This window comes from Mesorhizobium sp. L-8-3 (assembly GCF_016756615.1).
Taxonomy (GTDB): Bacteria; Pseudomonadota; Alphaproteobacteria; order Rhizobiales; family Rhizobiaceae.
Window position 1 is genome coordinate 227653 of sequence record NZ_AP023262.1, and the last position, 113581, is coordinate 341233.

Here is a 113581-nt window from a genome sequence, read left to right on the forward strand (position 1 = left end):
CCCAAGGGGAGAGGAGATCGTCAAGCGTAGCGCGCCTCACCTTGACGAGACGACTTATCGCGACTTCGAAAGCCTCCTCTCCCCTCGGGGAGAGGTCGGTCGAGCGAAGCGGAGGCCGGGTGAGGGGGCGGCGCCGACGCCCGCGGCCAAGCACCGCCCGGGCCGATTCCACTGCGATGACGAAGGCGCCTGACGACGCCAGCCGGCCAAACCGCCAACAGGATCTGACCAGAAAGAGACGGATGCATCTTTTCAGGCTGCCGGCAGCAGCCTGATCGTGCTCACCGCAGCCGCATCGACGGCCGCCCGGCTGTAGAGCATCGGCACATAGTCTCCGGCGGCCCAGATCGGTGCGAGGTCGGCATAATGCGGCGAGCGCGGGTCGCCGGACTGGCCGGGGGTGTTGATGCACACGCTCCGGTCCCAGTCGCCGACGTCGAGCACCATGCGGAAGGAGGCGCCCGAGACCAGGCGGAAATCATCCGGCCGGAACGCCGCGTTCATCGGGGTGGATTCGCTGCCGCCGATCGGAAACGGCCCGACGTCGAAAGACGTACCATCGCGCGCCGCGCCGATCGCATGCTCGAAATGCGCGACATGGATCCTGCCCCAGGCCCAGCCCGCCGCGTCGTCGCCCATCAGCGTCCGGCAGGTGCGGAAGGCGGCTGCCAGCGTGTCGCCGAGCAGCCGGTCCCGATCGCTTATGCTCATCCTGTCGGCGGGAGCCTCCAGGACCGCGAGGACGCTGGTCACATCACCCAGCCCGATGAGCAGGCGCGATGCCGGATCGGGAACCAGCCTCTCGATCACCGCCGGCCGCAGGTGTCGCGTCCACCACACCTCGAACAGCGCAGCCGCCGCACTTGCCTCGCTCAGGCGATGGTCCCACCCGGCAAGCAGCGTCATCGCTTCCCGCGCCTCCGGCGCCTCGGGCTCCACGCCGGCCAGCAGCCCGCACAGCCGGCGCGCCGGGATGGACAGCACATCCGTCTGCAGCGCCTTGGCGCTTTCCACCGAATGGATCTTTTCGGCGGCGAAACTTTCCCCGATGCGGTGGGCGCGCGACGGCTCCACCCATTCATAACCGATCGGGCGGTTTTCATCATGCCATGCATCGGGAACGTTCATCTCGTTCGCGGTCGCGACATAGCCTTCCGGCGGATCGAGCGTGAAAGGCAGGCTCTCGGCGGCGAGATAGCCGTCCCATTCGAAGCGCCCGTCGCCCGGCACGGCGAGCAGTCCGTCCCAGTTCGGCCGAACCGGGCTGAAACCCGCCACAACCCAGCCGATGGCACCCGAAATATCGGCATAGACCTGGTTCGTCGCCGGGACGCCCCACCCCGCCATGCCGCGGCGGAATGCGTCGAAACTATCGGCATGCATGGTCACGATGCTGCGGAAATAGGGCGCAGTGCCCGGCTCCAGCCACACCGTACGCATGGCGATCGCCTTGCGCTGCCCGGGATATTCGGCAAGCACCGGCCCGTGGCGCGTGAATTTCAGCACCAGTTCCGCCTCGCCGCCGTCCTTGAGCGCGACCTTTTCGGTGAGCACGCGCATCGGCTCCCAGCCGTCGCCGTAACGATAGAGATGCGGGTCGTCGGGATGGGTCTCGTAGGTGTAGACGTCCTCCTGGTCGTGGCCGAAGAACAGGGTCAGGCCGAACCCGGCCGTGCCGTTATGCCCCATGGAGATGCCCGGAAGCGAAGGCTCGCCGGCACCGATGCCGTCGAAGCCGGGCGCCGACATGTGGACGATGTAGCGGAGCGACGGCACGGCATGGGTACGGTGCGGGTCGCCCGCCAGGATCGGCCGACCGGTGTCCGTGCGGCTGCCGTGCACGGCCCAGTTGTTGGAGCCTTGCGCCGCCGCCTCGCGCATCACCTCGCCCAGCGGCGACACCTTGCGCCAGGCGGCTGCATCCTCGAGCCTCGCCGCCAGTCGCTCGGGCTTGAAGGTCACCGGGGCGGTGGCGAGTTCCAGCGCATCCAGGCATTCCAGCGGCAGTGCTTCCACCTCGCGCCCGGCGGTCGCATCATGGGCCGGCTCGATGTTCTGCCGCAAAAGGTCCGCCGCCGCACCGCTCGCGGCGACGACATTCGAGCGCACCACCTCCGAGACGGCATTGCGCACCCAGCCATGGCTGCGGATGCGCACCACGTCCTCGGCCTGCCAGCGGGCCGGCCGCGTGCCCATGGCGGCGAATTCGGGCGGCAGCCGTTCGGGCTCGCGCTCGCACAGGCCGATATAGGCATTGATGCCGGCGACGAAGCGCTCGCAGATCGCCCTGGAGTCGTCGCCATAGGACGACCATTCCCGCTCCATGTCGCCGCGATAGAGGAAGAGGCGCGCGGCCCGGTCCTGCTCCAGATAACCCGGCCCGAAATCGGCGGCGAGTTGGCCGAGCCCGCGCTTCCTGCCGAGGTCGATCTGCCACAGCCGGTCCCGCGCGGCGTTGAAGCCCTGGACAAAGAACATGTCCATCAGGCTTTCGGCCCTTATGTGGGGAATGCCCCAGCGGTCGAGCACGATGCTCGCGGGCTCCGCGAGACCTGCGACGGGAATGGTTTCATCGGCCATGACATGCTTCTCCGGGCGAGGTGAGAGCGCCGCGTTGCGCGACGACCCGGATGGACTAGCATGAAGCCCCGGCGGGCTCCATTTCCCTTCGATCAGGAATGGAGATGGAGCCCGGGCTTCGAGTGGGAGCCGGCCGCGCCTAGCGCAGTACCGCCGCGATGTTGCCGCCGTCGACCGTGGTCACGTCGCCGGTGGTGCGATCGGCAAGCGCATGGTGCAGGAAGGCCTGCGCCACATGCTCGGCCGTCACCTCCAGGCCAAGCAGGTTGCCGGACATGTAGTCCTTCTCCGACAGGCCGCGCGCCTTGGAACGGCTGGCGATCATGTCGTCGGTCAAGAGGCCCGAACGGATGCGGTCGGCATTGACCGCGTTGGAGCGCACGCCGATCGCGCCATATTCCAGCGCATATTGCCGCGACAGGAAGAGCGTCGCCGCCTTGGGCAGGCCATAGGCGCCGAATTTCGGACCCGGGTTGACGGCCTGCTTCGAGGTGTTGAAGAGCAGCACGCCGCCGGTGCCCTGCTGCTTGAAGATGCGCACCGCATTCTGCGCGGCATTCTGATGGGCGAAGAAGTTCAGCTCGAAGCTCTTGCGCAGCAGGGCGTCGTCGATCTCTCCGATGCCGCCCTCCCAGGCAGCGCCCGCATTGGACACCAGAATATCGAGACCGCCATAGACCGCCACCGCCCGGTCGAAAGCCGTGCGCAGCGCCGCCGGATCGGTGATGTCGCAGCCGACGCCGATGGAATCGTTCCCCGCTTTGCTGGCGACCTCGGCCGCCTTGTCGGCGTCGAGGTCGACAACCACCACATGCGCGCCGTTGGCGGCGAACAGCTTTGCCGTGGCCGCGCCGATGGCGCCGGCGCCGCCGGTGATCAGGACCACCTGGCCGGTGAGCGGCTTCGGCTTGTTCGAGGCGAGCTTGGCCTGTTCCAGCGACCAGTATTCGAGGCCGAACAGCTCGGCATGGGTGAGCGGCTGGAACGTGCCGACCGCCTCGGCCCCGCGCACCGCCTCGATCCACATTTCGCCGACGTCGGAGGCGATCTTCGCGTCCTTCAGCGTACGGCCGTGACCGAACATGCCGAGGCCGGGCACCAGGGTCAGGCGCGGCATGGGGTCGAGCATCGTGCGCCTGACGTCGTCGAGCTTGTCGTTGGTCTCGAAATAGCTGGTGTAGCCGGCCACGAATCCGGCGACATGCTTGCGGATCTCGGCCGGATAGGCGTCGAGCTTCGCGGCATCGGGTGCCGGCAGCACCATCGGCCCTGTCTTGATGCGGATCGAAAGATCGGGCGTCGAGACACCCGTCCTGGCGAGTTCGGTTAGGCGCGGCGAGGAAAGGAACTCGACGATCGCGGGCGAGGTGCGGAAGTCGCTCACCATGCGGTCAAAGGCGCCCTCGCCGCGGTCGAAGGCCACGGCGCCGCGCAGCGCCGAGGCGAAGTCCGCCGCCCCGGCGACCTCTTTGGGCAGCTCGATCGGCTTCGCGGCGGCCTTGCCGTTCCGGGCCACATAGTCCTCGGCGACCGTGACATAGTGGATCATCCGGTCATAGGCTTGCCTGGCGTTGTCGCCGAAGGTGAAGATGCCGTGCTTGTCGAGGATCAGGCCTTCCACCGAGGGGTCGGCGTCGAAGATGTCGGCGGCCGCCTTGGCGAGGTCGAAGCCCGGCTTGATATAGGGCACGAAGCCCATCCTGGGACCGAACACCTTGCGGCTCAGCGCCTCGCTGTCGGGCTGGTCGACGATCGCGAGGATCGCCGTCGAATGGGTGTGGTCGACGAATTTGTGCGGCAGGAAGGCGTGGAGCAGCGTCTCGACCGACGGATTGGGCGAGGACGGATCGATCAGGTTGGCGCGCTGCAGGGCCACCATATCCTCGTCGGAGAGCTTGTCCAGCGCGCGCGCCTTCAGCAGCGCCCCGAGCTTCACCGCCGGCAGGCCCTGCGGCTCGATGACGGCCATGTCCCAGCCGCTGCCCTTGACGCAGAGCACGTCCCAGCTGTCGCCCACGAGGTCGGTGACGCGGCTCTTCACAGAAGTGTTGCCGCCGCCATGCAGCACCAGCCGCGGCTCGCCGCCGAGCAGCCGGGTTGTGTAGACCCGCAGCGCGAGGTCGCGGTCGACGCCCTTCTTGGCGTAGTCCGCGACGAGGGCTTCGGCTGTGGCATCGTTCCAGAGATTCTTCATGTCCGTTCTTCTTGCTGATCGTTCATGGGGCCGGCTTCCGCAAGTGGAAAACCGGGAGCGAAATTAGTACTTTGGCCCCGAGGCTAGCCCCTCATCCGCCTGCCGGCACCTTCTCCCCGCAAGCGGGGAGAAGACCGACGTCTCGTTCGGTTTCGCCAATCTCCAGCGTTGCAGAGCTGGCACCGACATCGCTGCAAGCTGTCTTCTCCCCGCCTGCGGGGAGAAGGTGCCGGCAGGCGGATGAGGGGCATTGCGCGACGGTCAAGGCCTGCCTCCGCCTGTATATGCCCTGACCGTGACCGAATTTTTTCCGGCCCGGTCGAGCAGCTTGCGGGCCATCCAGGCGGTGGTCACGAGATGCGTGCAGAGGCCGCCGGCGAGCGCGGCACCCAGCGGCTCCAGCTTGGCGGCTTCATGCGCCACCATGAGGCGCCTCGGAATGGCCCGGATCGAGGCGAGGTCTGCGGAGATGACGCGCCTGTTGTAGCTGCAGTCGAGCAGTTTGCCCTCCCGGTCGATCAGCTGGCCGGCGATCACGCCGGTCGCTCCTTCCGCCTTCAGCGCGCGGATCTCGGCCGGCGTGAGGGCGCCGCATTTCATGAGGTGGCTGTCCTCGTCGACGCTGCCCACCGAATAGAGCGCAAGGTTGCATTCGGCGATGCCGGCGAGCTGCTCGCGGATGACGGGCTCCTCGCGAAGCGCCTCGGCGAGGCCCTGCGTGGTCAGCACCAGCGGTGCATAGAAATTGAGGCCCTTGGCGTTGAGGCGGCGGGCGATCTCCATCGTGCACTGGTCGGGGCGATAGGAATAAGGCGCCCCCAGATTGCCGCAGAGCTGGACGACGGTGACATCCTGCAGATCGGCATAGGACATGACGTCGGCGATGGCATAGACGGTGTGCCCCCAAGCGATGCCGATCCTGTCGCCGCGCCGCACCAGCTCCAGGAAAACGGCAGACGCCACCAGCGGTACCTCGGCCTGGTCGCCGGACGCATCCGCATGCGGCACGACCCACACGCCGTCGAGCCCGAAAGCATCCTCGAGCTCGCGCGCCAGCACGTCCTCGGCGAAGAGCTGCGTGGAGGTCGAGATGCTGACGATGCCCGTTTCGCGCGCCTTGCGCAGATACATGGCGACGGAAGCGCGTGAGATGTCGAGCTTCCTCGCGACCTCGTCCTGGCGCAGGCCGTGGGTATAATAAAGCCAGGCGGCTTTATGGATGATCTGTTCGGCCGGCCGGATCGGCATGGCGGTCTTCTCCCGTCTTCGACAATAGTCACGACCGCTGACAAAAGTCAAACAGACAGAGCCGAGACGTTTGCGAAGGCCGGATGTCGACATATCAGATGGCGCGCGACGTCAGTCGCGGGCGCGGGGCTGCCGCCTGCACCCCGAAACGCGATCCGCTGGCCGCATCGTTCGCGGAGAGAGGGCCTTTGCGCGATCCCCGCTGCATGCAAGGATCGAAACCAACGCCGGATGGCGTCCTCCCGAAGTAAAGAAATCCCGGAGATCCACAATGGAAAAACGACGGCTCGGCCGCACGGACCTTCACATCGCCCCGCTGGTCTTCGGCGCCAACGTCTTCGGCTGGACGGCCGACGAGAAGACATCCTTCGACCTGCTCGACCGCTTCGCCGGCGCCGGCTTCGACACGATCGACACGGCCGACGTCTATTCGCGCTGGGCGCCGGGCAATTCCGGCGGCGAATCCGAGACCATCATCGGCAAATGGATGAAGGCCCGCGGCAACCGCGACAAGGTCGTGGTCGTCACCAAAGTCGGCTCCGATCTCGGCGAAGGCAGGAAGGGCCTGTCGGCCGCCTATGTCGAAGAGGCCGTCGACGCGTCGCTGAAGCGGCTCCAGACCGACGTGATCGACCTCTATCTCTCGCACTGGCCGGATGCTTCCGTTCCCTATGAGGAGACGCTCGGCGCCTATCAGCGTCTCATCGCCAAGGGCAAGATCCGTCATGCGGGGGCCTCCAACCTCGACGCCGCCCAGTTCCGGGAAGCGCTCGACGTGGCGAAGGCGAAATCCCTGCCGCGCTACGAGGTGCTGCAACCCGGCTACAATCTCTATGATCGGGCGGAATTCGAGGGGCCGCTGCGCGACCTGGCAATAGCCGAGGAGATCGGCGTCATCACCTATTTCAGCCTGGCCAAGGGTTTCCTGTCGGGCAAATACCGCAGCGAGGCGGATCTCGGCCGGAGCGCCCGCGGCGAGGGCGTGAAGCAATATCTCAACGAGCGCGGCTGGCGCATCGTGGCTGCGCTCGAGGCGGTAGCGGCGCGGCACGAGGCCAAGCCGGCCGAGATCGCGCTCGCCTGGCTGATCGCCCGCCCCGGCGTCACCGCCCCGATCGCCAGCGCCACCTCGCTGCCGCAGGTCGATAGCCTGATCCGCTCGGCCTCGATCGCTCTTTCGGCCGCCGATATCGAAGAACTGGACAAGGCGAGCGCCTGATCGAACCGGCGCGGCCCGTGGCGATGTCCGGGCCGCATCCCGAAGCGGGATGTTCAGGCAAGAGCGCACGGCGGTATCGCGTCCGCATCGGGGATGCACCGCGAGCGCCGGCGTTTGCTGCCGCAGACCAACCTCCAGGCACGGCCGACCTCCGGTTGAATTTCGGCCGGCGGCCCAGGGATGTCGAAATTGCGGCCGTGGCCGTGGCTGCCGGACCTACAGTCCTCCAAACGCGTAAACTTGAAGGCCCCAGTTTAGAATTATTCTAAGCTATTGATTTGAAGGCGGTTTTGCCGAATTGGATTGACTTTTCGGGTCGCCGCGGCATAAACACCCCGATATGAACCTTTGATGTCTGGGCCTTGAACCCTTTCGATTGGAGGATGAGGTGTCCGCCGTACCCGGATCGCGCCCTTGCGCGGTTTTCCTGCCAGTACCCTGCCCACGAGGATCGAGCGTGTTTCGTTTCAGCACGCGTGCGACCGCTCGCGCGGGTCGGACGGAACGGCGTTCATGACCATCCGGATCGGCGACATCAACGGCCACAACGGCTGCTATTTCGACCGCGTGCCCGAGAAGCTGGTGCTGGAAGGCTATCGCCGCTGGCTGGCCGGCTACGACACGGGTTCGGTCACGCCCTGGGAAATGAGCTGGGCGCTCTACACGCAGCTCCTGGGCGGCGCCGAGGGCCGCCGGGCGCTTTCGGAGCTGTCGCACTTCGTGCGCACCCTGCGCCATTGCGCCGCCTGCCCGCTCTCGAGCTTTCCCTTCGGCGCGCATCATGTCTGCCGCGACGAATGCCTGGCGCTCGGTCTCATAGCCGCCTTGCAGCATGACGACGCCGCGGCAGCCTCCGCATGCCTCGACGCCATGTCGTGCCCGGCGCGCCGGGCCGAGGTGCGCGAGGCGGCCGCCGGCTTTGCCGACACGCTGGCGGGCCTGCGCCAACATCTTCTGCCCATTCCCGTGCATGCCATCGAGGATGTGCTTGCCCGCGCCGGGCACGCGACCGTTCACTGAGGAGAACAGAATGAGCATTTTTCCAGCATTGCCCCGGCATTCGGGCCGCCTCGCGGCGATCCTGGCCACGGGCGCGCTGACGGCCGCGGTGTTCGTGCTGCCGGCCAAGGCGGAGACCGATCCCAAGGCGGTGCTGAAGACCTATGCCGACATCGCGCTGGCCGGCTATGAGGATGCGCTGGCGACGGCGAAGAAACTCGACGAGGCGACCGACGCGCTGATCGCCAAGCCTTCCGCCGAGACGCTCGACGCCGCGCGCGAGGCATGGAAGGCGGCCCGCATTCCCTATCAGCAGACCGAGGCCTTCCGTTTCGGCAATGCCATCGTCGACGACTGGGAAGGCCGTGTTAACGCCTGGCCGCTCGACGAGGGGCTGATCGACTATGTCGACAACAGCTACGGCACCGAATCCGACGAGAACACGCTCTATACCGCCAATGTGATCGCCAACACCGGGATCGAGATCAACGGCCGGAAGGTCGACGTCTCGACGATCACGCCCGACCTGCTGTCCGCCACGCTGCAGGAAGCTGGCGACATCGAGGCCAATGTCGCGACCGGTTACCACGCGATCGAATTCCTGCTGTGGGGTCAGGACCTCAACGGCACCGACCCCGGCGCCGGCAGCCGCCCCTATACCGACTACGACACCGCCAATTGCACAGGCGGGCATTGCGACCGTCGCGCCCAGTACCTGGCGGCGGCTTCCGAACTCCTGGTCTCCGATCTCGAGGAGATGGTCGGGAACTGGAAGGACGACGGCGCGGCCCGCAAGAACCTGCTCGACGGCGATCCGGCGGCCGGCATCTCCACCATCCTGACCGGCATGGGCTCCCTCTCCTATGGCGAGCTCGCCGGCGAGCGCATGAAGCTCGGCCTGCTGCTCCACGATCCCGAGGAGGAGCATGACTGCTTCTCCGACAACACCCATATCTCGCATCTCTACGATGCCGTCGGCATCCGCAACGTCTATCTCGGCAGCTACAAGCGCGTGGACGGCAGCCTCGTCGAGGGACCGTCGGTGGCCGGTCTCGTCAAGGCGGCCGATCCCGCCGTCGACGCCGAGCTTTCCGGCAAGCTCGACGCGACGGTCGCCAAGATGGAGGCCATCCAGGCACGCGCGGTCGGCGGCGAGGCCTATGACCAGCAGATCGGCGAGGGCAATGCCGAAGGCAACGCCGCCGTCCAGGCGGCCATCGATGCGCTCGTCGACCAGACCAGGTCGATCGAGCGCGCCGTCGCCGCGCTCAAGCTCGACGCCATCGCCTTCGAAGGTTCCGACAGCCTCGACTCCCCGGACAAGGTTTTCCAGTAAGGCGTCTTTTGGCAAGGCCGGGCGGCCCGACATTCAGCCAGACGGCGCCGCGGCGCCTCCAGCCAGTGCAGAGTGGAAAATGCTGATTTGCCATTGCAACCTGATCACCCAGAAGGAGATCGAAGAGGTCATCGTCGAACTGCTCGAACAGGATCCGTGGACACTGATCGTGCCCGCGAAGGTCTACCATACGCTGCAAAAGCGAGGACGCTGTTGCGGCTGCTTCCCAAATGTGGTCGAAACGATCATTCGGGTAACCGAGAGCTATCATTCTTGCTCGGAGGCGAGCGAGGGGGATGTCGTTTCACACTTGGATCGCGTCAGGGAATTGCGCGTCCAATACGGGAGCAGGACCCATGAAAGGCGAAAAGCAGGTCATCGAGCGGCTTAACGAGGCTCTTTTTCTGGAACTCGGCGCCGTCAACCAATATTGGCTGCACTACAGGCTCCTGGAAGACTGGGGCTATACCAAACTGGCCAAGAAGGAGCGGGCCGAATCGATCGAAGAGATGCATCACGCCGACAAGATCGTCGCGCGCATCATCTTCCTCGAGGGACATCCCAACCTGCAGTCGGTGGCGCCGCTGCGCATCGGACAGAATGTGAAGGAAGTGCTCGAATCGGACCTCGCCGGCGAATATGACGCCCGCACCTCCTACAAGAAGTCGCGCGAGATCTGCCATGACCTCGGCGACTATGTGACCATGGAGCTGTTCGAAGACCTGCTCGCCGACGAGGAGGGCCATATCGATTTCCTCGAGACCCAGCTCGGCCTGCTCGCCTCGATCGGCGAGGAGCGCTACGGCCTCCTCAACGCCGCCTCCGCGGACGAGGCCGAATAAGCGATGACATCATGCGGCGCATCGCCTTTCTGACGCGCCGCGCGCAAAAAGACGACATCTCGCGGCCGGCCGCCACGCCGCGCCGCGCGATGGTTTTTCGGGGCGCCCTGCTTGCCGGCGCCACAATCCTGGCTTCCGCTGCTGCTTTTGCCGGCATGCGGGAGGTCGGGATACGCGAGGACCTGACGCCCGAGGATCTTGCCCGGGTCGTCGCCGTCACCCGGCCGACCACGGACTTCGCGAAGGCCGAAGAATTCGAGATCATGCAGGGTGGCGCCGGCACCTCGCGCAAGCGGGTCAACCAGGACGCCTTCTCGCAATCCTCCGCCAATATCACCTTCGAGGAAGAAGGGACCTTCAAGCTCGGCAACGGCATCTTCCGCAAGCTGTGGGTGTCGTCCCCTTCTTCAACCCAGGCCTCGGACGGCCTCGGCCCCCTGTTCAATGCCCGTGCCTGCCAGAGTTGCCACCTGAAGGATGGCCGCGGCCATCCGCCGGAGACCAGTCCCGACACCACCTCGATGTTCCTGCGGCTCGCCCGCGACGCCGAGACCGAGGAGGAAAAGGCGAAACTCGTCGACAGACAAGCGCTCAACTTCCCCGATCCGACCTATGGCGGCCAGTTGCAGAACCTCGCCGTGCCTGGCCTCGCCAGCGAAGGCCGGATGAAAATCACCTATGGGCAGGTACCGGTCACGCTTCCCGACGGGACCCGGCTTTCCCTGCGCAAGCCGTCCTATGCGGTCGAAGGCCTTGCCTATGGCCCTCTTCATCCCGGCACCACCCTTTCGCCACGCGTCACGCCGCCAATGATCGGCCTCGGCCTCGTCGAGCAGATCCACCCCGCCGACATAGCTGCGCATGCCGATCCCGGCGACAGCGATGGCGACGGCATCTCCGGCAAGGCCCAGATGGTGCGCGACCCGCAGAGCGGGGAACTCGTTCTGGGGCGCTTCGGCTGGAAGGCGCAGACACCCTCGATCCGCCAGCAGACCGCGGATGCCTTTGCCGGCGACATCGGCATCTCGACGCCGGAAGTGCCGAAGCACTGGGGCGACTGCACGGAGGCCGAGACCGCCTGCCTCGCCATGCCGAATGGTGTCCAGCCGCGGCTCGGCGACGTCGAGGCTCCGCCGCCGGTGATGGATCTCGTCACCTTCTATTCGCAGAACCTCGCCGTGCCGGCGCGGCGCAAGGTGGGCGACCCCGCGGTGCTCGCCGGCAAGAAAGCCTTCTACGAGATCGGCTGCGTGTCCTGCCACGCGCCGAAATTCGTGACCCGCCGCGACGCGCCCAACAAGGCGCAGGCCTTCCAGCTCATCTGGCCCTATTCCGACTTCCTGCTGCACGACATGGGCGACGGGCTCGCCGACAGCCAGAAGGTCGGGGATGCCGGCGGCAACGAATGGCGCACGCCGCCGCTCTGGGGTATCGGCCTCACCAGGACCGTCAACGGACATACCTTCTTCCTGCATGACGGCCGCGCCCGCGACCTCGTCGAGGCCATATTGTGGCATGGCGGCGAGGCGCAGACATCCCGCGACCGCTTCGCCGCGCTCCCGGCCGAAGATCGCGCCGCTCTGGTGAAATTCCTGGAGTCGCTCTGATGGATCAGCCGTTCGCTTCGGTGATGTCAGTCCTCGGATTTCACCGCCGACGCTCAATCATCAACCTCGTCGGCGCCGCATTGCTGGCCTTCGCCTATCCCGTAAGCCCCGCCCTCTCCGCCCCCCAAACCGCGGAGACCATCATCGGCAAATCCGTCGAAAACTTCGTCAAGCCCGCCTACGCCGCCTTCCACGACGCCACCGGGGACCTGAAATCATCCCTGGCGACCCTCTGCGCCACACCCTCGCCCGCCAATCTCGACGCCGCCCGCGATGCCTTCCGCAAGACCACAGACGCCTGGTCGCGTGCCGAGATCATCCGCATCGGCCCGATCACGGAGGAGAACCGTCTCGAACGCGTCCTTTATTGGCCGGACCGCAAGGGCATCGGCCTCAGGCAGGTCCAGGCCGCGCTCGCCGGGCAGGACTCGAGCGTCACCGATACGGCGACACTGGCGGGCAAGAGCGTCGCCATGCAGGGGCTCGGGGCGCTGGAATTCGTCCTGTTCGGAACGGATTCCGACAAGCTCGCCGCGGATGACGCCTTCCGCTGCGCCTATGGCGCGGCCATATCGGGCAATCTCGACGACATCGCCGACACGGTGGCGGCGGGCTGGACCGGTACCACGGGCTTCGGCGCGACCTGGGCAAAACCCTCGGCCGACAATCCCCTCTATCGCGACGACACGGAATCCCTGACCGACCTGCTCGAAGTCTTCATCAACGGGCTCGAACTGGTGCGCGACCAGCGCGTCAACAGCTTCCTCGGCGCTGAAGCGGCAGAGGACAAGCCGAAACAGGCTCTGTTCTGGCGCTCCGAGGGCACGGCCGCCGTACTGGCCGGCAACCTGGCCGGCATGAAGGCGCTGTTCGACGCTTCAGGCCTCGCCGGCACCTTGCCCGAGAGCGCGGGCTGGATCGCAAGCTCGATCGACTTCGAATTCGGCAACGCGATCCGCGCCGCAACCGGAGCAGAAGGTCCCGTCGCCGACATGCTGGCCGACCCCGCGCGGCGCTCGAAGCTCTCTTATTTCAAGCTGGTCACCACCAGCCTGTCGGAATTGTTCGGCAAACGGCTTTCCGCCGAACTCGGCCTGACCGCCGGATTTTCCTCGCTGGACGGCGACTAGTCTTGCACCGCTGGCCCTTCTACCCCTTGTATGAGGAAATCCTGCTATGGATGAGGAGTTGGCTCTGCAGGGGTGGCCACCCCTGCAGAGCCAACTCCTCATCCATAGCAGGATTTCCTCATACAAGGGGTGCTCGCCTTGGGACCAACACAACCGCCCCCTTGCTCCCATATCCGAACGCGCTATGACCACCCTCCTCCCCCACCCCTCGCTCATCGACCGCCGCGGATTCCTGAAAGCCGCAGGCGCAGGCTTCGCGGCCGCGCTATTGCCCCGCCAGGCCATGGCCCTCGACAGGACGGACGCCGTCTTCGCCACCGCCTTCCAGCGGCGCGACGGCGGCTATGGCGTGGCGGTCCTGTCGGAGGCCCGCGACATCGTCTATTCCACCGCCCTGCCCGACCGCGGCCATGACGTGACCTTCGACCCGGTCTGCGGCCGCTCGGTCGTCTTCGCGCGCCAGCCCGGCACCTTCATGGTGGTGTTCGACCATTCCGGCCGCCAGAAACCCCGCACCATCGCCAGCGTCGAAAACAGGCACTTCTTCGGCCACGGCGTCTTCGCGGCCGACGGCGCCCTGCTCTACGCCACCGAGAACGACTTCGACAATGCCGCCGGCATGGTCGGTGTCTACGACGCCCGGGACGGCTTTCGCCGGATCGGCGAATTCCCGACCTACGGCGTCGGCCCGCACGAGTTGCTGCTTCTTGGCGACGGCCGCACCCTGGCGATCGCCAATGGCGGCATCGAGACCCATCCGGATTTCGGCCGCGCCAAGCTCAACCTGCCGACGATGAAGCCGTCCTTCGCCTTCGTGGACCGCCTGACCGGGGCGCTGATGGAACAGCATTTCCTGCCGCCGGCGCTGCATAAACTGTCGATCCGGCACATCGCGCTCGACGGCGACGGCGCCGTCTGGTTCGGCTGCCAGCACGAGGGACCGGCGACGGAGCGCCCGCTGCTGGTCGGCAAGGCGCGGCAGGGCGAGGAACTCGCCCTTCTCGACATGCCCCGGGACGTGCTCGCCGGCTTCCGCAACTATATCGGCTCGGTCGCAGCCAATCCGGCGGCCGGCACGATCGCGGTGTCCTCGCCGCAGGGCAACCGCTACGCCGTCATTGAGACGCGGTCGGGCCGGGTTCTTGCCGACAAGACGCTGGTCGAGGTCTGTGGCCTGGCCCCCGACGACGGAGGGTTCCGCGCAACGACGGGCACCGGCGACATTCTCGCTGCCGACGGCTCCGAAACCGTGCTCGACGACTATGCCTGGGACAACCACCTGCTGAGAATCGGGTAGCAGTTCCCGGCGAAGTGGGCACCCGTCTTGCGTCCGGAAGTGCTCGGGCCCCCTTACCCCTTGCGCTCCTGTAGGATGTTGCCGCCGTCGACCACCAGCACCGAGCCGTTGACGTAGCTCGCGCCGTCGGAGGCGAGGAAGGCGACGGCCGCGGCCACCTCGTCGGGCGTTCCGCCCCGGCCCGGCGGCGTCCGGCGCGCGGCTTCGCGTTCGTCCGGCGTCAGCGCGCCGGTCTCGATCCAGCCGGGCGCCACCGCATTGACGGTCACGCCGTGCCGCGCCACCTCCAGCGCCAGCGCATGGGTCATGCCGACCATGCCGGCCTTCGCCGCGGAATAGGCGGCCTCCCCCACATTCGACACATAGGGGCCGGTGACGGAGGCGACGTTGACCACGCGGCCGTGCCCCTTCTCCACCATGGCGGGCAGGAACGCGCGGGTGACGAGAAAAGCCGTCTTCAGGCTGACATCGATGCCGCGATCCCAGTCGGCCTCGGACAATTCGACGAAACGCCGCTGCAGCGCCGGCTGGGTCACGCTACCCATTCCGGCATTGTTCACCAGCACGTCGACGTCGCCGATCTCGGCGCGCAGCCTGTCGACCTCTTTGGCGTCGGTGAGGTCGGCAGCCACGGCCTTCGCCTCCATGCCCTGCGCCCGCAGCTCGGCCGCCCGATCGAAGATGCGCGCAGACGACGCGGTGACGGCGACCGACAGCCCGGCCCGGCCCAGCGCACGCGCGATGGCGAAACCGATGCCGTCAGGCGCGCCTGCCCCCGTCACCAGCGCCATCCTCGATATTGCCGCCATCTCTCCTCCTCCCGTCGAAACCGATCAGTAACCCGCCGTGACGCCGAAATCGACCGGCAGGGCCGCGCCCGTCATCGGCGCCGCACCCGGCTGGCACAGGAAATGGATCAGTGCCGCAATCTCGTCGGCCTCGATGAATCGCGCGCGGTCGCCTTGCGGATAGTGCGAGAGAAGCCGGCGCTTGTATGCATCAGGATCGCCCGCGCCATAGGTCGCCGCCTGATATTCGATCATCGGCGTGGCGACATCGGCGGGGCAGACCGCGTTGACCCGCACGCCCTGCGGCGCCAGTTCCAGCGCCAGAGCCTTCGTCAGCAGCACCAGCCCGCCCTTGGAGGCGCAATAGACCGCCGCGCCGTTGTTGCCGACGAGGCCGGCGTCGGAGGCGATATTCACGATCGCGCCGCTCGATGCGACCAGATGCGGCGTCGTCGCAGCGATCAGGAAAAATGCGCCCTTGAGATTGACGTCGAGCACGCGATCCCAGTCCTCCTCGGCGACTTCCGCCGACGGGCCCTCCAGCCAGACGCCGGCGGCATTGACCAGCACGTCGATGCCGCCGCCCCAATCAGCAGCCGAGCTCACCGCTTGCCGGCAGGAAGCGACCGAACGCATGTCGAGGCCGACGGCAAGGGCGTCGGCCCCGGCCGCCGCCACCCGGTCCCGCGCTGCGCCAAGTCTCGGCCCGTCGAGGTCGGCAATGACGATGCGCTCGCCATCGGCCGCGAAGCGCAGCGCGGTCGCCATGCCCATGCCGCCCGCGCCGCCGGCGATCAGTATGGTTCTCTTGCCAGACATCCGGGCCTCCTCTCTCGGGCGCCGTCAGACACCCGCCTGCAGCTGCGCCAGCCTCAGCGCCGCCGCGCGGCGATGGCCTTCCAACCCTTCGCTGGCGCTCTGGCGCACCGCCGGCGGCGCCACGGACTCGACGCCGGCCCGCTCCAGCCATTGATGCGTTGCGACCTTGACATAGGAGCCCACCCAGAGCCCGCCCGTGTAGCGCCCGGCGCCCATGGTCGGCAGCGTGTGGTTGGTGCCGCAGCATTTGTCCGAATAGACCACGCTCGCCATCGTCCCGATGAAGAGGGAGCCGTAGTTCCTGAGCTTCTTCGCCGTCGCCTGCGGGTCGACCATGTGGACCTGCAGGTGCTCGGCGGCGATGAAATCGGAATAGGCGATCATCGCGGCCTCGTCCTCGCAGACCACGACCTGGCCGAAGTCGCGCCAGGCGGGACCGGCAACCGCCGCGGTCGGCAGGCCTTCGAGCTGCCGCTCAACCTCGGCTATGGTCTCATTGGCGAGCGGGGCGTCGGTGGTGATCAGGCCGACACGGGTGCGGACGTCGTGCTCGGCCTGGGCCAGGAGATCCGTGGCGATCATGACCGCGTCGCCGGAGGCGTCGGCGACCACGAAGATCTCGCTCGGCCCCGCCAGCTGGTCGATGCCGACCGGCCCGAACACCTGGCGCTTGGCCTCGTTCACATAGGCGTTGCCGGGCCCGACGATCTTGTCGACGGCCGGAATGCTCCCGGTGCCACAGGCCATGGCGGCGATCGCCTGGGCGCCGCCGACGCGAAAAATCCGGTCGGCGCCGGAAAGATGGCAGCCGGCGATCATTGCCTGATGCGCATTGGGCGGCAGGCAGGCGATCACCTCGTCGCAGCCCGCCACCTTGGCCGGAACGATGGTCATGACCGGTGCCGACAGGAGCGGGTAGCGGCCGCCGGGAACATAGGCGCCGACGCGGGCGATCGGGATGATGCGGTGCCCAAGATGAAGCCCGGGCAGCGGCTCGACCTCGAGCGGCAGCATGGTGGCGAACTGAGCCTCGGCGAAGGCGCGCACCCGTTCGATGGCGAAACGCGTATCGGCGGCCGTCTGCGGATCGAGTGCCGCGACCGCGACCTCGCGTTCGGCGAGGCTCACTTCGAAGGTCTCGATATCGACCTGGTCGAAGGCGCGGCTGAAGTCGCGGAGCGCGGCGTCCCCGCGCTCGCGGACATCAGCCAGGATGCCCTTTACCGCCTCCTCGATACCGCCGGCGTCGGCGGTCGCGGCGGGACGCGGCGCCTTCATGAAACGGATGCGGGCGGCGAGGTCGGCTGGCAATGACATGTCGGGGTTCCGGTGGGTGCGTCGGCGCGGAGAGTGGCCGACGCCACACTGCCAGACAATCGGATCGGAAAGTCCTGTCTAGTATTCCGACCAGCCGGTGCTACGATCGGCCAAGGAGAAACCGCCATGTCGCAAATCGGAGAACACCTCAGGGAGCTTCGCCGCCGCCGTCATCTGGGCATCCGGGCACTCGCTGTACGCTCGGGCATCTCGCATTCGACGATCTCGCTGATCGAGCGCGACCGCATCAGCCCGTCGGTCGACACGCTGAGCGCCATTCTCGACGCGCTGGGCAGCACGCTCACCGGCTTCTTCTCAGGCCTGAAATCCCAGGTGCCGTCCTCGCCCTTCTACGCCGCGCGGGACTGCATCGAGATCGGCAAGCACGACGCGATCTCCTACCGCATGGCGGGCGTCAACTATCCCAACCGTGCGATCCTGATGTTGCACGAAACCTATGCGCCCGGCGCCGACACCGGCGAAACGCTCAGCCACCATGCCCAGGAGGCAGGCTTCGTCATAGCGGGCGCCGTCGAGATCACCGTCGGCGACGAGCGCCGCGTACTGAGGTCGGGCGACGGCTATTACTTCGACAGCAATTCGGGTCACCGGTTCCGGAATGTCCACGACGGGCCCAGCGAGATCGTCAGCGCTGTTACGCCGCCCACTTATTGAATAGCGCCGCTTCCAGCATTCCGTTCTATATATTCACCGGAAGCTGACCCACGGCATCAAATCTGTTGCCCCGACCGGACTTGTGCTTTTGTCTATGCCATCGGTCGATAGGATCGACCGATGGAGCGCGCGACCGCGCGCCGCGGCTGTTGGCGCGAAGCCAAGCGGCCCGGAGGGGCCGCGCCGGCGATTGAGGTCGCTCATATAAGAAGTCCAGAGGTGGAACAGGACAAGGATAAGAACATGACTTTCAAGAGGGCAATCAGCACCATCGGTGCGGCCGGCCTCGTCGTCGCGGTTGCGGCGGGCGCCGCATCGGCGCGCGATCTCACCATCGTCTCCTGGGGCGGGAACTACCAGGATGCGCAAAAGAAGATCTATTTCGAGCCTTTCGCCGAGAAGCTCGGCAAGCCTGTACTCGACGAGAGCTGGGACGGCGGTATCGGCGTCATCGCCGCCAAGGTGAAAGCCGGCCAGCCGAACTGGGACGTGGTCCAGGTGGAGACCGAGGAGCTGGAGCTCGGCTGCACGGACGGCTTCTACGAGAAGATCGACTGGGAAAAGCTCGGCGGCAAGGACAAGTTCCTGTCGGCGGGGGTGCATGACTGCGGCGTCGGCGCCATCGTCTGGTCGACGCTGGTGAGCTACGACGGCGACAAGCTGAAGGATGCGGTGCCCGCCTCCTGGGCCGACTTCTGGGACACCAGGAAGTTCCCGGGCAAGCGCGGGCTGCGCCGCGGCCCGAAATATTCGCTCGAATTCGCGCTGATGGCCGATGGCGTGAAGCCGGCAGAGGTCTATGACGTGCTGCGCACGCCGGAAGGCGTGGACCGCGCCTTCAAGAAGCTCGACGAGATCAAGAAGGACGTCGTCTGGTGGGAGGCCGGCGCCCAGCCGCTGCAGTTGCTCGCCTCGGGCGAGGTGGTCATGACGTCGGCCTATAACGGCCGCATCACCGGCATCAACAAGACCGAAGGCAAGAACTTCAAGGTGGTCTGGCCTGGCAGCATCTACGCCATCGACAGCTGGGTGATCCTGCGCGACAGCCCCAACAAGGACGACGCGATGGATTTCATCGCCTTCGCCAGCGCACCGGAGAACCAGTCGAAGCTGCCGGAATATGTCGCCTATGGCCTGCCGCAGAAGGAAGCCGCCGCCGCCGTGCCCGCCGATCTCGCGGCCGAACTGCCGACCGCGGAAGCCAATCTGACCGACGCTGTCGCGCTCGACGGCGAGTTCTGGGTCGACAACATCGAGGAGCTGACCAGCCGGTTCAATGCCTGGCTGGCGCAGTAGCTATGGCCTGGCGGGCGGCGTGAGCTTCGGCGCAGGCTGCCCCTGGTCTGACCTCTCCCGGAGGGCGGCGCCGGTTTTCCGGGCGCTGTTCATATGTTTTCGGCCAGCGCCAACCGAAGCGGTTATGTCATTGGCCAAGAAAGCCCCCTCACCCGGCCTCCGCGGAGCCTGTCCTCGGGCTTGCCGAAGGCAAGACCCGTGGGCTCGGCCGACCTCTCCCCAGTGGGGAGAGGAGGTCGTCGAGCATCGTGCCCAATCAAGACTTCTTGTCAGTGGTCCGCAGGCGGTGAAAACCTCCTCTCCCCGGCGGGGAGAGGTCGGCCGAGCGAAGCGGAGGCCGGGTGAGGGGGCGACTTGCACAAGATCGCCGCTGCTGATGCGAGGAACATTTGGCTGATTTCATCGAGCTCGAACGCATCTCCAAATCCTTTGGCCTCCACAAGGTCGTCGATGAGCTCGATCTCGCCATCGGCAAGGGCGAGTTCGTCAGCCTGCTGGGGCCATCCGGCTCGGGCAAGACCACGATCCTGATGATGGTGGCGGGCTTCATCGAGCCGAGCGGCGGCGAGATCCGGCTCGACGGCAACCGCATCGACCATCTGCCGGCCTTTCGGCGCAATATGGGCGTGGTGTTCCAGAACTATGCCCTGTTTCCGCATATGACCGTTGCCGAGAACGTCGCCTTCCCGCTGCTCATGCGCGGCGCGCCCAGGGCGGAGGTTGCCGAGCGCGTGAAGCGGGCCCTCGACATGGTCAAGCTCGGCCAGATCAGGGAGCGCAAGCCGGCGCAGCTTTCCGGCGGCCAGCAGCAGCGCGTGGCGCTCACCCGGGCGCTGGTGTTCGAGCCGAGCGTGGTCCTGATGGACGAGCCACTGGGCGCTCTCGACAAGCAGCTGCGCGAGCATATGCAGTTCGAACTGCGCGAACTCCACCGCCGGCTCGGCCTCACCATCATCTTCGTCACCCATGACCAAGGCGAGGCGCTGACCATGTCGGACCGCATCGCCGTCTTCAATGCCGGACGGATCGAGCAGCTGGCATCGCCCGACGCCATCTACGACCGGCCGCAGACGCGCTTCGTCGCCGAGTTCATCGGCGAGACCAATCTTTTCGCCGGCAAGGTGGAGGCCCGCGACGGCGACAGGGCCAGGATCAGGATCGACGACGGCCCGCTCCTCGAAGCCATGGCGCCGGCCGGCTTCGAGGCCGGCAGCGACGCGCTGGTCAGCATCCGCCCGGAGCGGATCGGACTGGCCGAGACAGCCGGAGGAGGCAACGCGGTGCCGGTGAAGGTGCTCGACACCGTATACCAGGGCGACCATCTGCGGGCGCGCGTCTCCGGCGGAGGCCTGGAGTTCGTCGCCAAGCTGGCGCGCAAATCGCGCGCCTGGCCGGTCGGCGCCGAAGCTTTCGCCACCTTCCAGCCCGACGAATGCACGGTGATCCGGCCATGATGTCGTCATCCGTGCGCGCGCGGCTCACCGCATTGGGACTGATCGCGCCGCTGGTCGCCTTCCTCGTCGTCTTCTTCTTCTGGCCGCTGGTGACGATGATGATGGCCTCGGTGACCGACGGCACGGTGCGCGGCGTGTTGCCCGACACCGCCGCGGCGATGGCCGACTGGGACGGCACCGGCCCGCCCACTCCGGCCATGCAGACGGCACTCGCCGAAGACCTGAGGCGGCCGACGGATTCACTCGCCTTCGGCGACATGGTGCGGCGGCTGAACAGCGAACTCTCCGGCTTCCGTTCGCTGATGTCGCGCACCGCGAGCGCGGTCAGGGATGCTCCCGAGGGGCAGCTTCCCGAGCTCGATGCCATCGACCCGCGCTGGGGCGAGGCGAAATACTGGCAGGCGATGAAGCGAGCCATGCCGCTCTATACCGACCGCTATCTGCTCGCCTCCGCCGATCTCGAACGCGACGCCGGGGGCGGCATCGCCTCGGTCGAGGCCGGCACCTCGGCCAACCGTCAGATCATGCTGCGCACCTTCCTGATCTCGGCGACCGTCACGTTGCTGTGCGCGGCCATCGGCCTGCCCTATGCGCTGATCGCGGCTTCGGCCGGCGGCTGGGTGCGCGCAGTGCTGCTCGTCGCCGTGCTCCTGCCCTTGTGGACGTCGCTTTTGGTGCGCACCGCCGCCTGGTTCATCCTTTTGCAGAACGAAGGTCTGATCAACGATGCGCTCCGGGCGATCGGGCTCATCGGCGAGCCGCTGCCGCTCATCTTCAACCGCACCGGCGTCGTCATCGCGATGACGCATGTGCTGTTGCCCTTCATGGTGCTGCCGATCTACAGCGGGCTGCTCACCATCCCGGCGAACCTCATGCCGGCGGCTGCCTCGCTCGGCGCGACGCGGCTGAAGGCGTTCCGATACGTGCTCCTGCCGCTCGCCTTTCCGGGCCTGATGTCGGGCTCGCTTCTCGTGTTCATGGTGGCTCTCGGCTACTACATCACGCCAGCGCTGGTCGGCGGGCCGAACGATCAGATGATCAGCTCCGTCATCGCCTTCTTCGCCACGGGAACGGCCAATTGGGGCATGGCCGGCGCGCTCGGGCTGATCCTGCTCGTCGTCACCACGGTGCTCTATCTCGTCTATGGGCGGCTGTCGCGGTCGCCGACCATGGTGGGAACCTGACCATGGGCGGCAGGACCAACCCGGCGTTGCGGGCCCTCCAGATCGTCTTCGGCCTCGCCGTGGTCTTCTTCCTGCTGGCGCCGATCGTGGCGATCCTGCCGCTTGCTTTCAATTCGAGCGTGTTCCTCAACTACCCGATCGAGAGCTTCTCCTCGCGCTGGTTCGGCGAACTGCGCGACAACGATGTCTGGCGGCGTTCCATCGTCAACAGCCTGATCATCGGCTCCGGCGCCACCATGGTGGCAACCGTGCTCGGCACGCTGGCCGCACTCGGCCTGCGCATGAGCCAGTTGCCCTTCGCCAACGCCGTCCGCACCACCTTCCTCATGCCGATGGTGGTGCCCGCTGTGGTGCTGGGGGTCGGCATGCAGATGCTCTATGGCCGGATGGGCCTCGCCAACTCCTATCTCGGCGTCATCGTCGCCCATGCCGTGCTTTGCATCCCTTTCGTCATCGTCAGCGTGTCCGGCTCGCTCAACGCCATGGATCCCTGGCTGGAGCGCGCGGCGAGCAGCCTCGGCGCGCCGCCGCTCAGCGTGTTCGGGCGCGTCACCCTTCCCATCATCATGCCCGGAATGCTCACCGGCGCGGTGTTTTCCTTCGCGACATCGCTCGACGAGGTGGTGCTGACGCTGTTCGTCGCCGGCCCCAACCAGCGCACCCTGGCGCGCCAGATGTTTGCCAGCATCCGCGAGAACATCAGCCCGGCGGTCGCGGCGGCCGCCTTCCTGATGATCGTCGGCACGCTGTGCGTCGCCGGCCTCGTCGGTTTCCTGCGCTGGCGGCGCCAGCGGGCGCTGAAGCCGGCCTGAGCAGCAGCGACAGATCATCAGGAGGACGCAGATGACGCAAGACCATGATCCGGCCGATGGCATAGCCTTCGTCGACGGCGCCTATGTTCCGCTTGCCCTGGCCAGCGTGCCGCTGATCGACCGCGGCTTCGTCCGATCCGACGCCACCTATGACGTGGTGCATGTGTGGCAGGGACGGTTCTTCCGCCTCGACAACCATATCGAGCGCTTCCACGCCTCGATGCAGGGGCTGCATATGAGCCTCCCCCATTCGAAAGCCGACATCGCCGGCATCCTCACCGAATGCGTGCGCCGCAGCGGGCTGCGCGACGCCTATGTCCAGATGACCTGCACGCGCGGCGTGCCGCCCAGGGGCACGCGGGACCCGCGCCTGTGCCGGAACCGCTTTTATGCCTTCGCCCAGCCCTTCGTCTGGATCGCCAATGAGGAGCAGCGCCGCGAGGGGCTCAGCATGATCGTCAGCTCCGTGCAGCGCATCCAGCCGGAGGCGGTCGACCCGCGCATCAAGAACTTCCACTGGCTCGACCTGACCATGGGCATCTTCGAGGCCTATGAGAACGACGCCGTCGTGGCGGTGCTGACCGACCGCGCCGGAAACGTCACGGAGGGCGCGGGCTTCAACGTCTTCGCCGTCCGTGACGGCAGGCTTGCGACACCCGATCGCGGCGTGTTCGAAGGCATGACCCGCCGCACGGTCATCGAGATGGCCAGGGAAGTCGGCATAGGATGCGAGGTTCGCGACGTGCCCGCCGACGAGTTGCGGGCAGCCGACGAGATCTTCATCACGAGCACCGCCGGCGGCATCATGCCGGTGACCGTTCTCGACGGCCGCATCCATGGCAACGGCAAGCCCGGGCCGCTCACCCGCCGTATCCACGATCTCTACTGGGACCGCCAGCACGCTGCCGGCCTGTTCACCGAAATCGACTACGGATGACAAGGTCATCCTCCGGGCGATATGCAGCTGTGGGAATTCCCCGTCCATGCCGGCAACGGCGGACGCCTGCCGCGCAATGCCCTCGATCGGACCGTCAGTGACGATTGGCGGGCGACCAGGAGGAAATCGCCGCCCTCAGGAAGGACGTGCCGCCAGCCATACGGCCTTTCCGAGCGCCACGCATGGAACCAGGACAGGCTGCGTTCCTGAAGCATGTCTCCCGAAAGGGGGTACCGGTTTCGGGACAAAGACATGCGTCAAATCAAAGACCTACAGCGTGTTGTGCGATTCCGTTTTCACGCGACACGCTGTAGTCGCCATTCGCATCCGATGTCGGCTAATCCTGCCTCGATCAAGAGAATCGTGAATTTTTCCAACAGGTCAGCAATTCACGATTCCGAACGGTGACCATACTACTTTATCCTTTACTTATATCTTCGCATGCCGTAGAGTTTCGTTCTGCATTTTCATCGGCTGCGCGAAAGTCGCTTGAAATGTGTTTTCTATACAATTTTGCGAATACGCGAAGAGATGAATTATTCGCGAACAGACTGTTTTGCTACCGAAGCAGCTATCGCTTGCTTTCGGCAATATTCAGCCGCTTTCTATCTTTGAAATCTACCACCTTATCTGTTCTTCTGGGTTTTCTTTTGGCGACCGAGGGCACGGCCCAAAGTACCGGCCCCGCCTACGATGCCGCCGGAAACATCCTTCTCCCGAAAGGCTATCGCAGCTGGGTTTTTGTCGGAGCCAATCTCGGCCTCGTCTACAGGCCTGAGATCCAGGCGATGACCTCACGTGAGGCCGCGCGAGCGGAGACGATGGCGTTTCACACTGTCTACATTGATCCTGCGGCCTATGCGGCCTTTCTCGAAACCGGGACCTTCCCTGACCCCACGGTGCTGGTCATGGAGGTTTTCCGGGGCGAGACGAGGGACGCGGACGGGGCGCTCAAGGAGGGTACGTTTCCGGGGGAACGCCTGCTGGTCGAACTGGCCGTAAAGGATCCACAGCGTCCCACCCGGGAGGGTTCGAAGGAAAACTGGGCCTACTACATTTTCCCGGGGGATGCGGAAAGCGACCCTTTGGCCAGCGCTGAAGCACAGCCCGATTCCGAGTGCTTTGCTTGCCATCGCAGCCACGCCAGTCACGACAACGTCTGGGTGCAGTTTTATCCTGTGCTGCGGGAAAGGCGTCGGCCATGACCGCCACCCGAATATGGAGGCCGGTAAACCTTCCTGCCGCCGGGTCTCGTACCGACGACATCTGGTTTGCCGACGCCCTGAATGGTTGGGCGGTCAACTCCGACGGCCTCATACTGCGCACGGCCGATGGCGGCGACGCCTGGACGCGACAGGCGCACCTTGCCGAAAGCTATCTTCGCTGTGTTTCATTCGCGGGCAGGGATATCGGCTGGGTCGGCGCACTGTCCGGCCCGAACCGCTTGTACGCCACCAGGAACGGTGGTCTTGACTGGAGCGCCGTCACGTCGCTGCCGTCCGGCGCGCCGGGTCGTATCTGCGGCGTTTGCGCCGTTGACGAACAGACCGTCTTTGCGTCGGGCACCAACTATCCGAACGAGGATGCCGCGATCTTGCGTTCGCGCGATGCCGGCCAGACCTGGCAGGTCCTTGACGTGCCCGGAGCGGCCCTGCTGGTCGATATCTTCTTCGAATCGCCGCAGCGCGGCTGGGTCGTCGGCGGTGTCGACAACGTCCGTCACCCCGACCGGGCGCCTGTAAGGGCCGACATCGTACCAGGAGTGTTCCACACCGACGACGGCGGCGAGACCTGGACGAACCTGGTCCAGTCGAATGCCGCAGCCGGCGAATTTCCGCGCGGCGAGTGGGGATGGAAATTCCAGAAGCTCAATGACCGCGTGCTGTTCGTTTCATGCGAGAACTTCCTCGACGGCGCGATCCTGAGAAGCGACGATGGCGGCCTGACCTGGTCCCGTCTGCGGGTCAATGACAGTCAGCGCAATTCCAACCTCGAAGGCATCGGATTTCTCGACGAGCAGCACGGCTGGATCGGCGGATGGGGAGACCGGATGTTTGTCGGCGGCTTCACCAGCGTCACCGAGGACGGCGGAAAGAACTGGCAGGCGGCCAACGATGTCGGGTTCCGCCTGAACCGATTCAGGTTCATCGGCAGCCCGCCTGCCATCGCCTATGCTTCCGGCGATACCGTCTACAAATACTCCGACGAACCGGTCGCACCGTCCATCGCCGCGATTGCCGCGACTTCCCGGCGTGAGACGATCGGCGAAAACGAGGTGGTGCTCGAGACGGTCGTGCCGGTTGGCTGCAAGCTGTTCCAGGTCAGGGTCTGGGAACGTTTCGGCCGCGAGGTGGCAATGCTTGCCGACGAGCGAAATCCGCAAGCAGGGCCTCGCAATCTGTTGTGGGATTTCAGCGACCGGACGGGCGCCAGGCAGCCGCCCGGCGGCTTCATTGTCCGGTTCACATGTGACGACGAATCCACGAGTCAACTGATCTACAGAGAACGCCGCAAATGAATGGATTGAAGGCCGCGGCTCCAGTCGCAAGATCCGCGGCCGCTGTCCGGGAGGAACGAGATGGCAACCGCTAGCGTGGCGAAAGTCTATGCCGTTGACGAACTGGGCGTACGCATCACGACGACGAAAAAGCCATGGCTGCTGATCACCGCTCGGGGGCGGGTCAACTCGACGGGGTGGCGAGAAGCGCAGCTTGTCGCCTACACCTATCTGACGGCTCCCGCCGACGGCGTCCAGGAATTTGATTTCGTCGCCCTAAGGCCCGATCCGGGAAATGCGCAGCTGCCGGTCCTCACGCCTGTCTCGACCGAGCTCGAATTGCCTGATGTCGACATAAAGAATTACTGGGGAAGCAAGATGCCTTTGAGGGGCATCCGGGTCCATGCGGTTTCGAACCGCAAGGAAGTCGACATATTGGGTCGCTCGGAAGCCATGGCCGCCAGTGCCGAACCCATGTCGCGATCGAAGGCCATCTATGTCTGTCCGATACCGGACGCGGACGTCATTTCGTTCGAAGCAGACATCAAGCCGCTGTTTCGCCCGATGGACGTCAACGTCATGCAAGCGGTCGCTGGCTTCAATCTTCACAAGCTGGAGGACGTGCGCGCCAAGGCGGACAAGATCCTGGACCGCCTGCGAACCAACATGCCCTGCGATGGACTGTGGCCTGCCGAAGATGTCGCAAGGTTCGAGGCCTGGATCAAAGGCGGGATGGCCGCATGACCGCACATTGACGGGCGTTGCTGGACCCGATGAGGAAGGAGAAAGAAATGCGGAAGCATCCTGCGTTGCCTGGAGCCAAAGCTCTCGCGCTGGCCCTTGCTTGCTTTTCCTTGTTTCCCTTGCAGAGCATGGCCGCGCAATCCTGCGCAAGCTGGTTCGCAAGCGGCGCATCGAAATGGGAGGAACCGCAAGACACCGCAATGGCGCTTATCGAGCCGCACTGCTATTCGTGGCGCCTTTTCCTCTCGCTGAACTGGCCGGCCGACATTCCAGCCAAAGCACCCAATCAGAACGCCGCCTTTGGCGCGGATGGTCCGGTCGTGTGGGAGACATGGCGAAATGCGAACAACCGGGCACCCGACACCGCCTTTCCGCCTGACGGCACGGACCCCGGAGAGTGGCTGGCGCCGCCGGCGGTGAGCATGGTCGAGCTCCCGCTCTCGCCCGAGGATGCGTTGCCGCTCCAGCAACTCGAACGGATTCGCACAATGGGTGGTTCCAACGCCGCGATCCCGACTTTCGACGTGGACTCGGCGTTGTTTTCCATCAACGAAACGCGGCTCAACAAGGAGACCTACGAATTCATCCGCGAGAACGAACTCTACAATCTCGACGGGCAAAAGGACCTGTTCGAAAGCGGCGCCGTAGACATCGTCTTTCCCGCGATGGCCAAGGAGATCAAGGCGCAGTGGCGAAAGATCAGTGAAACGGACAAGCCCAGATATCACTGGGCAACTCATACGGAGCCTGACGGGACGGTGACGATCTTCGGGCTCACGGCCCTTCACATCACGACAAAGGACCTGCCCAACTGGCTTTGGGCAACTTTCGAACACATCGACAACAAATTGCCGGAAGACGCCGGAGGGCGGCCAGGAAACGAAGGCTGGAAACTGCCGTCCGTCGACAAATTCGCATGCCCGGCATCGCCCCACGACTGCGAAGGCATCCCCGAAAATATCGGCCTTCAGGGTACCAAATGGGAGAACTACAGGCTGCGCGGCGCGCAGACGGATTTCATCGACAGCCGGGGCAACATCACACTGCTCGCGAACTCCCAGCCGGAGCAGGGTTTCCAGATGACATCGTCATGCATTTCCTGCCATGCGCGAGCCTCCGTCAACGGCGACGGCGACCGGTTGGAGTTCTTCAAGCCGAATGGAGAAGGTTTCGTCGGTCCTCCCGATCCTGCAGCGTTTGGCGACGCCGCGACCGGCAATCGTTCCTTCACTCAACTGGACTTCGTCTGGTCGTTCTTCAGGGCCCGGCCCAGGCAGCCATGAGTGCAAACGGGAGAAGTCGACCTGGCGGACCAGAATGGTCTTCGAGTCAACATGAATGGTGACGGCAACGGTGCCTGCGCCGTTCCGTTCCAGAGGAGGCAGCCATGGCAAAAGGCATGAAATCCAGTGCGGTTCACCGCGATGAACTTGGTGCAGGAACGGTGCTGGAATCGATTGGAGCAGAGACCGCCGAGTCGGCTGCCGAACTCGATCCGGAACGAGCGGCTCTTCAGATCCTGAGATCATTCGTGGGCACATCGGAGGGCGCGGCAGTGGCTCCCAGCGATGTTGGAGGCTCTCACGCCGAGTTCAAGAGCGTGGGAATCGACAAGATCCCCTTCACCGGCAATTCAGTGGTCAAATTCCGGCAGTACTACTACAAGGTACCGGTTTACGGGTCTCTGGTGACCGTCGAACTCAGCGGCCAGAATCAGTTCGTTTCGATCAATACGTCGGTCGGTGAACCGGCCAATGTCGATCCTGTCGCCAAGCTGAGCCCGGCAAAGGCCCTGCAGGTGGTGGCCAAGTGGGCCGGCTACGAACGCGGTGTGCCTGGCCAACCGGCGCGGCTCAACTTCTATTTCGACGCCGAGCACAGCCGCTGGAGGCTGGTCTATATCGTCGAAGATGTGCAACGGCGCAAGCCGAGCAGGTCGGCTCAGCCTGCTGCGCCGACGGGCGTTCCCGAGTTTTCTGACTTCGTCGTCGATGCTCACACCGGGGAAAAGGTTGCCGAGTTGCCCCGGACTCAGACCATGGCCGAGACGAGCGTGGAGGCTCAGGCGGCCGATAGCCTCGGCAGGCCCCGGACGTTTTTTGTGGCCACCGACAGCAGCACGAATGAGAGCCGTCTGTTCGACGCGCTTCGCAACATACATACTCACAATTTCGAGTTCCGGGACGCGCGGCTTCAATTCGGCAGTTTGCCCGGGAAATATGTCGGCAATCCTCCATCGCCCTGGGACTCAGGAGCGGTGAGTGCGCATGCGAATTCGACCGAGGTCGTCGATTTCCTCAAGACGGTGCTCATGCGGAATGGCTTGGACGGCATGGGCGGAAAGATCGTCTCCTCGGTAAACTGCACATGGTTTGGGGAGACGTTCGGCCGAGAATGGCGCAATGCCGCGCGCCTGCCAAATCAGATGATCTATGGCCAGCGCCTGGTCGATGGTGAACTTCGATCCTATGCGGCATCACTCGAGGTTGTTGCGCACGAATTGCTGCATGGCTTGACCGACCACACCGCGCGTCTGGAATATGTCTTCGAGTCCGGCGCGCTCAACGAATCCTATTCGGACATTTTCGGAATCATCGTGGCGAATCGTTCCGAGCCGGATATCGGCCAATGGAACTGGGAGATTGGCGAGGATTTGAATGCCACGGGGATCCCGTTGCGGGACATGAGCGATCCCACGCGCCGGAATCAGCCGGCGCATATGAACGATTACAGGGAGTTGTCCGAAGACGAGGACCACGGAGGCGTCCACATCAACAGCGGCATTCACAACAAGGCCGCGCACAACATCATCGTCACCAAGCAGGATGGTCAGTTTCTGTTCAACGCGGTGGAAGTAGCGCGCGTGTTCTACATGACACTGACGAGCCAGCTCAGCCGAACCTCCGGATTCCTCGATAGCCGCCGCGGAGCCCTCCAGTCCGCACGAAGCCTTTTTTCGAACGATGCAAACAAGGATGCCAAGATCGCCGCGGTCGACGCGGGTTTCGCAGCGGTGGGAATAGTCGATGCAGTTGCATAGAGCAATTCCAGCAAAACTGCGCCGCAGTCTTGCATCCGGAATTGCGCAAGAAAGAGCCAGGGCATTTCCGCGATTCGGAGCGACGCGGAAGATGCCCTAGGCCCGACGCCCGCCCGGCGAACGAGATGTGATCTTTCGGGAGGCAGCCCATCCGGACCGGGCTGCTTCCCGCAGGCCAATCTTCACCCAGGCTCTCCTCGTAGCTCCCAAAGTCCATTCGATCGGTGACACTCCCGAGAAGCGGAAGCAGGACAGGCACCCACCATCGAGTTCGGCTCCCCACCGGCATGATGTGCCTTGGCCGATCAAACCTTGATGACCCCCCTGCCAATTCCGTTGACACCGGCTCCGCCGCGATGGATTCTTGACGCTCGATTTCAACGTGACGGACCGCGCCCTCCGATTCGTCGCCGGGATTTCGGAAGGGCCAGACGCTCTCACCGGTTTTCGCTTGGCAGTACCCCTGCCATGAAAATAGAGTTGAAAGCCTTTTGATTGCAGTCGGATAAGGGATTCGGCGACGCCGCGAAAGGCCCCTCATCCGGCTGCCGCCACCTTCTCCCCGTGAAGGACGGGGAGAAGACCGCCTGCCGCGATGACGGCGCTCAATCTGCGACGCTGACGATTGGCGAAGCCGGTGGCGACATCGGTCTTCTCCCTGCAATGCGGGGAGAAGGTGGCGGCAGCCGGATGAGGGGCAGTTCGCGACGGTCGAAGCAGCCAAGCCCGATACCTCGGCTTCTTCCCCGCCTGCTACCAATAAAGCGCCGAGACCCGTTTGCCGCGATCAGATCCACGCTTTCATCCAGGCCCGGTGACTGGCGGTGTGTCTCATCCGATCGCGCTTTCCAGCGGCCACCTTGTGAAGGGTATGTTTGGCCAAAAGCACCTCCGGCACGCCCACCTCCGGCACCACGCCGAAAGAACAGGCCCGTCCTGTAAACTTCCAGTTGTTTACAGGACCGCCGCCATTCCGAACCCGTCCTCTCGCCACTCGAAAAACGGCAACTTACTCCACGGCGCCGGCCACGTCGGAAAGCGCGATCGCCTTGCGCAACACCGCGACAAAGCGTTCGCCTGCCTCTTTCCTGTCGCCGCTGTTGTCGATCGTTATGGCGCCGATCGCCGACGCGTCGAACTGTGCCTGGCGGGCGAGCCGCGCCAAGACCTCGCCGCGCGACTCTCGGCCGCGCGCGGCGAGCCGCTCGGCCAGGATCTCGGGCCGCGCGGTGATCTCGACGACAAAGACATTGAGATAGCGTTCCTTGAGCGCGGGAAGCGCGCCGCGCGACAGGTTCGCCACAGCCACGCGGCCGTCCGATATCGCCGTGTCGACGCTGGCGGGCAGGCCGTATTTCAGCCCATGCGCCTGCCAGGAGAGCGCGAAGGCGCCATGCGCCTCGGCCTCGTCGAAGGCGGCGTCGGCCAGCGTGTCATGGTCCTCGGCGGCCGTATCGCTCGGCCGGGTAATCACCCGGCGCACGAATTCGACGGCAGACTCGTCGGCGAAGTGGCGGCGCGCGAAATCGAGGATCGTGTCCTTGCCGGCGCCGCTCGGGCCCACCACGGCGACGAACACGCCGTTGCGGACCGGGAACGCGACGCTGTCGAGTTCGCGCTCGATCAGGGCCGAGACCATCATGCGACGCGCCTTCCTTCGCGCCAGACGGTGCGCACGACCGGCACATGATCGTCGACGCGCACGCGCACCAGATCGGCCCGGCGGCCGGGTTCGATGACGCCGCGATCGGTGAGACCGACGGCCTCGGCCGGATTGCGCGACACCATCGCCACCGCCTGAGGCAGGGAGACCTGGTCGACGACCTCGCCGAGGAAGAAGGCCGACTGGATAAGGCTGAACGGAATGTAGTCGGAGGATAGGATGTCGAGCAGGCCGCCTTCGGCCAGTGCGCGCGCCGAGACGTTGCCGGAATGCGAGCCGCCGCGCATGACATTGGGGGCGCCCATGAGCACGCCGAGCCCGGCTTCCCTGGAAGCGCGGGCGGCCTCGGCGGTGGTCGGGAATTCGGCGACGCGGATGCCCTGGCTGACAGCTTCCTCGACATGGGCGACGGTGGCGTCGTCATGGCTGGCGAGCACGATGCCGCGCGCCTGGCAGGCGGCGGCAATCGCCGCTCGATTGGCCGGCGAATTGGCCTCGGATTCGGCGATCCGGCGCTCGCAGAAGACTCGGAACGCCTCGTCGGACATCTTGAGCTTGCCCTGGTAGTAAGTCGCATAGGCCGAAAGCTGCGCGAACTGGCGCTGGCCCGGCGCATGGTCCATCAGCGAAGCGAGCCGTACGCGGTCGTCGCCGTCGAAATAGCCGAAGCCGTCGAGGCAGTCCGGAGCTGACACCTCGCAGCGCAGATGAATGAAATGGTCGGCGCGGACCCGGTCCTGGCGCACGCTGTCCTCTATGGCGTCGGCCAGCTTGCGCATCTCGACGGCAGTCATGTCGGCATCCTCGTCGAGACCGACACGCAGCGCGTCGAAGACCGTGGTGATACCGGCGGTGGCGACCTGAGCGTCATGGGCGAGGACCGCGGCGATCGGGTTCCAGCGCACCTTCGGCCGCGGAGCGTAGTGGCCTTCGAGGTGGTCGGTGTGCAATTCGACAAGGCCCGGAATGACGAAGTCGCCTTGCATATCCTCGCCGATGCGGGAGGAGCCGGAGGCGATGTCGGCGATGAGCCCGTCGCGGATCAGCAGCGACCCTGTCACCACCTCGTCGGCGAGAACGAGGCGGGCATTGGAGAGAACGGTTTCGGCAGTCATGTCAGGCGGACTTTCTTTCCCGCTGTCGTCCCAGCGGATGGTAGGATTGAACCTTGAACGGCGCTCCGGCCTCGGGTTCGACAAAAACGGCGAGCCCGTCCACTGCGACGGGGCCCTCGAGCATGGTACCAAAAAACTCCTCGATCGCGCCACGGATGCGCGGAGCCTCTTCGGCGCCGACCCTGCCGGTCAGCGTCATGTGGAAGCGGAACGCCTCGAAGACGTAAGGATAGCCCCACTGGCAGAGATTGCGGAATTCGGCGGGGCGCAGCGCATCCGGGTTGCGCCGCTCGATCTCGGCCTCGGTGAGCGGCGCGCGGAAGCGGTCGAAGGCGACCACGACGTCGTCGGCGAGCTTGTGCAGCGCCGCCGGCTTGCCCTCCGGCATGAGCGCGAAGAAACCGTCGAGTTGGGCAATCACGAGGCGCGGCAGCACGACCGGCGCCATGCCCTCGGCAAAGGCGTCGACCGCCTTGCCGAGAGAGGCTTCGGTCTCGCCTTCGGCCAGGCGGAACGGCGCCTTCAGGGTCGCATGGAAGCCGTAACGGCGCGCGGCCGCCGTATGGAAGGCGATTTCGGCCGCCGAGATACGACCGAGCGCGGGCGCCGGGGTGACGTAGCCGGTAAAGGGGTCCCTGCCCAGCCACTTCGCCGCGGTCCGGGTCAGCGGATCATCGGGCGCTGGCGTGAAATAGATCGCGTAACGCATGGTTATTCCTCGCAAGCCCGATGCCATAGGCGATTTGCATGACAGATTCACGAAGCTATGCGTGATTTCGCAGCGCTAGCAAAACTTAGCCGGCAAGTCACGGAAGGGCTCAGGTGAGGGGCCGGCGCCTCTCAATCCCTCTTCAAGCGCTGCCCGACATCAAACGCTTTCTCAACGCGTTGGAGATGTTGTCGAAGATGAAGACCACGATCAGGATCAGCAGCACCATATAGGCGACGTTCTCCCAGTCGGTGTTGGTGCGCATGGCCTCCCACAGCTTGAGGCCGATGCCGCCAGCGCCGACCGCGCCGATGATGGTCGCCGAGCGCGTGTTCGACTCCCAGAAATAGAGCGACTGGCTGAGGAAGACCGGCAGCACCTGGGGCAGCACGCCGTAGCGCTGCACGAGCGCCGGGTTGGCGCCGACGGAGCGTATGCCCTCGCGCTGCTTGTCGTCGATGTTCTCCAGCGCCTCGGAATAGAGTTTTCCGAAGGTGCCGGTGTCGGTGAAGAAGATCGCCGAGATGCCGGCGAGCGGACCGGGACCGAAGGCCCGCGTGAAGAACAGTGCCCAGATCAGCATGTCGACGGAGCGCAGGAAATCGAAGAAGCGCTTGGCGACCTGGTTGACGATCCGGTTGGGCGTGATGTTGCGCGCAGCCATGAATGCCAGCGGGAAGGCGAGCATCGTCGCCAGCACGGTGCCCGCGAAAGCCATGACGATCGTCTGCATCAGCTTCAGCCAGACGTCGCCATGCTGCCATTCGGCATTGTTGAGGATGTTGTCGAAGGCCAGGGCGGCGTTCGACATATCGGGGCGGATGCGCTCCGAGGAGAATACCAGCCCGGCGACCTCGCCGAAGGACTTTCCCCAGAACGGGGAGTTGGCATCGAAGAAGAAATTCTCCCAGCCCCAGAAGCGCCGCCGCACCTTGATCTCGTCGTCCTCGATGTCTGCCCGGCCGGAAAAGCCGAAATCGACAATGATCTTGTCGCCGGGGGCCTTCTGCACGGCCCAGGCCGGCAGCGGTCCGGCCGCATCCACGCGCTCGCGTGGGATGATGGTGACGTCGAGCGTCTCGCCGGCCCGGGTGACCGTCACGCGGCCGGGCGTGACGTCGATCGTGGCACTGCGGCCCATCGACATGGCGATATGCGAGAAGATCTGCTTGGCCTCGCCGGTCGGCTTCGGGTCGAGCACGATCCAGTCGGGATGACGTTCGGGATTGTAGGCGGAGAAGCGCGGATAGGAGACTGTCGCGCCGCCGTCCTTGAAGTCGATATTGGGCCGGGTCTCGTAGCTCACCCAGTCGGCGAGATAGCTGCCGGCGATGCTCCAGTTGCCCGAGGTCAAGACGCTGCCGATCGAGAACAGCCACCAGGCGAAGATCAGGTAGCCGACGATGCCTATCCCGACGGCCCAGGATATCAGGCGTTTGCGGCCGGAGCCGGCGAAGGCTTCGGGATGGCGGGCGGCGATCGCGGCGATCTCGTTCCGGGTCAGCGCGGTCATGGTCAGGCTCCCCTGCCGAAAGCGAAAGCCTGGTCGCCGACGAGCTTCTTGCGCAGCCAGGCCGAGAACTGGTCGACCGCGATGATCGTCAGGAGCAGGAGCAGGATGATCGCGAGCGTCTTGGCCTCATGGTTGCGGCTGATCGACAGGCGCAGCTCCTCGCCGATCCCGCCGCCGCCGACCGCGCCGATGATGGTGGAGGCGCGCACATTGATCTCCAGTCGCAACAGGGCGTAGCTCAGGAAGTTCGGCATGACCTGCGGCACGATCGCGAACCAGACGCGCTCGATCCAGTTGGCGCCGGCAGCGCGCAGCCCCTCTTCCGGCCTCATGTCTGCGTTCTCGACCACCTCGAAGAACATCTTGCCCAGCGCTCCGATCGTGTGGATCATCACGGCGATGATCGCCGGCACCGGACCGAGCGACAGCACGGCCAGGAAGAAGCCGGCGATGACGATCTCCGGAAAGGCACGCAGGATCTCCATGAAACGCCGCACGAAGAAGCGCAGCCAGCGCCGCGTCACGAGATTTGAGGCAGCCAGGAAGCAGAGAACGAAACCGAGGGCGAAGCCGACCAGCGTCGAGACGAGCGCGATGTTGAGCGTCTCGAGCATCTTGTAGAAATATTCGGGCAGATAGAGCGACCGGGTCAGATAGACCCGGCCTTGCGGATAGTCGTATTTCAGGCTGCCGTCGGCATAGGGCGAAGGAAGATCGAACAGAGCGCGCCAGACCTCCCAGCCGTCGCGCGGGATCATGTCGCCGATGAAATCGAACAGATGGGGCAGCCGGTCCCAGAACTTGCCGGCATTGCTCTCATTGGCGAACCAGAGCGAGCCGGCCATCGCGACCACCATGAAGAGCACGCCGCCGATCGTGTAGAGACGCCGCCGGGCGGCAAGCTCGCGCCAGTGGCGCTCGACGGCAAGGCCAGTATCCGAAAGGGTCACGCTCATGAAATGTCCACTCAATGCTTGCCGACAGGATGTGGAAACGTCCAGTCGACTTCGATTCGGACTTTGACCGTCACTCCGCCCCTCATCTGCCTGCCGGCATCTTCTCCCCGTGAAGGACGGGGAGAAGACTGATGTCTTCCACGATTTCGCCAATCGTCACGGCTGCAAGGAAGAGTTCCGTCATTGCGGCAAGCCGTCTTCTCCCCGTCCTTCACGGGGAGAAGATGCCGGCAGGCAGATGAGGGGCCAAACTACGGTCGAAAGCTCTCTCCCTCGACATAAGACAAGCGCGCCGCGGTTGCCCCGCGGCGCGCTCGAAAAGCCTGACGGCTCAACCGCCGATCTGCGCTTTGCGGGCGGCGATGATCGGCGCGTAGAACTCCGGCGTGACCTCGGTGAAGCTCTTGAAGTCGCCGCCCTGGATCGCCGAGAAGCAGGCCGCGTCGGTTTCCGGCAGCTTCAGCATGAAGTCCTTGAACTTGGTCTTGATGTCGGCGTCGAGCGTGGTGCGCACGACGATCGGACCGTTCGGGATCAGCGGCGACTTCCAGATCTCGACGAGGTCGTCCATGTCGAGGATGCCCTTGTCGACCATTTTCCTGAGGTTGCCGGAGGTGTAGCCTTCCGAGAATTCGCCGACGCCGGAGCCCCAGGTCGTGCCGGCAGCGAAGGTGCCCTTCAACACCTCCAGCACCAGGTTCTCATGGCCGCCGCCGAAGCCGGTCTCGCCGAAATAGTCCTTCACCGGAGTGTTGCCGAGATCGGCCGGCAGCGAGGTGACGGGGATCAGGTAGCCCGAGGTGGAGTCGGGATCGGCGAAGCCGAGCTTCTTGCCCTTCAGGTCGGCGAGCGACTTGATGCCGGAATCCTTGCGGGCCACCATGATCGAGTAGTAGCCCGTGGCGCCGTCGGTCTGGACGGTGGTCAGGATCGGCTCGACCGCCTTGTCGTTCTGCAGATAGATCTTGGCATAGCCCGAAGCGCCGAGTTCGGCATAGTCGAGCGTGCCGCCGAGCAGGCCCTGGATGGTGCCGTCATAGTCGGCGGCCGGGAACAGCGACACCTTCTCGACGCCGAGCACCGAGGGAAGCTGGTCGACCAGGCACTGGAAGTTGCGCAGGCGGTCGGCTTCGTTCTCGCCGCCGATCAGGCCGATGCGGAACTCCTTGAGGTCCTCGGCCTGGGCCGCGCCCACGGCCATGGCCACGAGAGATACGGCGCCGAAAAGGATCTTCCTGAACATGGATGTCTCTCCTGTTGTCGTCCGCGCGATGCCGGACCGGATGTCGTGTTGAGGCCCGTTACGCGGGCAAGGCGATCGCGAAGCTCAGAGCCCGGCAAAGGCGGGTTCGAGCGGTCCGGCGGATTGGAATTTCCTGGGCTTTCCGCTGTGGATGCTGGTCGAGGTGATGGCCTCTGAAATCTCGTTGCCGTCGCCGTCGGCGCCATAGACAAGCCGCACGGCGTCACGGTCGAGATCACTTGGGGCGCCGTCGAAGACGACCCGGCCGGCGGCCATGCCGATGATGCGGTTGCAATAGGCGCGGGCCGTGTCGAGCGTATGCAGGTTGGTGATGACGGTGATCCCCTCGCGGCGGTTGATGTCGGCTAGCGCATCCATCACCACCTTGGCGTTCAGTGGATCGAGCGAGGCGATCGGCTCGTCGGCTAGGATCATCCTCGGCTGCTGCATCAGGGCGCGGGCGATGGCGACGCGCTGCTGCTGGCCGCCCGAAAGCGTGCCGGCGCGCTGCAGCGCGGTGCGCGCGATATCAAGACGCTCCAGCGCCGAGATGGCCATGGCGCGTTCCTCGCGGGAGAAGATGTTGAGAAGGTTGAGGGCGGTCGAACGGTGATTGAGGCGGCCGAGCAGCACATTGGCCAGCACGTCGAGCCGAGGAACGAGGTTGAACTGCTGGAAGATCATGGCGCAGTCGCGCTGCCACCGGCGCAGCGCCGAGCCCGCCAGCTTGGAGACGTCGGTCCCCTCAAACAGAATCGACCCCTGGCTGGGGTCGATGAGACGGTTGATCATGCGAAGAAGCGTCGACTTGCCGGCGCCGGAGCGGCCGATGATGCCGACCATCTGGCCCTGCGGGATGTCGAGGACGACGCCGCCGACAGCAGTGTTCGCGCCGAAGCGGCGAGTGACGTTGCGGATCTCAAGCATGACAGCTTCCCTGACCCGGAACTCTTCGGTCCCGTCGGGAACAACCCGCTACCGGACCAGCATGAAGCGGCGGTGTCAGTATGATGTCAGTTTTGTTACGTTCAACAGTGCGAAAGGGCCGCGTCTGGTTTGCCTGCGGTCGGAGCCAATCGTAGGACTGGCAGCTCATGCAACCGATGGAGGAAGCCCATGGTCAAGGGAAGCTGCCACTGCGGGAATGTCGCGTTCGACGTCGAGGACGAGCCGGGCAGCGTCATCGAATGCAATTGCTCGCATTGCAGCCGCAAGGGCTACCTCCTGTGGTTCGTGCCGCGTGACAAGCTGACGCTCCACACGCCGCCCGAGGCGCTGGCGACATACAAGTTCAACAAGCACGTCATCGACCATCTGTTCTGCAGGAACTGCGGCTGCGCGCCATTCGGCTTCGGGGTCGATCCGAAGGGACGGGAGATGGCCTCGATCAATGTGCGCTGCATCGAGGAGATCGACCTCTCGACCCTGCAGCGCATACCGTTCGACGGCCGCAGCCGGTGAATTGGCAGGGCTGCGTCGTTCAGTCCGTTGACGGCAGGCTCGCGATCAACTCGTAGGCGGTGCTGCGCCCGCCTGCAGCGCTCTTTTGTAGCAGACCCTTGGCGACAAGATCCGCAATGTCGCGTGCGGCCGTATCCTGCGAGGTCTTCGCCAGCTTCGCCCATTTGGTTGACGTCAATTTGCCTTCGAAGTCGCCCTCGAGCAGGCGATCGAGCACCTTTGCCTGGCGGGCATTCAGATCGAGCGCCGAATATGTCTGCCAGAAACGGGCCTTGAACATCACACTGTCCAGGGTGGCCATGGCGTTGGAGACGGCGTGGCCGAGGCGATCCACGAACCATCGGTTCCACCGCGTCACGTCGAGGTCTTCGCCGCTCGTAGTCACCTTGAGAACATCGTAGTAGTCGCGCCGCGCCCGCTCGATGGCGGCCGACATCGAGTAGAGCCGTTGTGGTCCGGCGTCGGCACGTGCGAGCGCCATGTCGGCGATGGCGCGCGTGATACGACCATTGCCGTCGTCAAATGGGTGGATCGCGACGAACCAGAGGTGAGCGACGGCCGCTTTCAGGGTCGGATCGATCGCAGGCGCGGCATTGAACCAATTGAGAAAGGCCGTCATCTCGGCCTCCAGCAGACCAGCGGGAGGGGCGACATAATGCACCTTCTCGCGGCCGAACGAGCCGGACACCACCTGCATCTGCCCCCTCGAATCGTTGCGCCAGGCGCCGACACGGAGCTTTTGTCCCCATTCGTTGCGGCCGGTCGGAAAGAGGGCGGCGTGCCACTGGAAAAGCCGTTCGGCCGTCAGCGGCTTCCAGCAGTTCATCGTCGCGTCGAGCGTGATGTGCACGATGCCCTCTACGGACCTGTCGAGCGCCACGAAGCCGTCGATGTCGATGCCGAGCCGGCGCGCCAGGGAGGATCGTACCTGCTGTTCGTCCAGCCGCTCACCTTCGATTGCGGAACTCTTCACGACGTCTTCTGTGAGCGTCTGAAGCAGCGTGTCTTCCCGGACCTTGAAGCCGAGCACCTCAATGCGGCCGAATAGTCTGCCCTGCTCGTGGCGCACCGCGACGAGTTGCGTCGTCAGCTCTTCATCGCGCCAGCGGAAAGCCGGCCAGTCAGGCGATTGCCAGATGTAGGCCATCCATCGAAACTAGACGCCGATGCGGAGCTTAACAAGACTAATATCCGCAAGGATGCGGATATTAGTCGAGCCTATCTCCGCATCGAGCTTATTCTATCCGCCGTATTTCTCCAGGAACGCCTCCGCGGACAGCCCGCGGAAATCGTCGAGCGCGGCGCGCAGCCTGATATGGTCCCAGTCCCACCAGGCTAGTGCCTGGTAGCGTTCGGCGGTCCGGCGGTCGAAGCGCTCGCGGATCGGCCGGGCCGGCACGCCGCCGACGATCGTGTAGGGCGCGACGTCCTTCGACACGACCGCGCCTGCCCCCACCGCCGCGCCGTCGCCGACGGTGACGCCCGGCAGGATGGTCGCGCCATGGCCGAGCCAGGTGTCATGGCCGATGGTCACGCGTCTCGCGCGGCGCATGGCGAAGAAGTCCGCCTCGTGCTCGGCATCGTCCCAATAGTCCGAGGCCCGGTAGGTGAAGTGATGAAGCGTCGGGCGCGACACCGGATGATTGGTCGCGTTCATGCGGACGCTTGCCGCGATGTTGGAGAACTTGCCGATCGTGACGCACCAGGCCGAGCAGTCCTGCATCATGTAGGAATAGTCGCCCAGTTCGGTCTCCTGCACCCGGCAGCGCTCGGCGATCTCCGTGTAGCGGCCGAGCGTGGAGGCCTGGACGTCCGCCGTCTCGTGGACGAGCGGCGTTTCCGAGAGTTTCTTTCTCATGCAGCGATCCTCCCGGCCGCGAATTCGGTGACGTCGATGATCCGGTCGGCGACCGCTTCGCGTACATCCGCATCGTGGAAGATGCCGAGCAGCGCGACGCCGGCCTTCTTCTTCTCCTCGATCATCCGGATCACCACCTCGCGGTTCTTCGCGTCGAGCGAGGCGGTCGGTTCGTCGAGCAGGAGGATCGGATGGGCGGTGATGAAGCCGCGCGCGATGTTCACGCGCTGCTGCTCGCCGCCCGAAAAGGTGGCGGGCGGCAGCGACCAGAGCCGTTCGGGAAGGTTGAGCCGCGCCAGATATTCCCGGGCCTGCGATCGCGCGGCCTCCTTCTCCTCGCCGCGCGCGACCAGCGGCTCGGCGACGACGTCGAGCGCCGAGACGCGCGGCACCGTGCGCAGGAACTGGCTGACATAGCCGATCGTGTCGCGGCGGATGGCGAGCACCGTGCGCGGCGTCGCGGCGGCGAGGTCGACCAGATGGCCGTCATGGCTGACGATGATCTGGCCTTCGTCGACGGCATAGTTGCCGTAGACCATCTTCAGGATCGAGCTCTTGCCCGCGCCGGAAGGGCCACCGAGCACAGCGCATTCACCCGATCTCAGCGCGAAGGAGACGCCGGCCACGACAGGCAGGCGGATGCCGTCGCGCAGATGCATGGTGAAGCTCTTGGCGACTTCGGAAACGACGAGCGGCGTCGACATCAGCGTGCCTCCCCTTCCTTTCTTGCGTGACGCCCTACGTTGCCCCCCTCTGTCCTGCCGGACATCTCCCCCACAAGGGGGGAGATCGGACGGCCGCGTCGGATGCAATTGTTCTGAAACGCAGACGATTGGCGAAGGTGGGGGTGACAGCCGATCTCCCCCCTTGTGGGGGAGATGTCCGGCAGGACAGAGGGGGGCGCGACGGAACGCCCCGCTTGGCCGGCGTTTTCCATAGCGAACATTTTCAAACCTGCAGTATCGATGAGACGAGAAGCTGGGTGTAGGGCGCGCGCGGATCGTCGAGCACGCGATCGGTAAGGCCGGTCTCGACCACATGGCCGTCCTTCATCACCATCATGCGCTGCGACAGCAGCCGCGCCACGGCGAGGTCGTGGGTGACGACGATCGCGGCGAGCCCGAGGTCGGTGACCAGTCCGCGCAGGAGATCGAGCAGGCGCGCCTGCACCGAGACGTCGAGGCCGCCCGTCGGCTCGTCCATGAAGACGAGGCGCGGGCCGGTGACGAGATTGCGCGCGATCTGCAGCCGCTGGCGCATGCCGCCTGAGAAGGCGCGCGGCTCGTCGTCGATGCGATCCTCGCCGATCTCGACGCGCGACAGCCAGTCAACCGCGGTCGAGCGGATGCGGCCGTAATGCCTGTCGCCCACCGCCATCAGCCGCTCTCCGACATTGGCGCCGGCCGAAACGGTCATGCGCAAGCCGTCGGCCGGGTTCTGGTGGACGAAACCCCAGTCGGTGCGCATGAGAAACCGGCGCTCGGCCTCGCTCATGCGGTAGAGGTCGCGGAAGACACTATCGCGCATCCGGTAGCTGGCCGTGCCCGATGTCGGCAAGAGCCGCGTGGACAGGCAGTTGAGCAGCGTCGTCTTGCCCGAACCGGACTCGCCGACCACCGCCAGCACCTCGCCCGGCCACAGGTCGAAAGTGATGTTCTCGCAGCCAATGCGGGAGCCGTAATATTTCGACAGCGCCGTCACGCGCAGAAGAGGTTCGTCGGTCATTGCTCCAGCCTCGTGCTGTATGCGGGGTCACCCCCCTTTGGCCTGCCGGCCATCTCCCCCTCAAGGGGGGAGATCCGACGGCCGAACTGCAGTCGCCAATCGAGAACGTTGAAAAATGAGGTAGTCGGTGCCACAGCCGATCTCCCCCCTTGAGGGGGAGATATCAGGCAGGCCAGAGGGGGGTGATCCACGCCCGCCGTCATCGCTGTGTCTCCGCCGCCAGGTGCCCCACATGCCCTTCTTCCCGCCGTTTCTCGCAGTGGTCGGTGTCGGAGCAGACGAACATGTGCCCGCCGCGGTCGTCGAGGATCACTTCGTCGAGATAGACGTTGCTCGCCCCGCACAGGGTGCAAGGCTGGTCGAAGGTCTGGATCTCGAAGGGATGGTCCTCGAAGTCGAGGCTCACCACTTCCGTGAAAGGCGGAAGGGCGTAGATGCGCTTCTCGCGGCCGGCGCCGAAGATCTGGAGCGCCGGCGACATATGCATCTTGGGATTGTCGAATTTCGGCGTCGGCGAAGGATCCATCACGTAGCGCCCCTCGACCTTCACCGGATAGTCATAGGTCGTGGCGATGCGGCCATGCCTGGCGATATCCTCGTAGAGCTTCACATGCATCAGCCCGTATTCCTCGAGGGCGTGCATCTTGCGCGTCTCGGTCTCGCGCGGTTCGAGGAAGCGCAAGGGCTCGGGAATCGGGACCTGGTAGACCAGCGTCTGGCCTTCGCTGAGCGGATATTCCGGGATGCGGTGGCGTGTCTGGATGATCGTCGCCCTGGCCGTTTCGGTCGTCACCGCCACGTCGGCTACCTTGCGGAAGAAGGCCCGGATGGACACGGCGTTGGTAGTGTCGTCGGCGCCCTGGTCGATGACCTTCAGCACGTCGTCGGGCCCGATGATCGAGGCGGTCACCTGTACGCCGCCGGTGCCCCAGCCGTAGGGCATCGGCATTTCGCGCGACGCGAAAGGCACCTGGTAGCCCGGAATGGCTATGCCCTTGAGGATCGCCCGCCGGATCATGCGCTTCGTCTGCTCGTCGAGATAGGCGAAGTTGTAGGACGCGATATCAGTCGCCTGGATGTTCATTCCGCAGCCTCCCGCGTTTCGGTCCGTTCCCGCGCGTCGTGTTCGGCGCGCATGCGCCGCACGAGGTCGAGCTCGGCCTGGAAGTCGACATAGTGGGGCAGTTTGAGATGTTCGACGAAACCGGTGGCCTGGACGTTGTCGGAGTGGGAGATGACGAACTCCTCGTCCTGGGCGGGCGCCACGACGTCCTCGCCGAACTCGCGGGCTCTCAGCGCGCGGTCGCACAGCGACATGGCCATGGCCTTGCGTTCGGATTGCCCGAAGACCAGCCCATAACCCCGGGTGAACTGCGGCGGCGCCTTGGCCGAGCCCTTGAACTGGGTCACCATCTGGCATTCGGTCACCCGGACGCGGCCGAGCGGGACGGAGAACGGAAGCTCGGGCACGTCGAGCTCCAGCTCGACCTCGCCGATGCGGATTTCGCCGACGAAGGGATGGTTGCGCCCATAGCCGCGCTGGGTGGAGTAGCCAAGCGCCAGCAGGAAACCCTCGTCGCCGCGCGACAGGGCCTGCAGGCGGATGTCGCGCTCCATCGGGAACTCCAGCGGCTCACGGGTGATGTCGCCCGTGGTGTGATCCTCCGGCAGCTCGCCGTCGGCCTCGATCAGTCCCTCATGGGCAAGAATCTCGGAAACGCGCGGCATGCGCTCGGGGGAAGCTTCGCGCCGCTCGGCCTCGTCGACCGGCGCGCCGGTAGCCAGCCCGGGATCGAGCAGGCGGTGGGTATAGTCGAAGGTCGGCCCGAGCAGCTGGCCGCCGGGCAGGTCCTTGTAGGTGGCGGAGACGCGCCGCTCGACCAGCATGGCGCCGGTGTCGACCGGCCGCGTATAGCCGAAGCGCGGCAGCGTGGTGCGATAGGCGCGGACGAGGAAGATCGCCTCGATCAGATCGCCCCGCGCCTGGATGACGGCGAGCGCGGCGAGTTCCTTGTCATAGAGCGAGCCCTCGTTCATCACCCGGTCGACGCCGAGGCCGAGCTGTTCGACGATCTGGTCGATGCGCAGCGCCGGCACCGAGCGGTCGCCCCTGCGGCGGTCGGCGAGCAGCCTGTGGGCGTTCTCGATGGCGGCCTCGCCGCCCTTCACGGCAACATACATGTCAGCCCTCCATCATCTTGATGCGCGTCGTGCGCGGCAGGCAGGCGATGCCTTCGGGCGCCGCCAGGATCACGTCGATGCCGCGCGGGAAACGCTGGTTGTTCTGCTTCCACTGCTCGACGAAATGACGCGGCAGCGGCGAAGGCGAGATTGTCGCCGTCGTCTCGATGCCGGGCCCTTCGAGTTGCAGCCCCGGACCGGCCGAAAGCCCGGCGAGTTGCAGCACGAGCGTCGCGGAGCGGTCCGGATATTCCTGCGTGCCTTGCGCGAAATTCTCCAGCGCGATCTGTTCCGCAGGGTTCGCAACAATGGCGAAATGGGCTTCTGTTGGCCTGTCCGCGAGCGGAGCGCCGCTGTGGAAGCCGAGCCAGGACCGCACCGCCTGGGAAGCCTGCAGCGACGGATCCAGCCAGACCGGCGTATCGTGGTCGCAAAGGGTGAGGGCTACCGCGGCGGCGGCCGGCGACAAGGGCGCAGGCGGGCGGGCGAAACCAGGCAGAGGCCGCACCGTTCCCGGCCGCGCCATGGCGTCCATGACGGCGCGGAATACGGTCTGCGCATCGAAGACCGGATTCTCGAAGCCGCCGTCTATCGTTTGATCGAGCATCAGTCCTCTCCGCGTACCATGGTGAAGAAATCGACCTTCGTCGCCGCGGTCTCGGCACGACGGCGGTCATCGGCCTCTGCAAGTGCTGCGCGCAGCGGCGCGATGACCCTGGCTTCGACATCGGCCCGCCGGGCGGGGTCCTGCCACAACGCATCGGCAATCGCCGACATCAGCGCCTTCTCCTTGTCGCGGCCGAGAGCATAGGCATGACCGACCTCGCCGGTAGCAAGCTTGACCGTGGCGCGGGTCACCGTGGCCTCGCCGAAGTTGAAGGGCGCACCGCCGCCGCCGATCCGGCCGCGCACCGTGACGAGGCCGGTCTCGGGGCCACGCACCGGATGCGCCTCGACCTCGAAGCCGGCATCGGCCCAGACCCGCTTCAGCATGTCGCCGGGCGCCGACGCCAGGGCGGTCATCGCCGCCTTGCGTGCCGCCTCCATTTCCTTTTCCTGTCGACGATCCGTCTTCATTCGTGCCTCGCTGAATTCGGTTATTTGTCTATTGTTATATACAACCGAACAAATTATAACAGACCTCTAGCGCGCGTCCATGACGCGTTCGTGACAGGGGCGGGAAAAGATGACCAAGACTGAACCATCCAACATGGAAAGGCGAAGCGGCGTGGCGTTGTGGCGGCAGATCGCCGACCGCATCCGGCAGGGCATCGCTGCCGGCACGCTGGGCGAGGACGACCGGCTGCCGCCGGAGCTGGTGCTGTCGGAGCGTTTCGGCGTCAACCGCCACACGGTGCGCGCGGCGATCTCCGCGCTTGTCCAGGAAGGAGTGCTGCGCGCGGAACAGGGCCGCGGGACCTTCATCGAACGCCGCCAGAGGCTGACCTATCCGATCTCGGCGCGGACACGCTTCTCGGCCGGGCTGGAGGGCCAGGCACGCGACCGACGCGGCAGCCTTCTGGCACATGCGACCGAGCCCGCGAAGGCTCGGGTCGCCGAGGCGCTCGATCTCGCCGAGGGCGCGCCCGTCATACGCCTGGAAACCTTGAGCGAGGCCGACGGGCGCCCGGTGTCGCGCGCCGCGAGCTGGTTCGACGCGAAGCGTTTTGCCGGCTTCGAGGCGGCCTTTGCCGACACCGGTTCGATCACGCTCGCACTCAAGCGGTTCGGCGTCGACGACTATTTCCGCAAGTCGACGCTCGTCTCCGCCAGGCACGCCGACGCGGCCGACTTGGCCGACCTCAAGCTCTCGCCCGGCGCGATCGTGCTGGTCGCGGTCGCGGTCAATGTCGACACCGACGGTCGCCCGATCCAGTTTGCCGAGACAAGGTTCGCTGCCGACCGCGTGGAACTGACGGTCCAGAGCTAACCCGGTCACACCGATTTGACGACATTATCCGAGGCCTCGATTGACCGGCCTTCGGGCGCCATGTTCAAACCGTTTCCGACAATCGCCGGAGGTCCATCCTTGAAAAGACTGCTGGTTTGCGCCGCCGCCCTGGCCACCATGACGCTGTGCGCCTTTGCGGGCGATCCCGATCCGGCGCAATGGGACAAAGTTCTTGCCGAGGCCAGGGGCGAGACCGTCTACTTCAATGCCTGGGGCGGGGCCGAGAACGTCAACACCTATATCGAATGGACGGCAGGCGAGGTGGCGCGCCGCTACGGCGTGAAACTCGTCCAGGTGAAGCTCGACGACACGGCCAATGCGGTCGCCAAGGTGGTGGCCGAGAAGGCGGCCGGCAGGAACGAAGGCGGCACGGTCGATCTCATCTGGATCAATGGCGAGAACTTCGCCTCCATGAAACGCCAGGGCCTGCTGATGTCTCCGGGCTGGGCCGAGAAGCTGCCCAACTGGAAATATGTCGACGTCGAGGGCAAGCCGACCATCCGCACCGACTTCACAATACCGGTGGAGGGCCTCGAAAGCCCGTGGGGCATGGCCAAGCTGGTCTTCTTCCAAGACACGGCAAGGACAGCGCCCGAGACGATGCCGACATCGGCAAAGGCCTTGCTGGAATGGGCCAGGCAGCACCCCGGCCGCTTCACCTATCCGCAGCCGCCGGATTTCACCGGCACGTCCTTCCTGAAACAGGTGCTTTCCGAGGTGGTCACCGACCGGTCGGTCTTGACAAAGCCGGTCGATGAGACCCGTTTCGCCGCGGTGACGGCCCCGCTCTTTTCCTATCTCGACGCGCTGAACCCCGTTCTCTGGCGTTCCGGAAGAGCCTTTCCGCAGAACTATCCGGCGATGAAGCAGTTACTGGCCGACGGCGAGGTGGACATCATCTTCGCCTTCAATCCATCGGAAGCCTCGAACGCGATCGCGTCAGGCGAACTGCCCGATACCGTGCGCTCCTTCACCTTCCCGGCCGGCACGCTCGCCAACACGCATTTCGTGACCATACCCTACAACGCCGCCGCCAAGGCGGGCGCGCTCGTCGTGGCCGACTTCCTGCTGTCGCCCGAGGCCCAGGCCCGCAAGCAGGACCCGAAGGGCTGGGGCGATCCGACCGTGCTTGCCATGTCGAAACTCGACGCCGGGGACCGGGCGCGTTTCGCGGCTCTGGATCTGGGCGTCGCAACCTTGCCGCCCGACAGGCTCGGCCCGGCGCTGGACGAGCCGCATCCGAGCTGGATGGAGCGCATCGACGAGGAATGGAAGCGGCGTTATGGCGTCGGGAACTAGCCGCTTGGCCGTAGTCGGGAAAGCTGGCGCTCAGCCCCCTGTCCACCTCAGACGATTAACAGCAACGGCACGGCGCGACGCGAGATGAAAGCACGTCCACCTGCTTTGCCATGCTGACCCGGCTCGGTCCGCCGCTGGCGATCGCGCTCCTGGCGGGTCCGATCCTGGCCGGGCTCGCCGGGACGCTGCTTCCCGCGCTGGGCTATCTGCCGTCGCTCGGCGGGACGCGCCTGACATCGGACCATGCGGCAAGGCTCTTCGCCGCGCCTGGTATCCTCACCTCGGTCATGCTCTCTCTGGCCTCGGGCCTCGTCACGACGGCAATATCGGTTCTGGTCGTCATGCTCTTCGTGGCGGCCTGGGCCGGAACCCGCGCCTTCGCAAGGGTCCGGCACCTGATCTCGCCGCTGCTCTCCGTTCCGCACGCCGCGGCGGCCTTCGGCCTCGCCTTCCTCATTGCACCGTCAGGCATGATCTCTCGCCTGATCTCGCCGGAACTGACGGGATGGTCGAGACCGCCCGACCTTCTTGTCGTCAACGACCCCTTCGGCCTTTCGATGATGGCCGGGCTGGCGGTGAAGGAGATTCCGTTCCTGCTCCTCATCGCACTCGCCGCCCTGCCCCAACTCGACGTCGCCAGGACCCGAGCGCTCGCGGGCACGCTCGGCTACGGCCACATCGCCGGCTTCCTGTTCGGGCTCTGGCCTTCGCTCTACCGGCAGATGCGGCTCGCCGTCTTCGCGGTCATCGCCTTCGCTACGTCGGTGGTCGACGTGGCGGCGATCCTCGGACCGACCGCGCCCCCGCCGCTCGCGGTGCGGCTCCTCGGCTGGATGAACGATCCGGATCTGGACATGCGTTTCGTCGCATCGGCTGGCGCGGTTCTGCAACTCGCACTCACGGGGACCGCACTTCTCGCATGGGTCGGACTGGAACGGCTTGGCGCGGCGATCCGTGACCGTGCGGCTCTCGCCGGCCTCAGGCTTCGGCACGACGCCTGGCTGTGCCGGGTGGCGCTGTTCGCCATGCTCGTTCCGGCAGTGGTGATATCGGGCGGGCTGGCCGTGCTATGCCTCTGGTCCGTCGCCGGCCTCTGGCAATTTCCCGACGCATTGCCCGAGAGCTTCACCATGGCGGGCTGGGCGAAATCCCTGCCCCGCATCGCCGCGCCGCTGGCGACGACCTTGCTCGTCGCATTTGCCGCGACGCTTACCGCAGTGCTGCTTGCGATTCTATGCCTCGTGCGCGAGCTCGAGACCGGCCGCACCGGCGGCCGCCTGGCCCTCGTCCTCATCTATCTGCCGCTGATCGTCCCGCAGGTCGCCTTCCTCTTCGGCTTGCAGCTTCTCTTCGCGTTTTCCGGCGCCGTGGCCGGCCTCTCGGCACTCGTCTTCGCGCATCTGATCTTTGTCCTGCCCTATGTCTTCCTGTCGCTGTCCGATCCGTGGCGGGCCTATGACCGGCGCTACGACGCGGTCGCCGCCGGTCTCGGCAAATCGCGGCGGACCACGCTCTTCCACGTCCGCCTGCCGATGCTCCTGCCGGCCGTGCTGACGGCTGCGGCGGTCGGCTTCGCCGTCTCGGTCGGCCAGTACCTGCCGACTGTGCTGATCGGCGCCGGCCGGCTGGAAACGATCACCACCGAAGCGGTCGCCCTCGCCTCGGGCGGCAATCGCCGCGTCATCGGCGTCTACGCCTTCTTCCAGATGATGCTGCCGGCGCTGGGCTTTCTGGTTGCCACGGCCGTGCCGGCATTGATATTCCGGCGCCGTCGCGCGCTGCGCGTCTGAGCCCCCGGGAAGAATGACGAAATCAGGCCTTTTCCTCGATCATGTGTCGATACGGCTCGACGGGCGCACCCTGCTTTCGGTCGCCGGCCATGTCGCGCCCGGCGCCGTGCTGACGGTCATGGGGCCATCCGGCTCAGGCAAGTCGACGCTGCTCGCCTATATCGGGGGCTTTCTGGACCCGGCCTTCTCGGCGAGCGGCAAGGTGTTCGTCGACGACATCGAGCTGAGCGCGCTGCCCGCCGAGGATCGTCACGCCGGCCTGCTCTTCCAGGACCCGCTTCTGTTTCCACACATGACAGTCGCCGGCAACGTGGCCTTCGCCATGGCGCCCGGCCTTAAAGGCAGGCAGAACCGCCTGGCGCTGGCCGAGGAGACTCTGGCCGGCGTCGGCCTCGCTGGCCTCGGCGAGCGTGACCCCGACACGCTGTCGGGCGGACAGAAGGCCCGCGTGGCGCTGGCACGCGTGCTCGTCTCCTCTCCGCGCCTGCTGCTGCTCGACGAGCCGTTCTCGAAGCTCGACCAGGAGCTGCGCCAGCAGATGCGCGAGCTGGTCTTCACCAAGGCCAGGGAGGCGAGGCTTCCCGTGGTGCTCGTGACCCATGACCAGGCCGATGCGATGGCCGCCGGCGGCTCGATCGTGCGCATCGGGGACCAGCCATGATCCGGCTGCCGGAACTCCCCGTGACGTCCGTGCTGCCGGCACTGCAGCAAGCGCTCCGGGACGGCCCTAACGCGGTGCTGGTCGCACCGCCCGGCGCCGGCAAGACGACGCTGGTTCCGCTCGCTCTGCTGGATGCAGCATGGCGCGGCGACGGACGCATCCTGCTTCTCGAACCGCGACGGCTCGCGGCGCGCGCGGCTGCGCGGCGCATGGCGTCACTGCTCGGGGAGGAGCCCGGCCAGACTGTGGGCTACGCGATGCGCATGGAGAACCGCATCTCGAAGGCGACACGCGTCGTGATCGTCACTGAAGGCGTCCTGTCGCGCATGATCCTCGACGACCCCGAGCTCTCCGGTATCGCGGCGATCATCTTCGACGAGTTCCACGAACGCTCGCTCGACGGCGACTTCGGCCTGGCGCTGGCGCTCGACGTCCAGGGGGCGTTGCGACCGGATGTGCGCCTTGTCGTCATGTCGGCGACACTCGACGGAGCGCGCGTGGCGCAGCTCGTCGGCGATGCGCCGGTCATCGAAAGCGAGGGCCGCTCCTTCCCCGTCGAGTTGCGCCACGACGAGCGCCCCGCTGGCGTCGCGATCGAAGACGCCATGGCGAAGGCAATCCGCGAGGCCCTGGCAGCCGAGCCCGGCAGCCTGCTCGCCTTCCTGCCGGGCCAGCGCGAAATCGAACGGACTGCCGAGCGGCTGGCCGGCAGGCTGCCCGAGCACGTCGACGTGGTGCCGCTTTACGGCCAGCTCGACGGCAAGGCGCAGGATGCAGCGATCCGCCCCGCGCCCGAAGGCCGCCGCAAGGTGGTGCTGGCGACCTCGATCGCCGAAACCTCGATCACCATCGACGGGGTGCGCGTGGTCATCGATTCCGGATTATCGCGCCTGCCGCGATACGAGCCGGCGACCGGCCTGACCCGGCTCGAGACGGTGCGCGTCAGCCAGGCGTCGGCGCTCCAGCGGGCCGGCCGCGCCGGCAGGACCCAGCCCGGCGTCGCGATCCGGCTGTGGCGGGCCGAGCAGACCGCCGCGCTGCCCGCCTTCACGCCGCCCGAGATCCTCGAAGCCGACCTTTCCGGACTGGTGCTCGATTGCGCCGCCTTCGGCGTCGCCGATCCCACGAGCCTCGCCTTCCTCGATCCGCCGCCGGCCCCCGCCCTGGCCGAGGCGCGAGCCTTGCTCCTCGCCCTTCACGCCATCGATCCCGCAGGACGGCTGACGCCAGGCGGGGAAGCGATGCGCCGGCTGGCGCTACCGGTGAGGCTCTCGCATATGGTTGCCGAAGCGGCCCGCTCGGGCGAGGCGCAAGAGGCCGCGACACTGGCCGTTCTGCTTACCGAACGCGGCCTCGGCGGCGACAGCCCCGACCTGGAGCGGCGGCTCGCGCGGTTCCGTAGCGAGAAATCGCCGCGCGCCGCTGCCGCGCGCCAGCTCGCCGAACGGCTGGCACGGCAGGCCGGCGGCGGGTCGCGACCTCAGCAACCCTCTTCCGCCGGAACGCTTCTGCTCCAGGCCTGGCCCGACCGCGTCGCCAAGGCCCGCGGCGAGCGGGGCCGCTTCGTGCTCGCCAATGGTCGGGGCGCCTCGGTCGACGCCGCCGATCCGCTCGCCGGCGAGGACTTCCTCGTGGTCGTCGACCTGCAGGGCAGGGCCCAGAATGCGCGGATCGCGGCAGCCGCGCCGGTGGCCGAAGCCGATATCCTTGCCGCGCTCGGCGATCGCGTCGAACGCAGGACCGAAAGCGCCTTCGATCCGGCGCGGCGCGCAGTCCGCGTGCGCGAGACCGCAAGGCTCGGCGCCATCCTGCTGTCCGAACGAATGCTGCCCGCGCCGACCGGCGCCGAGGCCGACCAGGCCATACTGGACGCGATCCGGACCCATGCCCTTGGCCTCCTGCCGTGGAGCAAGGAGGCCGAGACGCTGCGCCACCGGCTGCAATGGCTGCACAGCGGCCTCGGCGCCCCATGGCCCGATATGTCGGACAAGGCATTGATTGACACGCTGGAGGATTGGCTGCTGCCTTTCCTCGCGGGCGAAGCCGCCTTCTCGCGCATCGATCCCGGCGCCATCCAGGCCGGGCTCCTGTCGCAGGTGCCGCACGACCTGCAGCGCAGGATCGCAGCCCTCGCCCCCACACATTTCGATGCGCCCTCGGGCAGCCATGTGCCGATCCGCTACGACGGCGAAGCGCCCGTGCTCGCCATACGCGTGCAGGAACTGTTCGGCCTCGACCGTCATCCGGCCATCGCCGGAGGCACCGTCCCGCTGACGCTGGAACTCTTGTCGCCGGCGCACCGCCCCATCCAGACGACCCGCGACCTGCCCGGCTTCTGGCGCGGCTCCTGGGCCGATGTGCGCACCGATATGCGTGGCCGCTATCCCAGGCATGTCTGGCCCGACGACCCGATCAATACGGCCGCGACCAACCGGGCCAAGCCGAGGATAAAATAGCCGTTTGCCCTCGTCCCGGCAGTGGCGCATATACGATCCATGCAGGAACTTCGCCCTCACGATCCGCAAAGCAACGGGCTGCGGCTGAACACGCTTATCCGGCTGCGGTGGCTGGCCATCGTCGGCCAGAGCGTGACCGTCGTCTTCGTGGCCTACGGGCTCGAGTTCCCCCTGCCCGTCAGCTACTGCTTCGCGCTGATCGCCTGCTCGGCCTGGCTCAATCTCTATCTGGCCTTCCGCTATCCCGCCGCCCATCGGCTCGGGCCGGCGGCGGCGCTGTCGATCCTCATCTTCGACGCCCTCCAGCTGGTCGGGCTGCTGTTCATCACGGGCGGCCTGACCAACCCCTTCTCGCCGCTGATGGCGGTGCCGGTGGTGATCTCGGCAACGTCGCTGCCCTTGCGCATGACCGCGGCGATCGGCGGCCTGATGGTCGCAGCGGCCACGGCGCTGGTCTTCTATCACCTGCCGCTGCCCTGGGTGTCCGGCAACGAGCTCGTAATGCCCTTCATCTATGTCGCGGGCATGTGGGTGGCCGTGGTTGCGAGCATCACCTTCACCGCCGTCTATGCCTATCGGGTGGCGCAGGAAGCGCGGCTGCTGGCCAACGCGCTGGCGGCGACCGAATTCGTGCTGCAGCGCGAACAGCACCTTTCGGCGCTCGATGGCCTCGCCGCAGCGGCCGCGCATGAGCTCGGAACGCCGCTCGCCACCATCGCCCTGGTCGCCAAGGAGATGGAGCGCGCGCTCGGCGCCGACCCCCGCTTCCAGGAGGACGTCACCCTGCTGCGCAGCCAGAGCGAGCGCTGCCGCGAGATCCTGAAGCGGCTCACCAGCCTGTCGTCGGAAAGCGAGGAACATCTGGCGCAGCTACCGCTGACCTCGCTGATCGAGGAGGTGATCGCACCGCACCGGGATTTCGGCATCGCGATAAAGCTGGAACCCGGCGAGCGCGTCGGGCCGGAGCCGGTCGCGCGCCGCAACCCGGGCGTCATCTACGGGCTCGGCAATCTCGTCGAGAACGCCGTCGACTTCGCGCAATCCACCGTCACGCTGAGCTGGAGCTGGAACGCCGATACCGTCGCCATCACCGTCGTCGACGATGGTCAGGGTTTCCCGCCCGACATCATCGACCGCATCGGCGAGCCCTATATGTCGACGCGGCGCGGCTCCGAACTCGGCGGCGGACTGGGCCTCGGCCTTTTCATCGCCAAGACCCTTCTGGAGCGCTCCGGCGCGACAATGAAGTTCCACAATTCCTTCCTGCAGGGACAGGGCGCCATCGTTTCGGTGGTCTGGCCGAAGCAGGTCTTTGCAGGCCCCGTCGCGGCGGCGGTGAAGATGCCGGCGTAAACCCGGGAATCACGGGCGCATCGGCTTACCCGTTCTCTCAGCGGTTCGGGCTGACCACTGCGGTAATCACCACCGGGCCGGCGGTTTGGATTTTGGCGCACAAACCAATATATGTGGCAGGAAGACAACAGACGACGGACAAGGCTATGACCACGGAACCCGAAGCCGCGCAGGCAGGCGTGCTCGAAGGCGATACTTCGCTGCTGATCGTGGATGACGACAAGCCGTTCCTGACGCGTCTCGCCCGGGCGATGGAGATACGCGGCTTTGCCGTCGATACGGCCGAGAGCGTCGAGGAGGCCGTGGGCAAGGCCCGTGCCAATGCACCGGCCTATGCAGTCATCGACATGCGGCTCGGCGACGGCAACGGCCTCGACGTCGTGGCTGCGATCCGCGAGAAGCGGACCGATTCGCGCACCATCATCCTGACCGGCTACGGCAACATCGCGACCGCGGTGACGGCGGTCAAGCTCGGCGCCATCGACTATCTCTCGAAGCCGGCCGATGCCGACGACATCTACGCCGCCCTCACCCGCACGACCGGCGAACGCGCCGCGCCGCCGGAGAATCCGATGTCTGCCGACCGGGTACGCTGGGAACATATCCAGCGCGTCTACGAGATGTGCGACCGCAACGTCTCCGAAACCGCCCGCCGGCTGAACATGCATCGACGCACGCTGCAGCGGATCCTGGCGAAGCGGGCGCCGAGGTGAGATTAGCGAATAGCGAGTAGCGAATAGCGAGTAGCGAATAGCGAATAGGGGGATTGATGCTGTCAGCCGGCGCAGTTGCGTTGGCCGGCAAGCTCTTCTTCCCTATTCGCTATTGGCTACTCGCTATTCGCTCCCTTCATTCACTCTCGCCATCAAGAACCGGCACCGGCACGCCGGCCATCTCGGCGGCCAGCAGGCGCGCGGCGCCGGCTCTTGCGATCCTGAGCATCAGGGCCTTGCGGGTCGCTGCCGCCATCCGGTGCTCGGGCGCGTCGCGAAGGATCTCCGCGCCATAGCCGTCGGAAAGGATGAAACCGCATTCCTCCGGGAAGATCGACGCCGGCACCTCAGGGTGCGTGGCAAAGAAGAAGCGGTCCGAATGAAGCCGGTAGTCCGGCCATTTGCGATCGACCCTGAAATCCTCGATCGAGGATTTGATCTCGATGATCCAGATGTCGCCCTGCCGGGTGAGCGCGACGAGATCGGCGCGTCGCCCGGTCGCCAGCGACAGTTCGGGAAGCACATGCGCGCCCATTTCGGTAAGCAGCCGCTGCACGCCGCGGCGGATGATCATGGCGCGTTCCGACTGGCGGCCGTCGGCGAGCGGGTTGGCAAGAATCGGGGAAACGATGGGCATGGGGTCACCATGCCACCGAATGTTCACGTTTTGAACCCTTTTTGCGGCAAGAGGCTCGTCGCGCAGCGTTCACGCCCTGTGAACACCTGTTGCCAAAATGTCATAGCCGGCGGTCGACGACGTCATGCCGGGGCATCGGCCCTTGGCAAGCAAATAAACCACCAATTAACAATACAGGCGGAAATACGGCCCGAATCGGGCTGCATCGGCTCAGTTCGGGGACATAGACCAAGCATGCGGATGAAATCCTTCTTGGCCGTGGCCGCAGTGGCGATGACCACTGCCCTTTCAGGCTGTATCAGCGGCGCTCCGTTTTCGGTATTTTCGTCGGACTACGGCTCCAGGAGAGACGCAGGCTACCAGCTCCCATCGGTCCCGATCTACAAGGTCGACCGCAAGTATCACCGCCAGATCGTCCGCTACGATACCGGCGAGAAGCCGGGCACCGTCATCGTCGATACCGGCGACAAGTTCCTCTACTACGTCCTTCCGGACGGCAAGGCGGTGCGCTACGGCATCGGCGTCGGCCGTGAAGGCTTCGAATGGTCGGGCACGGCCCGCATCGCGCTGAAGCGCGAATGGCCGACATGGACCCCGCCCGGAGCGATGATCCAGCGCCAGCCGGAACTCGCCAAATGGAGGGGCGGCATGCCGCCCGGCCTGACCAATCCGCTCGGCGCCCGCGCGCTCTATCTCTTCAACAAGGGCGGCGATTCCGGCTACCGGCTGCACGGCACGCCGGAATGGTTCTCCATCGGCAAGGCAATGTCGTCGGGCTGCATCCGCCTGATGAACCAGGACATCATCGACCTCTACAACCGCGTCGAAGTCGGCGCCAAGGTCATCGTGAAATAAGCAGCGGACCGTCTCGGCAACAGCGACGTCCGTAAGCGAAAAACCGGGCTGGGGGGCCCGGTTTTTTGTTGCGTGCTTTTCGGGATTGCGGGCGCCTATGTCACGGCCGGCCGACCCCTCATCCGACCTCGCTGCGCGAGCCCACCTTCTCTCACAAGGGGAGAAGGCCGGAGCCTGGCCTAGCGGCCGTTGCAAATTGCCAGCGTTTGCGATTGACGGAGACGTTGCTGCAGCGCGTTCCCTTCTCCCCTTGTGGGTCCCCTTGTGGGAGAAGGTGGCCGCGCGAAGCGCGGTCGGATGAGGGGTTCACCTCGCAGGCGGCTCCGATCCTGGAGCCGAAAAAAACCGTCAGGCGACCTGCTCGACATGCTCCACTTCGGGAACGAAGTGGCGCAGCAGGTTCTGGATGCCGTGCTTCAGCGTGGCCGTGGACGACGGGCAGCCGGAGCAGGCGCCCTTCATGTGCAGGAACACGGTGCCGTTCTCGTAACCGCGGAAGGTGATGTCGCCGCCGTCCTGCGCCACGGCGGGCCGTACGCGGGTGTCGAGCAGTTCCTTGATGGTGACGACGATCTCCTCGTCGGCCTTGTCGTAGAACTCGCCGTCTTCATCGGCGGCCGTCGGCGTGCCGCCGACCGCCATGACGGGCGCACCCGACATGAAATGCTCCATGATCGAGCCGAGGATGGCCGGCTTGAGATGCTGCCAGTCGGGCCCATCCTTGGTGACGGTGATGAAGTCGTAGCCGAAGAACACGCCGGTCACACCAGGAATGTCGAAAAGCCGGCCGGCCAGGGGCGACGCCTGTCGCGCGCTCTCGGCGTCGCGGAAATCGGCCGTGCCTTCGGCAAGGACTTCCTTGCCCGGCAGGAATTTCAGCGTCGCCGGATTGGGAGTCGCCTCGGTCTGGATGAACATTGTCCGAATCTCCAGGCCCGCCGCTGCAGGCCGCTTTCTTTGGAATAATTCTAAATAGGCTCAGACGATGCGATCTTCAAGCGAAACGCTTCGCCGCAGGCGCCTCTCGCCGGATTCTTTTGCTAGGCAGGCATTCCTTGGCAAGCCAACGAATGCCTGCCTAGGCCAGGCTCTCGATGTCCTCGTCGGACAGGTTCTGCGGCACGACCGTGACCGGAATCGGGAAGGCAGCGCCCTTGCCGGCGATCGACGCGACCAGCGGCCCCGGCCCTTCCTTGCCGGCGCCTGCGGCCAGAACCAGGATCGCGATGTCCTGGTCTTCCTCGATCAGCTTGTGGATCTCCTCCGCCGGCTTGCCTTCGCGCACGACCAGCTCCGGCTCGACGCCGATCTGCTCGCGCACCGTGGTGGCGAAACCGTCCAGCGCGGCCTGGGCGGTTTCCATGGCCTCGGCGCGCATGATCTTCTCCACGCCCAGCCAATGCTGGAAGTCGCCGGGCTCGATCACGTAGAGCATGACCAGCACGCCACTGGTGCTTTTGGCCCGACGCGACGCATAGGCGACGGCGCGCTCGCATTCGGGCGTATCATCGATGATGGCGAGGAACTTGCGGCGGTGGCCGACCTCGCGGCTCAGGCGTTTGGAAACCATCGCTCTCCTGTCCGTCTCGATTCAGGCGGCAATTTGCCACCGGTCGCATCGACGGGCAAGCTACCCCTTCGGCAGCCCCGACCTGCCGGAGACGCCGGACCGTCGACCCTCTCAGTCGCCGAGCAAGCCGATGATCTCCCGAACCGTCTTCATGGTGGCCTCGGCCAGCACGCCGGCACGGGCCGCGCCGTCGCGCAGCACGCCGTCGACATAAGCGGGATCGGCCGAGATACGCCGCATCTCGCCGGCGATCGGCGCAAGCCGCTCGACCGCCAGTTCCGCCAGCGCAGGCTTGAAGACCGAGAACTGCTGGCCGCCGAATTCCGAGATCACCTTCTCCCTCGTCATGTCGGCCAGCGCGGCATAGATACCGACCAGGTTTTCCGCTTCCGGGCGTTCCTTCAGGCCTTCCAGCTCCGACGGCAGTGGCGCCGGGTCGGTCTTGGCCTTGCGGATCTTCCTGGAGATGGTGTCGGCATCATCGGTGAGATTGATGCGCGACAGGTCCGACGGGTCGGACTTCGACATCTTCTTCAGGCCATCGCGCAGGCTCATGACGCGTGGTGCCGGGCCTTCGATCAGCGGCTCGGTCAGCGGGAAGTAGCCGTTGACCTTCTCCTCGCCCATCATCATCTCGACGCCGACCCTGAGGTCGGCGATGCGCGCCGAATGGTCGTTGTTGAACTTCTGGGCGATGTCGCGGGTGAGCTCCAGATGCTGTTTCTGGTCGTCGCCGACGGGCACATGGGTCGCGCGATAGACCAGGATGTCGGCCGCCATCAGGCTCGGATAGACGAACAGCCCCGCCGAGGCGTTCTCGCGGTCCTTGCCGGCCTTCTCCTTGAACTGGGTCATGCGCGACAGCCAGCCCATGCGGGCGACGCAGTTGAACACCCAGGCCAATTCCGCGTGCTGCGCCACGCGGCTCTGGTTGAAGACGATATGCTTCGTCGGGTCGATGCCGGCGGCGAGGAAGGCGGCGGTGACCTCGCGGGTCGCCCTCATCAGCTCGACGGGATCGGGCGCGATGGTGAGGGCATGCAGGTCGACCACGCAATAAATGCAGTCGTAGCTTTCCTGCAGCGCGACGAATTTACGGATCGCGCCGAGATAGTTGCCGAGATGGAGATTGCCCGTCGGCTGGACGCCGGAGAAGACGAGCGGCTGGAAGGTGTTCATGCTGTTCCTCGTGGCTTGTGGAGGGCCGTTTCGCGCGCGGCGAAAATCGAAGCGCGCTTATGGCGGAGCCGTGAACGGCGGTCAAGCGCCACAACGCGAACAACGATCGGCCCGCCTCTGCGCCCGGAGCAGATCGGTGCTTTCCCGCAGCCCGACCGAGGGAAATCTTGTCGGAGCCTCTGGCGCGACACCCGACATGGCCAACGCGAAATCCTTCCTGTTTGATGTCCCGGCAGGAGGAGATAGGCGAGCCTATTCGTCCAGGGGTACTGGCGCCGTCTTCGCACCTCGCTTGATATTGCGCTTCAGCATGCCGAGGCTGGCACCGCCGGTGGCGAAGGCGACGGCAAAATAGATGATGGCGGCGGCCACTATGAGGCATCCCAGCGTCGCGGCCTGGGTATGGAGCGGCGCTTCCGAGGCGAGTTGCGGCGCGAACCACCGAATCGCGAAATAGAGGAAGCCTGCCATGACCGCTGCCGCGAGGAGCAGCCGCGGGATGCGTGTCAAAAGCGGCACGTCGCGGCCCCAATGACCGCGGCGGATCAGGACGCCGAGCAGCAGGGCAGCATTGACCCAGCCGGCGATCGCGGACGCCGTGGCGATGGCAGGCGCGCCGATCGACGGGAACAGCGTCAGCGCGATGGAGATGTTCACAGCCACCGAGATCGCGGCGAACCACATCGGGGTGCGCGTATCCTCGCGCGCGAAATAACCCGGCGTGAAGGCCTTGATCAGCACGAAGGCCGGCAGGCCGAGCCCGAAGATCGCCAGGACCGCCGACACGGTGGGCGTGCTGTTGGTCGCCGCGAAGGCGCCGCGCTCATAGAGCACGCGCACGATCGGCTCCGACATGACCAGAAGCGCGGCCGCCGCCGGCAGGGTGAGGAACAGGGTGAACTCGACCGACCGGTTCTGCAGGTTGGCCGCCTCGACAAGATTGCCGGCCTTCAGGGCCCGTGCCAGTTCGGGCAGGAGCACGATGGCGACGGCGATGCCGACGACGCCCAGCGGCAGCTGATAGACCCTGTCGGCATAGGCGAGCGAGGACACGGCGCTGTCCTTGCCCGACGCGATCGCCGTGCCGATGAGCTGGTTGATCTGGGTGATGCCGCCGGTGATCGCGGCCGGAAAGGCGAGGACCAGCAGGCGCCTGACGTTCGGGGTCAGGCGGGGGCGGCGAAAGCCGATCGAAATGCCGGCGTGCCGCACCGCCATCCAGACGATGCCGAGTTGGACGAGGCCTGCCGCGAGCACGCCCCAGGCGAGCGCGTAGCCGACCCGCAGGCCGTCATGGCCTTCATACCAGGCGTAGGCCAGCACGCCGATCAGGATGATGTTGAGGAACACCGGCGCGACCGCGGCCGCGAAGTAGCGCCGCAACGAGTTCAGCATGCCGCTCATCATCGCCCCCAGCGACATGCATATGAGATAGGGGAACATGATGGTGGCGAGCGCCGTCGCCAGGTCGAACTTCTCGGGATTGTCGGCGAAGCCGGGAGCGACGATGGTCGACACCAGAAACGGCATCGACAGCTCCATCAGGATCGTCAGGCCGAGCAGCACGGTGAACAGCACGCCGAAAACTTCCTCGGAGAAGCGCCTGGCCCCGTCCATGCCATTGGCCTCGATCTCCTTGGCGAAAAGCGGAACGAAGGCCGTATTGAAGGCGCCCTCGGCGAACAGCCGGCGGAAGGTGTTCGGGAACAGGAACGCGGCGTTGAAGGCATCGGCCACCGGCCCGGTGCCGAGGGCGGCGGCCATGAACATCTCGCGCGTGAAGCCGAGCACGCGGCTCATCAGCGTGCCCGAGGCGACGGTGGCGAATTTCTTTACGAGACTCATCGGATCGGAATCGTGCCTTCCGGGTTCTGAACCGTCACTCGGCCGCGGCCGAGACGCGCTGCTTGCCGCGTTGCGGCGCTACGCCCTCCAGCGTCGCCAGGAGACGGTCGCGGATGGTGGCGAGGCGGGTGCCGTTCTCGATCTTCTGACCGGTCAGATCGGTGACGTAGAAAGTGTCGATCACCTTCTCGCCGAAAGTGGTGATGTGGGCCGAGGCGATATCAAGCGACAGGTCGGACAGCGTGCCGGTGATCTCCGAAAGAAGGCCGGGACGATCGAGGCCGGAAACCTCGACGACCGAGAAGCGATTGGACAGCGTGTTGCGGATATCGGCGCGCGGCACGATGCGGAACGCCTTGGAGCCGCGCTTGGGCTTGGTGCGCTTCTCGATCATCTCGGGCAGCCAGCTCCTGCCGGACAGCACATCCTCGATCAGCCGGCCGACCCGCTCGGCCCGCCGCCTTTCATCCTCGTCGCGGTCGAACTCGCGCGAGATCAGGATGGTGTCCAGCGCGCGGCCGTCCGACGTCGTGAATATCTGGGCGTCGACGATGTTGCCGCCGGCCGCCGCGCAGGCGCCGGCAATGACGGAGAGCAGGCGCGGATGGTCGGGTGCGAGCACGGTGATCTCGGTGACCGCCTCGAATTCGTGGGTCTTCACCATTGTGGCCAGCCGCCGGTCGGCAGCGTCGGCCTCGCGGATGAAGGCGGCATGGCGAAGCTGGTCGGCCGGATCGACGGCGAGCAGATAGTTGTCGTAGTGGAGCCCGACATGACGCGCGCGCTCCGCCTCCGGCCAATCCGCCAATGCCGCGCGCAGGGTGTCGCGAGCCTCCTCGGCACGCTGCGCCCGCGACACTTCCGAGAAACCGCCGGTCAAGAGCAGCTCGGTCTCGTAGTAAAGGGTGCGCAGGAGCTGGCCCTTCCAGCCGTTCCACACGCCGGGGCCGACGCCGCGTATGTCGCAGACGGTCAGCACCAGGAGAAGCTTCAGCCGTTCGACCGACTGCACGACGGCGGCGAAATCGTCGATGGTCTTGCGGTCGTTGAGATCGCGCGTCTGGGCCGTCAGCGACATCAGGAGATGCTGCTCCACCAGCCAGGCGACGGTTTCGGTATCGGCTGTCGACAGGCCCATATACGGACAGATGCGCCGGGCGATGCGGGCGCCGGCCTCGGAATGGTCCTCCGGCCGGCCTTTGGCGATGTCGTGAAGAAGCACGGCGATATAGAGCACCTCACGCTGGTTCTTGAGGCTCGGCATCAACTGGTGCGACAAAGGGTGCAGCTTCTCGCCGTCGCCCCGTTCCAGCTCCGACAGGACGCCGATGCAGCGCAGCAGATGCTCGTCCACCGTATAGTGGTGGTACATGTTGAACTGCATCATGGCGACGATCCGGCCGAATTCGGGGATCAGCTTGCCGAGCAGGCCAGCCTCGTTCATGCGGCGCAGATTGAGCTCCGGATCCCGGTCCGACGTCAATATGTCGAGAAAAAGCCGGTTGGCCTCCGGATCGCGTCGAAGGTTGCGGTCGACCAGCTTCAGCGACCGCGTGACGAGCTTGATGGCATCGGGGTGGTATTCCAGCCCGTGCTTGTCGCCGAACCAGAAGAGCCGCAGCAGGTTCGCCGGGTCGCGTTCAAAGACGTGATCGTCGGCGATGTTGATGCGCTCGTTGTCGACGATGAAGTCGCCGGTTCCGGCCAGCTTGCGGCGCCGGCGCGAGAAGGACAGGAAGAGGCGGTTGAAGCCGGGCACATGCTTGGCCTGCTCTTCCTCCAGCGCCGCGCAGAAGATGCGCGTCAGATCACCGACATCCTTGGCGATGAGGAAGTAGTGCTTCATGAAACGCTCGACCGCCGACAGGCCGGGATGGCTGGTGTAGCCGAGCCTTTCGGCGATATCGCGCTGGATGTCGAAATGCAGCCGTTCCTCCGCCTTGCCGGCAAGGAAATGCATGTGGCAGCGCACCGCCCACAGGAAATCCTCGGCTTTCAGGAACAGCTTGTATTCGGCCTGGGTGAAGACGCCCTTCTCCACCAGTTCCTCGCCGGTGCGGACCTGGTAGTAATATTTGCCGATCCAGAACAGCGTGTGCAGGTCGCGCAACCCGCCCTTGCCGTCCTTGACGTTGGGCTCGACCAGATAGCGGCTCTCGCCGACCTTGCAGTGGCGTTCGTCGCGTTCGGCGAGCTTGGCCTGGACATATTCGGGCCCGGTGTTGCGGACGACTTCCTTATCGAAGCGCGACAGCAGGTTACCGAAGAGCTTGGTCTCGCCCCAGATGAAACGCGCTTCGAGCAGCGCCGTGCGGATGGTGATGTCGCCGCGCGACAGGCGGATGCATTCGTCGACATTGCGGGTCGCATGGCCGACCTTCAAGCCCATGTCCCACAGCATGTAGAGCATGTATTCGACGATCTGCTCGCCCCAGGGCGTCTGCTTGTAGGGCAGAAGGAACAGGAGGTCGATGTCGGAGCCGGGAGCCAGCGTGCCTCGCCCATAGCCGCCGACCGCGACGATCGCCATGCGCTCGGCGGAAGAAGGGTTTTTGGAGCGATAGACGTGTGTCGCGGCGAAGTCGTAAAGCGCGCGGATGATCTCGTCCATCAGATGGGACAGGCGGGCCGCGCAAGCCGTGCCGCCGCCATCCTGCGTCAGCATGGCCTCGGCAATGCGCCGGCCGTCGGCCAGCCGCTGCTTGAAGAGCTGCAATGTCTGGTTCCGCACGGCCATGCCGGAGCCGTCGCCGCCGGTTGCCGCGGTCAGAGCGCTCAGGTCCCGGCGGAGGGCTTCGCCGTCGATCAGTTCCTCGAGCTTCAGGGGGATCTTCGCCATATATGCAGGCCGGTCTCGCTTTTTCGCGCGGTCTATAGCGCGAATTGCGCGCCATGGGTATGGGGTGGCCTGGCGCGGCCGTTTCGGGCCGCAGCGGAGCGCGCCGCAAAAGTTCGGGACCAGTCTCGACATTCGCATCCCGCTTGTGTAACCGCCTGCCTTCCCGCGCCTCCCACGTTCGCAATCACGCACAGGAACATCATCATGAAGCCGATCAGCGGCGGCATCGACTTCGGCACGTCCAACTCCACGGTCGGCTACATGGAAGCCGGGCGCCCGCGGCTCGTGCCGCTCGAGAACGGCAATGCGACGATGCCGAGCGCGGTCTTCTTCAACTTCGAGGACAACCGCACCTATTTCGGCCGGCAAGCCATCGGCCACTACACGGACAATGTCGAAGGCCGCCTGCTGCGGGCGCTCAAGAGCGTGCTGGGCACGTCGCTGATCAACGAGAAGACGCGGATCAAGGCGCATCAGATCGCCTTTTCCGATATCATCGGCTCTTTCCTCCATACGCTGAAGGAGGCGCTGGACAACCAGGTGGGCCAGCCGGTCGACCATGTCGTGCTCGGGCGCCCCGTGCATTTCGTCGACGACGACGCCGAGGCCGACCGGCGCGCGCAGGACGAGTTGGAGAAGGCCGCCACCAAACGCGGCTTCAGGCACATCGCCTTCCAGTTCGAGCCGATCGCGGCCGCGCTCGACTATGAGCAGACCGTCCGCCGCGAGGAACTCGCTTTGATCATCGATATCGGCGGCGGCACGTCGGACTTCTCGATCGTGCGCGTCTCGCCGGAACGGGCGCGCGCCGCCGACCGCAAGGACGATATATTGGCCAGCACCGGCGTCCATATCGGCGGAACCGATTTCGACCGCCTGCTCTCCATGACCCATCTGATGCCGGAACTCGGCTACAAGACCGAGACCAGGGACGGCAAGCGTTACCTGCCGGCCGGCTATTTCCACGATCTCGCCACCTGGCAGCGCATCAACCTGCTCTATACGGCCAGGGCAATGACCGACCTGCGCCAGATCCGCTACGAGGCGGCGCGCCCGGAACTGGTCGAGCGCATGATCGACATCGTGCGCCACCGGCAAGGCCATGCTCTGGCTGGCAGGATCGAAGCGGCGAAGATCGACCTCACCGATCAGACCGAGACGGTGATGGAGATCGCGCTGACCGACGAGACAATGCGCGCGCCGATGACCCGGGCCGGGCTTGAGGGAGCGATCGAGGCCGCCGTTGGCCGCGTCGGCGACACGGCCTTGCAGACGCTCCAAGACGCCGGCGTCGAGGCAGGAAGCATCACCACACTGTTCCTGACCGGCGGCTCGACCGCGATCCCGCTGCTCAAGCGGCGCATGCTGGCGCTGTTCCCCGAGGCGACAGCCGTGGAAGGCGACCTGTTCGGCAGCGTCGGGCTGGGCCTCGCCCTCGACGCCCAGCGCAAGTTCGGCAGGTTCTGAAGACAAGGCGGCCGGATACCGATCCATCCCGACGATCCCAGTCGCACCGCCAGGCGCACCACCGGCGATCGATCCGATCAACGGCCGGATTGGACCATCCCCAGACGGCTTCGGCGCAACCGGTCCGGCTGGCATGCGCCCGTCAAATCGATGAAGCCAGGCCCTTCAGCCGGTAGAGCGCGTCGAGCGCCTCCCTCGGCGTCATCTCGTCGGGATTGAGATCGCGGAGCGCGTCGCCGACGACGTCGGGCTTTACCGGCCTGGCGGCGGCCGCTTCCTTGCGGATCGCCGCGCTGAACAGCGGCAAGTCGTCGACCAGGCGCTCGGCCTTGCCCGAGGTCTCGCCTTCCTCGAGCTGATGCAGCACCTCGCGGGCGCGATGCACCACCGCCTCCGGCAGACCGGCGAGGCGGGCCACCTGGACGCCGTAGGAACGGTCGGCCGCACCCTTGCCGACCTCGTGCAGGAAGACCACCTCGCCTTCCCATTCCTTGACCCGCATGGTGACGTTGTGGAGGCGCGGCAGTTTGCCGGCCAGCGCCGTCATCTCATGGAAGTGGGTGGCGAAGATCGCCCGGCAGCGGTTCTTCTCGTGCAGATATTCGACCGCCGCCCAGGCGATGGACAGGCCGTCGAAGGTGGCGGTGCCCCGACCGATCTCGTCGAGGATGACGAGCGCCCGCTCGCCCGCCTGATTGAGGATCGCCGCGGTCTCGACCATCTCGACCATGAAGGTCGAGCGGCCACGCGCCAGGTCGTCGGAAGCCCCGACGCGGGAGAAGAGCCGGTCGACCACGCCGATATGGGCGCTCTCGGCCGGCACGAAGGCCCCCATCTGGGCGAGGATGGCGATGACCGCATTCTGGCGCAGGAAGGTCGACTTGCCGCCCATGTTCGGGCCGGTGAGCAGCCAGATGGCGCCGTAGCGGCCGTTCTCCTCCGGCGAGAGATCGCAGTCGTTGGCGACGAAGGGGTCGGCGGCGGCGCGCCTCAGAGACTGCTCGACGACGGGATGGCGGCCACCCGCGACGCGGAAGGTGAGGCTGTCGTCGACGGCGGGCCGGCGATGGTTCTCCGCCGCCGCGAGCCGCGCAAGGGCGGACGAGACGTCGAAGACGGCGAGTGCGGCTGCGCCATAGCGGATCGCCTCGGCATGCGAAACCGCCTCGGCGACCAGCCTGTCGAACACGCCGAGCTCGATGGTCAGCGCCCGGTCGGCGGCATTGGCGATCCTGGTCTCGAGGCCGGCGAGTTCGGTCGTGGTGAAACGCATGGCATTAGCCATGGTCTGGCGGTGGATAAAGCGCGCCTTGGCCTCGTCCGTGCCGTTCATGGCGGCCTGATTGTTGGCGGTGACCTCGATATAGTAGCCGAGCACATTGTTGTGCCGGATCTTCAGCGAGCGGATACCCGTCTCCTCGATCAGGTCCCGCTCCATCTCAGCGATCACCCGCCGAGACTGGTCGCGCAGCGCCCGCATCTCGTCCAGTTCGGCATCGTAGCCGGCGCGCACGAAACCGCCGTCGCGCTTGAGCAGCGGCTGCTCGTCGGCGAGCGCCTGGTCGAGATGGGCCCGGAACGCCGCAGGCAGCGCTTCCAATGCGGCCACCGCCTTGCGGAGTTCGGCCGGCAGGACCACATCCTCCAGGAGCCGGACGATCTCGCCGGCGGCGCCAAAGCCGGCCGAAAGGGCGGCGAGATCACGTGGTCCGCCACGGTTGAGCGCCAGGCGCGACAAGGCGCGCAGCATGTCGGGGACGCGCTTCAGGCTCTCGCCGAGCGCGGATGAGAGCCGCGGCTCGCCATGGAAGAGCGATACCGAATCCAGCCGGTCGTTGATCGCCTGCGGGTCGGTGAGCGGCGACATCATGCGCTCGGCGAGCAGCCGCGCGCCGGCACCGGTAACGGTGCGGTCGATCGCCTTGAACAGCGAGCCCTCGCGTCCGCCCGACAGGGTGCGCAGCAGTTCGAGATTGGCGCGGGTCGCGGGATCGATGAACAGGGCCGAACCGCTCTGCTCGCGCTCGGGCCGCGACAGTGGCGGCCGCTCGGCCTTCTGGGTCTTCTCGACATAGGCGATCGCCGCGGAGATCGCCGAAAGCTCGGCGCGCGAGAAGGTGCCGAAGCTGTCCGGGGTCGCCACATCGAAGAAACGGGCGATGCGGCCGGGGGCGGAAGCGGAATCGAACAGTGTCGCGGGCTGCGGATTGGCGATCCGACCGATCGTGTCGAAGACCGGTCGCAACTCGGGATCGTGGAACACCGGCTCGGCGAGGATGAGTTCCTTGGGATCGATCCGGAATATGTCGGAGAGCAGCCGGTCGGCCATCGTCTCGGCGACCCGGAAGGCGCCGGTCGAGATGTCGATCCAGGCCAGCGCATAGAGGTTTTCGGTGCCGCCCTTGACCCGGCCGAGCGCCATGAGGAAGTTCGCCTCCTGCGGCGCCAAGAGCTTGTCCTCGGTGATGGTGCCAGGCGTCACCAGCCGGATCACGTCGCGGCGCACGACCGACTTGGAGCCGCGCTTCTTGGCCTCGGCCGGATCCTCGATCTGTTCGCAGACCGCGACACGGAAGCCCTGAGCGATCAGCTTCTGCAGATAGTCGTCGGCGGCGTGGACCGGCACGCCGCACATCGGAATGTCCTCGCCCAGATGCTTGCCGCGCTTGGTGAGCACGATGCCCAGCGCCCGCGAGGCCTTTTCCGCATCGTCGAAGAACAGCTCATAGAAATCGCCCATGCGGTAGAAGAGCAGCGCGTCGGGGTTCGCCGCCTTGATTTCGATGAACTGCTCCATCATCGGCGTCGCGCCGGTGCCGGGCACCAGCACGGTGGAGCTTTCGCTGCGCATGGGGGTCTCGTCGTTCACGGACGCGGAGAATCCAAAAAAGTGAGGTTGTTTCCTGCTTGGCGCTTTACCTGCCGAAAGTGTAGCCTTAATCCCAAACGCTCCACAAAAAGAAGCCGCATCCGGGTGAGGAAGACCAGAGGTCATGAACGTCCATAACAAGAAGCCCGAGCCCACGGGTCCGTCCGTCACGGCGCAGGAAGCGCTGGAATTCCACGCCATGGGACGGCCGGGCAAGCTCGAGATCAATCCGACCAAGCCGATGGCGACGCAGCGCGACCTGTCGCTGGCCTATTCGCCCGGCGTCGCGGTGCCCGTCAAGGCGATCGCGGAGGATCCGAGCCGTGCCTTCGACTACACCACGCGCGGCAATCTCGTCGCCGTCATCTCCAACGGCACGGCCATTCTCGGCCTCGGCAATCTCGGCGCGCTCGCCTCCAAGCCGGTCATGGAAGGCAAGGCGGTGCTGTTCAAGCGTTTCGCCGACGTCGATTCCATCGACCTCGAGGTCGATACCCAGGATGTCGACGCTTTCGTCAACTGCGTGCGCTATCTCGGCCCCTCCTTCGGCGGCATCAATCTGGAAGACATCAAGGCGCCCGACTGCTTCATCATCGAGCAGCGGCTGCGCGAACTGATGGACATTCCCGTCTTCCATGACGACCAGCACGGCACGGCCATCATCGCCGCGGCGGGCCTCATCAACGCGCTGGAGATCACCGGCCGCGACATCAAGACGACGAAGCTGGTCTGCAACGGCGCCGGTTCGGCCGGCATCGCCTGCATCGAATTGATCAAGTCGATGGGCTTCCCGCCTGAGAACGTCATCCTGTGCGACACCAAGGGCGTCGTCTATCAAGGCCGCACCGAGGGCATGAACCAGTGGAAGTCGGCGCATGCGGTCAAGACCGACGCGCGCGACCTCGCCCAGGCGCTCGAAGGCGCCGACGTCGTCTTCGGCCTGTCGGCCAAGGGCGCGTTGACGACAGCCATGGTGCAGGCCATGGCCAAGAACCCGATCATCTTCGCGATGGCCAATCCCGATCCGGAGATCACGCCGGAAGAGGTGGCGGAGATCCGCACCGACGCGATCATGGCGACCGGCCGCTCGGACTATCCGAACCAGGTCAACAATGTGCTCGGCTTCCCCTACATCTTCCGCGGCGCGCTCGACGTGCGCGCCACGACGATCAACGACGAGATGAAGATCGCGGCGGCCCGGGCGCTCGCGGCACTCGCCCGCGAGGACGTGCCGGACGACGTTGCGGCTGCGTACCAGGGCAACCGTCCCAAATTCGGCCCGAACTACATCATCCCCGTGCCGTTCGATCCGCGCCTGATCTCGGCGATACCGGTGGCGGTGGCGAAGGCTGCAATGGACACCGGCGTCGCGCGGCGGCCGATCCTCGACCTCGACAAATATGCCAACGAACTCTCGGCCCGGCGCGATCCGATCGCCTCGACCCTGCAGCGCATCTACGACCGCGTGCGGCGCAAGCCCAAGCGCATCGTCTTCGCCGAGGGCGAGGAAGAGCAGATGATGCGCGCCGCCGTCTCCTATGTGAACCAGCGCCTCGGCACCGCGATCCTGCTCGGCCGCGAAGAGCAGATCAAGGAAACGGCGAAGAATGCCGGCGTCGACCTGAACAAGCCGGGCATCGAGATCATCAATGCGCGGCTGTCGCGCCGCAACGCCATCTATGCCGACTACCTCTACGAGCGCATGCAGCGGAAGGGCTACCTGTTCCGCGACTGCCAGCGGTTGATCAACAACGACCGCAACCATTTCGCGGCCTGCATGGTGGCGCTGGGCGATGCCGACGGCGTGGTGACCGGCGTCACCCGCAACTATTCGACGGCGCTCGACGATGTGCGCCGCGTCATTGATGCCAAGCCGGGGCATCGGGTGATCGGCGTTTCGATCGCGCTCTGCCGCGGCCGCACGGTGATCGTCGCCGACACGGCCGTGCACGACATGCCGAATTCGGAGCAGATCGCCGACATCGCCGAGGAGGCGGCCGGATTCGCGCGGCGCATGGGCTACGAGCCCCGCGTCGCCATGCTCGCCTATTCGACCTTCGGCCATCCGGCCGGCGAGCGCTCCGAACGCGTGCAGGAGGCCGTGAAGATCCTCGACAAGCGCCGCGTCGACTTCGAGTACGACGGCGAGATGGCGGCCGACGTCGCGCTCAACCCCCGCGTGATGCAGCAATATCCGTTCTGCCGCCTGTCGGGCCCGGCCAATGTGCTGATCATGCCGGCGTTCCACTCCGCGTCGATTTCGACCAAGATGCTGCAGGAACTCGGCGGCTCGACCGTGATCGGCCCGCTGCTGGTCGGCCTCAACAAGGCGGTGCAGATCGTGCCGCTCAACGCCAAGGATTCCGACATCGTCAACATGGCGGCAATCGCGGCCTACAACGCCGGGGCCTAGCCGAACAGAACTGCCGCGTGCTCCGCAACCGCCCAGGCATGTCCGACCTATTTGGGTAGGGCCTTGAGCCAGGACCGCCGCCTGCGGCGGTCCTGAAACAGCTCCGCCTCGGGCATGGGCGCGCCTATGAGGAAGCCTTGAGCCTCGTTGCAGCCGAGCCTCTTCAGCTTGCTGCGCTGGGCCGCGGTTTCTACGCCCTCTGCGGTGACCGAGATGCCGAGCCGACCGGCCAGGCCGACGATGGCGCGCACGATGGCAGCGGTATCGACATCGTCGAGGTCGCGCACGAAGGAACGGTCGATCTTCAACGTGTCGAAGGGAAAACGCTTGAGATAGCTGAGCGACGAATAGCCGGTGCCGAAATCGTCGAGCGCGATCCGGACGCCCATTGAGCGGAGCTGCATCAGCGTATGCGCCACCAGTTCGCTCTCACCGAGCAGCGAGGTCTCGGTGATCTCGAGGATGAGCCGGTCGGGGCTCAGTCCGGAGGACGCGATCGCCGACAGCACGTTCTGCGAGAGCAACCCGTTCTGGAACTGCACGGCCGACACGTTAACGGCGATCCGTTTCCGGTCGGGCCAGCCGGCGGCGACCGTGCAGGCATGGTCGAGCACCCATTGTCCGATCGGGCCTATGAGATTGGCCTCTTCGGCGACGGGGATGAAGTCGGCGGGCGACACCAGGCCGCGCTTGGGGCAACACCAGCGCAGCAGCGCCTCGCAGCCGTTGATGCGTCCGCTGCCGAGATCCTGGATCGGCTGGTAATGGAGCTCGAACTCACCTCGCAACAGCGCACCACGCAGATCGATCTCCAGCTCACGCCTGCTGCGCACCGTAGCGTCCATCTCGGCTTCGAAGAAGCGATAGGTGTTACGGCCTTCGCGTTTCGCCCTGTAGAGAGCGAGATCGGCATTCTTGAGCAACTGGTCGGGATTGTCTCCGTCCATCGGCGCGACTGCGATCCCGATGCTGACGCCGACCGTGACCTGGCGGCCGTCCAATTCATGCGGACGGCCGATGGTCTCGATCAATCTGGCCGCCAGCGTGCCCGCGTCCTGGGGAGTGGAGATACCGGGCTGCAGGATGGCGAATTCGTCGCCGCCTAACCGCGCCGCGGCGTCGGTCGAGGCACGCAGGCAGCCGCGCAGGCGTTCCGCGACGCTCTTCAGCAGCGCGTCGCCGGCGGGGTGTCCGAGCGTGTCGTTCACGCTCTTGAAACGATCGAGATCGACCGAGAGCACGGCGAAGGGATAATTGTCGCGCTGTACGGCCGCTGCCGCCTGCTCCAGCCTTTCGCGGAAAACGACACGGTTGGAGAGGTCGGTCAGCCCGTCGTGATGCGCCATGTGGAGGATACGCGTTTCCGCCTGCCGCCGCTCGGTGACGTCCTCGAAGGTACTGACCCAGCCGCCGCTCGCCACCGGCCGATGCGAGACGGCGATGGTACGCCCGTCGGACAGTTCGCGCTGGACCGAATAGGTGCGGCCGGCCTCCATGGCGGCCCCTATGATCCTGGCTTCGCGCTCGGCATCGAGGCCGGGATAGATGCCCAGCGCCGACAGCCGGCCCAAAATCTCCGCATAGGTCTGGCCGATCGTCACCAGTTCGGGCCCGAAGCGGTAGATGTCGAGGAAACGGTCGTTGCGCACGATCAGCCGGGCGTCGGCATCGAACATGAGCAGCCCCTGGGACATGTTGCCGAGGGCGGCGTCGAAGCGCCTGATCTGCTCGATCAGCGCCTGTTCGACCCGGCGCTTTTCCGTGACGTCCTCATAGACTGAGACCCAGCCGCCTTCGGCGGTCGGCCGATGGGTGATGGTGATGACGCGGCCGTCGGCAAGCACCTCCTCATAGGTCGCGGGGCGACACGAGCCGATGAACTCCTGGCGATAGGCATAGAGTTCCTCGGCGCTTTGCGAGGCGACGCCGATGTCGACGCTGTGGCGCAATATGTCGAGGAAAAACACGCCGGGCTTGATGACATCGGGGTCGAGACGGAAGATCTGAAGGTAATAGCGGTTGCAGATGATCATCCGCTCATCGGCGTCGAACATCGCAAGGCCGTGCGACATCGTCTCGACGGCGGCGACGAAGCGTTCGTTCTGCGCCCGCAACTCGTTCCCGCCCTGACGCAAAGCCTCTTCCTGCCGGTCGCAATCGCGGTCGACTTTCGTGCGGATACGCGTCGGCGGGTTCGGGGACTTGGCCCGCATAAATCCATCCGGAACGCCCCGGGGTTGGTATCACGCGGCGTTCCGGTCCATGTTGTTTAACCGGAGTTAATAATAGGTATTCAATCCCTCTGATGCACCCGGCCTCAGAGCATTTTGGTCTTTCTCCGGATTGCGGAAATGCTCAACTTTCTTGTTTTGCACAGTTCCGGGCGCAAAACCGCTGCAAAATTCTGCTGGAATTGCTCCGGAAATACGGGACAGGCGAAGCTGACCGCGCGTCAGCGGACACCATTCTCATTTTGGAATGCGCCTGGCAAGAAGCGTTATGCGCACGCGATCCTACGCCGGTGCTAGCTTTCCGGAAAACAACCTGCCGCGACTGTCGAGGAGAAATGCGCAATGCTGAGGTTTCATGGCCTGCTCCCTTCGAGAAGGACGTTGAGGGCGTTCCTTCGCGCGCTCGGCGGCCAGAAATACCATCCCGAGAAGCATTGCATGCGCGGCCCGGGGCCGGCGACGCGGCGGAAGGAAATGTCCGATGTTGCCCCCGCTCATATCGCGGTCGAGGCAAGCGAGCAGGGTTAGACAGCAGTGCGCCGCGTTTCGCGGATCATTCCAAGCATCTGGCCCGCAGAAATGAATCAATGTCGACGTGCATCGGCATGGAAGGAGCCGTGCCCGGCTTCTGAACGCACAGCGCGGCTACCGCCGACGCGAAGCGAACAGCCTCGACCGGCGAACGCTTCTCGGCTCGGGCGACGGCAAGCGGCGGCCAAGGCGTCGCCAGCGCCGGTCGCATAGACGACCCGACCTATCTGCCGAGAAGCCTGGCCGCGGCGATTGCCAGGCATTCCTCGAATGCGCCGAGGTCGAGGAACAGCCTGTCTGGCGTGACCTCCCTGACGACGACCACGCCGCCGCGCGCCTCCACGCCGCCATGCAGCATGAGATTGTCGACCATGCCGAAATCCTCGACGGCGAGCCCGTCAGGGCCGCGCGCGTGGCCCTGGTCGTCTTTGACGATCACGCCGTCGTAATAATCCCGCACACGAGCGAAGTGATCGCGCGAGTTGTTGGTGAAGGCATAGGCCGGACAGCCTCGCGCACACATGAAGCCAAGCTCATAGGCCGTGCCGACATCGGCGGCGATGCCGCGAAACGGGGTCAGGTTGGCGATGATGAAATCGGCGCTCGACATGAGGCGCTCGTCGACGGCGCTGATCGCAAGGCCCCGCGCCTTGCGCGTCTCGGTCTGCGGGATCTCGAGGTCGCCGGGCGACACCGGCGTGAAGCCGTATCGCAGCGTCAACTCGATCTTCTCGTCCAGCACCGCGCGTGCGTTGGGGAGGAAAACCTCCGGACCAGCAAGATAGACCCTCATGCTTCACCCATTCCTGTTCGATGGCTCCGGGCGCCGGCCAGCGCCTGCCCGTGGCAGCCGGCGCTGCGAACATCGACTCTAGGGCGGCGGCTGGACGGGCGAAATCAGAGCTACCCGAAATCCAACGATTATTCGGTGCTTTCCATGGCCTCGGCGACATCCTCGAGCAGCGGTTTCTCGAGGAAGTCGAGGGTGAGCGTCTCGAAAGAGCGCGCGTGGTAGGAGAAGTCCGCGGGATAGGCGCTCGACACCCTGTCGGCTTTGTCGGCGCCGACATCGAGCCCCCAGAAGGAAAGATGCGTCGCGGTGGAGGGGATGCGCGCGGCTCCGACCTTGCGCCCTTCTTGCACCAGAACCGCTTCGGCCGAATGCCCGACGCGCGCATGGAGCACGAAACCTGCCTCGAGCGTGCCGGCCGGCAGTTCCGAGTCGGCGATGCAGATCGTACGCTGACCGAGCTGGACATGCTCGAAGACGAGACGTCCGTGCCTGACATAGAGCACATAGCCGCCGCGGCTGTCGCCGCTGGAGACCAGCACGCCCTCCTCATCCGCCCTGCGGTCACGGAAGGCGGCGGCGACGCGCATCGACCGCTCCGAGCCGGTAATCATGCTGCTGATCGGGATATGACTCTGTCCGGGGCGGAAGACCAGCCTGTCGCGCGACATGAGCCCGATGGGCGGACGAGCACGCAGCAGCTGCACCAGGGTGCGATCGTCGAGCGGAAGCACGTTGTTGGCCTCCGCCTCCTGCCACCAGCGGCCGACCATCTCCTTGAGCAGTTCCGGCTCTTCGGCGGAGCGGTCATGCGCCTCGGAAAAATCGGCCACGGTGTCGTAGAGCCGCCAGTCGTCGTCGTCATAGTCGACGCCCTGGCGATGTTCGGTCACGGCGCGCCAGCCTTCGTGCCAGACGGCCCGATGGCCGAGATTCTCCCAGTATTGGGTGGCGCGCGGCGCCGGCGCCTCGGCATCGTCGAAGGTCGACGCCAGGCTGCGGCCGTCGCAAGGCAGCGGATGTTCCAGCCCCGCCAGCGACATGATGGTCGGGGCGAGGTCGATGACATGGGAGAACTGTGTCCGCACCTCGCCCGCCGCGGCGATACCGTTCGGCCAGGAGACGACCATCGGAGACCGCACGCCGCCGAGATCGACATGTTGCTTGTAGCGGCGGAAGGGCGTGTTGCCGGCCATGGCCCAGCCCTGCGGATAGTGGGCGCCGCCATGGCGCGTGCCGATCCGATCGAGGTGCTTCAGCTGCTCCTCGACGAGTTGCGGGAGGCCGCTGTAAGGAGCGTTGGTGTCGACGGCGCCATCCTTGCCGCCCTCGCGGCTGGCGCCGTTGTCCGACAGCACGATGACAAGCGTATTGTCGAGCTCGCCAAGGCGTTCGAGCTCGTCCACCAGGCGCCCGAGATGCGTGTCGGCATGTTCCAGGAAGCCGGCAAAGGCCGCCTGAAGATGTGTGTAGAGGCGCTTCTGGTCGTCGGACAGAGAGGCCCAGGCCGCAACCTCCTCGTTGCGGGGCGCAAGCTCGGTCTCGGGCGGGGCGATTCCCAGTTCCTTCTGCCGCCTCAGGCGATCCTCGCGGGTCGCATCCCAGCCCTTGGCGAAGTCATCGACATAGGGCTCGATGAAGGAGCGCGGAGCCTGGAAGGGAGCATGGGTGGCGCCGAAGGCGAGCTGCAGGAAGAACGGTTCCTCGTCGCGGAAGACGGTGTGGTCGCGGATATAGGCGATGGCCCGATCCACCAGATCCTCGGTGAGATGGTAGCCCTCGGGGAAGTCACGTGCGACCTGATGATTGTCCTCGCACAGTTCGGGGGTCATCTGATCGGTGCAGCCCGGCAGGAAGCCGTAGAAACGGTCGAAGCCCCGACCGAGCGGCCAGTTGTGATAGGGTCCTGCCGGCGAGATTTCGTGAGACGGCGTCAGGTGCCATTTGCCGACGAGATAGCTGCCATAGCCATGCTCGCGCAGCATGGCCGGCAGCAGGGCCACATCCTGATCGATGCCGCCGCGCGAATTCGGAAAGCCGGTATCCGTGTCGGAGAGGAAGCGCATGCCGACAGCGTGATGGTTGCGGCCTGTCAGCAGGCAGGTGCGGGTCGGCGAGCACAGCGGCGTGACATGGAAGTTGGTGTAGCGCAGACCTCGTTGCGCCAGCCTGTCGATAACAGGGGTGCGGATCTCGGAGCCGAAGCAGCCGAAGTCGGCCCAGCCGGTGTCGTCGAGAACGACGACCAGGATGTTGGGTTTCAGCCGCTTGTGGTTTCGGCCGGCCGGCCACCATGGCGTCGACTCGGCCACCGTCCGGCCGATGCTGCCCGGAAACTTGTCATGCTTCATTGTGGTCCCCTAGAGCAATTCGGCTCTCCTCGAATCGCGGAAATGCTCTATCTGTTTGTTTTCACGCAATTCCGGGCGCAAAACCGCTGCGCACTTCTGCTGGAATCGATCTAGCCTGCGGCGGTGCTTCGCCGGGAAGATCGGACGCGATTATTTGACAAGGCGTGCCGGGCCAGCCAATACATTTCCGATCGATGGCAATTCCAAATGGTTATGGTCCGGACGGTCGCCGATGTCGTTCGAAGTGCCCAATCTCACTTTGCTCAAGCACTTCGTGACCGTCGCGGAGGACAGGGCGATCTCCAAAGCGGCGAAGCGGCTGCGCATTTCCCAGCCGGCGCTGTCCAAGAACATCAAGCGGCTGGAGGAGCTGCTCGGCACCCGGCTGTTCGAACGGCATTCAGGCGGCGCCGACCTGACACAGACGGGCCTCGCCTTCTTCAACCGGGCCCGCGTGATCGGGCTCGAATATGAGCATGCTATCCAGGAGATCCGAAACCTGCTGTCCGAGCAGGACGCCACGATTCGGATCGCGGCCGGGCCGATCTGGTCGTCGACCATCGTGCCGGCGGCCGCGTCCCGCTTCCACAGGCGTTTTCCGCGCCACCGCCTCTCCGTGCAGACCGGGCCCGTCGACCAACTTATAGACGACCTGCGGCTCGGGCGCGTCGACATCTTTGCCGGCGCCGTCATCGCCAAGAGCCGGCTACCCGGCTTCACCTCGCGCCGCGTTGCGAAGGCGCAACTCGGCATCATGTGCGCCGAACATCATCCACTGGCCAAGGCCGATGGACCGCTCGATCCCATGCAGTTGGTCGCCTATCCCTTCGTGTCTTTCAATCAGAACCGGGACGTGTTGAAATCGCTCTCGGACTGGCTCAAGGAGCGAGGGGCGCCACCGCCGCGCTACCTGCTCGAGACGAGCTCGATCTACACCTGCGCGGAGCTCGCCCGCTCAGGCGACTATCTCTTCTATGAATCGACCATGGTCGCCGGCAGTCCGATCGGACGCGGCCTCGTCGCGCTCCAGACCGAAAAGCCGATCTTCCAGTTCGACCTCGGTTTCGTCTTCCGCCAGGGGCTGGAGAGGCTCGCCCCGCATAACGGGCTGATGAAGGCGATGATGGAGGTGTTCGAGGACAGGGGGCTGCGCAGTTCATCGGCCGAGCCGGGATAGGCCGCGCGGACGACGAGCCCCGCACCGGCGGGACGCCGCTCCGATCATCACATGGCCACGCCAGGATCCCAGCGGATGATCCATTTCTCAAGCATCGAAACGATGGCGAAGCCCGCGATCGCGATGATCGAAGCAGTCAGGATCGCGGCAAAGAGCCGGGGCGCGTTGAAATCGAACATGCTCTGCAGAAGCAGGTAGCCGATGCCCTGGTTGGCGCCGATCCATTCTCCGACGATCGCGCCGAGCACACACATGGTCACCGAGATCTTCAGCGCCGAAAAGACATAGGGCAGAGCGCTGTAGATGCGTATGCGCAGGAACACCTCGGTCCTCGACGCGGAGAGCACATGCATCAGCTCGAGCAGTTGCGGATTGACGGCGCGGAAGCCACGCACCGAATTGACCAAGGTCGGGAAGAAGCAGATCAGCGCGGCGATGACGATCTTCGGCTCGATGCCGTTGCCGAGGATGATCTTCAACACCGGCGCTATCGCCACGATCGGGATGGTCTTCACCAGGATCGCGACAGGGTAGAACATCTCCTCGACGACCTTGTTGTAGACGAAGGACACCGCCACGAGCAGCGCGACGGTGTTGCCGAGGAGGAAGCCCAGGAAGGCTTCCAGGATCGTCGGCCCGGCCGCAGCCAGCAGGAGGGCGCGGTCCTGGGCCAGAGCCCCGGCGACGTCGGTGGGCGCTGGAACCAGATAGGACGGCACGCCGAACAGCGTCACCACGAGTTGCCAGACCGTCAGGGCCAGCAGCAGGCCGAGCATCGCCATGCCGAGCGTGCGTGTCACTTCCGGGCCGGGCAGAATGTGCCAGAGCCAGGGCATCGATGGGCCGGCGGTGCCGACGGAACGTTCCATGCTCATGGCTGTCATCCTGCTCCCAGCATGTCGCGCAGCTTGGCGACGTGGATGCCCAGCTCGGGGGCGTCCTTCAAGGCGAGGTCGCGCTCGTCGGGCAGCTCGATTTCCAGGATTGCGCCGATCCGCGACGGGCGGCGGCTCATGACCACGACCCTCTGCGACAGGAAGACGGCCTCCTGCAGGGAATGCGTGACGAAGACGATCGTCATGCCGCTCTGCTTCCAGATGCGCAGCAGCTCGACATTGAGCGTGTCGCGCACCAGTTCGTCGAGCGCTCCGAAAGGCTCGTCCATCAGGAGCACTTTCGGTCGGGTAACCAGCGCGCGGGCGATCGACACACGCTGGCGCATGCCGCCCGAAAGTTCGGAGGGCAAGGCGTCCTCGAAGCCTTCGAGCTCGACGAGTTTCAGCGCCTCGCGCGGGTCCATGAAGTTCCCGCCCCTGGGATCGGCGCCGCCGACTTCGAGCGGCAGGCGGACATTGTCGATCACCTTGGCCCAGGGCATCAGCACCGATTGCTGGAACACCATCGAAAAGGTGCGGGACGCACGCGCCGCCGACGGCGCGCCGTCGAAAATACGAACCATGCCCTCCGATGGTTGGATGATGTCGGCGATGGTGCGCAACAGCGTGGACTTGCCGCAGCCCGAATGGCCGATCAGGGAGACGAACTCGCCTTCGCGAATGCTGAGCGAGACGTTGTCGATGGCGCGCACGGCCTTCGCACTGCCGCCGAACGTCACCGCCACATTGTCGATCTCGATCGCCGTGCGGACCGGCGCTTGGCCGGCCGACGGCGATATCGCCGCGGTTGCCGGACGCGCCATGCGGGTCACCGCTTCGTCCGTTGCGCGGCCTTCAGAATGCGGTCGTCGAAGACGCTATCCGCAGTCAGGTCCGGTTTCACTTCGCCAATCTTCGCATAGGTCTGCAGCGTGGTATCCCAACGATCCTTGCTGATGTTGCCGAAGCCATGCTCACGCGTGTCGTCGCTGTAGATGAAGTCCTTGACGATGACCTTGAGGGAGGCCAGTTCCTTGTCCTTCTCGATGGCGCTCGACATGGAGGCGACCATGTCGACGGCCTCCTCGGGATGGTCGGCCGCGTAGGCCCAGCCTTTGTCGCAGGCTTCCAGGAACTTGACCAGCATGTCGCTGTCGGCAGCGATCAGGTCCGCCCGCGCAATATAGTAATTGGACTGGAACTGCAGCCCGTTGTCCCAGATGCTCTGCGTGTTGTAGCCGCCGGGGTGCTGGATAATCGGCGCGTTCTGGGCGACATTGGTTGGCCATGAGGCCACGACATCCACCTGGTCCTGCAGGAGGCCGGGCACCTGCGCCTGGATGAAGGTGATGTCCTCGAATTTGAGGCCGCTGTGGTCCAGCACGGCCTTCACCTGCGCCATTGCGTTCTGGCCAGCGCCGACGCGTTTGCCCTTCCAGTCGGCAACCGATTTGATGTTGGACTCCGCCAGCGAATAGAATGTCAGCGGCGCCTTCTGGAAGGCAGCACCAAAGGTCCTGATCGGCAGGCCCTGGTTCGCCGCATACATGATCTCGGGCGCATAGGTCGTAGCGATCTGCGCCACGCCGGAAAGCGTTTCCTGAACCGTATTGGAATTCGGTCCGCCCGGCAGGATCTCCACGTCGAGCCCCTTCTCGGCGAAATAACCCTTCTTCAGGGCGACGATCTCGCCGGCCGAGGCCGCATTGTAGAGCCAGGCGAGCTGCAGCTTGACCTGCTTTTCCTGGGCAGATGCAGGCCCGGCGAAACCGAGAGCGCCGGCAGTGACGGCCAGGGTCGCGGCGGCGGCCAGGAATGAACGTCGGCTGATCATCATTATCCTCCGGTCGGACAAGCGCAACGAACTGATATCGGCAGGATAGTCCGCACGGCGCGGCCGGACATCATAACATGGTTCTGCGAAGCCATTCCATGTGGTTATGGGCCCAACGCAGAGCGGCAGGTCGGTGTGCATTTTCTGGGGAGGACACTTGCGCAGCCGGAGCCAGCAGCGCCATTAAGTTGACTAATGCGATCATGTTATTTACCAGCGCCTTCTATGGAGGCCTGCCCTCGGCGAGCCGCCACCGCATCCGCAGCGCAAGTCCGAAGGCCCCGCAGTGCTTCATCCCCTCAAAACCAAGGTCAACCGCACCACCGTTCTCGCAACGGCGATGCTTTCACTCCAGGCGTCGATCGCAATCGCCCAGGAGCCCACCATGCTTGAAGGCATAACCGTCGAGGCCGAGAGCGACGACATCCTGGTCCAGGACGGCTACGTGGCCACGCGGGACCGCATCGGCACCAAGGTCGACACGCCGATCGTGGAGATCCCGCAGTCGATCTCGGTGGTGACCCAGGACCAGATCGAAGACCAGAAGCCGCGCACGCTCAACGAATCCCTCGGCTATACGGCGGGCGTCAACCCCAACGCCTTTGGCTTCGACACCCGTTACGATGCTTTCTACCTGCGTGGTTTTCCCGCCTATTACAACGGCATGTTCCGCGACGGGCTGCGCCAGTACAACGGCCCCTCGGCCTGGTTCCGCACCGAGCCCTACGGCATCGAGGGCATTACCATCCTCAAGGGCCCGTCCTCGTCGCTCTACGGCGTCAGCGGCCCCGGCGGTATCGTCAACGTGGTGACCAAGCGTCCGAAGGAGGACCGCTTCCGCGAGGTCGAGCTGCTCTTCGGCGATAACAACCGCTACCAGGCCGCCTTCGATTTTTCCGGCCCGGCCAACGAGGCGGAAACCATCCTCTACCGCTTCACCGGCCTTGGCCGCCTCGCCGACACCGACCTTCCGGGCTATTCCGACGACACGCTCTATCTGGCGCCCGCCGTCACCTTCCAGCCTGACGAGGGAACCAGTCTCACCATCCTCGGCGAATATTCGCAGGCGCTCACCGGCAGCACGGCGTGGTTCAACAATCCGTCCTACGGCAAGGTATCGGACCTCTATGAGGGCGACCCGGACTGGAACGATTTCAAGCAGAAGCAGGGTCGTATCGGTTACGAATTCGAGCACCGCTTCAACGACGTCGTGACGGTGCGCCAGAACCTGCGCTTCAACGCGGTCGACGCCGACCTGAAATATAGCGGCTTCTACCCCGCGCCGCCGTCGCGGAGCTGGGGCCACTACAAGGAGAACGTGAAGAACTTCGTCGTGGACAACATGGCGCAGTTCGAGTTCGACACCGGTCCGCTCTCGCATGTCGCCCTGGCCGGCTTCGACTATGCCTGGTCCGACTACGACGCCCGCTCGGCCTCGTCCCTCGTTTCGATCGGCGATATCGAGACGGCGCCGTTCTACTTCGCCGGCAGCCAGAAGATGAATCAGTACGGCCTCTATCTTCACGACCAGATCCAATGGAACGACTGGACGCTCTTCGCGAGCAGCCGCCAGGACTGGGTCGACAGCGACAGCACCGACTACCGGCTGACCGAGACCGACCAGCGGGACAGCGCCTTCTCGGGCCGCCTCGCCCTTTCCTACCGGACGCCGTGGGGCATCATCCCCTATGCGAACTACTCGACGTCCTTCTCGCCCAATCTGGGTTTCGTCTATGACAGCGTGACCAATGAGCGAAGCGTCGCGAAGCCGACAAAGGCCGAGCAGGTGGAGTTCGGCGTCAAATACGAGATCCCCGATCAGAACGCGATCCTGAGCATGGCCTATTTCGACATCCGGCAGAGGGACGGCGTCGTTCTCGACGGCACATTCGACGATGCCGGCAACCAGCGGCAGCGCCAGCTCGACCTGCACTCCCGCGGCCTCGAACTGGAAGCCAACGCCACCTTCGACAACGGTTTCGGCCTCATCGCCTCCTACACCTACATGCGCATGACGATCGACCAGGGCGCCGCCGGGACTGTCGGCAAGGAATTGTCGTCCACGCCCAACCACATCGCTTCTCTCTGGGGCCACTACGAATTCCGCGACGGCGTGGCGGCCGGCCTCGGGCTGGGCGCCGGCGTGCGCTACGTCGGCGAGAGCTACGGCGACGATTTCAACACCTTCAAGAACGAGGCCCGCACCTTCGTCGACGCGGCGCTGTCCTACGACTTCGGCGTCCAGAACCCGGACTGGGAGGGCGTGTCGCTGCAGGTCAACGCGAAGAACCTGTTCGACGAGAGAAAGCCGGTCTGCACCGTCGGCAACTGCTACTGGGATGAGGGACGCTCGGTCTTCGGCAGCCTGCGCTACCGGTTCTGACTATGGCTGCGTTCTCCGAAGGCGCCCGGTCTCCCGCCGCCGTGGTCGCGGCGGTCGGCGGCCTCTATGTCGCGCAGAGCGTCATCGGCGGCATCACGTGGACAGGGCTTCCGGCGGTCATGCGCGACCAGGGCCTGCCGCTCGACAGCGTCGGGCTGCTCTCGCTGATCGCCTTGCCCTGGGCGCTGAAGTTCCTGTGGGCGCCGATGGTGGAAGGGTTCAGGCTGCCGCCCGTCGGGCGGAACCGCTCGGGCCTCATCGTCGCCATCGGCGGCGCGATCTGCGTGGCCGGCCTCAGCCTGGTCGGCGCGGTCGGCCCCGCGGCACTGGGAACAGTGCTGGCCTGCCTGACCGTCGTCGCCTTCGCCGCCGCGACGGTCGACATCGCGTGCGACGGCTATGCCGTCGAGAGCCTCAACCGGGCGCAGCACGGCTGGGGCAACGCCGCCCAGGTCGGCGGCGCCTATCTCGGTTCGGCCATCGGCGGCGGCCTGTTCCTCCTCCTGGTCGCCGCCTATGGGTGGCCGCCGGCCATCTGGAGCATGGCCGCGCTGATCGCCTTGCTCGGCCTGCCCTTCATCCTGCATGTCCGTTCCCGGACAACCGCCGAAAAGCGGCCGCACGTTCCCTCGCTCGCAGCCGCCCTGCGTCGTCCCGAAATACGCCGGGGCCTTGCGGCGGCGGCAATCTACGTCCTGGCCCAGAAGGCAGCGCTGATGATGCTCGGGCCCTTCCTGATCGATGCCGGACTCGGTCTCGCGGAACTCGGATTGGTCAACGGCGCCGGCAGCCTGATCGTCGGCTTTGCCGCGGCGCTGGCCGGCGGCGCGCTGGTTAGGGTTTTCGGCGCGCGCGCCATGCTTGTAGGCGCGCTTCTGCTGCAGGCTGCGGCGCTGTTCCTGTTCGCAGCCCACGGTTCGATCGTGAAGATTCCCAGCCCGATACTGGTCGCCGTCGCGATCGCCAGTTCCTCCGGCATCATGGCGCTCGGCTTCGTCGCGCTCTACGCCCAGTTCATGCATTGGTCGGATCCTCGCCAGGGTGGCGTCGACTTCACGCTCTTCCAGTCGATGGACGCCTTGATCAGCATGATCGGCGGCGTGCTGGCGGGCTATGCCGCCGAATATCTCGGCTACGGCATATTCTTCGGCGGGGCGGGTGTGATCGCCCTGGCGGCCGTGCCGGCGATCGCGTTTGTGGTCGGCCGGACGACCGCGCCGCAGGCAATAGAACAGCAAAGGCGGCGCGACGAGAGGCTGCCGATCGGAGAACGCGGATGAACGCCACAAGCCCACTAAGCGCACGCACCCTCGTGCCGCTGCGCTCGCCCGATACGGTGATGGCGCAACTCCGCGAACATTTCGGCGAGCATGGCGTCATCAGCGGCGACGACGGAAGCTGGTCCGTCGTCTTCGACATCGGCACGGCCACCGCCAGCCGTCAGGGCGGTGGCATCGCCTTCAGCGTGGAAGCGCGCGACGATACCTCGCTTGCCTATCTGCAATGGAGCGTCGCCGAGCATGTGTGCGAATTCGCGCCCGGCGAGACCCCCGAGATTGCGTGGGACGGCGGCACACAGCCCGGCGCGCCGCTGCCCTATTTCCGCGAGATGCGGGTTCTGCGCGCGACCCAGGTCACGCCCGCCATGCGCCGGCTGACACTGGGCGGCGAGAAGCTCGACCGGTTCGCCCATGACGGGCTGCATGTCAGGCTGCTGCTCGCGCCGAAGCCGGGCATAACGCCGGTTTGGCCGGTGATGGCAGCCGATGGCCGTCAAGCCTGGCCTGATGGCGAGCGGCCGGTGGCGCGCGTCTATACGATCCGCAGGATCGACGTCGAGGCGGGCGAGGTCGACATCGACTTCGTGCTGCATGAAGGCGACGAGATGCCGGGCGCGGTTTTCGGCCGCGATGCCCGCGCGGGCGACGTCGTCGGCATGACGGGTCCCGGCGGCGGCACGCTCCCGCCGGCTCCGCATCATCTCTTCTTCGGCGACGAGACGGCGCTGCCGGCCATCTCGCGCATGCTGGAGGAATTGCCGGAAAAGGCGCGGGCCAGTGCCTTCATCGAGATCGCCGATCCATCCGAACGGCAGGAGCTTGCGCTGCGGCCGGGAATAGAACTGGAATGGCTGTCGCGCGAAGGCCGCCCGGCGGGCACCACGACGCTGCTCGCCGACCGCCTGCGCGCGCTCGATCCCGGGCATTGGCAAGCCGGTACCTATGTCTGGGCCGGCTGCGAACAGACAGCCGCACGGAGCATCCGCTCCTTTCTCAAATCCGAACGCCGGATGCCTAGGCAACAATATCTCGTCGCCGCCTATTGGCGTCGGGGCCAGGCCGGCGAGGTCGAGGATTAGTCGGCCGCGACGATTGGTCTGCCACAGAGCGATACCATCCGGTAAGCCCGTCACGGCAACAAGGGGTGCTACAATGTTGCGAAAGCATTTCATGCCGCGCCAGGAATGAAGCCATGTAAGCGATGGTTTACAAGGGCTACGCCGCCCGGACCGAGTTCGATGCAGAGGATGAGATCTTCATCGGCCGCATCGCCGGCATTCACGATTTCGTCGGCTTCCATGCCGACAATGTGGCCGATCTCATAACCGCCTTTCATGAGGCGGTGAATGATTGCGTCGAGACCTGCGTCGCAGGCGATCGCGTCTAGCCAGCTGCCGGCGTCAGCATGGTGAGCTTCAGATCCTGGCGGCCGGCGAGCGCGAAAGTCACCTGCTCATAACGCAGGAAGCCGCGCTCGGGATGGCGAAAGGTCCGCTCGCCGCCTTCCCGCCCCATCACCCAGTGCTCGTGCCAGAACCGCCGGAACAAGGCGCTCTGCCGGCCGAGATCCTCGACCAGCAGCCGTATCGCGGGATCGTCGAGATGGGCGCTGACATCGGCGCGGAACTCCGCGACGACACGGCGCGCTCGCTCGTCATAGTCGCAGATCAGAGACCGGGCCGGCGGCGCCAAGAAGATGAAGCGCAGGAGGTTGCGGTCATCAGGCGCGTCCAGCCAGCCGGAGAAGAGTTGTTCGGCATGGACGTTCCAACTCCTGGCCGTCCAGCTGCGGTCGAGAACATAGGCCGGCGCCGCGATCAGCTCGACCGAGGCGAGCACCGCAGGCGGAACGACGTCGGTGTCCACGCCACCGTGACCAGGATCGCGGCGATCGGCCAGTTCGAAGAGATAGGCCCTTTCGGCGCGGCCGAGACGCAGCGCCGTGGCGAGGCGCGCGAGTGCGGCCGCCGACAGCGACATGTCCCGCCCCTGTTCCAGCCAGGTGTACCAGGTAACGCTCAGGCCGCAGAGCTGGGCCATCTCCTCCCGTCGCAGGCCGGGCGTCCTGCGCCTGCTGCCTGCCGGCAGGCCGAGCTCGGACGGCTTCAGCTTTTCGCGCAGCGCTCGCACGAAGTCGCCGAGCTCGCGCCGGCGGTCGGGGGATCTTTCCTTGACCATGGTGCAATACATACCAGTATAAATTCAGGCCTGAAACCGGTATCAGAAAGATGGCATAGACGAGGGGAGCGGGGCGTTTTCCTTTCGGAACGCAGGTGACGCTCCGGCATCGTGCTTTGCGAAGCCCGATGCGACAGCCAGACAGCCATGCGGAGACGGACCGATGTCCAATGAGAAAAGTCACGAAGCCCTGGTGGGCGGTCAGTTCGGAGCACGCGCGGAAGCCTATCTGAGGAGCTCCGTGCATGCGCAAAGCGCCGATCTCTCGGCGCTCGCCGCATTGCTGGAGGACAAGCCCGACGCGCGCGTGCTCGACCTCGGTTGCGGCGGCGGCCATGTGACCTTCAACGTGGCGCCGCTGGTGCGCGAGGTCGTCGCTTACGACCTGTCGCCGGAGATGCTGGAGGTCGTGGCCCGCGCAGCCGCGGAGCGCGGGCTCGCCAATGTGGCCACCGAGCGCGGCATGGTGGAGAAGCTGCCCTTCGAGGACGGCAGCTTCGACGTCGTGCTCAGCCGCTTCAGCGCGCATCACTGGAGCGACCTCGACGCAGGCCTGCGCGAGGCGGCACGGGTGCTCAAGCCGGGCGGCATGGCCGCCTTCGCCGACACCGTGACATCGGGCATGGCCGTCGTCGACACGTTCCTCCAGGCGATCGAACTGCTGCGCGACTGTTCGCATGTGCGCGACTATTCGCGCGCCGAATGGGAGGCCGCGATCGGCCGCGCCGGGCTGCTTCCCGGCACCACGCGCCAGTTCCGCCTGCGCCTCGATTTCACGACCTGGGTCGAGCGCATGAGCACGCCAAGGCTTCAGGTCGAAGCGATCCGCGCCCTGCAGACGAGCGTGTCGCCTCGTGCAACGAGGCATTTCGACACCGAAGCCGACGGTAGCTATTCGATCGATGTCGGCCTGTTCGAGGCGACGAAGGCGGCCGCATGACGGTTCGCGGGCAGCGGCGTGGCGTCAACGCGCCGCTGGTTTTCCGCGCATCCTGAGCAACTTCTTCGGCGCCAAACGCTGCCAGGCACGTTCGAGCCTGTGCGCCAGTTCCCGCGGCTCGATGTCATGAACATGCACGAGGAAACAGGGCCAGCCCTTGTAGTGACCGGTCTCGAAGTAGATGTCGGGCGCCGCCGCCATCAGTATCTCCTTCTCCTCGAGGTCGACCATGACCACGGCGGTGTCGGCATTCTTGACCCGGCACAAGAGCTTCTTGCCGACGCGTAACGCCGGCGTGCCGTAGGAGATGCCTTCCTCGACGCCGGGAAGTGCTTCGGCAGCCTTGCGCAGCCTGTCGAAAGCCGGCGAAAGATCTTCGGTAGTTTCCGCTTTGCCCGAAGTGTCAGGCTGCGAAGCGCTCGGCTTCCGAGGCATAGTAATTGATATAGCGCGTGCTGAGCGCGGAGACCGGCAGCACGATGAAGACGTCGGTCGTGCAGAAATCGTGGTCGATCACGCAGCCGTCGCCGATCTTGGCGCCGAGGCGGAGATAGCCTTTGATCAAAGGCGGCATGGCGGCGATCGCCGCACGAGGGCTGACCGCATCAGGAGGCAGAAGATCCATCGCATGGTAGCGCTCGGCTACGGCCCGGACATGCCAGGCGCCCTCGGCCCGGCAATGATGGGCAAGGTAGGAGAGCGCCTCGGCATGATCCGCCGGGGATGTGCCGTGGAAGGAGGCGCAGCCGGTCATCACCCCGATCGTGTAGTGGTTGATATAGGCCCAGATGCCCTGCCACAGCACCTCGATCGTGCGCTTCGAGCGATAGGCCGGCAACACGCAGGAGCGGCCGAGCTCGAGGAAGTTCAGGCCGGGATGGCGCGCGACCAGCTTCTCCAGCTCGAATTCGTCATTGGAGTAGAAGCCGCCGGCGGCGGTCGCCTTTTCCTGACGCAGCAGCCGGTAGGTGCCGACGATTCGCCTGTGCTCGGGACCGGGAAGCGCGGTGTCGAAGACCAGGAGATGGTCGCAGATCGCATCGAAGCGATCCGCGTCACGCTGGTCGAGCGCATGGGCGACGTCGCGCCTGGCGCCAAGTTCGTCGTAGAAGACGCGATAGCGTACTTCCTGGGCAGCGGCGATCTCGGACGGATCGCGCGCGAGTCGCACCTCCAGCGAACCGATGCGTCCCAGGGTCGCCCCGGTGTCGATTCCATCGAACCTGCGGCCGAACAGTGCCGTGTCCGTGGCGCTTGTAAGACTGTCGCGCTCGGGCATCGCAGTCTGCACGGGTGATTCTCCTTCGAGCCATCCCTCGTGGCGCGGGGATAAGCAGGCAGTGCAACAGGACTATGACACTAACGTGAACCGCCGGGGTGGGCAATAGTTCGGCGGCTCGTCCCAGGATGGCGAAACCATGACCGGCAGTCGACCTATGCGGCTTCAACCGGCTCGGCGTGCCCGCCAAGCCGGCCAACGATCGGCTGCGGCGGCCTGCCCTTTTGCCGGTGCGGCATTGCGGGGACATGACGTTCGCGGACGTATCTCAGGCCGAAGCCTGCTCTTCGATGGCGCTGATCAGTGCGGCGGGATCGAGCGGCTTGACGACGAAACCGCTTGCGCCATGGGCAAGCACATTGTGGCGGGTCTTTTCCTGGCTATCGGCCGAAAGCACCATGATCGGCACGGGGATCGTGCCTTTGTCCTCCTCGTCGCGCCGGATGGCGGCGATTGCGTCCAGCCCGTCCATGACGGGCATGTGCAGATCCATAAGCACGATGTCGTAGCGATGTTTGCGCGCCGGCCCCGTCAGTGCCTCGACAGCCGCCCTGCCGTTGCCAACGACATCGACGCGGTGACCGGCCTTAGTGAGGGCAGCCCGGGCCAGCATGGCGTTGATGTCGTTGTCCTCGGCAAGCAGGACGGACAGCGGCCGCTCCTTGGCGCCCGGGCGCTCTGCCGGCTTTTCCCTGGCGGGGATCAGGTCGGCAGGTGCCGCGAACGGCCGCTCCTTGAGGAGCAGCCGCATCAGCGTCTCCCCGCGGACCGGGCGCGCGAGGAACGTGGAATATCCAGCAGCGCGAAACTCGGCCAGCATGCCGCGATCGGTCGGCGCGATCATGGTGATCGCCTCGGCGGCGGGGAAACCGGACTGCCTGAGGCGCTTCAGCGTGCTGCCGTCGCCACGCTCCAGGCCGGCATCGATCAGGATGGTGTTGCAGCCTTCGGCGAGCGCGGTCGCCTCGGCGAAGCTGCCCGCAATGCCGACAGTGCCGCCATGCGTCCGGATGGTCCTGGCGATGGCCTCGGCCTCGATAGCGCTCCTGGCGAGAACCACCACGCGGCGATCGCCGAGCACCGGCCCTCGCATCAAGGGAGCGTCCCTGGCCTCCGCCGCCGGAATGTCGACAGTGAAGGTCGAGCCGCGACCAAGCTTGCTCGAAAGCTCGATGGTGCCACCCATGGACGCGATGATCCGGCGGGAGATGGCCAGACCGAGCCCTGCGCCGCCGTGACGGCGCGTCGAAGTGCCGTCGGCCTGCTCGAACTCCTCGAATATCCGGCCGAGATCTTCTTCCGCGAGGCCCGGACCGGTATCGGCCACCGTGAAGCGGATGCGGTCCGCCGCCATCTCGACGGCGACCATCACGCCTCCGGCGTCAGTGAACTTCACCGCGTTGCCGATCAGATTGAGCAGAACCTGCCGCAACCGGCCGGGATCGGCCAGGATCGTGGTCGGCACGTCGGGCGCGACGTGGCATCCGATGCCGATGCCCTTGCCGTGCGCCCGCGACGCCAGCAGCTCGACCACATTCTCGGCCAGTTCGCGTGGCGACATCGGCTGGGGCTCGAGTTCGAACCGTCCCGCCTCGATCTTGGAATAATCCAGCAGGTCCTCGATGAGGGCGATGAGAGCGCCGGCCGATGTCGACACGGCGCCGACATAGGTGCGCTGCTCCGGTGTGAGCCGCGTGTCGGCCAGCAGCTTGGCCATGCCCATGATGCCGTTCATCGGCGTGCGGATCTCATGGCTGACCGTCGCCAGGAAGCGCGACTTCGCCTGGTTGGCGAACTCGGCGCGTTCGCGTGCGTTGATCAGCGCCGCCTCGGCGCGTTTCCGGTCGGTGATGTCGCGGGCGATCGCCCGGTGCGAAACGGAGTTGTCGGCTTCGTCGCGGACCGACAGCTCGATCCAGGAGAACCAGCGGACGTCTCCGCCGGCGCGGATGGCGACATCGGTCGAGCTCAGGCATTCGCCCTCGGCGAAGGCCGCGTCGGGCACGACACCGACATCGATGCCGAGATCGACGAGGGTCAGCCCCGCCAGCTCTTGCGGCGCCCGGCCGACGAGATCGGCGAAGACCTGGTTGGCGTAGACGATGCGGCCGTCGCGGTCGCGGTGCACGACGAGGTCGCCAAGCGCGTCGATGAGGCCGCGGAAACGCTCCTCGCTTTCCTGCAGTTCCCAAAGGCGGTCGGCAAGCTTCTCGATCTCTGCGCGGCCGGCGGCCGAGCTCTTGCCCAAGGTCGCGACCAGCCGCCGCTCACGCGCAATACTCCAGCCCAGCAACGATAGCCCACAGAACGACAAGACCAGAAGCATTGTCGACAGGAATGGCGGCGCGCCGCCGACATGGGCTGCACCGGCCAATAGCAGAGCGCAGAACCAGAGGGCCGCCTGCAACCCATGGGAAAGGCGACCTGAAGGCTTCGGCACGGCAGGCGGCTGGACAGGCGACGGCGGACCGCCGCCGATGGCCGCACCATGGGCTTCGACCTGGGTCCTTGCTTCATCCCGCACACGCTCGGCAATCATGAGCCGGAGTATAGCCGAGGTGGATTAGGGAAGCTTTGGGTCGATCGCTACAATTTTAGCTGCTGAGCGCGAGACCTCGATGAGACGGTCTCGTCGCGGCTCACCGTTGGGCCGCCCTGTCGCGCCGCCAATTGAGCAGTTCTTCCAGGATCACCAGAGCCGCGCCGACGGTGATGAAGGTGTCGGCCAGATTGAAGACGGCAAAAGACCACACCGGCGTATGGAAAAGTATGTAGTCGATGACGTGGCCGTAGACGGCACGGTCGACGAGATTGCCGAGCGCGCCGCCGATGATCAGCGTAAAGCCCAGCCTGGCAACGACCTGGTTGCCGTCGGTGCGAAAAGCGAGGAAGAGCACGAAGGCGATGACGGCCAGCGACAGCAGGATCAGCCCGGTGTCGCCGAAGGACGAGAACATCGAAAAGGCGATACCGGTGTTATAGGTGCGGTAGAGAGCGAGAAAGGGAAGCATCTCGACTGCCTCGTGCAGCACCAGCCGCGTCTCGACGAGATGCTTGATCCACTGGTCCAGCGCGACCGCCACGGCAAGGATGACAGCATAGGTCGAAAGCGCTTTGAGCTTCACGCGGTATTCTCCGGACCGAGTTCCAGCGCCTTGCGCCTGACCTCGAACAACATCACGCCAGTGGCCACGGCAAGATTGAGCGAATCGGCGCGACCGGCCTGCGGAATGCGTACCAGCCGGTCGCAGGCCTCCGCCAGCGTGTCGGGCAGGCCCTGCTGCTCGTTGCCCATCAGGAGCAGCACCGGCCGGCCGGCATAGTCGATCGCGCGGTAGTCGACCGCTCCCTTAAGATGGGTGCCCGCGACAAGGCCGGCAAATCCCTTGCGCCACTGCAGAAACGCCTCGGCATTGGCCCGGGCGACCGGAACGGCGAAGATCGAGCCCATCGTGGCCCGGACCGTCTCGATCGAGAACGGGTCCGTGGTCTCGCCAACCAGGATGACGCCCTTGGCCCCGACCGCGTCGGCTGTACGGATGACGGTGCCCAGATTGCCTGGGTCGCGCACCCGGTCGAGCGCGACCCAGACATCCTGGCCGGAGGGGCGGATATCTTTCAGTGGCACGTAGCGCTGGGAGAAGACACCGACCACCATCTGCGGATTATCGCGCCGGGTGATCGCCGACAACACTTTCTCGCTGACCTCCAGGACGAGGCCGCCGGCCGCGACAGTGCGCGCCGCCACCTTCTCCACCGCGGCGTTGCCGCGCCCCGACTTGGCAAAAACCAGCGTCCTGATCGTCCAGCCGAGGTCGAGCGCGTCGATGACGAGCTTCAGCCCTTCCGCGAGGAAGGCGTTCTGCTGGTCGCGGAACTTCTTCAGCGCCAGCGCCCTGATATCCTTGACCAGCGGGTTGGAGAGGCTGGTGACCTCCTTCACCTGGCCTACGGCACGATGTCCTTCACTCATTGCGCCACCCATCGCGAGAAGAGCGAGGTCGACAGCGCGCGGCCGGCCGACTTCTCGCGGATCACCAGTTCGCCCGACTCGACCGTGCCGCCCATGCCGGCGAAGGTATCGCGCATCAGCGCATGGATGGCGAAAAACGAAGCACGGATCGAATAGGCGGTGAGCACGACCGCCAACGGCTTCGGAGAGAGAATCGAGCGGCAGATATCCGCCAGCGCCGGCAGGTGCTCGAACAATTGCCACACCTCGCCCTTGGGTCCGCGCCCATAGGCCGGCGGATCGAAGAGGATGATGTCGTAGCTGTTGCCGCGGCGCTCCTCGCGCTCTGCGAATTTCATGGCGTCCTCGACGATCCAGCGGATCGGCCTGTCGGTCAGCCGCGCGACTTCCTGGTTCTCCCGGGCCCAGCCGATCGCCTTCTTCGAGGCATCGACATGGGTGACCTCGGCGCCGGCCCTGGCCGCGACCAGCGAGGCGAGGCCGGTATAGCCGAACAGGTTGAGCACCTTCACCGGGCGGCCCGCCCCAGCGATCAGCCCGGCCATGTGGTCCCAATGCGACGCCTGCTCTGGGAAGACGCCGACATGGCGGAAAGAGGTGAAACGGCCGAGATAGTCGATCCCGTCATGACGCATCGGCCAGGTCTCGCCGAGCGGAGCGCCCGGGAAGCGCCACCGGCCCATGCCTTCCTCGTCGGTGTCACCGGTGAAGACGGCGTCGACGCGTTCCCACTCGCGCGCCGGCAGCGCGCGCTGCCAGATCGCCTGGCCTTCCGGCCGCACGATGCGATAGGGGCCGTACTGCTCCAGCTTCTCCCCGCCGCCGCTGTCGAGCAGCGCGTAGTCGGCATTGGGCGCGACCTCAAGGATCAGCGGCAGCCTTTCGGCCGGCAACATCCCCTCGCGCCTGCCAAGCACGCGGGACGGCGTCTGCGAAGACACGGTCCTGTCGGCGCGCGGCTCACGCTGCGCTTCGGCAACCGGCCGCTGCCGCTCCGGCGCCTGACGGTCGCGCGCGACCTCGCCGGGCCTGGCGCCGGGCCGCGAGCGGTGTTGTCGCTTGTCACGCGACGGTTTCAAATCGGAGAGCCTCCGGAAAGCATCGGCCGCTTTTGGCATAGCGCCATGCGCCGCGCAACCAATGGCGGATCACGGCCGGTTCTACACCGATGACGGCCCGGAATCGGCTGTTCGCGTATCGCAAGGCGATGGGCGCGAGGACGGCGTTCCTTCAGCCTGCGGCACGACGCGTGGCCGACGCCATGGAGAGGGCGATCGATACGAAACCGCCGAGCTTCAAAGCGGCCACCGCCATGTGACCAGTCTCCCAGCGCAGGCGGATTTCTTCGAAGTCCGCCGGTATGGGGCCGGGTTGCCATGTCGCCAACAGGTTGTTGGCCGGCCGTACCCATGCAAACCAGGTCGCGAGTGCCGCTGCATAAAGCACTGCAGCGGCGAGCGCGAAGGTGGATGCAGGTCTGTCGCCCCAGATGAGGAAGGCGAGAACTGCCGGGCAGAGTATGGCCGCAATGTCCAGCACTGCGCCAACCGGTGCGAACAACTGGAACTGGCCGTTGAAGACCGTGGCCTCGCGCCAGAGTTCCGGCGACCAGACAGCAAGGCGCGGCATCGCCTCAAGGACATGCGCGAATGAAGGACCGAGACTGAGAGCTGCCACGGTCGCGGTGAGGATGACCAAGGCGGCCATTGATCCGCTCGTCTTCATGAGCGGGTCCAACGCTTTCTCCGCGCGATCGTTCCGCGGGCCAATTGCCCAGCCTGACGACGCCCTCAATCGTTTGCGACATCAGCCCCGATCCGGAATCGGCTTGGCGCGGGCGCGGGTGAAACGTACCGCACGGCCGCTGTTGGTCTGCACCGACCGCGACGCCGAGCGGCACGCCAATCGGCTGGCCGGCGCGGCCCGGCCGACACGCCATCGAATCTCGGGCGACGAGACGGCTTTCTCGATTCGGTCGATTATGTCCGCGACGCCGTGTAGACGGCAATCCCCGCGGCGAGATCCTCGAGCGCGGCACCCACCGACTTGAAGAGCGTGATCTCCTCGGCCGAAGCCCGGCCGGTCTTATCGCCGCGCGTCAGTTCGAAAAGGTCGGCCAGCACGCGATCGGCCGCGAGCACTCCTGACGCGAGCGGCTGGACGATGTCGCCCGCTTCCTTGCCGGCGCCCGCGCGCGTGTCGACGAACACCCGGGCCCTGCGGATCGCTTCGTCGTCGGCCTCGCGCATCTGCGGCGTGAAGCCGCCGACGAGGTCGACATGCGTGCCGGCCTTCAGCCGGGCCCCTTTGACAAGCGGCTCGCTCGAAATGGTGGCGCAGGAGACGATGTCGGCCCAGCCGAGCGCATCGTCGAGGTCGGTAACGGTCGACGCCTCGAATCCGTCGCGGCGCAGGGCTTCGGCCGCCTTTTCGCCATTTGCGGGCGTCCGGTTCCAGATGCGGATCTGCTTGATCGGGCGCACGGACGAATGCGCCTTGACGAGAAAGGGGCAGAGCGCGCCGGCGCCGACGACGAGCAGCCTGGAGGCGTCCTCGCGGGCCAGATAGGTCGCCGCCAGCGCGGAGGCGCAAGCCGTGCGCCACAATGTCAACCGCTGACCGTCGATCAGCGCCTGCGGTTCGCCCGTCTTGCCGTCGAGCAGGAGATAGACGCCCATGACGGCCGGCTTCCCGACAGTATTGTTGTCTGGCGACACGGTGACGATCTTGACGCCGACATGGCCTCCCGCCGAGGTGCCGGCAGCGCCGAAGTCGCCCCAGGCAGGCATGAGCAGCAGGGTGGAGGCCGCGCCGTCGGGTCGTTCGATCGTGTGGTGGTGGCGCACCGGCTGGATCGCGCCCTCGCGAAACATGACGCGCAGCGCCTCGACCAGGCCGGCGAAACTCAGCGCCCGGTCGACGCCGTCGGCCGAAATCATCAGCATGGATAAGCTTCTCCCTTCAAACGGCGCGGGCCTTTCCGCTTAAGGCACGTCGCAACCTTTCAGATCCGCTTTGCGCGCTTCAGGTGTCTGTGCTTTGCGCACTGTCTTTGTCCCGAAACCGGTTCCCGCATCGGGAAGACATGCTTCAGGCAGCAGTCCTGGACACGGCCGTCGACTGCTGGCCGGCGGGCGCGACGGCTCGCAGGCTCTGCAGTTCCTGGTCGCGCCGGCGCGCCAGCTTGCGGTACCGGCCCTGCCGCCACCAGGTGACTGAGCTTCCGATGAGCAGACCCGCAAGAACGGCTGCAAAGAGCAGCACGAACAGAGGCAGTTGCACCGTCAACGCCGGATTGCCGGGATTGAACGGATCGAGCGTGAAGGCGACGAGACCACGGTTGGCGACGGCCAGCGCGATCAGGATGATCGCCAGCGGCACGAAAACGACGATGAGTATGAAACGATTGAGCATATCGTGATCCAGTTCGACGGATCGGGCGCCTTTCGCCGGGCCAGTCCTGCGGCCCGCAGGGGGCGGTCATCCGTCGGCATTGAGCCTTTCGCGCAATTCCTTGCCGGTCTTGAAGAACGGCACCCATTTCTCCTCGACCTCGACCGATTCGCCCGTGCGCGGATTGCGGCCGGTGCGCGCCGGCCGGTTCTTGACCGAGAACGCGCCGAAGCCGCGCAATTCGACGCGATTTCCCTCCGCCAGCGCATCGGTGATCTCCTCGAAGATCGCATTCACGATGTTCTCGACGTCACGCAGAAAGAGATGCGGATTGCGATTGGCAATGATTTGCACGAGTTCCGACTTGATCATGCGCGCAGTCCCCTCCGATTGTTATGGTCTTGTTACCGGTATGATTTTGCTGAATTTTCAGTGACCTGACACGGCGTTTTCAGGGTGCCAGACCGACAATAGCCCGTCAAGGAAGATGCGGTCGCCGCCGAGTTCCCGGACGATGTCGGCGCTGTAGTCGGGCAGTCCGAGCAGGCGCGCGAGCTGTCGCGCCGCAGCATCGGCGAACAGGAAACTCGAAGCGCTCTTGCTCTTCGGCTTCCATTCGATCACTTTCAGCTTCGCATCGACCCCCTTGGTGGCAAGCCACTTGATGGCCTGCTCCTCGCCGCCGAGCGCATCCACCAGCTTCTTCGTGAGGGCCTGACGGCCGGTGAACACGGAGCCATCCGCCAGCACCATGACCTCGGCATGCGTCAGGGGGCGGCGCTCGACGACCAGGCCCACGAACCAGTCGTAGCTGTCCAGGATCATGGAACGGATCATGGCGCGCTCAGGCTCGGTGGTGGGATTGAAGGGCGAGGGCTCGGCCTTGAGCGGCGAGGACTTCACCTCCTCGAGCGTGATGCCCAGCTTGTCCATCAGCCCCGTAAGATTGGGGAACTGCACCAGGACGCCGATGGAGCCGATAATCGAAGACTTGCGGGCCACGATGTGGTCGGTCGCGCTGGCGATCATGTAGCCGGCCGAGGCGGCGAGCGTACCGACCTGGGCCACGACCGGCTTGTCGGCGGCGAGCCGGCGCACCGCGTCGAATATGGCCTCGCCGCCGGCGGTGGTGCCGCCGGGCGAATCGATCGACAGAATGACGCCCTTGACCGCGGACGATGCACGAACCTTGTCCAGCCGCTCGATCAGCTCGTCGTCCTCGGTGATCGTGCCCTCGATCCTGACCCTGGCGATATGATCGCCGGCGACGCCTGCGAGATCGTCGCCCGCAAGCCACAACGATCCGATGCCGATGGCGAGCGCGGCGACCAGGATCGCCAGGACCCGCCAGAAGGTCAGCTTGCGCCGCAGCCGGCGGCGGTCGATCATGTCGTCGGCGCGTATGGCCATCGATGCCTCGCTTGCGAGCCTGGCGTAGCGGGCCTGCCGACAGGACAGGCGCGCGCGCCGGTAGGGTGCCGAAGCCTCCGGCGCGCCAGGAAAGGGCGCGCCGGACTCCGGCGGAAGCTGGCGTTTTAGAGCGGTTCCCGCCGGGATGGAAGCTGTTCCGTCGCGTTCGGGGCCGCGACGCCTTTTCGCAGTCCCTCCGACCGGCAGAATTGATGATGAATAGACAGGCCGTCGATGCCGGAGTGCCTGTCTTTCGGCCTTTGTCGGTGGTTGGAACCTTCAGATCCGAGGCCGGCAGGAAAGGTATTCTTCGGCAATTCGCCGATGAGATCCTGCTCGGCTGCTCGCATTCGCCCGCGCAATCGGCTATTTTCGGACTTGCTGCCGCCCAGGGCTTACAATCCTTCGCAAAATAACCATATTGGAGTTCCAGTTGCGGCAGGCAGCCTCGGCGGGCACGGTGAACGCGCCGGCAACCATCGAGCGAAATTGCACGGACTATCGGGCCCGAAATTTCCAGGTGAGGGGCCTCGCGCACAATACGGATCTGAACGCATGGCAGCGGCGACGATGAACACCCCGGCCGGAAGGGCTTCGGCCATGACGGGGCGACCGAGCGATCCGGCAGCGGAACGAACGAAAGGCGGCACGGGCCATCGGCCCGACGTGTTCCGCAAGGCGCAGCACCATTCGCGCCGGGTCCGTTTCCTGAAATTCGTCCTGCCCGTGCTGGCGCTGGCCCTCGCCGGAGGATTCGTCGCCTATTCATGGTGGTCCACGCCGGCCCAGGTGAGCTTCGACGTGACGAAGAGCTCCTTCGCCGACGGCAAGCTGGTGATGGCCAACCCCAAGCTGGAAGGCTTCACCAAAGGCCAGCTGCCCTATCTGATGACGGCGGCGCGCGCCGTGCAGAATGCGAAGTCGTCGGGCGTCTTCGAGCTCGACACGATCAAGGCGAAGCTGCCGCTCGACGCCGACAGCTGGGCCACGATCGAGGCGCCGCGCGGTGTCTACAACCGCGACAAGAACACGATCCACTTCACGACCGACGTGCTGATAAAGACCACGGACGGCATGACCGCCAAATTCAGCAAGGCCTTGTTCGATATCGGAAAAGGCAACCTGAAGACCAACGCCCCCGTGGACATCGAAACCAACGGCACACAAATTGCGGCCGATTCGATGACCGTGCTTGAAAACGGCAAGGTTTTGATATTCGAGAAAAGAGTGCGCATGGAGATTGCGCCGGGGCGGCTGCAGACCAGCCAGGGAACCACCGGAGAGACCAATGGCGGGTAGGACATCTTTGTGGGTCGGCGCGGCGGCCGGGCTGGCATTGACGACGGCAGCGGCGGGCGCTGCGTACGCCCAGACGACGCAGACACAGGTGCCGGGGCTGCAGCTCTCAGGCAACCAGCCGATCCAGATCGAGAGCAACAAGCTGGAGGTGCGCCAGAACGAGAACATGGCGGTGTTCAGCGGCGACGTCACCGTCGTGCAGGGCAAGACCCTCCTGAAGGCCGGCAAGATGACCGTGTTCTATGCAAAAGGCACCGGTTCGGCGGCGACCGGCTCGGCCAACATCGACAAGCTGGAGGTCGACGACAAGGTCTATGTGAAGTCGGAGACGCAGGAAGCCACCGGCGACCACGGCACCTTCGACATGAAGAAGGAAATCCTTACTCTCACCGGCGACAAGGTGGTTCTGACCGATGGCCCCAATGTTCTGGTCGGCTGCAAGCTGACGGTGCACATGAAGTCCGGCGAGGCCAATTTCGACGGCTGCGACAAGCCAGGCGGCGGCACCGGCCGGGTGATCATGTCGCTCACCCCGCAGAAGCAGCCCGCGGCCCAAGGCCAGTAAATGGCGACAACACACTCGTTTCTCGCCCGGCTGAGAGGCCGGTCCGCAAAGACGCGTTCCGGCCCCGCCCTGGCGAAGAACGCCGAGCAGTTGAAGGGCACACTGATCGCGCGCGGCCTGACCAAGGCCTATAAGGGCCGCCAGGTGGTGAGCGGCGTGTCGCTCGGCGTGCGTGCCGGCGAGGCCGTCGGGCTGCTCGGCCCCAACGGCGCCGGCAAGACCACCTGCTTCTACATGGTCACGGGCCTGGTGCCGGTCGATCAGGGCACGATCGAGATCGACGGCTTCGATGTCACCTCGATGCCGATGTATCGACGGGCGCGGCTCGGCATCGGCTATCTGCCCCAGGAAGCGTCCATCTTCCGCGGGCTGACCGTGGAGAACAACATCCGCGCGGTGCTGGAGGTGGTTCAGAAGAGCCGCAAGGAGCGCGAAAAGGAGCTCGACGCGCTACTCGACGAGTTCCACATCTCGCATCTCAGGAAGTCGCCGGCCATCGCGCTGTCGGGTGGCGAAAGACGACGCCTGGAGATCGCCCGGGCCCTGGCCAGCAAGCCGCATTACATGCTGCTCGACGAGCCCTTCGCTGGCATCGATCCGATCGCTGTGGCCGACATCCAGCAACTGGTCAGGCATCTGACCGCGCGCGGCATCGGCGTCCTGATCACCGACCACAATGTGCGCGAGACGCTTGGCCTTATCGACCGGGCCTATATCATCCACGCCGGCGAGGTTCTCACGCACGGCCATCCGTCCGACATCGTCGCCAATGCCGACGTGCGCCGGCTCTATCTCGGCGAGGCTTTCACGCTTTAGTGCGGCTTGACGGGGATTCGTCTGCCGAAGGATCGCGTGTCACCCCTGTGGCAGCGTGGCTTCCATGGCCGGCGCCTATCCGGGTCCAGGCATCACGCCCGGGCCGGCGCTGACCTTTGGGTGCGTCGTCGGACAGCTGGCCACGACTCAATGACCGTCTTGCCCGCGAGCAAGGCGCGTATATCCGAACGGGCAAGGCAATCTGCTTGACAAGCAAGAGCTGGGCCAGTTTCATCCCTCGGGGCAAAAAATACCGTGACCGCGGTCGCCTTTGCGGTCACGGAGGCTATTCGGGGAGAAACGAGCCGAGATGATCTCGCTTGCGGGCAGGTTGCAGCTTCGCCAGTCGCAGTCGCTGGTGATGACCCCGCAGCTGATGCAGTCGATCCGGCTGCTGCAGCTCACCCATATCGAGCTCGAGCGTTTCGTCGACGAAGAGATCGAACGTAACCCCCTTCTGGAGCGCGCGGAGCGCGACGATGCTCCTGCCGAGCCCCTCGGCGGCGACGAAGCCCCTTCGCCCGAGGCCGACTGGTTCGCCGGGACAGAGAAGGGACTGAGCGCCGAGGCCATGGCCGACAAGTTCGACGCTTCTTTGGAGAACATTTTTCCGGACGATCCCGGCACCACCGACCGGCTCGGCCCCGATCTGTCGGCTCAGTGGAAATCGGCAAGCGGCACGGGATCGGCCGAGAACGGCTTCGATCCGGAGGACATGGCAGCGGCCGCCGTCACGCTCAGGGATCATGTCTGCGAGCAGATCTCCTTCGCCTTCGCCGACCTGGCATCGCGGCTGATCGCGGCGGAACTCGCCGACGAACTGGACGAGGCAGGCTACTTGCGGGCCGATCTGGATGAGGTGGCCGAACGGCTCGGGGCGGACGGCACCGCCGTCGCAGCCGTGCTGGCGACGTGCCGGACCTTCGATCCCCCCGGGATCTTCGCGCGCGACCTCGCCGAATGCCTGGCGATACAGCTCGCCGCACGCGACCGTTTCGACCCGGCCATGGAGGCGCTCATCGGCAATCTCGACCTGCTCGCCCGGCGCGACTTCCAGTCGCTGAAACGGATCTGCGGCGTCGACGAGGAGGACCTCGTCGACATGCTCGCCGAGATCCGGTCCCTCGACCCGCGTCCCGGTCAGGCTTTTACGAGCGGCGCGGCGGACACGATCGTGCCTGATGTGCTTGTCCGCCCGGCCAGCGACGGAAGCTGGGCGATCGAGCTCAATCCCGACACCCTGCCGCGCGTTCTGGTCGACCAGGCCTATTTCGCCAAGGTCAGCGCAAGGGCCAGGGACCAGGCCGAGAAGGACTTCCTGGGCGAGTGCCTGCAGAGCGCCAACTGGCTGACCCGCAGCCTCGACCAGCGCGCCAAGACCATCCTGAAGGTCGCCTCCGAGATCGTGAAGCAGCAGGATGCCTTCCTGGTGCACGGCGTGCGCCATCTCAGGCCTCTCAACCTGCGCACCGTCGCGGATGCGATCGGCATGCACGAATCGACCGTGAGCCGGGTCACGGCCAACAAATACATGCTCACCCCGCGCGGTGTCTTCGAACTGCGCTATTTCTTCACCGCCGCAATCGCGTCGGCCGAAGGCGGCGAGGCGCATTCTTCGGAAGCGGTGCGGGACAGGATCCGCCGGCTGATAGAGGATGAGAAGCCGGCCGATGTCCTGTCCGACGACACGATTGTGGATATCCTGAGGAAAAGCGGCGTCGACATCGCCCGTCGCACCGTGGCCAAGTACCGTGAAGCCATGAACATCCCGTCCTCCGTGCAGCGGCGACGTGAAAAGCGCGCGACGGCCGCCGCCGGCCGCTGAAATGCGATCACAGCCGCCGCCCCATCTCCTTGATCGCGCATCGGATTTCCCCGAGCAGGCTCGCGTGGCTTCGCCCACGCTTGACCTGCCCGTCAGCTTCCATTGACGCAGGTTCTTGTCGGAAAACGTCGGACACGTTTCCAGCGAAGATCGAGATCGCGCGAGAACGCCGCGCCCAGCACGATCCCCGGTGGACGCCAGCACGCCTGCAAGGGGACAACTCAAGGGCGGCCCGGCCGTCGGATATGGCCGGAACCCGCAGAAAACCGGCTTCGTTGACAATTTCGCGTGAAGTGACTAGAAGCCCGCCCGCAAGAGACGGGCGAGACGAGCCCATGCGAAACAACATCCCCTCGAGAAGGGTTGTCATCAACCAGAACGTTCGGGCTTGAAATCGGCGCTGTCGTCGCCGCAAACCTTGTGCGCCCCGGCCACAGGTATAAACTCGCAACAGTTCGAAGTCTGGACAGGGAAGGTCGGTTTTCAGATGAGCCTGCGTGTTTCCGGAAAACAGATGGAGATCGGCGACGCCTTCCGCGGCCGCATCGAAGGACGAATCGCCGAACTCGTGAGCAAATATTTCGATGGCGGCTACTCCGGCCGCGTCACCGTGGAGAAGTCCGGCTTCAGGTTTTCTGCTGACTGCATGATCCACCTCGATTCCGGCATGGAGCTACAGGCGACCGGCGAAGCGCAAGAGCCGACCCTTGCCTTCGATACTGCCGCCGACCGCTTCGAAAAGCGGCTGCGGCGCTACAAGCGCCGGCTGCGCTCCCATCCCAACGGCCAGAACAACACGCCCATCGCCTATACGGTCATGGCGCCGGTCGCAGAGGAAGACGAGGAAGTGCCGGAGGACTATGCGCCGGCCGTCGTCGCCGAATCGACGCTGACGCTCAAAACCATGTCGGTCGCCAACGCGGTGATCGAACTCGACGCCAAGGACAGCCCCGTCCTGGTGTTTCGCAATGCCGGCAGTGACGAGGTCAACATCGTCTACCGTCGTTCCGACGGCAATATCGGCTGGATCGATCCTTCATCGGCCAAGACCGCCAACGGATAGCGAGAACAATCCCGAGCGGGCCGCGGGCGTGGGGCCATCCGGCCCGCCGGGAAGTCAAAGGATGCCACAAAAATGGATCTCAGCGACCTGATCGAGGTTTCGGCGATCATGCCGGCCTTGAAAGCCAATTCCAAGAAGCAGCTCCTGCAACTCCTCGCCGAAAAGGCCGCCGGCATCACCGGCATTCCGGAGCGGGAGGTGTTCGACACGATCCTGCAGCGCGAAAGGCTAGGCTCGACCGGCGTCGGAAACGGCATCGCCATACCGCACGGGAAGCTGCCTGGCGTGAAACGCATCACCGGGGTCTTCGCGCGGCTCGACCAGCCGGTCGATTTCGAAGCTCTGGACGACCAGCCGGTCGATCTCGTGTTCCTGCTGCTGGCGCCGGAGGGTGCCGGCGCCGATCACCTCAAGGCGCTGTCGCGCATTGCGCGCGTCCTTCGCGACGGCGATACGGTGGCGAAGATCCGCGGCACGCGCGACGCCGCGGCGATCCATGCGCTCCTGTCGGAAACGCCGGCTTCACACGCGGCCTGAAACGGATCGTGTAGGATAAACCGTTCGGGGGCGGCAGCGATGCCGCCCTTCGTCGTTTGATACCAACTGCCGGCAGTTGGTATCAGTGGATGCTGACCGGGACCAGTTCGTTCTCGAAAGCACCTGCCAGAGCGCGGTCGCGCTCATCGGAGAGCAGGATCGGCTGCCCATTCGCCGCGAACAGCGCCCAGACTTCGAGCCCCGGCGCAATGTTGGTCAGCCCCGGGAAACGCCCGCGCAGGTCGTCGCTGGAAACCTTGCGGAGATAAGCGACCTGACCCTCGCCCAGATGGGCGAGTTGCGCCTCGGTCACCGTCAATCTTGTTTCGCTGCCAGTCATTTCAGCCTCCTTCACGCGGGGCGTCCTAAACCAACCCGCAATAGAGCCAATCGGTTCCGGTCCAGGACCGGATCAGTCTTTCACCGATATGTTTATTTTCCGTACCAGTCTTTCCGGCTCCGGCCGGTCGAGGTCAATCGACAGGAGGCCGTTCTTCAGCTCGGCGGCAAGCACACGCATGCCGTCGGCGAGCACGAAGGTCCGCTGGAACTGCCGCGCGGCAATGCCGCGATGCAGATATTCGCGCTCGGTGTCATCGCTCTGGCGACCACGCACGACCAACTGGTTTTCCTCGGTGACGACCTCAAGATCGTCATCGCAGAAGCCGGCGACCGCCAGCGTGATGCGCAGCCTTTCGCCCTTGCCTTCGCCGGCCCGAAGCCGCTCGATATTGTAGGGCGGATAGGTATCGCCGGTCTTCGCCAGGCGCTCCAGCGTCTTTTCCATGGCGTCGAAGCCCAGAAGAAGCGGGCTCGAAAACGGCGTCATACGCGACATTACAGTCCTCCAGAAGAGCGACAGAAGGGAAAAACCCGGATGGCATTCTTCCCGTTACTGCTGATATGGTCCGCCGCGCCGCGAAGTTCAAGACGGAACCGCGCCACCCCACAGAGAGGACAAGCATGCCGACCAGCCATAAGATCATCATCGATACGGACCCCGGCCAGGACGACGCCGTGGCGATCCTGCTGGCGCTGGCAAGCCCCGAGATCGAGGTTCTCGGCATCACGGCGGTCGCCGGAAACGTGCCGCTGGCGCTGACCGAGAAGAACGCCCGAAAGATCTGCGAACTGGCCGGCAAGCCGCAAACCAGGGTCTTCGCCGGGGCCATCCGGCCTCTGGTGCGCCCACTCGTGACCGCCGAGGAAGTTCACGGCAAGACCGGCCTCAACGGCCCCGAACTGCCTGAACCGACGATGCAGCTCGTGGACGAACATGCCGTCGACTTCATCGTGCGGACGCTGATGGCCGAAGCGCCCGGTACGGTAACGCTCTGCCCGCTCGGCCCGCTCACCAACATCGCGCTGGCGATGATCCGGGAGCCGAGGATCGCGCCGCGCATCAAGCGGATCGTGCTGATGGGCGGCGGCTTCTTCGAGGGCGGCAACGTGACGCCCGCCGCCGAGTTCAACATCTATGTCGACCCGCACGCGGCCGATGTGGTCTTCACGTCGGGGGTGCCGACAGTTGTGATGCCGCTCGACGTCACCCACAAGGCCCTGACGACCGCCAAGCGCATCGCCGCCTTCCGCGCGCTCGGCACCCGCGTCGGCACCGCCACGGCCGAAATGCTGGAGTTCTTCGAGCGCTTCGACGAGGGTAAATACGGCACGGACGGCGGCCCCCTGCACGACCCTTGCGTCATCGCCTATCTGCTGAAGCCGGAACTGTTCAAGGGCCGCGAATGCAACGTCATGGTGGAGACCGCGTCCGAACTGACCATGGGCATGACCGTCGTCGACTGGTGGGGCGTCACCAAGCGGCCGAAGAACGCCCTCGTCATGCGCGACATAGATCACGACGGGTTCTTCGCGCTGCTGGTGGAGCGGCTGGGAAAGCTGTAGTATCACGCGACCTCAATCGCCGGCGCGGCCCCTCCGGGCCGCGTGGCTTTCGCGCTGCTGCATCGGCCCGAAAATCGTCTCGATTTTCGGAAAGCGTGATGCGGCACCTAATAGCGGCAGACCCTTGCGCGTCCATTCGGACACGCAGCACTCTGGTGGCCGATACCTTTGTTCAATACCCTGCCCGGCGCGCATGATAGTCTCTCCCGAAATCAGACTGGGAGCCATCGATGCAGCCGAACCGGTGCGAAGAAGCCAGATATTTCACCGCTCCCGTCGGGGCGGTCGAATGTCTGTCTGCGACCTTCCACAGCTACCACTACGCGCCGCACGCACATGACACGTTCGTCATCGGCGCGCTGGCGCACGGGACCGGCGGGATCTTCATCCGGGGCCGCCAGCACGAGGCCCGTGCCGACGACCTGACACTCTACAATCCGCACGACGTCCATGACGGCAGCCCGCGGCGCGACGGTTTCAGCTATCGCGTCAGCTACCCCTCGGTGTCGCTGATACGCGAAATCGCTTCCGAAGGACTGGGTTTCGACCGCGCCAGCACGCCGAGTTTCGCTGCTCCGATCGTGCACGATCCCGCCGGCGCAGCCCTCTTCCTTGACGCACATCGCCGCTGGGAAGCCGGCTGCAGCGCGCTCGAGGCGGAAGAAGCCCTCGTTCACGCCTATGCCTATTGCCTCTCGCGGCATGCCGGGATCCGCTTTCCGGTCGCCGGCAGCGAAGCCGGACCCGTAGGGAAGGCCGTGGCTCTCCTGTCGGACGGTTTCGCCGAGAGGCGGACGCTCGACGATCTCGCGCGGGCTGCCGGCCTGCCCCGTCAGCGCCTGATCCGGGCCTTCCGGCGGGCAACCGGTTTCACGCCGCACGCCTTTCTCGTGAACCGCCGCGTCGATGCTGCGAAAGATATGCTGCGGCGCGGGGCCGATCCCCTGTCCGTCGCCATGACCACGGGCTTCAGCGACCAGGCGCATCTCAACCGGATCTTCAAGGCGCGTGTCGGCGTGACGCCGGGCGCCTTCCGGGCGGCCTTCGCCGGACGGGACGTCAGGCACTAGGCCGCGGCCGGCCGCAAGATCTTCACCTCTGTATCAAACCAGGCGGCCGCTGCGCCGCAACCATGGAGCATGTCCGATGACCAGGCGCATTGCCGAACCGTTCCGCATCAAGATGATCGAGCCGATCCGGATGACCGACCGGCCCTATCGCGAGGCCGCGCTCGACGCGGCCGGGCTCAATCCTTTCCTGCTCAGGAGCGAGGACGTCACCATCGACCTCCTGACCGACAGCGGCACGGGGGCGATGAGCGACCGGCAGTGGGCCGGGCTGATGCTGGGCGACGAGGCCTATGCCGGAAGCCGCAATTTCCATCGGCTTGCCGAAACGGTGGCCGAACTGTTCGGCTACCCCCACACCATCCCGACGCATCAGGGTCGGGGCGCCGAGCAGATCCTGTTCCCGGAACTGGTGAAGCGACGTGGGTCGCCTCACCCGGTTTTCATCTCCAACTATCATTTCGACACCACGAAGGCGCATGTCGAACTGGCCGGCGCAAAGGCGGTCAACGTGCTGACGCCGGCGGCCCTCGACACGACAAGGCCGCATGACTGGAAGGGCAATTTCGATCTGGAAGCGCTCGTGCAGGCGATCGAATTCCATGGTCCGCGCAATATTGCCGGGATCGTCGCGACCTTGACCTGCAACAGTGCGGGCGGGCAGCCAGTATCCATGGCCAATCTGAGGACCGTGGGGGGCTATGCGCGCGATTTCGGCATACCCGTCATCATCGACGCCACCCGCTTCGCCGAGAACGCCTGGTTCGTCAAACGGCGCGAGGAGGGTTACGCCGAGCGCTCGATCCGCGACATCGTGCGCGAAATGGCATGCTACGGCGACGTGATCACGCTGTCTGCCAAGAAAGACGGGCTGGTCAATATCGGCGGCGTCTGCGCCTTCCGCAGCGACGCCGACTTGTTTCGCGCTGTCCAGGTGCGCTGCGTGCCGATGGAAGGCTTCATCACCTATGGGGGGCTGGCCGGGCGCGACATGGAGGCGCTCGCCATCGGCCTCAACGAAGCGGTCGACACCGACTACCTCTCCTATCGGATCGGCCAGGTCGCCTATCTGGGTGACAGACTGCGCGCCGGCGGCGTTCCCATCCAGTATCCGACCGGCGGCCATGCCGTCTTCGTCGACGCCGCGGCGCTGTTGCCGCATATCCCGGCCGAGCGGTTCCCGGCCCACGCGCTCGCCTGCGAGCTCTACCTGGAAGCCGGTGTCAGGGCTGTCGAGATCGGCTCGCTCATGCTCGGCCGCGACCCGCTCAGCGGGCTGCAGGAGGAATCGCCTCTCGAACTCATGCGGCTCACCATTCCGCGCCGTGTATATACGAACGACCATATGGACTATGTTGCCGACGCGCTGATCGCGGTCGCGGCACGCGCCGATCGGATCAGAGGGGTCGATTTCACTTACGAGCCGCCGGTGCTGCGCCATTTCACCGCCACGTTCCAGTGGGCCGCGGCCGCGCCCGCGAGCATGGAGATGGCCGACGCATGAGCCCGCTGGTGAGACAGTTCCTGGAAACGCATGGTGTCGCCTTTTCCGTCGTCGAACACCGGCCGTTCATCTCTTTCGAGGAAGCCAGGGAGATACTGACCCTCGACCCCGCGCGGATGGTGAAGGGGCTGACCTTCGGTCTGCCGGACGGGCTGGCGATCGTGGCGCTTCGCGCCGGCGACCGTGCCGACTACAAGCGCATCGCCGATGGGCTGCGCATGCGGCGCGCCGACCTGAAGCTCGCCGCGCCGGACGAAGTGCTGGCAAGCCTCGACATGGAGGCGGGCGGCATGGTGCCCCTGCCGATCAACGGCGCGCGCGTGCTCGTCGACCGCCAGGTTCTGGTCCTGGACGAGATCATATGCGGCAGCGGCCGCAACACGGCGACCCTGGTGATCCCGGCCGAGGCTTGGCTGTCGGTTGCAGCAGCCGAGATCGGTGACTTCTCCAGGCAGGCGTGATCCCGCCGGCCTTCCGGCTATCTTGCCCTGGAAAATGCCAGCCAGAGCCCGCCGCCGATGAGGAAGCCGCCGCCGATGCGGGACAGGAGCTTCATGCGGCTGGCGGTGAGGGCTCTGCCCGCACGACCGGCCGCCAGCGCATAGCAGCTGTCGGTGACCGCGGCGAAGACGAGGGTCGCGATGCCCATTGCCGTGATCTGCAGGGCATAGTTGCCGGCCGGATCGATGAATTGCGGGAAGAAGGCGCCAAAGAAGATCAGGGTCTTCGGATTGCTGACGGCAACCAGGAAACCCTGCACGAAGAAGCCGCTGCGCGACCGTGCGGGCGCACCGTCGGGATAGGTGCCTGCCCCCGAGCGGTACATCTGGAAGCCCAGCCAAACCAGATAGGCCGCGCCAATGAGCCGGATCCATTCGAACCAGTGCCCTGCGGCCTCGATCGCCGAGGCGAGGCCGACGCCGACCACGGCGATGCTCGCGGCCAAGCCGAGCTGACCGCCGGCAATGTTGAGCAGCCCGGCGCGCGTGCCGTGACGCATGCTGGAGGCGATGATCAGGGTGACGTTTGGTCCGGGCACCAGCATGATGACCAGGCAGGCGGCCAGATAAGCGGCGAAGAGTTCGAGCGACATGTCTTTCCTCCGTGGGCTCGACGCCGCGAGCCATGGCGAGAACAATGCACGACCTCCGACTTTCGTCCAGAGCCCGGGCACGTCGGGCCTTCGGCTGAGTGCCTGCCGGCGCTCGGCCGTGCGTCGCCACGCCGGGGAGCGTAGCCCGGATCGGCTCAGGCTCCGGCCGGCGAGGATACCGTCCGCTCATAGGCGGCCGCCGCCTGCAGCACCGCGAGGTCGCCGCGCGGACGGCCGATCAGTTGCATGCCCATCGGGCGGCCGAGTCCATCGAAGCCGACCGGCACATTGACCGTCGGCGCGCCCGCCATCGAGGCCGGGGCGGAGACCTCCATCCAGCGATGGTAGCTGTCCATCGTACGGCCGGCGACGTCGCGCGGCCAATGCGTCCCGACGGCGAAGGGGAACACCTGGGCGGTCGGCAGAGCGAGAAGGTCGTAGCGTTGGAGCAGCCTGAGCACGGTCTCGTGCCAGGACGAGCGTACGGTCGAGGCGGCATAGACCTCCGGCGCGGTGAGCCGCGCGGCGCCTTCCGCCTCCCACACCGCCTCGGGCTTCAGCAGTCCGCGCCTGGCCGGATCATCATAGTGGAGCTTGAGGCTGCAGCCGCTGGTGGCATGGCGCAAGGTCTTGAACGCGCTCCACAGCGCTTCGAAATCGAACGGCGGAACCACCGGCTCGGTCGCAAAGCCGTCGAAGCGCGCCAAGGCCGCCTCACAGAGCGCCAGGATGCCGTCCTCGACGGCAAGATGACCGCCGAGATCGCCGAGCCAGGCGATGCGGCCGCCGGGCTGCGCCCCATCGAGACGGTCGAGATAGGAGCCGGGGCCGTCATGCGACAGCGGCGCACGTGGATGGTGGCCCGCCTGCACGCCGAGCAGCAGCGCGACATCACGGACGTTGCGGCCCATCGGTCCTTCGATACCGATCTGCGACAGGAAGATCTCGTTCATGGGCCCTGCCGGCACGAGGCCCTGTGTGGGCCGGAAGCCGTAGACATTGTTGTAGGCAGCCGGGTTGCGCAGCGAGCCGCCGAAATCGCTGCCGTCGGCAACGGGCACCATGTCGAGCGCCAGCGCCACGGCAGCGCCGCCGCTCGAGCCGCCGGCCGTCCAGGCCGGATCGAAAGCGTTGAGCGTCGGCCCGAACACATTGTTATAGGTGTTGGAGCCGAGGCCGAACTCCGGGACATTGGTCTTGCCGATGATGATGGCGCCGGCCGCACGCATGCGCTCGACGAAGAAGTCATCCTCGTCGGGCACGAATTCTGCAAGGATCGGCGAACCGAAGGTCGTCCTGAGGCCTTGGGTGAGCGCAAGGTCCTTGACCGCGATCGGCAGCCCGAACAGCGCGCCGGCGGGCGCGCCCGCAGCCAGTGCCGCATCGGCAGCGTCGGCCTCCCGCAGGATGGGATCACGGTCGCGCAGCGACACGATGGCGTTGACGTGGGGATTGACCGCGTCGATGCGGTCGAGGAAGGCGTTCGCCACCTCGCGGACCGACAGATGCCGCCGCCTGATCCGCTCCGCGAGATCGACCGCCGGGAGACGGCAGATCTCGCCCGCTTGCGGAATATCGTGCTTCGTTGCCGGCCGATCCATTATGCCCTCCTCAACTGGCCTGGGAAGCAAGGGCCGCGTCGACCTCGGAGCGCGACGGGATCGACGGTTGCGCTCCCGGCTTCAGGCAGGCGAGCGAGCCTGCAGTCCCGGCTCGGCGCAGTGCCTCGCGCAAGGAAAGCCCTTCCGACAGGCCGGCCGCGAGATAGCCGCAGAAGGTGTCGCCGGCGCCGACGGTGTCGACCGGCGTGATCTTCATCGCGTCGAGCCGCAAGAATTCGTCCGGCGTCGCCGCCAGAACGCCCTCGCCGCCAAGGGTCACGACAACCGTCCGGCCGGTCGATGACGCAAAGCTGCGCATGCGCTGCTCGCGATCGTCGCCGGCGAGCTTCAGCGCCTCGGCATAAAGATCGAATTCGGTCTCGTTGGCGACCACATAGTCGGCCTTGCCCACGAAGGCGGCCGCCTCGGCCCGGAACGGCGCCGTGTTGAGCAAGGTGACGGCTCCGGCCGAGCGCGCGGCGTCGAGCGCCGCCTCGACGGTGGAGAGCGGGATCTCGTGCTGCAGCAGGATATGGTCGCCCGAGACGATGCCGGCGACAGCTGCGGCGCCGACCTCGGCATTTGCGCCCGGCACCACGGCGATCATGTTCTCGCCGTCGCCCCCGACAAGGATCAAGGCCGTACCCGTCGGATGCGAGGTTTCCCTGACCTGCGATAGATCGACGCCGCCCGCCTTCAACAGCGCCAATGCTTCACCGGCAAAGGCGTCTCGGCCCGTCGCACCGACCATGCGGACCTTGCCGCCGGCTCTCGCCACGGCCAGCGCCTGGTTGGCGCCCTTGCCGCCCGGCGCCGTGCTGAAGCCGTTGCCCGGCACCGTCTCGCCGGGAGCCGGCAACCGGTCCACGGTCGCGATCAGGTCGAGATTGATGGAGCCGATAATGGTGATCAATTAGAGCCTCCCGGTGATTTGCCCGGAAGCTATCGCATCGGCCCGAAAATCGAAATCGATTTTAGGAACGATGCGCGGGGACGAAGGCCCGGCTCCGGCCTGCGTCCCGAGGCGTCAGGCACCGACCTGACCGGCCTCCCAGCCGAGGATCGCCCGCTTGCGGGTGAGCCCCCAATGATAGCCGGTGAGCGCGCCCGACTTGCCCAGCGCGCGATGGCAGGGCACCACGAAGGAGATCGGGTTGGCGCCGACCGCCGCGCCGACCGCGCGGCTGGCCGTAGGAGCGCCGATCTCCGCCGCGATGGAGGAATAGGTGCGCGCCTTGCCCATCGGGATCTTCAACAGCGCTTCCCATACGCGGACCTGGAAGTCCGTGCCGATCATCACGACACGCAGCGGCTGGTCGGAGCGCCACCGCGCCGGGTCGAAGATGCGCGCCGCATAGGGCGCGGTGGCCGACATGTCCTCGACATAGGTCGCATTCGGCCAGCGGCCGCTCATATCGGCGAAGGCCGCGCGTTCCTCGCCCGCGTCGTTGAAGGAGAGGCCTGCGAGCCCTCTCTCGGTGACCATGACGAGCGCCACGCCGAAGGGCGAGATATGAAAGCCGTAGCGTATGGTGAGGCCGGCGCCGCGGGTCTTGTAGTCGCCCGGCGACATCGCCTCATGGGTGACGAAGAGGTCGTGCAGCCGTCCCGGGCCCGACATGCCGACCTCGAAAGAGGCTTCGAGCAAGGGCATGCCCGCATCGAGCAGCCGGCGCGCGTGGTCGAGCGTGACAGCCTGGAGAAAGCCCTTCGGCGAGAGGCCGGCCCAGCGGGTGAAGAGCTTCTGCAGCCCAGTCGGGGTCTCTCCCACCTCGGCGGCCAAGGTCTCCAGCGAGGGCTGATCCCGAAAATCGAGGCTGATCTTCTCGATGACGCGGCGCACGGTCTCGTAGTCGCCGCCGGCCGGCGTGATATCGTTCTTGAGGATTGCTGTCTGTGCGTTCATGGCAAATCTCCTAGAGCAATTCCGCTTTCTCCGGGTCGCGGAATTGCTCTAACTCTTTGTTTTTACGCAATTCCGGACGCAAAACCGCTATGCACTTTTGCTGGAATTGCTTTGGAACGCGAATATCGTCCTTCGTCGGGCCGCTCTCCACCCGTTTCCTGCAACCCAGAATTATTTTTTCGCGACGCTACCCACGCTTCGCCTTGGCCAGCGCGACGGAGAAGGCGGTGGCGAAACTCTCGCGATCGTCGGGGTTGAGGAAACTGCCGATCGGCACGTTCCTGCCCTGACCTTCCACCGCCATGCCGGTGATACCGATCTCCTGATGGCGGGAGACGGAGAATCGCGCCCAGAAGGGATTGAACTGGAAAGCTTCGGTGCGCCCGGAGGGAGCGATCTTGCGGATGTCGAGGCTGGTACGCGACACCGACACCTCCTCGCGAGCGCGGCCGGAACGATAGTTGAGGCGGAAGGCGACATAGACCAGGAGCACGTCGAAGCCGAAGAAGCCGAACACGGGCCATGCGCCGTGCGCGAGGAAGATTGCCCCGGTCACCATCCAGCCGAAGAGCAGCGCACCCATCAGGATCATGAAACCGGTGCGCCCGAGCGACCGGTGCGGCGTCAGAAGCGCCCGGAAAAACGGTTCGTCGGCGGCGAATGAGGCGTTTGTCTCGCTCATGGCACCGACTATAGAGGGATCATGCAAAAGCCCAAGACCCCAAAGCGATCCAGCGACGCTGCGTCACGCCCGAAAGGTGCCAACGGCAAACGGCGTCCGGCCCGGCCGCGCTCGCTCTACACATCAGATGAAGTGCGCGAAATCTTCCGGCGCTTCGCCATCCAGCGGCCTGAGCCGAAGGGCGAACTGGAACATGTCAACGCCTTCACCTTGCTGGTCGCCGTGGTGTTGTCGGCCCAGGCCACCGACGCGGGCGTGAACAAGGCGACGCGGCCGCTCTTCGCGATCGCCGACACGCCGCAGAAGATGCTCGCGCTCGGCGAGGAGAAAGTCGGCCAATATATCCGGACCATCGGGCTCTGGCGCAACAAGGCCAAGAACGTGATCGCGCTGTCGGAAGCCCTGATCCGGGACCATGGCGGCGAGGTTCCCGCCGACCGCGACCAGCTCACCAGGCTGCCCGGCGTCGGGCGCAAGACCGCCAATGTCGTGCTCAACATGGCTTTCGGCGAGAAGACCATGGCCGTCGACACGCATATCTTCCGCATCGGCAATCGCATCGGGCTCGCCCCGGGTAGAACGCCGGAGGAGGTCGAGCAGGAGCTGATCAGGATCATCCCCGACGACTATATGCGCCATGCGCATCATTGGCTGATCCTGCATGGGCGTTACGTTTGCAAGGCGCGCAACCCCGACTGCGAGCTCTGCGTGATCGCCGATCTCTGCAAATGGCCTGACAAGACGAGTTCGGTCGCCG

General features: G+C 65.6%; 101 protein-coding genes (1 of these 101 cut by a window edge). 47 read left to right on the top strand and 54 right to left on the bottom strand.

Features of this window, described 5'->3' with window-relative positions; all coding sequences use genetic code 11:
* Nucleotides 1-252: 252 nt before the first annotated feature.
* The 3 genes from JN302_RS01020 to JN302_RS01030 form a co-directional block, all read right to left on the bottom strand.
* Nucleotides 253-2580, bottom strand: a complete 2328-nt coding sequence (locus JN302_RS01020; protein WP_202331298.1) for a penicillin acylase family protein — start codon at nucleotides 2578-2580, stop codon at nucleotides 253-255.
* Between the two features lie 139 nt (nucleotides 2581-2719).
* A complete protein-coding gene (locus JN302_RS01025) occupies nucleotides 2720-4774 on the bottom strand; it encodes a bifunctional aldolase/short-chain dehydrogenase (RefSeq protein ID WP_202331299.1) in 2055 nt (684 codons plus the stop codon).
* Between the two features lie 261 nt (nucleotides 4775-5035).
* Complete coding sequence (locus JN302_RS01030; protein WP_202331300.1) at nucleotides 5036-6022, bottom strand: sugar-binding transcriptional regulator; 987 nt, start codon at nucleotides 6020-6022, stop codon at nucleotides 5036-5038.
* 271 nt (nucleotides 6023-6293) lie between these two features.
* Here JN302_RS01030 and JN302_RS01035 point away from each other — a divergent pair, with 271 nt between their 5' ends.
* The 8 genes from JN302_RS01035 (at nucleotide 6294) to JN302_RS01070 (ending at nucleotide 14452) form a co-directional block, all read left to right on the top strand.
* Nucleotides 6294-7241, top strand: a complete 948-nt coding sequence (locus JN302_RS01035; RefSeq protein WP_202309697.1) for an aldo/keto reductase — start codon at nucleotides 6294-6296, stop codon at nucleotides 7239-7241.
* Between the two features lie 513 nt (nucleotides 7242-7754).
* Entirely contained in the window at nucleotides 7755-8261 is a 507-nt protein-coding gene (locus JN302_RS01040) for a hypothetical protein (protein WP_202331301.1), read from the top strand.
* A gap of 10 nt (nucleotides 8262-8271) precedes the next feature.
* Nucleotides 8272-9576 carry an imelysin family protein gene (locus tag JN302_RS01045; RefSeq protein WP_202331302.1) on the top strand — a complete coding sequence of 435 codons (1305 nt, stop codon included), beginning with the start codon at nucleotides 8272-8274 and terminating at the stop codon, nucleotides 9574-9576.
* Between the two features lie 79 nt (nucleotides 9577-9655).
* Entirely contained in the window at nucleotides 9656-9967 is a 312-nt protein-coding gene (locus JN302_RS01050; RefSeq protein WP_202309700.1) for a (2Fe-2S)-binding protein, read from the top strand.
* A complete protein-coding gene (bfr, locus tag JN302_RS01055) occupies nucleotides 9933-10418 on the top strand; it encodes a bacterioferritin (protein ID WP_202331303.1) in 486 nt (161 codons plus the stop codon). Before JN302_RS01050 ends, bfr begins: the two co-directional genes overlap by 35 nt.
* An 11-nt stretch (nucleotides 10419-10429) precedes the next feature.
* A complete protein-coding gene (locus JN302_RS01060; protein ID WP_202331304.1) occupies nucleotides 10430-12025 on the top strand; it encodes a di-heme oxidoreductase family protein in 1596 nt (531 codons plus the stop codon).
* On the top strand, nucleotides 12025-13155 hold the full coding sequence (locus JN302_RS01065; RefSeq protein ID WP_244846151.1) for an imelysin family protein: 1131 nt from the start codon (nucleotides 12025-12027) through the stop codon (nucleotides 13153-13155). Before JN302_RS01060 ends, JN302_RS01065 begins: the two co-directional genes overlap by 1 nt.
* 184 nt (nucleotides 13156-13339) lie before the next feature.
* On the top strand, nucleotides 13340-14452 hold the full coding sequence (locus tag JN302_RS01070) for a DUF1513 domain-containing protein (protein WP_202331305.1): 1113 nt from the start codon (nucleotides 13340-13342) through the stop codon (nucleotides 14450-14452).
* A 53-nt stretch (nucleotides 14453-14505) separates the two neighbouring features.
* Here the strand turns inward: JN302_RS01070 and JN302_RS01075 are convergent, their stop codons facing one another.
* From JN302_RS01075 to hisD, 3 genes are read right to left on the bottom strand one after another with little or no spacing between them, the layout of a single operon-like run.
* Nucleotides 14506-15261 carry an SDR family oxidoreductase gene (locus tag JN302_RS01075; protein ID WP_202331306.1) on the bottom strand — a complete coding sequence of 252 codons (756 nt, stop codon included), beginning with the start codon at nucleotides 15259-15261 and terminating at the stop codon, nucleotides 14506-14508.
* A 24-nt stretch (nucleotides 15262-15285) separates the two neighbouring features.
* The gene (locus JN302_RS01080; protein ID WP_202331307.1) at nucleotides 15286-16059 is read right to left on the bottom strand and encodes an SDR family NAD(P)-dependent oxidoreductase; all 774 of its coding nucleotides are present in this window, start codon (nucleotides 16057-16059) and stop codon (nucleotides 15286-15288) included.
* Nucleotides 16060-16083: 24 nt separating this feature from the next.
* Nucleotides 16084-17337, bottom strand: a complete 1254-nt coding sequence (gene hisD / locus JN302_RS01085; protein WP_244846540.1) for a histidinol dehydrogenase — start codon at nucleotides 17335-17337, stop codon at nucleotides 16084-16086.
* A gap of 165 nt (nucleotides 17338-17502) precedes the next feature.
* Here hisD and JN302_RS01090 point away from each other — a divergent pair, with 165 nt between their 5' ends.
* The 11 genes from JN302_RS01090 (at nucleotide 17503) to JN302_RS01140 (ending at nucleotide 30015) form a co-directional block, all read left to right on the top strand.
* A complete protein-coding gene (locus JN302_RS01090) occupies nucleotides 17503-18051 on the top strand; it encodes a cupin domain-containing protein (RefSeq protein ID WP_202331309.1) in 549 nt (182 codons plus the stop codon).
* A 243-nt stretch (nucleotides 18052-18294) separates the two neighbouring features.
* Entirely contained in the window at nucleotides 18295-19347 is a 1053-nt protein-coding gene (locus tag JN302_RS01095) for an ABC transporter substrate-binding protein (protein ID WP_202309708.1), read from the top strand.
* Nucleotides 19348-19736: 389 nt separating this feature from the next.
* Nucleotides 19737-20801 carry an ABC transporter ATP-binding protein gene (locus JN302_RS01100; RefSeq protein ID WP_202309709.1) on the top strand — a complete coding sequence of 355 codons (1065 nt, stop codon included), beginning with the start codon at nucleotides 19737-19739 and terminating at the stop codon, nucleotides 20799-20801.
* Nucleotides 20798-21985, top strand: a complete 1188-nt coding sequence (locus tag JN302_RS01105; RefSeq protein WP_202331310.1) for an ABC transporter permease — start codon at nucleotides 20798-20800, stop codon at nucleotides 21983-21985. The genes JN302_RS01100 and JN302_RS01105 overlap by 4 nt, the downstream gene beginning before the upstream one ends.
* Nucleotides 21986-21987: 2 nt before the next feature.
* Complete coding sequence (locus JN302_RS01110) at nucleotides 21988-22797, top strand: ABC transporter permease (RefSeq protein ID WP_202331311.1); 810 nt, start codon at nucleotides 21988-21990, stop codon at nucleotides 22795-22797.
* A gap of 31 nt (nucleotides 22798-22828) precedes the next feature.
* Nucleotides 22829-23734: an aminotransferase class IV gene (locus JN302_RS01115; protein ID WP_202331312.1), complete on the top strand. Its 906-nt coding sequence runs from the start codon at nucleotides 22829-22831 to the stop codon at nucleotides 23732-23734.
* A 578-nt stretch (nucleotides 23735-24312) separates the two neighbouring features.
* Nucleotides 24313-24939, top strand: a complete 627-nt coding sequence (locus tag JN302_RS01120; RefSeq protein ID WP_202331313.1) for a cytochrome P460 family protein — start codon at nucleotides 24313-24315, stop codon at nucleotides 24937-24939.
* Nucleotides 24936-26252, top strand: coding sequence for a WD40/YVTN/BNR-like repeat-containing protein (locus tag JN302_RS01125; protein ID WP_202331314.1), 1317 nt, complete (start codon nucleotides 24936-24938; stop codon nucleotides 26250-26252). The genes JN302_RS01120 and JN302_RS01125 overlap by 4 nt, the downstream gene beginning before the upstream one ends.
* Before the next feature lie 60 nt (nucleotides 26253-26312).
* A complete protein-coding gene (locus tag JN302_RS01130; RefSeq protein WP_244846152.1) occupies nucleotides 26313-26975 on the top strand; it encodes a hypothetical protein in 663 nt (220 codons plus the stop codon).
* A gap of 200 nt (nucleotides 26976-27175) precedes the next feature.
* Nucleotides 27176-28258 carry a hypothetical protein gene (locus JN302_RS01135; RefSeq protein ID WP_202331315.1) on the top strand — a complete coding sequence of 361 codons (1083 nt, stop codon included), beginning with the start codon at nucleotides 27176-27178 and terminating at the stop codon, nucleotides 28256-28258.
* Between the two features lie 104 nt (nucleotides 28259-28362).
* The gene (locus JN302_RS01140) at nucleotides 28363-30015 is read left to right on the top strand and encodes a M4 family metallopeptidase (RefSeq protein ID WP_202309715.1); all 1653 of its coding nucleotides are present in this window, start codon (nucleotides 28363-28365) and stop codon (nucleotides 30013-30015) included.
* A 1009-nt stretch (nucleotides 30016-31024) separates the two neighbouring features.
* Here the strand turns inward: JN302_RS01140 and phnN are convergent.
* The 7 genes from phnN to phnC form a co-directional block, all read right to left on the bottom strand.
* Complete coding sequence (phnN, locus tag JN302_RS01145; protein ID WP_446720707.1) at nucleotides 31025-31594, bottom strand: phosphonate metabolism protein/1,5-bisphosphokinase (PRPP-forming) PhnN; 570 nt, start codon at nucleotides 31592-31594, stop codon at nucleotides 31025-31027.
* A gap of 59 nt (nucleotides 31595-31653) precedes the next feature.
* Complete coding sequence (locus JN302_RS01150) at nucleotides 31654-32793, bottom strand: alpha-D-ribose 1-methylphosphonate 5-triphosphate diphosphatase (RefSeq protein WP_202331316.1); 1140 nt, start codon at nucleotides 32791-32793, stop codon at nucleotides 31654-31656.
* A 1-nt stretch (nucleotide 32794) separates the two neighbouring features.
* On the bottom strand, nucleotides 32795-33502 hold the full coding sequence (locus tag JN302_RS01155) for a DUF1045 domain-containing protein (protein WP_202331317.1): 708 nt from the start codon (nucleotides 33500-33502) through the stop codon (nucleotides 32795-32797).
* Between the two features lie 142 nt (nucleotides 33503-33644).
* Nucleotides 33645-35015, bottom strand: coding sequence for a phosphonate ABC transporter, permease protein PhnE (gene phnE, locus JN302_RS01160; RefSeq protein WP_202309719.1), 1371 nt, complete (start codon nucleotides 35013-35015; stop codon nucleotides 33645-33647).
* A 2-nt stretch (nucleotides 35016-35017) separates the two neighbouring features.
* Nucleotides 35018-35971, bottom strand: coding sequence for a phosphonate ABC transporter, permease protein PhnE (gene phnE, locus JN302_RS01165; RefSeq protein ID WP_202331318.1), 954 nt, complete (start codon nucleotides 35969-35971; stop codon nucleotides 35018-35020).
* Between the two features lie 331 nt (nucleotides 35972-36302).
* Nucleotides 36303-37214 (bottom strand): phosphonate ABC transporter substrate-binding protein, encoded by a 912-nt coding sequence (gene phnD, locus JN302_RS01170; RefSeq protein WP_202331319.1) that lies wholly within the window; start codon nucleotides 37212-37214, stop codon nucleotides 36303-36305.
* 84 nt (nucleotides 37215-37298) lie between these two features.
* Nucleotides 37299-38141: a phosphonate ABC transporter ATP-binding protein gene (phnC, locus tag JN302_RS01175; RefSeq protein ID WP_202331320.1), complete on the bottom strand. Its 843-nt coding sequence runs from the start codon at nucleotides 38139-38141 to the stop codon at nucleotides 37299-37301.
* 189 nt (nucleotides 38142-38330) lie between these two features.
* Between phnC and JN302_RS01180 the strand changes: the two genes are divergently transcribed.
* The gene (locus tag JN302_RS01180) at nucleotides 38331-38675 is read left to right on the top strand and encodes a GFA family protein (RefSeq protein WP_202331321.1); all 345 of its coding nucleotides are present in this window, start codon (nucleotides 38331-38333) and stop codon (nucleotides 38673-38675) included.
* 19 nt (nucleotides 38676-38694) lie between these two features.
* On the opposite strand, the gene JN302_RS01185 is transcribed toward JN302_RS01180, so the two are convergent.
* The 8 genes from JN302_RS01185 to phnG form a co-directional block, all read right to left on the bottom strand.
* A complete protein-coding gene (locus tag JN302_RS01185) occupies nucleotides 38695-39822 on the bottom strand; it encodes a Fic family protein (protein ID WP_202331322.1) in 1128 nt (375 codons plus the stop codon).
* Nucleotides 39823-39915: 93 nt separating this feature from the next.
* A complete protein-coding gene (locus tag JN302_RS01190) occupies nucleotides 39916-40533 on the bottom strand; it encodes a DapH/DapD/GlmU-related protein (RefSeq protein ID WP_202309725.1) in 618 nt (205 codons plus the stop codon).
* On the bottom strand, nucleotides 40530-41237 hold the full coding sequence (phnL, locus tag JN302_RS01195; protein ID WP_202331323.1) for a phosphonate C-P lyase system protein PhnL: 708 nt from the start codon (nucleotides 41235-41237) through the stop codon (nucleotides 40530-40532). Before phnL ends, JN302_RS01190 begins: the two co-directional genes overlap by 4 nt.
* Before the next feature lie 244 nt (nucleotides 41238-41481).
* On the bottom strand, nucleotides 41482-42258 hold the full coding sequence (phnK, locus tag JN302_RS01200; protein ID WP_202309727.1) for a phosphonate C-P lyase system protein PhnK: 777 nt from the start codon (nucleotides 42256-42258) through the stop codon (nucleotides 41482-41484).
* A 199-nt stretch (nucleotides 42259-42457) separates the two neighbouring features.
* On the bottom strand, nucleotides 42458-43342 hold the full coding sequence (locus JN302_RS01205; RefSeq protein WP_202331324.1) for an alpha-D-ribose 1-methylphosphonate 5-phosphate C-P-lyase PhnJ: 885 nt from the start codon (nucleotides 43340-43342) through the stop codon (nucleotides 42458-42460).
* On the bottom strand, nucleotides 43339-44439 hold the full coding sequence (locus tag JN302_RS01210; protein WP_202331325.1) for a carbon-phosphorus lyase complex subunit PhnI: 1101 nt from the start codon (nucleotides 44437-44439) through the stop codon (nucleotides 43339-43341). The genes JN302_RS01205 and JN302_RS01210 overlap by 4 nt, the downstream gene beginning before the upstream one ends.
* A gap of 1 nt (nucleotide 44440) precedes the next feature.
* Nucleotides 44441-45046, bottom strand: a complete 606-nt coding sequence (phnH, locus tag JN302_RS01215; RefSeq protein WP_202331326.1) for a phosphonate C-P lyase system protein PhnH — start codon at nucleotides 45044-45046, stop codon at nucleotides 44441-44443.
* Nucleotides 45046-45516: a phosphonate C-P lyase system protein PhnG gene (gene phnG / locus JN302_RS01220; RefSeq protein WP_202331327.1), complete on the bottom strand. Its 471-nt coding sequence runs from the start codon at nucleotides 45514-45516 to the stop codon at nucleotides 45046-45048. Before phnG ends, phnH begins: the two co-directional genes overlap by 1 nt.
* 109 nt (nucleotides 45517-45625) lie before the next feature.
* Here phnG and phnF point away from each other — a divergent pair, with 109 nt between their 5' ends.
* The 7 genes from phnF to JN302_RS01255 all read left to right on the top strand — a co-directional run bounded on the left by phnF (nucleotide 45626) and on the right by JN302_RS01255 (nucleotide 54662).
* A complete protein-coding gene (phnF, locus tag JN302_RS01225; protein WP_202331328.1) occupies nucleotides 45626-46369 on the top strand; it encodes a phosphonate metabolism transcriptional regulator PhnF in 744 nt (247 codons plus the stop codon).
* A gap of 60 nt (nucleotides 46370-46429) precedes the next feature.
* Nucleotides 46430-47689, top strand: coding sequence for an ABC transporter substrate-binding protein (locus JN302_RS01230; protein WP_202331329.1), 1260 nt, complete (start codon nucleotides 46430-46432; stop codon nucleotides 47687-47689).
* A 110-nt stretch (nucleotides 47690-47799) separates the two neighbouring features.
* Nucleotides 47800-49479 (top strand): ABC transporter permease, encoded by a 1680-nt coding sequence (locus tag JN302_RS01235; RefSeq protein WP_202331330.1) that lies wholly within the window; start codon nucleotides 47800-47802, stop codon nucleotides 49477-49479.
* Nucleotides 49480-49492: 13 nt separating this feature from the next.
* Entirely contained in the window at nucleotides 49493-50140 is a 648-nt protein-coding gene (locus tag JN302_RS01240) for an ATP-binding cassette domain-containing protein (RefSeq protein ID WP_202309735.1), read from the top strand.
* Nucleotides 50137-52596, top strand: a complete 2460-nt coding sequence (hrpB, locus tag JN302_RS01245) for an ATP-dependent helicase HrpB (protein ID WP_202331331.1) — start codon at nucleotides 50137-50139, stop codon at nucleotides 52594-52596. The genes JN302_RS01240 and hrpB overlap by 4 nt, the downstream gene beginning before the upstream one ends.
* 39 nt (nucleotides 52597-52635) lie before the next feature.
* The gene (locus JN302_RS01250) at nucleotides 52636-53949 is read left to right on the top strand and encodes an ActS/PrrB/RegB family redox-sensitive histidine kinase (RefSeq protein ID WP_202309737.1); all 1314 of its coding nucleotides are present in this window, start codon (nucleotides 52636-52638) and stop codon (nucleotides 53947-53949) included.
* 146 nt (nucleotides 53950-54095) lie between these two features.
* Nucleotides 54096-54662, top strand: coding sequence for an ActR/PrrA/RegA family redox response regulator transcription factor (locus JN302_RS01255; RefSeq protein WP_202309738.1), 567 nt, complete (start codon nucleotides 54096-54098; stop codon nucleotides 54660-54662).
* A gap of 136 nt (nucleotides 54663-54798) precedes the next feature.
* Here the strand turns inward: JN302_RS01255 and JN302_RS01260 are convergent, their stop codons facing one another.
* Nucleotides 54799-55299 (bottom strand): MmcB family DNA repair protein, encoded by a 501-nt coding sequence (locus JN302_RS01260; RefSeq protein ID WP_202309739.1) that lies wholly within the window; start codon nucleotides 55297-55299, stop codon nucleotides 54799-54801.
* Nucleotides 55300-55533: 234 nt separating this feature from the next.
* Here JN302_RS01260 and JN302_RS01265 point away from each other — a divergent pair, with 234 nt between their 5' ends.
* Nucleotides 55534-56154 carry a L,D-transpeptidase gene (locus tag JN302_RS01265; protein ID WP_202309740.1) on the top strand — a complete coding sequence of 207 codons (621 nt, stop codon included), beginning with the start codon at nucleotides 55534-55536 and terminating at the stop codon, nucleotides 56152-56154.
* 348 nt (nucleotides 56155-56502) lie between these two features.
* Here JN302_RS01265 and JN302_RS01270 read toward each other — a convergent pair whose 3' ends face one another.
* From JN302_RS01270 to JN302_RS01290, 5 genes are all read right to left on the bottom strand, one after another.
* Complete coding sequence (locus JN302_RS01270; RefSeq protein ID WP_202309741.1) at nucleotides 56503-57072, bottom strand: NifU family protein; 570 nt, start codon at nucleotides 57070-57072, stop codon at nucleotides 56503-56505.
* A 160-nt stretch (nucleotides 57073-57232) separates the two neighbouring features.
* Entirely contained in the window at nucleotides 57233-57724 is a 492-nt protein-coding gene (locus JN302_RS01275; RefSeq protein ID WP_202309742.1) for a universal stress protein, read from the bottom strand.
* A gap of 111 nt (nucleotides 57725-57835) precedes the next feature.
* Nucleotides 57836-58903 (bottom strand): tryptophan--tRNA ligase, encoded by a 1068-nt coding sequence (trpS, locus tag JN302_RS01280; RefSeq protein ID WP_202309743.1) that lies wholly within the window; start codon nucleotides 58901-58903, stop codon nucleotides 57836-57838.
* Nucleotides 58904-59155: 252 nt separating this feature from the next.
* Entirely contained in the window at nucleotides 59156-60748 is a 1593-nt protein-coding gene (gene murJ / locus JN302_RS01285) for a murein biosynthesis integral membrane protein MurJ (protein WP_202331332.1), read from the bottom strand.
* A gap of 34 nt (nucleotides 60749-60782) precedes the next feature.
* Nucleotides 60783-63587 carry a [protein-PII] uridylyltransferase gene (locus JN302_RS01290; protein WP_202331333.1) on the bottom strand — a complete coding sequence of 935 codons (2805 nt, stop codon included), beginning with the start codon at nucleotides 63585-63587 and terminating at the stop codon, nucleotides 60783-60785.
* 204 nt (nucleotides 63588-63791) lie between these two features.
* Here JN302_RS01290 and JN302_RS01295 point away from each other — a divergent pair, with 204 nt between their 5' ends.
* Nucleotides 63792-65054, top strand: coding sequence for an Hsp70 family protein (locus JN302_RS01295; protein ID WP_202331334.1), 1263 nt, complete (start codon nucleotides 63792-63794; stop codon nucleotides 65052-65054).
* A gap of 142 nt (nucleotides 65055-65196) precedes the next feature.
* On the opposite strand, the gene mutS is transcribed toward JN302_RS01295, so the two are convergent.
* Nucleotides 65197-67905 (bottom strand): DNA mismatch repair protein MutS, encoded by a 2709-nt coding sequence (gene mutS / locus JN302_RS01300; RefSeq protein ID WP_202331335.1) that lies wholly within the window; start codon nucleotides 67903-67905, stop codon nucleotides 65197-65199.
* Between the two features lie 142 nt (nucleotides 67906-68047).
* On the opposite strand from mutS, the gene JN302_RS01305 reads away from it, so the two are divergent.
* Nucleotides 68048-70336: an NADP-dependent malic enzyme gene (locus tag JN302_RS01305; RefSeq protein WP_202309748.1), complete on the top strand. Its 2289-nt coding sequence runs from the start codon at nucleotides 68048-68050 to the stop codon at nucleotides 70334-70336.
* A 47-nt stretch (nucleotides 70337-70383) separates the two neighbouring features.
* Here the strand turns inward: JN302_RS01305 and JN302_RS01310 are convergent, their stop codons facing one another.
* The 3 genes from JN302_RS01310 to JN302_RS01320 form a co-directional block, all read right to left on the bottom strand.
* Nucleotides 70384-72549, bottom strand: coding sequence for a putative bifunctional diguanylate cyclase/phosphodiesterase (locus JN302_RS01310; protein ID WP_202309749.1), 2166 nt, complete (start codon nucleotides 72547-72549; stop codon nucleotides 70384-70386).
* Nucleotides 72550-73321: 772 nt separating this feature from the next.
* On the bottom strand, nucleotides 73322-73891 hold the full coding sequence (locus JN302_RS01315) for a nucleoside 2-deoxyribosyltransferase (RefSeq protein ID WP_202331336.1): 570 nt from the start codon (nucleotides 73889-73891) through the stop codon (nucleotides 73322-73324).
* A gap of 128 nt (nucleotides 73892-74019) precedes the next feature.
* The gene (locus JN302_RS01320; RefSeq protein ID WP_202331337.1) at nucleotides 74020-76239 is read right to left on the bottom strand and encodes an arylsulfatase; all 2220 of its coding nucleotides are present in this window, start codon (nucleotides 76237-76239) and stop codon (nucleotides 74020-74022) included.
* A gap of 232 nt (nucleotides 76240-76471) precedes the next feature.
* Between JN302_RS01320 and JN302_RS01325 the strand changes: the two genes are divergently transcribed.
* Complete coding sequence (locus JN302_RS01325; RefSeq protein ID WP_202331338.1) at nucleotides 76472-77416, top strand: LysR family transcriptional regulator; 945 nt, start codon at nucleotides 76472-76474, stop codon at nucleotides 77414-77416.
* 47 nt (nucleotides 77417-77463) lie between these two features.
* Here JN302_RS01325 and JN302_RS01330 read toward each other — a convergent pair whose 3' ends face one another.
* From JN302_RS01330 to JN302_RS01340, 3 genes are read right to left on the bottom strand one after another with little or no spacing between them, the layout of a single operon-like run.
* The gene (locus tag JN302_RS01330) at nucleotides 77464-78291 is read right to left on the bottom strand and encodes an ABC transporter permease (RefSeq protein ID WP_202331339.1); all 828 of its coding nucleotides are present in this window, start codon (nucleotides 78289-78291) and stop codon (nucleotides 77464-77466) included.
* A 5-nt stretch (nucleotides 78292-78296) separates the two neighbouring features.
* On the bottom strand, nucleotides 78297-79115 hold the full coding sequence (locus tag JN302_RS01335) for an ABC transporter ATP-binding protein (RefSeq protein WP_202331340.1): 819 nt from the start codon (nucleotides 79113-79115) through the stop codon (nucleotides 78297-78299).
* Between the two features lie 5 nt (nucleotides 79116-79120).
* Nucleotides 79121-80125, bottom strand: a complete 1005-nt coding sequence (locus tag JN302_RS01340) for an ABC transporter substrate-binding protein (RefSeq protein WP_202309755.1) — start codon at nucleotides 80123-80125, stop codon at nucleotides 79121-79123.
* A gap of 286 nt (nucleotides 80126-80411) precedes the next feature.
* On the opposite strand from JN302_RS01340, the gene JN302_RS01345 reads away from it, so the two are divergent.
* The 4 genes from JN302_RS01345 (at nucleotide 80412) to JN302_RS01360 (ending at nucleotide 85175) form a co-directional block, all read left to right on the top strand.
* Nucleotides 80412-82508 (top strand): TonB-dependent siderophore receptor, encoded by a 2097-nt coding sequence (locus JN302_RS01345; RefSeq protein WP_244846153.1) that lies wholly within the window; start codon nucleotides 80412-80414, stop codon nucleotides 82506-82508.
* Between the two features lie 2 nt (nucleotides 82509-82510).
* A complete protein-coding gene (locus JN302_RS01350) occupies nucleotides 82511-83788 on the top strand; it encodes an MFS transporter (RefSeq protein ID WP_202331342.1) in 1278 nt (425 codons plus the stop codon).
* Entirely contained in the window at nucleotides 83785-84867 is a 1083-nt protein-coding gene (locus JN302_RS01355; protein ID WP_202331343.1) for a siderophore-interacting protein, read from the top strand. Before JN302_RS01350 ends, JN302_RS01355 begins: the two co-directional genes overlap by 4 nt.
* A gap of 122 nt (nucleotides 84868-84989) precedes the next feature.
* The gene (locus JN302_RS01360; protein WP_202331344.1) at nucleotides 84990-85175 is read left to right on the top strand and encodes a type II toxin-antitoxin system HicB family antitoxin; all 186 of its coding nucleotides are present in this window, start codon (nucleotides 84990-84992) and stop codon (nucleotides 85173-85175) included.
* Here the strand turns inward: JN302_RS01360 and JN302_RS01365 are convergent.
* On the bottom strand, nucleotides 85172-85966 hold the full coding sequence (locus tag JN302_RS01365) for a helix-turn-helix transcriptional regulator (RefSeq protein ID WP_202331345.1): 795 nt from the start codon (nucleotides 85964-85966) through the stop codon (nucleotides 85172-85174). The genes JN302_RS01360 and JN302_RS01365 overlap by 4 nt on opposite strands.
* Nucleotides 85967-86129: 163 nt before the next feature.
* Here JN302_RS01365 and JN302_RS01370 point away from each other — a divergent pair, with 163 nt between their 5' ends.
* On the top strand, nucleotides 86130-86906 hold the full coding sequence (locus JN302_RS01370) for a class I SAM-dependent methyltransferase (protein ID WP_202331346.1): 777 nt from the start codon (nucleotides 86130-86132) through the stop codon (nucleotides 86904-86906).
* A gap of 24 nt (nucleotides 86907-86930) precedes the next feature.
* Here JN302_RS01370 and JN302_RS01375 read toward each other — a convergent pair whose 3' ends face one another.
* The 11 genes from JN302_RS01375 to sppA form a co-directional block, all read right to left on the bottom strand.
* On the bottom strand, nucleotides 86931-87341 hold the full coding sequence (locus tag JN302_RS01375; RefSeq protein WP_202331347.1) for an MmcQ/YjbR family DNA-binding protein: 411 nt from the start codon (nucleotides 87339-87341) through the stop codon (nucleotides 86931-86933).
* Nucleotides 87310-88185, bottom strand: coding sequence for a GNAT family N-acetyltransferase (locus JN302_RS01380; RefSeq protein ID WP_202334143.1), 876 nt, complete (start codon nucleotides 88183-88185; stop codon nucleotides 87310-87312). The genes JN302_RS01375 and JN302_RS01380 overlap by 32 nt, the downstream gene beginning before the upstream one ends.
* 268 nt (nucleotides 88186-88453) lie before the next feature.
* On the bottom strand, nucleotides 88454-90724 hold the full coding sequence (locus JN302_RS01385; RefSeq protein ID WP_202331348.1) for a hybrid sensor histidine kinase/response regulator: 2271 nt from the start codon (nucleotides 90722-90724) through the stop codon (nucleotides 88454-88456).
* Nucleotides 90725-90824: 100 nt separating this feature from the next.
* The gene (gene lspA, locus JN302_RS01390; protein WP_202309764.1) at nucleotides 90825-91310 is read right to left on the bottom strand and encodes a signal peptidase II; all 486 of its coding nucleotides are present in this window, start codon (nucleotides 91308-91310) and stop codon (nucleotides 90825-90827) included.
* A complete protein-coding gene (locus tag JN302_RS01395; RefSeq protein ID WP_202309765.1) occupies nucleotides 91307-92158 on the bottom strand; it encodes a TrmH family RNA methyltransferase in 852 nt (283 codons plus the stop codon). Before JN302_RS01395 ends, lspA begins: the two co-directional genes overlap by 4 nt.
* Nucleotides 92155-93237 carry a class I SAM-dependent rRNA methyltransferase gene (locus JN302_RS01400; protein ID WP_202309766.1) on the bottom strand — a complete coding sequence of 361 codons (1083 nt, stop codon included), beginning with the start codon at nucleotides 93235-93237 and terminating at the stop codon, nucleotides 92155-92157. Before JN302_RS01400 ends, JN302_RS01395 begins: the two co-directional genes overlap by 4 nt.
* A 151-nt stretch (nucleotides 93238-93388) precedes the next feature.
* On the bottom strand, nucleotides 93389-93865 hold the full coding sequence (locus JN302_RS01405) for a DUF1772 domain-containing protein (protein WP_202314439.1): 477 nt from the start codon (nucleotides 93863-93865) through the stop codon (nucleotides 93389-93391).
* Between the two features lie 272 nt (nucleotides 93866-94137).
* Complete coding sequence (locus tag JN302_RS01410; RefSeq protein ID WP_202331349.1) at nucleotides 94138-95103, bottom strand: ornithine cyclodeaminase family protein; 966 nt, start codon at nucleotides 95101-95103, stop codon at nucleotides 94138-94140.
* Between the two features lie 145 nt (nucleotides 95104-95248).
* Nucleotides 95249-95572 carry a LapA family protein gene (locus tag JN302_RS01415; RefSeq protein ID WP_202309768.1) on the bottom strand — a complete coding sequence of 108 codons (324 nt, stop codon included), beginning with the start codon at nucleotides 95570-95572 and terminating at the stop codon, nucleotides 95249-95251.
* 66 nt (nucleotides 95573-95638) lie between these two features.
* The gene (locus JN302_RS01420; protein ID WP_202309769.1) at nucleotides 95639-95923 is read right to left on the bottom strand and encodes an integration host factor subunit beta; all 285 of its coding nucleotides are present in this window, start codon (nucleotides 95921-95923) and stop codon (nucleotides 95639-95641) included.
* Between the two features lie 57 nt (nucleotides 95924-95980).
* Nucleotides 95981-96961: a signal peptide peptidase SppA gene (gene sppA, locus JN302_RS01425; protein ID WP_202331350.1), complete on the bottom strand. Its 981-nt coding sequence runs from the start codon at nucleotides 96959-96961 to the stop codon at nucleotides 95981-95983.
* A 555-nt stretch (nucleotides 96962-97516) separates the two neighbouring features.
* Between sppA and lptC the strand changes: the two genes are divergently transcribed.
* From lptC to ptsN, 6 genes are all read left to right on the top strand, one after another.
* Nucleotides 97517-98260 (top strand): LPS export ABC transporter periplasmic protein LptC, encoded by a 744-nt coding sequence (lptC, locus tag JN302_RS01430; protein ID WP_244846155.1) that lies wholly within the window; start codon nucleotides 97517-97519, stop codon nucleotides 98258-98260.
* The gene (locus JN302_RS01435; protein ID WP_202331351.1) at nucleotides 98250-98825 is read left to right on the top strand and encodes an LptA/OstA family protein; all 576 of its coding nucleotides are present in this window, start codon (nucleotides 98250-98252) and stop codon (nucleotides 98823-98825) included. Before lptC ends, JN302_RS01435 begins: the two co-directional genes overlap by 11 nt.
* Nucleotides 98826-99641: an LPS export ABC transporter ATP-binding protein gene (lptB, locus tag JN302_RS01440; RefSeq protein ID WP_202309772.1), complete on the top strand. Its 816-nt coding sequence runs from the start codon at nucleotides 98826-98828 to the stop codon at nucleotides 99639-99641. It abuts the gene before it with no gap.
* Between the two features lie 313 nt (nucleotides 99642-99954).
* Entirely contained in the window at nucleotides 99955-101466 is a 1512-nt protein-coding gene (rpoN, locus tag JN302_RS01445; protein WP_202334145.1) for an RNA polymerase factor sigma-54, read from the top strand.
* Between the two features lie 487 nt (nucleotides 101467-101953).
* Nucleotides 101954-102529 (top strand): ribosome hibernation-promoting factor, HPF/YfiA family, encoded by a 576-nt coding sequence (gene hpf / locus JN302_RS01450; RefSeq protein ID WP_202309773.1) that lies wholly within the window; start codon nucleotides 101954-101956, stop codon nucleotides 102527-102529.
* 72 nt (nucleotides 102530-102601) lie between these two features.
* Nucleotides 102602-103066 carry a PTS IIA-like nitrogen regulatory protein PtsN gene (ptsN, locus tag JN302_RS01455; RefSeq protein ID WP_202309774.1) on the top strand — a complete coding sequence of 155 codons (465 nt, stop codon included), beginning with the start codon at nucleotides 102602-102604 and terminating at the stop codon, nucleotides 103064-103066.
* An 82-nt stretch (nucleotides 103067-103148) separates the two neighbouring features.
* Here the strand turns inward: ptsN and JN302_RS01460 are convergent, their stop codons facing one another.
* Nucleotides 103149-103406: a BQ00720 family protein gene (locus tag JN302_RS01460; RefSeq protein WP_202309775.1), complete on the bottom strand. Its 258-nt coding sequence runs from the start codon at nucleotides 103404-103406 to the stop codon at nucleotides 103149-103151.
* A 72-nt stretch (nucleotides 103407-103478) separates the two neighbouring features.
* Nucleotides 103479-103904: an Hsp20 family protein gene (locus JN302_RS01465; RefSeq protein WP_202309776.1), complete on the bottom strand. Its 426-nt coding sequence runs from the start codon at nucleotides 103902-103904 to the stop codon at nucleotides 103479-103481.
* Nucleotides 103905-104029: 125 nt separating this feature from the next.
* On the opposite strand from JN302_RS01465, the gene JN302_RS01470 reads away from it, so the two are divergent.
* Nucleotides 104030-104971: a nucleoside hydrolase gene (locus tag JN302_RS01470; protein WP_202309777.1), complete on the top strand. Its 942-nt coding sequence runs from the start codon at nucleotides 104030-104032 to the stop codon at nucleotides 104969-104971.
* Nucleotides 104972-104983: 12 nt separating this feature from the next.
* On the opposite strand, the gene JN302_RS01475 is transcribed toward JN302_RS01470, so the two are convergent.
* Nucleotides 104984-105166, bottom strand: coding sequence for a hypothetical protein (locus tag JN302_RS01475; RefSeq protein ID WP_202309778.1), 183 nt, complete (start codon nucleotides 105164-105166; stop codon nucleotides 104984-104986).
* A gap of 35 nt (nucleotides 105167-105201) precedes the next feature.
* Between JN302_RS01475 and JN302_RS01480 the strand changes: the two genes are divergently transcribed.
* From JN302_RS01480 to JN302_RS01490, 3 genes are all read left to right on the top strand, one after another.
* On the top strand, nucleotides 105202-106041 hold the full coding sequence (locus JN302_RS01480) for an AraC family transcriptional regulator (protein WP_202309779.1): 840 nt from the start codon (nucleotides 105202-105204) through the stop codon (nucleotides 106039-106041).
* 76 nt (nucleotides 106042-106117) lie between these two features.
* The gene (locus tag JN302_RS01485; protein ID WP_202331352.1) at nucleotides 106118-107542 is read left to right on the top strand and encodes a tryptophanase; all 1425 of its coding nucleotides are present in this window, start codon (nucleotides 106118-106120) and stop codon (nucleotides 107540-107542) included.
* Nucleotides 107539-108003: an aminoacyl-tRNA deacylase gene (locus tag JN302_RS01490; RefSeq protein WP_202309781.1), complete on the top strand. Its 465-nt coding sequence runs from the start codon at nucleotides 107539-107541 to the stop codon at nucleotides 108001-108003. Before JN302_RS01485 ends, JN302_RS01490 begins: the two co-directional genes overlap by 4 nt.
* A 17-nt stretch (nucleotides 108004-108020) precedes the next feature.
* Here JN302_RS01490 and JN302_RS01495 read toward each other — a convergent pair whose 3' ends face one another.
* The 5 genes from JN302_RS01495 to JN302_RS01515 all read right to left on the bottom strand — a co-directional run bounded on the left by JN302_RS01495 (nucleotide 108021) and on the right by JN302_RS01515 (nucleotide 112824).
* Nucleotides 108021-108635: a LysE family translocator gene (locus JN302_RS01495; protein WP_202331353.1), complete on the bottom strand. Its 615-nt coding sequence runs from the start codon at nucleotides 108633-108635 to the stop codon at nucleotides 108021-108023.
* A 155-nt stretch (nucleotides 108636-108790) separates the two neighbouring features.
* Nucleotides 108791-110236, bottom strand: a complete 1446-nt coding sequence (locus JN302_RS01500) for an amidase (RefSeq protein ID WP_202331354.1) — start codon at nucleotides 110234-110236, stop codon at nucleotides 108791-108793.
* Nucleotides 110237-110246: 10 nt separating this feature from the next.
* Complete coding sequence (locus JN302_RS01505; protein ID WP_202331355.1) at nucleotides 110247-111149, bottom strand: ribokinase; 903 nt, start codon at nucleotides 111147-111149, stop codon at nucleotides 110247-110249.
* A 114-nt stretch (nucleotides 111150-111263) separates the two neighbouring features.
* Nucleotides 111264-112142: a methylated-DNA--[protein]-cysteine S-methyltransferase gene (locus JN302_RS01510; protein WP_202309785.1), complete on the bottom strand. Its 879-nt coding sequence runs from the start codon at nucleotides 112140-112142 to the stop codon at nucleotides 111264-111266.
* A gap of 187 nt (nucleotides 112143-112329) precedes the next feature.
* Entirely contained in the window at nucleotides 112330-112824 is a 495-nt protein-coding gene (locus tag JN302_RS01515; RefSeq protein ID WP_202331356.1) for a DUF2244 domain-containing protein, read from the bottom strand.
* 21 nt (nucleotides 112825-112845) lie between these two features.
* On the opposite strand from JN302_RS01515, the gene nth reads away from it, so the two are divergent.
* A protein-coding gene (nth, locus tag JN302_RS01520; RefSeq protein WP_202331357.1) for an endonuclease III crosses the window boundary here: on the top strand, nucleotides 112846-113581 show its 5' portion. The gene runs 65 nt beyond the window's last position; the window shows 736 of its 801 coding nt (coding positions 1-736); its start codon is at nucleotides 112846-112848; its stop codon lies off the right edge, out of view.

What these genes read in the sequence shown, in the direction of transcription:
- JN302_RS01020 (WP_202331298.1), bottom strand. Translation starts at nt 2,580, where the DNA reads ATGGCCGATGAAACCATTCCCGTCGCAGGTCTCGCGGAGCCCGCGAGC.
- JN302_RS01025 (WP_202331299.1), bottom strand. Translation starts at nt 4,774, where the DNA reads ATGAAGAATCTCTGGAACGATGCCACAGCCGAAGCCCTCGTCGCGGAC.
- JN302_RS01030 (WP_202331300.1), bottom strand. Translation starts at nt 6,022, where the DNA reads ATGCCGATCCGGCCGGCCGAACAGATCATCCATAAAGCCGCCTGGCTT.
- JN302_RS01035 (WP_202309697.1), top strand. Translation starts at nt 6,294, where the DNA reads ATGGAAAAACGACGGCTCGGCCGCACGGACCTTCACATCGCCCCGCTG.
- JN302_RS01040 (WP_202331301.1), top strand. Translation starts at nt 7,755, where the DNA reads ATGACCATCCGGATCGGCGACATCAACGGCCACAACGGCTGCTATTTC.
- JN302_RS01045 (WP_202331302.1), top strand. Translation starts at nt 8,272, where the DNA reads ATGAGCATTTTTCCAGCATTGCCCCGGCATTCGGGCCGCCTCGCGGCG.
- JN302_RS01050 (WP_202309700.1), top strand. Translation starts at nt 9,656, where the DNA reads ATGCTGATTTGCCATTGCAACCTGATCACCCAGAAGGAGATCGAAGAG.
- bfr (WP_202331303.1), top strand. Translation starts at nt 9,933, where the DNA reads ATGAAAGGCGAAAAGCAGGTCATCGAGCGGCTTAACGAGGCTCTTTTT.
- JN302_RS01060 (WP_202331304.1), top strand. Translation starts at nt 10,430, where the DNA reads ATGCGGCGCATCGCCTTTCTGACGCGCCGCGCGCAAAAAGACGACATC.
- JN302_RS01065 (WP_244846151.1), top strand. Translation starts at nt 12,025, where the DNA reads ATGGATCAGCCGTTCGCTTCGGTGATGTCAGTCCTCGGATTTCACCGC.
- JN302_RS01070 (WP_202331305.1), top strand. Translation starts at nt 13,340, where the DNA reads ATGACCACCCTCCTCCCCCACCCCTCGCTCATCGACCGCCGCGGATTC.
- JN302_RS01075 (WP_202331306.1), bottom strand. Translation starts at nt 15,261, where the DNA reads ATGGCGGCAATATCGAGGATGGCGCTGGTGACGGGGGCAGGCGCGCCT.
- JN302_RS01080 (WP_202331307.1), bottom strand. Translation starts at nt 16,059, where the DNA reads ATGTCTGGCAAGAGAACCATACTGATCGCCGGCGGCGCGGGCGGCATG.
- hisD (WP_244846540.1), bottom strand. Translation starts at nt 17,337, where the DNA reads ATGAAGGCGCCGCGTCCCGCCGCGACCGCCGACGCCGGCGGTATCGAG.
- JN302_RS01090 (WP_202331309.1), top strand. Translation starts at nt 17,503, where the DNA reads ATGTCGCAAATCGGAGAACACCTCAGGGAGCTTCGCCGCCGCCGTCAT.
- JN302_RS01095 (WP_202309708.1), top strand. Translation starts at nt 18,295, where the DNA reads ATGACTTTCAAGAGGGCAATCAGCACCATCGGTGCGGCCGGCCTCGTC.
- JN302_RS01105 (WP_202331310.1), top strand. Translation starts at nt 20,798, where the DNA reads ATGATGTCGTCATCCGTGCGCGCGCGGCTCACCGCATTGGGACTGATC.
- JN302_RS01110 (WP_202331311.1), top strand. Translation starts at nt 21,988, where the DNA reads ATGGGCGGCAGGACCAACCCGGCGTTGCGGGCCCTCCAGATCGTCTTC.
- JN302_RS01115 (WP_202331312.1), top strand. Translation starts at nt 22,829, where the DNA reads ATGACGCAAGACCATGATCCGGCCGATGGCATAGCCTTCGTCGACGGC.
- JN302_RS01125 (WP_202331314.1), top strand. Translation starts at nt 24,936, where the DNA reads ATGACCGCCACCCGAATATGGAGGCCGGTAAACCTTCCTGCCGCCGGG.
- JN302_RS01130 (WP_244846152.1), top strand. Translation starts at nt 26,313, where the DNA reads ATGGCAACCGCTAGCGTGGCGAAAGTCTATGCCGTTGACGAACTGGGC.
- JN302_RS01135 (WP_202331315.1), top strand. Translation starts at nt 27,176, where the DNA reads ATGGCGCTTATCGAGCCGCACTGCTATTCGTGGCGCCTTTTCCTCTCG.
- JN302_RS01140 (WP_202309715.1), top strand. Translation starts at nt 28,363, where the DNA reads ATGGCAAAAGGCATGAAATCCAGTGCGGTTCACCGCGATGAACTTGGT.
- JN302_RS01150 (WP_202331316.1), bottom strand. Translation starts at nt 32,793, where the DNA reads ATGACTGCCGAAACCGTTCTCTCCAATGCCCGCCTCGTTCTCGCCGAC.
- JN302_RS01155 (WP_202331317.1), bottom strand. Translation starts at nt 33,502, where the DNA reads ATGCGTTACGCGATCTATTTCACGCCAGCGCCCGATGATCCGCTGACC.
- phnE (WP_202309719.1), bottom strand. Translation starts at nt 35,015, where the DNA reads ATGACCGCGCTGACCCGGAACGAGATCGCCGCGATCGCCGCCCGCCAT.
- phnE (WP_202331318.1), bottom strand. Translation starts at nt 35,971, where the DNA reads ATGAGCGTGACCCTTTCGGATACTGGCCTTGCCGTCGAGCGCCACTGG.
- phnD (WP_202331319.1), bottom strand. Translation starts at nt 37,214, where the DNA reads ATGTTCAGGAAGATCCTTTTCGGCGCCGTATCTCTCGTGGCCATGGCC.
- phnC (WP_202331320.1), bottom strand. Translation starts at nt 38,141, where the DNA reads ATGCTTGAGATCCGCAACGTCACTCGCCGCTTCGGCGCGAACACTGCT.
- JN302_RS01180 (WP_202331321.1), top strand. Translation starts at nt 38,331, where the DNA reads ATGGTCAAGGGAAGCTGCCACTGCGGGAATGTCGCGTTCGACGTCGAG.
- JN302_RS01185 (WP_202331322.1), bottom strand. Translation starts at nt 39,822, where the DNA reads ATGGCCTACATCTGGCAATCGCCTGACTGGCCGGCTTTCCGCTGGCGC.
- JN302_RS01190 (WP_202309725.1), bottom strand. Translation starts at nt 40,533, where the DNA reads ATGAGAAAGAAACTCTCGGAAACGCCGCTCGTCCACGAGACGGCGGAC.
- phnL (WP_202331323.1), bottom strand. Translation starts at nt 41,237, where the DNA reads ATGTCGACGCCGCTCGTCGTTTCCGAAGTCGCCAAGAGCTTCACCATG.
- phnK (WP_202309727.1), bottom strand. Translation starts at nt 42,258, where the DNA reads ATGACCGACGAACCTCTTCTGCGCGTGACGGCGCTGTCGAAATATTAC.
- JN302_RS01205 (WP_202331324.1), bottom strand. Translation starts at nt 43,342, where the DNA reads ATGAACATCCAGGCGACTGATATCGCGTCCTACAACTTCGCCTATCTC.
- JN302_RS01210 (WP_202331325.1), bottom strand. Translation starts at nt 44,439, where the DNA reads ATGTATGTTGCCGTGAAGGGCGGCGAGGCCGCCATCGAGAACGCCCAC.
- phnH (WP_202331326.1), bottom strand. Translation starts at nt 45,046, where the DNA reads ATGCTCGATCAAACGATAGACGGCGGCTTCGAGAATCCGGTCTTCGAT.
- phnG (WP_202331327.1), bottom strand. Translation starts at nt 45,516, where the DNA reads ATGAAGACGGATCGTCGACAGGAAAAGGAAATGGAGGCGGCACGCAAG.
- phnF (WP_202331328.1), top strand. Translation starts at nt 45,626, where the DNA reads ATGACCAAGACTGAACCATCCAACATGGAAAGGCGAAGCGGCGTGGCG.
- JN302_RS01230 (WP_202331329.1), top strand. Translation starts at nt 46,430, where the DNA reads ATGTTCAAACCGTTTCCGACAATCGCCGGAGGTCCATCCTTGAAAAGA.
- JN302_RS01235 (WP_202331330.1), top strand. Translation starts at nt 47,800, where the DNA reads ATGCTGACCCGGCTCGGTCCGCCGCTGGCGATCGCGCTCCTGGCGGGT.
- JN302_RS01240 (WP_202309735.1), top strand. Translation starts at nt 49,493, where the DNA reads ATGACGAAATCAGGCCTTTTCCTCGATCATGTGTCGATACGGCTCGAC.
- hrpB (WP_202331331.1), top strand. Translation starts at nt 50,137, where the DNA reads ATGATCCGGCTGCCGGAACTCCCCGTGACGTCCGTGCTGCCGGCACTG.
- JN302_RS01250 (WP_202309737.1), top strand. Translation starts at nt 52,636, where the DNA reads ATGCAGGAACTTCGCCCTCACGATCCGCAAAGCAACGGGCTGCGGCTG.
- JN302_RS01255 (WP_202309738.1), top strand. Translation starts at nt 54,096, where the DNA reads ATGACCACGGAACCCGAAGCCGCGCAGGCAGGCGTGCTCGAAGGCGAT.
- JN302_RS01260 (WP_202309739.1), bottom strand. Translation starts at nt 55,299, where the DNA reads ATGCCCATCGTTTCCCCGATTCTTGCCAACCCGCTCGCCGACGGCCGC.
- JN302_RS01265 (WP_202309740.1), top strand. Translation starts at nt 55,534, where the DNA reads ATGCGGATGAAATCCTTCTTGGCCGTGGCCGCAGTGGCGATGACCACT.
- JN302_RS01270 (WP_202309741.1), bottom strand. Translation starts at nt 57,072, where the DNA reads ATGTTCATCCAGACCGAGGCGACTCCCAATCCGGCGACGCTGAAATTC.
- JN302_RS01275 (WP_202309742.1), bottom strand. Translation starts at nt 57,724, where the DNA reads ATGGTTTCCAAACGCCTGAGCCGCGAGGTCGGCCACCGCCGCAAGTTC.
- trpS (WP_202309743.1), bottom strand. Translation starts at nt 58,903, where the DNA reads ATGAACACCTTCCAGCCGCTCGTCTTCTCCGGCGTCCAGCCGACGGGC.
- murJ (WP_202331332.1), bottom strand. Translation starts at nt 60,748, where the DNA reads ATGAGTCTCGTAAAGAAATTCGCCACCGTCGCCTCGGGCACGCTGATG.
- JN302_RS01290 (WP_202331333.1), bottom strand. Translation starts at nt 63,587, where the DNA reads ATGGCGAAGATCCCCCTGAAGCTCGAGGAACTGATCGACGGCGAAGCC.
- JN302_RS01295 (WP_202331334.1), top strand. Translation starts at nt 63,792, where the DNA reads ATGAAGCCGATCAGCGGCGGCATCGACTTCGGCACGTCCAACTCCACG.
- mutS (WP_202331335.1), bottom strand. Translation starts at nt 67,905, where the DNA reads ATGCGCAGCGAAAGCTCCACCGTGCTGGTGCCCGGCACCGGCGCGACG.
- JN302_RS01305 (WP_202309748.1), top strand. Translation starts at nt 68,048, where the DNA reads ATGAACGTCCATAACAAGAAGCCCGAGCCCACGGGTCCGTCCGTCACG.
- JN302_RS01310 (WP_202309749.1), bottom strand. Translation starts at nt 72,549, where the DNA reads ATGCGGGCCAAGTCCCCGAACCCGCCGACGCGTATCCGCACGAAAGTC.
- JN302_RS01315 (WP_202331336.1), bottom strand. Translation starts at nt 73,891, where the DNA reads ATGAGGGTCTATCTTGCTGGTCCGGAGGTTTTCCTCCCCAACGCACGC.
- JN302_RS01320 (WP_202331337.1), bottom strand. Translation starts at nt 76,239, where the DNA reads ATGAAGCATGACAAGTTTCCGGGCAGCATCGGCCGGACGGTGGCCGAG.
- JN302_RS01325 (WP_202331338.1), top strand. Translation starts at nt 76,472, where the DNA reads ATGTCGTTCGAAGTGCCCAATCTCACTTTGCTCAAGCACTTCGTGACC.
- JN302_RS01330 (WP_202331339.1), bottom strand. Translation starts at nt 78,291, where the DNA reads ATGAGCATGGAACGTTCCGTCGGCACCGCCGGCCCATCGATGCCCTGG.
- JN302_RS01335 (WP_202331340.1), bottom strand. Translation starts at nt 79,115, where the DNA reads ATGGCGCGTCCGGCAACCGCGGCGATATCGCCGTCGGCCGGCCAAGCG.
- JN302_RS01340 (WP_202309755.1), bottom strand. Translation starts at nt 80,125, where the DNA reads ATGATCAGCCGACGTTCATTCCTGGCCGCCGCCGCGACCCTGGCCGTC.
- JN302_RS01350 (WP_202331342.1), top strand. Translation starts at nt 82,511, where the DNA reads ATGGCTGCGTTCTCCGAAGGCGCCCGGTCTCCCGCCGCCGTGGTCGCG.
- JN302_RS01355 (WP_202331343.1), top strand. Translation starts at nt 83,785, where the DNA reads ATGAACGCCACAAGCCCACTAAGCGCACGCACCCTCGTGCCGCTGCGC.
- JN302_RS01360 (WP_202331344.1), top strand. Translation starts at nt 84,990, where the DNA reads ATGGTTTACAAGGGCTACGCCGCCCGGACCGAGTTCGATGCAGAGGAT.
- JN302_RS01365 (WP_202331345.1), bottom strand. Translation starts at nt 85,966, where the DNA reads ATGGTCAAGGAAAGATCCCCCGACCGCCGGCGCGAGCTCGGCGACTTC.
- JN302_RS01370 (WP_202331346.1), top strand. Translation starts at nt 86,130, where the DNA reads ATGTCCAATGAGAAAAGTCACGAAGCCCTGGTGGGCGGTCAGTTCGGA.
- JN302_RS01375 (WP_202331347.1), bottom strand. Translation starts at nt 87,341, where the DNA reads ATGCCTCGGAAGCCGAGCGCTTCGCAGCCTGACACTTCGGGCAAAGCG.
- JN302_RS01380 (WP_202334143.1), bottom strand. Translation starts at nt 88,185, where the DNA reads ATGCCCGAGCGCGACAGTCTTACAAGCGCCACGGACACGGCACTGTTC.
- JN302_RS01385 (WP_202331348.1), bottom strand. Translation starts at nt 90,724, where the DNA reads ATGATTGCCGAGCGTGTGCGGGATGAAGCAAGGACCCAGGTCGAAGCC.
- JN302_RS01395 (WP_202309765.1), bottom strand. Translation starts at nt 92,158, where the DNA reads ATGAGTGAAGGACATCGTGCCGTAGGCCAGGTGAAGGAGGTCACCAGC.
- JN302_RS01405 (WP_202314439.1), bottom strand. Translation starts at nt 93,865, where the DNA reads ATGGCCGCCTTGGTCATCCTCACCGCGACCGTGGCAGCTCTCAGTCTC.
- JN302_RS01410 (WP_202331349.1), bottom strand. Translation starts at nt 95,103, where the DNA reads ATGCTGATGATTTCGGCCGACGGCGTCGACCGGGCGCTGAGTTTCGCC.
- JN302_RS01415 (WP_202309768.1), bottom strand. Translation starts at nt 95,572, where the DNA reads ATGCTCAATCGTTTCATACTCATCGTCGTTTTCGTGCCGCTGGCGATC.
- JN302_RS01420 (WP_202309769.1), bottom strand. Translation starts at nt 95,923, where the DNA reads ATGATCAAGTCGGAACTCGTGCAAATCATTGCCAATCGCAATCCGCAT.
- sppA (WP_202331350.1), bottom strand. Translation starts at nt 96,961, where the DNA reads ATGGCCATACGCGCCGACGACATGATCGACCGCCGCCGGCTGCGGCGC.
- lptC (WP_244846155.1), top strand. Translation starts at nt 97,517, where the DNA reads ATGGCAGCGGCGACGATGAACACCCCGGCCGGAAGGGCTTCGGCCATG.
- JN302_RS01435 (WP_202331351.1), top strand. Translation starts at nt 98,250, where the DNA reads ATGGCGGGTAGGACATCTTTGTGGGTCGGCGCGGCGGCCGGGCTGGCA.
- lptB (WP_202309772.1), top strand. Translation starts at nt 98,826, where the DNA reads ATGGCGACAACACACTCGTTTCTCGCCCGGCTGAGAGGCCGGTCCGCA.
- hpf (WP_202309773.1), top strand. Translation starts at nt 101,954, where the DNA reads ATGAGCCTGCGTGTTTCCGGAAAACAGATGGAGATCGGCGACGCCTTC.
- ptsN (WP_202309774.1), top strand. Translation starts at nt 102,602, where the DNA reads ATGGATCTCAGCGACCTGATCGAGGTTTCGGCGATCATGCCGGCCTTG.
- JN302_RS01460 (WP_202309775.1), bottom strand. Translation starts at nt 103,406, where the DNA reads ATGACTGGCAGCGAAACAAGATTGACGGTGACCGAGGCGCAACTCGCC.
- JN302_RS01465 (WP_202309776.1), bottom strand. Translation starts at nt 103,904, where the DNA reads ATGTCGCGTATGACGCCGTTTTCGAGCCCGCTTCTTCTGGGCTTCGAC.
- JN302_RS01470 (WP_202309777.1), top strand. Translation starts at nt 104,030, where the DNA reads ATGCCGACCAGCCATAAGATCATCATCGATACGGACCCCGGCCAGGAC.
- JN302_RS01475 (WP_202309778.1), bottom strand. Translation starts at nt 105,166, where the DNA reads ATGCGCGCCGGGCAGGGTATTGAACAAAGGTATCGGCCACCAGAGTGC.
- JN302_RS01480 (WP_202309779.1), top strand. Translation starts at nt 105,202, where the DNA reads ATGCAGCCGAACCGGTGCGAAGAAGCCAGATATTTCACCGCTCCCGTC.
- JN302_RS01485 (WP_202331352.1), top strand. Translation starts at nt 106,118, where the DNA reads ATGACCAGGCGCATTGCCGAACCGTTCCGCATCAAGATGATCGAGCCG.
- JN302_RS01490 (WP_202309781.1), top strand. Translation starts at nt 107,539, where the DNA reads ATGAGCCCGCTGGTGAGACAGTTCCTGGAAACGCATGGTGTCGCCTTT.
- JN302_RS01495 (WP_202331353.1), bottom strand. Translation starts at nt 108,635, where the DNA reads ATGTCGCTCGAACTCTTCGCCGCTTATCTGGCCGCCTGCCTGGTCATC.
- JN302_RS01500 (WP_202331354.1), bottom strand. Translation starts at nt 110,236, where the DNA reads ATGGATCGGCCGGCAACGAAGCACGATATTCCGCAAGCGGGCGAGATC.
- JN302_RS01510 (WP_202309785.1), bottom strand. Translation starts at nt 112,142, where the DNA reads ATGAACGCACAGACAGCAATCCTCAAGAACGATATCACGCCGGCCGGC.
- JN302_RS01515 (WP_202331356.1), bottom strand. Translation starts at nt 112,824, where the DNA reads ATGAGCGAGACAAACGCCTCATTCGCCGCCGACGAACCGTTTTTCCGG.